This is a genomic window from Nocardia concava NBRC 100430 (genome assembly GCF_000308815.1).
In the GTDB taxonomy this organism is placed as follows: domain Bacteria; phylum Actinomycetota; class Actinomycetes; order Mycobacteriales; family Mycobacteriaceae; genus Nocardia; species Nocardia concava.
This window is the reverse complement of sequence record NZ_BAFX01000095.1, coordinates 57,672-169,787: the sequence shown is the minus strand read 5'-3', so window position 1 is coordinate 169,787 and position 112,116 is coordinate 57,672. Positions and strand designations below refer to the sequence as shown.

Annotated in this window: 111 protein-coding genes, 2 tRNA genes and 1 pseudogene (1 of these 114 cut by a window edge); 62 read left to right on the top strand and 52 right to left on the bottom strand. The window is 67.8% G+C overall.

Annotated elements, in window-relative coordinates:
- Positions 1-40: 40 nt before the first annotated feature.
- Together ON43_RS22475 and ON43_RS22470 are read left to right on the top strand one after the other, a co-directional pair.
- Positions 41-2,908 carry an AfsR/SARP family transcriptional regulator gene (locus ON43_RS22475; RefSeq protein WP_051178924.1) on the top strand — a complete coding sequence of 956 codons (2,868 nt, stop codon included), beginning with the start codon at positions 41-43 and terminating at the stop codon, positions 2,906-2,908.
- A gap of 261 nt (positions 2,909-3,169) precedes the next feature.
- Entirely contained in the window at positions 3,170-5,776 is a 2,607-nt protein-coding gene (locus tag ON43_RS22470; protein WP_040810454.1) for a DNA translocase FtsK, read from the top strand.
- Positions 5,777-5,786: 10 nt separating this feature from the next.
- Here ON43_RS22470 and ON43_RS22465 read toward each other — a convergent pair whose 3' ends face one another.
- Both ON43_RS22465 and ON43_RS22460 read right to left on the bottom strand, forming a co-directional pair.
- A complete protein-coding gene (locus ON43_RS22465) occupies positions 5,787-6,362 on the bottom strand; it encodes an HdeD family acid-resistance protein (protein ID WP_040810453.1) in 576 nt (191 codons plus the stop codon).
- Between the two features lie 92 nt (positions 6,363-6,454).
- Positions 6,455-7,300, bottom strand: coding sequence for an AraC family transcriptional regulator (locus ON43_RS22460; protein WP_051178922.1), 846 nt, complete (start codon positions 7,298-7,300; stop codon positions 6,455-6,457).
- A gap of 79 nt (positions 7,301-7,379) precedes the next feature.
- On the opposite strand from ON43_RS22460, the gene ON43_RS22455 reads away from it, so the two are divergent.
- The 5 genes from ON43_RS22455 (at position 7,380) to ON43_RS43840 (ending at position 12,390) form a co-directional block, all read left to right on the top strand.
- On the top strand, positions 7,380-8,207 hold the full coding sequence (locus ON43_RS22455) for an alpha/beta fold hydrolase (RefSeq protein WP_063712595.1): 828 nt from the start codon (positions 7,380-7,382) through the stop codon (positions 8,205-8,207).
- Positions 8,208-8,220: 13 nt separating this feature from the next.
- The gene (locus ON43_RS22450; RefSeq protein WP_040810452.1) at positions 8,221-9,027 is read left to right on the top strand and encodes a class I SAM-dependent methyltransferase; all 807 of its coding nucleotides are present in this window, start codon (positions 8,221-8,223) and stop codon (positions 9,025-9,027) included.
- Positions 9,028-9,106: 79 nt separating this feature from the next.
- Entirely contained in the window at positions 9,107-10,327 is a 1,221-nt protein-coding gene (locus tag ON43_RS22445) for an acyl-CoA dehydrogenase family protein (RefSeq protein WP_040810451.1), read from the top strand.
- A 136-nt stretch (positions 10,328-10,463) separates the two neighbouring features.
- On the top strand, positions 10,464-10,892 hold the full coding sequence (locus ON43_RS22440) for a hypothetical protein (RefSeq protein ID WP_051178921.1): 429 nt from the start codon (positions 10,464-10,466) through the stop codon (positions 10,890-10,892).
- Positions 10,893-11,265: 373 nt separating this feature from the next.
- A complete protein-coding gene (locus ON43_RS43840) occupies positions 11,266-12,390 on the top strand; it encodes an ATP-grasp domain-containing protein (protein WP_083913618.1) in 1,125 nt (374 codons plus the stop codon).
- Here the strand turns inward: ON43_RS43840 and ON43_RS22430 are convergent.
- From ON43_RS22430 to ON43_RS22415, 4 genes are all read right to left on the bottom strand, one after another.
- Positions 12,276-12,800, bottom strand: coding sequence for a hypothetical protein (locus ON43_RS22430; RefSeq protein WP_245568695.1), 525 nt, complete (start codon positions 12,798-12,800; stop codon positions 12,276-12,278). The genes ON43_RS43840 and ON43_RS22430 overlap by 115 nt on opposite strands.
- Before the next feature lie 73 nt (positions 12,801-12,873).
- On the bottom strand, positions 12,874-13,134 hold the full coding sequence (locus tag ON43_RS22425) for a GlsB/YeaQ/YmgE family stress response membrane protein (protein WP_040810450.1): 261 nt from the start codon (positions 13,132-13,134) through the stop codon (positions 12,874-12,876).
- 103 nt (positions 13,135-13,237) lie between these two features.
- Positions 13,238-14,305 (bottom strand): fatty acid desaturase family protein, encoded by a 1,068-nt coding sequence (locus tag ON43_RS22420; protein WP_245568694.1) that lies wholly within the window; start codon positions 14,303-14,305, stop codon positions 13,238-13,240.
- A 90-nt stretch (positions 14,306-14,395) separates the two neighbouring features.
- Positions 14,396-15,949 (bottom strand): hypothetical protein, encoded by a 1,554-nt coding sequence (locus ON43_RS22415; protein ID WP_245568693.1) that lies wholly within the window; start codon positions 15,947-15,949, stop codon positions 14,396-14,398.
- A gap of 274 nt (positions 15,950-16,223) precedes the next feature.
- Here ON43_RS22415 and ON43_RS22410 point away from each other — a divergent pair, with 274 nt between their 5' ends.
- Positions 16,224-17,879, top strand: a complete 1,656-nt coding sequence (locus tag ON43_RS22410) for a hypothetical protein (protein WP_051178920.1) — start codon at positions 16,224-16,226, stop codon at positions 17,877-17,879.
- A gap of 117 nt (positions 17,880-17,996) precedes the next feature.
- The gene (locus tag ON43_RS22405) at positions 17,997-18,917 is read left to right on the top strand and encodes an SGNH/GDSL hydrolase family protein (RefSeq protein ID WP_157514144.1); all 921 of its coding nucleotides are present in this window, start codon (positions 17,997-17,999) and stop codon (positions 18,915-18,917) included.
- 23 nt (positions 18,918-18,940) lie between these two features.
- On the opposite strand, the gene ON43_RS22400 is transcribed toward ON43_RS22405, so the two are convergent.
- On the bottom strand, positions 18,941-19,621 hold the full coding sequence (locus ON43_RS22400) for a maleylpyruvate isomerase family mycothiol-dependent enzyme (RefSeq protein WP_051178917.1): 681 nt from the start codon (positions 19,619-19,621) through the stop codon (positions 18,941-18,943).
- A 236-nt stretch (positions 19,622-19,857) separates the two neighbouring features.
- On the opposite strand from ON43_RS22400, the gene ON43_RS22395 reads away from it, so the two are divergent.
- Positions 19,858-20,238 (top strand): GPI anchored serine-threonine rich family protein, encoded by a 381-nt coding sequence (locus tag ON43_RS22395; protein ID WP_040810448.1) that lies wholly within the window; start codon positions 19,858-19,860, stop codon positions 20,236-20,238.
- A gap of 55 nt (positions 20,239-20,293) precedes the next feature.
- Here ON43_RS22395 and ON43_RS22390 read toward each other — a convergent pair whose 3' ends face one another.
- Positions 20,294-20,872: a TetR/AcrR family transcriptional regulator gene (locus ON43_RS22390; protein WP_040810447.1), complete on the bottom strand. Its 579-nt coding sequence runs from the start codon at positions 20,870-20,872 to the stop codon at positions 20,294-20,296.
- Between the two features lie 86 nt (positions 20,873-20,958).
- Between ON43_RS22390 and ON43_RS22385 the strand changes: the two genes are divergently transcribed.
- Together ON43_RS22385 and ON43_RS22380 are read left to right on the top strand one after the other, a co-directional pair.
- On the top strand, positions 20,959-21,834 hold the full coding sequence (locus tag ON43_RS22385) for an SDR family oxidoreductase (protein ID WP_040810446.1): 876 nt from the start codon (positions 20,959-20,961) through the stop codon (positions 21,832-21,834).
- A 188-nt stretch (positions 21,835-22,022) separates the two neighbouring features.
- Positions 22,023-22,940, top strand: a pseudogene (locus tag ON43_RS22380) (RNA polymerase sigma factor); the annotation flags it as partial.
- Here ON43_RS22380 and ON43_RS22375 read toward each other — a convergent pair.
- On the bottom strand, positions 22,937-23,572 hold the full coding sequence (locus tag ON43_RS22375; RefSeq protein ID WP_157514143.1) for an SRPBCC family protein: 636 nt from the start codon (positions 23,570-23,572) through the stop codon (positions 22,937-22,939). The pseudogene ON43_RS22380 and the gene ON43_RS22375 overlap by 4 nt on opposite strands.
- Positions 23,573-23,643: 71 nt before the next feature.
- Between ON43_RS22375 and ON43_RS22370 the strand changes: the two genes are divergently transcribed.
- Both ON43_RS22370 and ON43_RS22365 read left to right on the top strand, forming a co-directional pair.
- Entirely contained in the window at positions 23,644-24,168 is a 525-nt protein-coding gene (locus tag ON43_RS22370; protein ID WP_051178915.1) for a sigma-70 family RNA polymerase sigma factor family protein, read from the top strand.
- A gap of 55 nt (positions 24,169-24,223) precedes the next feature.
- Positions 24,224-25,009, top strand: a complete 786-nt coding sequence (locus ON43_RS22365; RefSeq protein ID WP_040810443.1) for a MerR family transcriptional regulator — start codon at positions 24,224-24,226, stop codon at positions 25,007-25,009.
- A 231-nt stretch (positions 25,010-25,240) separates the two neighbouring features.
- Here the strand turns inward: ON43_RS22365 and ON43_RS43835 are convergent, their stop codons facing one another.
- Positions 25,241-25,537: a hypothetical protein gene (locus tag ON43_RS43835; protein WP_083913615.1), complete on the bottom strand. Its 297-nt coding sequence runs from the start codon at positions 25,535-25,537 to the stop codon at positions 25,241-25,243.
- Positions 25,538-25,854: 317 nt separating this feature from the next.
- Between ON43_RS43835 and ON43_RS22355 the strand changes: the two genes are divergently transcribed.
- Positions 25,855-26,481 carry a cysteine hydrolase family protein gene (locus ON43_RS22355; protein ID WP_245568692.1) on the top strand — a complete coding sequence of 209 codons (627 nt, stop codon included), beginning with the start codon at positions 25,855-25,857 and terminating at the stop codon, positions 26,479-26,481.
- A gap of 41 nt (positions 26,482-26,522) precedes the next feature.
- Here the strand turns inward: ON43_RS22355 and ON43_RS44950 are convergent, their stop codons facing one another.
- The 5 genes from ON43_RS44950 to ON43_RS22325 form a co-directional block, all read right to left on the bottom strand.
- Entirely contained in the window at positions 26,523-26,678 is a 156-nt protein-coding gene (locus tag ON43_RS44950; RefSeq protein ID WP_157514142.1) for a hypothetical protein, read from the bottom strand.
- 1,030 nt (positions 26,679-27,708) lie between these two features.
- Positions 27,709-27,781, bottom strand: a tRNA-Arg gene (locus ON43_RS22340).
- Positions 27,782-27,846: 65 nt separating this feature from the next.
- Positions 27,847-27,923, bottom strand: a tRNA-Leu gene (locus ON43_RS22335).
- A gap of 243 nt (positions 27,924-28,166) precedes the next feature.
- Entirely contained in the window at positions 28,167-28,865 is a 699-nt protein-coding gene (locus ON43_RS22330) for a hypothetical protein (protein WP_245568691.1), read from the bottom strand.
- Between the two features lie 52 nt (positions 28,866-28,917).
- Positions 28,918-29,865, bottom strand: a complete 948-nt coding sequence (locus tag ON43_RS22325; RefSeq protein ID WP_218003324.1) for a hypothetical protein — start codon at positions 29,863-29,865, stop codon at positions 28,918-28,920.
- A 263-nt stretch (positions 29,866-30,128) separates the two neighbouring features.
- Here ON43_RS22325 and ON43_RS22320 point away from each other — a divergent pair, with 263 nt between their 5' ends.
- Positions 30,129-31,118: an AraC family transcriptional regulator ligand-binding domain-containing protein gene (locus ON43_RS22320; protein WP_245568690.1), complete on the top strand. Its 990-nt coding sequence runs from the start codon at positions 30,129-30,131 to the stop codon at positions 31,116-31,118.
- An 8-nt stretch (positions 31,119-31,126) separates the two neighbouring features.
- Here the strand turns inward: ON43_RS22320 and ON43_RS22315 are convergent, their stop codons facing one another.
- Positions 31,127-31,867 (bottom strand): AraC family transcriptional regulator ligand-binding domain-containing protein, encoded by a 741-nt coding sequence (locus ON43_RS22315; RefSeq protein WP_040810439.1) that lies wholly within the window; start codon positions 31,865-31,867, stop codon positions 31,127-31,129.
- Positions 31,868-32,400: 533 nt separating this feature from the next.
- On the opposite strand from ON43_RS22315, the gene ON43_RS22310 reads away from it, so the two are divergent.
- The gene (locus tag ON43_RS22310) at positions 32,401-33,435 is read left to right on the top strand and encodes a terpene synthase family protein (RefSeq protein WP_040810438.1); all 1,035 of its coding nucleotides are present in this window, start codon (positions 32,401-32,403) and stop codon (positions 33,433-33,435) included.
- Positions 33,436-33,486: 51 nt separating this feature from the next.
- Entirely contained in the window at positions 33,487-34,833 is a 1,347-nt protein-coding gene (locus ON43_RS22305) for a cytochrome P450 (protein ID WP_040810550.1), read from the top strand.
- Positions 34,834-34,870: 37 nt separating this feature from the next.
- On the opposite strand, the gene ON43_RS22300 is transcribed toward ON43_RS22305, so the two are convergent.
- Positions 34,871-35,596 carry an SDR family NAD(P)-dependent oxidoreductase gene (locus ON43_RS22300; protein ID WP_083913606.1) on the bottom strand — a complete coding sequence of 242 codons (726 nt, stop codon included), beginning with the start codon at positions 35,594-35,596 and terminating at the stop codon, positions 34,871-34,873.
- Between the two features lie 85 nt (positions 35,597-35,681).
- Positions 35,682-36,671, bottom strand: a complete 990-nt coding sequence (locus ON43_RS22295; protein WP_040810435.1) for a sigma-70 family RNA polymerase sigma factor — start codon at positions 36,669-36,671, stop codon at positions 35,682-35,684.
- A gap of 157 nt (positions 36,672-36,828) precedes the next feature.
- On the opposite strand from ON43_RS22295, the gene ON43_RS46840 reads away from it, so the two are divergent.
- The gene (locus ON43_RS46840) at positions 36,829-38,427 is read left to right on the top strand and encodes a GMC family oxidoreductase (RefSeq protein WP_040810546.1); all 1,599 of its coding nucleotides are present in this window, start codon (positions 36,829-36,831) and stop codon (positions 38,425-38,427) included.
- A 5-nt stretch (positions 38,428-38,432) separates the two neighbouring features.
- On the opposite strand, the gene ON43_RS22285 is transcribed toward ON43_RS46840, so the two are convergent.
- Entirely contained in the window at positions 38,433-39,968 is a 1,536-nt protein-coding gene (locus ON43_RS22285; RefSeq protein ID WP_051178909.1) for a flavin-containing monooxygenase, read from the bottom strand.
- 141 nt (positions 39,969-40,109) lie between these two features.
- Between ON43_RS22285 and ON43_RS22280 the strand changes: the two genes are divergently transcribed.
- Positions 40,110-40,859, top strand: coding sequence for an enoyl-CoA hydratase-related protein (locus ON43_RS22280; protein WP_040810542.1), 750 nt, complete (start codon positions 40,110-40,112; stop codon positions 40,857-40,859).
- A gap of 5 nt (positions 40,860-40,864) precedes the next feature.
- Here the strand turns inward: ON43_RS22280 and ON43_RS22275 are convergent, their stop codons facing one another.
- From ON43_RS22275 to ON43_RS22225, 11 genes are all read right to left on the bottom strand, one after another.
- Positions 40,865-42,442 carry a GMC family oxidoreductase gene (locus ON43_RS22275; protein ID WP_040810433.1) on the bottom strand — a complete coding sequence of 526 codons (1,578 nt, stop codon included), beginning with the start codon at positions 42,440-42,442 and terminating at the stop codon, positions 40,865-40,867.
- A 10-nt stretch (positions 42,443-42,452) separates the two neighbouring features.
- Positions 42,453-43,046: a hypothetical protein gene (locus ON43_RS22270; RefSeq protein ID WP_040810424.1), complete on the bottom strand. Its 594-nt coding sequence runs from the start codon at positions 43,044-43,046 to the stop codon at positions 42,453-42,455.
- 16 nt (positions 43,047-43,062) lie between these two features.
- Entirely contained in the window at positions 43,063-44,034 is a 972-nt protein-coding gene (locus ON43_RS22265) for an MlaD family protein (protein WP_040810422.1), read from the bottom strand.
- A complete protein-coding gene (locus ON43_RS22260; protein ID WP_051178908.1) occupies positions 44,031-45,065 on the bottom strand; it encodes an MlaD family protein in 1,035 nt (344 codons plus the stop codon). Before ON43_RS22260 ends, ON43_RS22265 begins: the two co-directional genes overlap by 4 nt.
- Entirely contained in the window at positions 45,062-46,162 is a 1,101-nt protein-coding gene (locus tag ON43_RS22255) for an MlaD family protein (protein WP_040810420.1), read from the bottom strand. The genes ON43_RS22260 and ON43_RS22255 overlap by 4 nt, the downstream gene beginning before the upstream one ends.
- The gene (locus tag ON43_RS22250; RefSeq protein WP_040810418.1) at positions 46,162-47,151 is read right to left on the bottom strand and encodes an MlaD family protein; all 990 of its coding nucleotides are present in this window, start codon (positions 47,149-47,151) and stop codon (positions 46,162-46,164) included. The genes ON43_RS22255 and ON43_RS22250 overlap by 1 nt, the downstream gene beginning before the upstream one ends.
- The gene (locus ON43_RS22245) at positions 47,139-48,161 is read right to left on the bottom strand and encodes an MlaD family protein (RefSeq protein WP_040810416.1); all 1,023 of its coding nucleotides are present in this window, start codon (positions 48,159-48,161) and stop codon (positions 47,139-47,141) included. Before ON43_RS22245 ends, ON43_RS22250 begins: the two co-directional genes overlap by 13 nt.
- Positions 48,158-49,144: an MlaD family protein gene (locus ON43_RS22240; RefSeq protein ID WP_040810414.1), complete on the bottom strand. Its 987-nt coding sequence runs from the start codon at positions 49,142-49,144 to the stop codon at positions 48,158-48,160. Before ON43_RS22240 ends, ON43_RS22245 begins: the two co-directional genes overlap by 4 nt.
- Positions 49,145-49,148: 4 nt before the next feature.
- A complete protein-coding gene (locus ON43_RS22235; protein ID WP_040810412.1) occupies positions 49,149-50,015 on the bottom strand; it encodes an ABC transporter permease in 867 nt (288 codons plus the stop codon).
- Positions 50,015-50,836, bottom strand: a complete 822-nt coding sequence (locus tag ON43_RS22230) for an MlaE family ABC transporter permease (protein WP_040810410.1) — start codon at positions 50,834-50,836, stop codon at positions 50,015-50,017. The genes ON43_RS22235 and ON43_RS22230 overlap by 1 nt, the downstream gene beginning before the upstream one ends.
- Before the next feature lie 333 nt (positions 50,837-51,169).
- Complete coding sequence (locus tag ON43_RS22225) at positions 51,170-52,840, bottom strand: alpha/beta fold hydrolase (RefSeq protein WP_040810408.1); 1,671 nt, start codon at positions 52,838-52,840, stop codon at positions 51,170-51,172.
- 202 nt (positions 52,841-53,042) lie between these two features.
- Here ON43_RS22225 and ON43_RS22220 point away from each other — a divergent pair, with 202 nt between their 5' ends.
- The 4 genes from ON43_RS22220 to ON43_RS22205 all read left to right on the top strand — a co-directional run bounded on the left by ON43_RS22220 (position 53,043) and on the right by ON43_RS22205 (position 58,445).
- Positions 53,043-54,146, top strand: a complete 1,104-nt coding sequence (locus tag ON43_RS22220) for an AraC family transcriptional regulator (RefSeq protein ID WP_218003323.1) — start codon at positions 53,043-53,045, stop codon at positions 54,144-54,146.
- Positions 54,147-54,297: 151 nt separating this feature from the next.
- The gene (locus tag ON43_RS22215) at positions 54,298-55,854 is read left to right on the top strand and encodes a GMC oxidoreductase (RefSeq protein ID WP_245568689.1); all 1,557 of its coding nucleotides are present in this window, start codon (positions 54,298-54,300) and stop codon (positions 55,852-55,854) included.
- A 37-nt stretch (positions 55,855-55,891) separates the two neighbouring features.
- Positions 55,892-57,577, top strand: coding sequence for an AMP-binding protein (locus tag ON43_RS22210; RefSeq protein WP_040810405.1), 1,686 nt, complete (start codon positions 55,892-55,894; stop codon positions 57,575-57,577).
- 94 nt (positions 57,578-57,671) lie between these two features.
- Positions 57,672-58,445, top strand: a complete 774-nt coding sequence (locus ON43_RS22205) for a TIGR03084 family metal-binding protein (protein ID WP_040810403.1) — start codon at positions 57,672-57,674, stop codon at positions 58,443-58,445.
- 131 nt (positions 58,446-58,576) lie between these two features.
- Here ON43_RS22205 and ON43_RS22200 read toward each other — a convergent pair whose 3' ends face one another.
- Genes ON43_RS22200 through ON43_RS45600 form a run of 5 tightly spaced genes read right to left on the bottom strand, consistent with a single transcriptional unit; the run spans position 58,577 to position 64,312 of the window.
- A complete protein-coding gene (locus tag ON43_RS22200) occupies positions 58,577-60,313 on the bottom strand; it encodes a hypothetical protein (protein WP_040810401.1) in 1,737 nt (578 codons plus the stop codon).
- Positions 60,314-60,342: 29 nt separating this feature from the next.
- Positions 60,343-60,861, bottom strand: a complete 519-nt coding sequence (locus ON43_RS22195) for a hypothetical protein (RefSeq protein WP_040810399.1) — start codon at positions 60,859-60,861, stop codon at positions 60,343-60,345.
- 13 nt (positions 60,862-60,874) lie between these two features.
- Entirely contained in the window at positions 60,875-61,327 is a 453-nt protein-coding gene (locus ON43_RS22190; RefSeq protein WP_040810397.1) for a hypothetical protein, read from the bottom strand.
- Positions 61,324-62,562 carry an FG-GAP repeat domain-containing protein gene (locus ON43_RS22185; protein ID WP_040810395.1) on the bottom strand — a complete coding sequence of 413 codons (1,239 nt, stop codon included), beginning with the start codon at positions 62,560-62,562 and terminating at the stop codon, positions 61,324-61,326. The genes ON43_RS22190 and ON43_RS22185 overlap by 4 nt, the downstream gene beginning before the upstream one ends.
- A gap of 25 nt (positions 62,563-62,587) precedes the next feature.
- Positions 62,588-64,312, bottom strand: a complete 1,725-nt coding sequence (locus ON43_RS45600) for an alpha/beta hydrolase family protein (protein ID WP_167333451.1) — start codon at positions 64,310-64,312, stop codon at positions 62,588-62,590.
- Between the two features lie 263 nt (positions 64,313-64,575).
- Between ON43_RS45600 and ON43_RS22175 the strand changes: the two genes are divergently transcribed.
- The gene (locus ON43_RS22175) at positions 64,576-66,402 is read left to right on the top strand and encodes an alpha/beta hydrolase family protein (RefSeq protein ID WP_157514141.1); all 1,827 of its coding nucleotides are present in this window, start codon (positions 64,576-64,578) and stop codon (positions 66,400-66,402) included.
- Positions 66,403-66,409: 7 nt separating this feature from the next.
- On the opposite strand, the gene ON43_RS22170 is transcribed toward ON43_RS22175, so the two are convergent.
- Positions 66,410-66,928 carry a P-loop nucleotide/nucleoside kinase family protein gene (locus ON43_RS22170; RefSeq protein WP_040810389.1) on the bottom strand — a complete coding sequence of 173 codons (519 nt, stop codon included), beginning with the start codon at positions 66,926-66,928 and terminating at the stop codon, positions 66,410-66,412.
- A gap of 118 nt (positions 66,929-67,046) precedes the next feature.
- Here ON43_RS22170 and ON43_RS22165 point away from each other — a divergent pair, with 118 nt between their 5' ends.
- From ON43_RS22165 to ON43_RS22125, 9 genes are all read left to right on the top strand, one after another.
- Positions 67,047-67,493, top strand: coding sequence for a hypothetical protein (locus tag ON43_RS22165; protein ID WP_157514140.1), 447 nt, complete (start codon positions 67,047-67,049; stop codon positions 67,491-67,493).
- A gap of 98 nt (positions 67,494-67,591) precedes the next feature.
- On the top strand, positions 67,592-68,671 hold the full coding sequence (locus ON43_RS22160) for an alkene reductase (RefSeq protein ID WP_040810385.1): 1,080 nt from the start codon (positions 67,592-67,594) through the stop codon (positions 68,669-68,671).
- Positions 68,672-68,695: 24 nt separating this feature from the next.
- Entirely contained in the window at positions 68,696-69,187 is a 492-nt protein-coding gene (locus ON43_RS22155; protein WP_051178906.1) for a MarR family winged helix-turn-helix transcriptional regulator, read from the top strand.
- 195 nt (positions 69,188-69,382) lie between these two features.
- Positions 69,383-70,570 carry an NAD(P)/FAD-dependent oxidoreductase gene (locus tag ON43_RS22150; protein ID WP_040810382.1) on the top strand — a complete coding sequence of 396 codons (1,188 nt, stop codon included), beginning with the start codon at positions 69,383-69,385 and terminating at the stop codon, positions 70,568-70,570.
- 42 nt (positions 70,571-70,612) lie between these two features.
- On the top strand, positions 70,613-71,974 hold the full coding sequence (gene glnT, locus ON43_RS22145) for a type III glutamate--ammonia ligase (RefSeq protein WP_040810380.1): 1,362 nt from the start codon (positions 70,613-70,615) through the stop codon (positions 71,972-71,974).
- Between the two features lie 24 nt (positions 71,975-71,998).
- Complete coding sequence (locus ON43_RS22140; protein ID WP_040810378.1) at positions 71,999-72,898, top strand: class II glutamine amidotransferase; 900 nt, start codon at positions 71,999-72,001, stop codon at positions 72,896-72,898.
- Entirely contained in the window at positions 72,883-73,578 is a 696-nt protein-coding gene (locus tag ON43_RS22135) for a GltB/FmdC/FwdC-like GXGXG domain-containing protein (RefSeq protein WP_040810376.1), read from the top strand. The genes ON43_RS22140 and ON43_RS22135 overlap by 16 nt, the downstream gene beginning before the upstream one ends.
- A 22-nt stretch (positions 73,579-73,600) precedes the next feature.
- A complete protein-coding gene (locus ON43_RS22130; RefSeq protein WP_040810374.1) occupies positions 73,601-74,926 on the top strand; it encodes an FMN-binding glutamate synthase family protein in 1,326 nt (441 codons plus the stop codon).
- Positions 74,923-76,176: an allantoate amidohydrolase gene (locus ON43_RS22125; RefSeq protein ID WP_040810372.1), complete on the top strand. Its 1,254-nt coding sequence runs from the start codon at positions 74,923-74,925 to the stop codon at positions 76,174-76,176. The genes ON43_RS22130 and ON43_RS22125 overlap by 4 nt, the downstream gene beginning before the upstream one ends.
- A 25-nt stretch (positions 76,177-76,201) precedes the next feature.
- On the opposite strand, the gene ON43_RS22120 is transcribed toward ON43_RS22125, so the two are convergent.
- From ON43_RS22120 to ON43_RS22105, 4 genes are all read right to left on the bottom strand, one after another.
- Positions 76,202-76,861: a helix-turn-helix domain-containing protein gene (locus ON43_RS22120; RefSeq protein ID WP_040810370.1), complete on the bottom strand. Its 660-nt coding sequence runs from the start codon at positions 76,859-76,861 to the stop codon at positions 76,202-76,204.
- A 71-nt stretch (positions 76,862-76,932) separates the two neighbouring features.
- The gene (locus ON43_RS22115; protein ID WP_051178905.1) at positions 76,933-77,676 is read right to left on the bottom strand and encodes a DUF3658 domain-containing protein; all 744 of its coding nucleotides are present in this window, start codon (positions 77,674-77,676) and stop codon (positions 76,933-76,935) included.
- A gap of 80 nt (positions 77,677-77,756) precedes the next feature.
- Complete coding sequence (locus tag ON43_RS22110; protein WP_040810533.1) at positions 77,757-78,263, bottom strand: nuclear transport factor 2 family protein; 507 nt, start codon at positions 78,261-78,263, stop codon at positions 77,757-77,759.
- Between the two features lie 41 nt (positions 78,264-78,304).
- On the bottom strand, positions 78,305-79,162 hold the full coding sequence (locus ON43_RS22105; RefSeq protein WP_040810532.1) for an alpha/beta fold hydrolase: 858 nt from the start codon (positions 79,160-79,162) through the stop codon (positions 78,305-78,307).
- Positions 79,163-79,414: 252 nt separating this feature from the next.
- Between ON43_RS22105 and ON43_RS22100 the strand changes: the two genes are divergently transcribed.
- The 3 genes from ON43_RS22100 to ON43_RS22090 all read left to right on the top strand — a co-directional run bounded on the left by ON43_RS22100 (position 79,415) and on the right by ON43_RS22090 (position 81,962).
- Entirely contained in the window at positions 79,415-80,230 is an 816-nt protein-coding gene (locus tag ON43_RS22100) for an SAM-dependent methyltransferase (protein WP_040810368.1), read from the top strand.
- A complete protein-coding gene (locus ON43_RS42685) occupies positions 80,227-81,195 on the top strand; it encodes a GGDEF domain-containing protein (RefSeq protein ID WP_051178903.1) in 969 nt (322 codons plus the stop codon). The genes ON43_RS22100 and ON43_RS42685 overlap by 4 nt, the downstream gene beginning before the upstream one ends.
- A gap of 236 nt (positions 81,196-81,431) precedes the next feature.
- On the top strand, positions 81,432-81,962 hold the full coding sequence (locus ON43_RS22090; RefSeq protein WP_157514139.1) for a hypothetical protein: 531 nt from the start codon (positions 81,432-81,434) through the stop codon (positions 81,960-81,962).
- Between the two features lie 6 nt (positions 81,963-81,968).
- Here the strand turns inward: ON43_RS22090 and ON43_RS22085 are convergent, their stop codons facing one another.
- Positions 81,969-82,670 carry an SDR family NAD(P)-dependent oxidoreductase gene (locus ON43_RS22085; RefSeq protein ID WP_040810364.1) on the bottom strand — a complete coding sequence of 234 codons (702 nt, stop codon included), beginning with the start codon at positions 82,668-82,670 and terminating at the stop codon, positions 81,969-81,971.
- A gap of 106 nt (positions 82,671-82,776) precedes the next feature.
- On the opposite strand from ON43_RS22085, the gene ON43_RS22080 reads away from it, so the two are divergent.
- On the top strand, positions 82,777-83,622 hold the full coding sequence (locus tag ON43_RS22080; RefSeq protein ID WP_051178938.1) for a helix-turn-helix transcriptional regulator: 846 nt from the start codon (positions 82,777-82,779) through the stop codon (positions 83,620-83,622).
- A gap of 86 nt (positions 83,623-83,708) precedes the next feature.
- Here ON43_RS22080 and ON43_RS22075 read toward each other — a convergent pair whose 3' ends face one another.
- A complete protein-coding gene (locus ON43_RS22075; RefSeq protein ID WP_040810362.1) occupies positions 83,709-84,281 on the bottom strand; it encodes a dihydrofolate reductase family protein in 573 nt (190 codons plus the stop codon).
- Between the two features lie 162 nt (positions 84,282-84,443).
- Here ON43_RS22075 and ON43_RS22070 point away from each other — a divergent pair, with 162 nt between their 5' ends.
- The 3 genes from ON43_RS22070 to ON43_RS22060 all read left to right on the top strand — a co-directional run bounded on the left by ON43_RS22070 (position 84,444) and on the right by ON43_RS22060 (position 87,009).
- Positions 84,444-85,499, top strand: a complete 1,056-nt coding sequence (locus ON43_RS22070; protein ID WP_040810360.1) for a ParB/Srx family N-terminal domain-containing protein — start codon at positions 84,444-84,446, stop codon at positions 85,497-85,499.
- Positions 85,500-85,621: 122 nt separating this feature from the next.
- Positions 85,622-86,737, top strand: coding sequence for a hypothetical protein (locus ON43_RS22065; protein ID WP_040810358.1), 1,116 nt, complete (start codon positions 85,622-85,624; stop codon positions 86,735-86,737).
- Positions 86,734-87,009, top strand: a complete 276-nt coding sequence (locus tag ON43_RS22060) for a hypothetical protein (RefSeq protein WP_040810356.1) — start codon at positions 86,734-86,736, stop codon at positions 87,007-87,009. Before ON43_RS22065 ends, ON43_RS22060 begins: the two co-directional genes overlap by 4 nt.
- On the opposite strand, the gene ON43_RS22055 is transcribed toward ON43_RS22060, so the two are convergent.
- Positions 87,006-88,007: a Gfo/Idh/MocA family protein gene (locus ON43_RS22055; RefSeq protein ID WP_040810355.1), complete on the bottom strand. Its 1,002-nt coding sequence runs from the start codon at positions 88,005-88,007 to the stop codon at positions 87,006-87,008. The two genes, ON43_RS22060 and ON43_RS22055, sit on opposite strands and share 4 nt — an antisense overlap.
- 22 nt (positions 88,008-88,029) lie before the next feature.
- Complete coding sequence (locus ON43_RS22050) at positions 88,030-88,284, bottom strand: hypothetical protein (RefSeq protein WP_040810353.1); 255 nt, start codon at positions 88,282-88,284, stop codon at positions 88,030-88,032.
- Between the two features lie 167 nt (positions 88,285-88,451).
- Between ON43_RS22050 and ON43_RS22045 the strand changes: the two genes are divergently transcribed.
- From ON43_RS22045 to ON43_RS22035, 3 genes are read left to right on the top strand one after another with little or no spacing between them, the layout of a single operon-like run.
- Positions 88,452-88,904, top strand: a complete 453-nt coding sequence (locus ON43_RS22045) for an MTB12 C-terminal domain-containing protein (RefSeq protein ID WP_157514138.1) — start codon at positions 88,452-88,454, stop codon at positions 88,902-88,904.
- Positions 88,905-88,955: 51 nt separating this feature from the next.
- Positions 88,956-90,293 carry a glycosyltransferase 87 family protein gene (locus ON43_RS22040; RefSeq protein WP_051178901.1) on the top strand — a complete coding sequence of 446 codons (1,338 nt, stop codon included), beginning with the start codon at positions 88,956-88,958 and terminating at the stop codon, positions 90,291-90,293.
- Complete coding sequence (locus ON43_RS22035; protein WP_040810350.1) at positions 90,277-90,762, top strand: FKBP-type peptidyl-prolyl cis-trans isomerase; 486 nt, start codon at positions 90,277-90,279, stop codon at positions 90,760-90,762. The genes ON43_RS22040 and ON43_RS22035 overlap by 17 nt, the downstream gene beginning before the upstream one ends.
- A gap of 9 nt (positions 90,763-90,771) precedes the next feature.
- On the opposite strand, the gene ON43_RS22030 is transcribed toward ON43_RS22035, so the two are convergent.
- The 3 genes from ON43_RS22030 to ON43_RS22020 form a co-directional block, all read right to left on the bottom strand.
- Positions 90,772-91,203, bottom strand: coding sequence for a TIGR03668 family PPOX class F420-dependent oxidoreductase (locus ON43_RS22030; RefSeq protein WP_040810349.1), 432 nt, complete (start codon positions 91,201-91,203; stop codon positions 90,772-90,774).
- A 10-nt stretch (positions 91,204-91,213) separates the two neighbouring features.
- Positions 91,214-92,371 (bottom strand): asparaginase, encoded by a 1,158-nt coding sequence (locus ON43_RS22025; RefSeq protein ID WP_040810347.1) that lies wholly within the window; start codon positions 92,369-92,371, stop codon positions 91,214-91,216.
- A 134-nt stretch (positions 92,372-92,505) separates the two neighbouring features.
- Positions 92,506-93,099, bottom strand: a complete 594-nt coding sequence (locus ON43_RS22020) for a TetR/AcrR family transcriptional regulator (protein WP_051178900.1) — start codon at positions 93,097-93,099, stop codon at positions 92,506-92,508.
- Positions 93,100-93,206: 107 nt separating this feature from the next.
- Here ON43_RS22020 and ON43_RS22015 point away from each other — a divergent pair, with 107 nt between their 5' ends.
- On the top strand, positions 93,207-94,328 hold the full coding sequence (locus ON43_RS22015; RefSeq protein WP_040810345.1) for a Gfo/Idh/MocA family protein: 1,122 nt from the start codon (positions 93,207-93,209) through the stop codon (positions 94,326-94,328).
- A gap of 157 nt (positions 94,329-94,485) precedes the next feature.
- On the opposite strand, the gene ON43_RS22010 is transcribed toward ON43_RS22015, so the two are convergent.
- Complete coding sequence (locus ON43_RS22010) at positions 94,486-94,770, bottom strand: YciI family protein (RefSeq protein ID WP_040810343.1); 285 nt, start codon at positions 94,768-94,770, stop codon at positions 94,486-94,488.
- A 40-nt stretch (positions 94,771-94,810) separates the two neighbouring features.
- Positions 94,811-95,353, bottom strand: a complete 543-nt coding sequence (locus tag ON43_RS22005; protein ID WP_051178899.1) for an amino-acid N-acetyltransferase — start codon at positions 95,351-95,353, stop codon at positions 94,811-94,813.
- A 120-nt stretch (positions 95,354-95,473) separates the two neighbouring features.
- On the opposite strand from ON43_RS22005, the gene pgsA reads away from it, so the two are divergent.
- The 14 genes from pgsA to ON43_RS21935 all read left to right on the top strand — a co-directional run bounded on the left by pgsA (position 95,474) and on the right by ON43_RS21935 (position 108,260).
- Positions 95,474-96,151, top strand: a complete 678-nt coding sequence (gene pgsA / locus ON43_RS22000; protein ID WP_040810522.1) for a CDP-diacylglycerol--glycerol-3-phosphate 3-phosphatidyltransferase — start codon at positions 95,474-95,476, stop codon at positions 96,149-96,151.
- A 64-nt stretch (positions 96,152-96,215) separates the two neighbouring features.
- Positions 96,216-96,710, top strand: a complete 495-nt coding sequence (locus tag ON43_RS21995; protein ID WP_040810520.1) for a CinA family protein — start codon at positions 96,216-96,218, stop codon at positions 96,708-96,710.
- 81 nt (positions 96,711-96,791) lie between these two features.
- Positions 96,792-97,229, top strand: coding sequence for a helix-turn-helix domain-containing protein (locus ON43_RS21990; protein ID WP_040810339.1), 438 nt, complete (start codon positions 96,792-96,794; stop codon positions 97,227-97,229).
- A 187-nt stretch (positions 97,230-97,416) separates the two neighbouring features.
- Entirely contained in the window at positions 97,417-98,247 is an 831-nt protein-coding gene (gene pspA / locus ON43_RS21985; RefSeq protein WP_040810337.1) for a phage shock protein PspA, read from the top strand.
- 391 nt (positions 98,248-98,638) lie between these two features.
- Positions 98,639-99,697, top strand: a complete 1,059-nt coding sequence (pspM, locus tag ON43_RS21980) for a phage shock envelope stress response protein PspM (RefSeq protein ID WP_245568688.1) — start codon at positions 98,639-98,641, stop codon at positions 99,695-99,697.
- Positions 99,698-99,840: 143 nt separating this feature from the next.
- Positions 99,841-100,017, top strand: a complete 177-nt coding sequence (locus tag ON43_RS45595; protein WP_040810335.1) for a hypothetical protein — start codon at positions 99,841-99,843, stop codon at positions 100,015-100,017.
- Positions 100,018-100,089: 72 nt separating this feature from the next.
- Positions 100,090-101,034 (top strand): quinone oxidoreductase family protein, encoded by a 945-nt coding sequence (locus ON43_RS21970; RefSeq protein ID WP_040810333.1) that lies wholly within the window; start codon positions 100,090-100,092, stop codon positions 101,032-101,034.
- 123 nt (positions 101,035-101,157) lie between these two features.
- The gene (locus ON43_RS21965; RefSeq protein ID WP_083913601.1) at positions 101,158-102,315 is read left to right on the top strand and encodes a sugar ABC transporter substrate-binding protein; all 1,158 of its coding nucleotides are present in this window, start codon (positions 101,158-101,160) and stop codon (positions 102,313-102,315) included.
- 22 nt (positions 102,316-102,337) lie between these two features.
- Positions 102,338-103,111 (top strand): ATP-binding cassette domain-containing protein, encoded by a 774-nt coding sequence (locus ON43_RS21960; protein WP_040810331.1) that lies wholly within the window; start codon positions 102,338-102,340, stop codon positions 103,109-103,111.
- A 41-nt stretch (positions 103,112-103,152) separates the two neighbouring features.
- Positions 103,153-104,580: a sugar ABC transporter permease gene (locus ON43_RS21955; RefSeq protein ID WP_040810329.1), complete on the top strand. Its 1,428-nt coding sequence runs from the start codon at positions 103,153-103,155 to the stop codon at positions 104,578-104,580.
- Positions 104,581-104,653: 73 nt separating this feature from the next.
- Entirely contained in the window at positions 104,654-105,805 is a 1,152-nt protein-coding gene (locus ON43_RS21950) for an ROK family transcriptional regulator (protein ID WP_086007995.1), read from the top strand.
- 79 nt (positions 105,806-105,884) lie between these two features.
- Entirely contained in the window at positions 105,885-106,598 is a 714-nt protein-coding gene (locus ON43_RS21945; protein ID WP_040810327.1) for a PIG-L deacetylase family protein, read from the top strand.
- A 167-nt stretch (positions 106,599-106,765) separates the two neighbouring features.
- Entirely contained in the window at positions 106,766-107,935 is a 1,170-nt protein-coding gene (locus ON43_RS21940) for a glycosyltransferase (RefSeq protein WP_040810514.1), read from the top strand.
- A 133-nt stretch (positions 107,936-108,068) separates the two neighbouring features.
- Positions 108,069-108,260: a DUF3046 domain-containing protein gene (locus ON43_RS21935; RefSeq protein WP_040810326.1), complete on the top strand. Its 192-nt coding sequence runs from the start codon at positions 108,069-108,071 to the stop codon at positions 108,258-108,260.
- A gap of 30 nt (positions 108,261-108,290) precedes the next feature.
- Here ON43_RS21935 and ON43_RS21930 read toward each other — a convergent pair whose 3' ends face one another.
- Complete coding sequence (locus tag ON43_RS21930) at positions 108,291-108,818, bottom strand: CGNR zinc finger domain-containing protein (protein ID WP_040810324.1); 528 nt, start codon at positions 108,816-108,818, stop codon at positions 108,291-108,293.
- 154 nt (positions 108,819-108,972) lie between these two features.
- On the opposite strand from ON43_RS21930, the gene ON43_RS21925 reads away from it, so the two are divergent.
- From ON43_RS21925 to ON43_RS21915, 3 genes are all read left to right on the top strand, one after another.
- Entirely contained in the window at positions 108,973-109,425 is a 453-nt protein-coding gene (locus ON43_RS21925; protein ID WP_040810323.1) for a VOC family protein, read from the top strand.
- A gap of 72 nt (positions 109,426-109,497) precedes the next feature.
- Positions 109,498-110,400 carry a pyridoxamine 5'-phosphate oxidase family protein gene (locus ON43_RS21920; protein WP_040810321.1) on the top strand — a complete coding sequence of 301 codons (903 nt, stop codon included), beginning with the start codon at positions 109,498-109,500 and terminating at the stop codon, positions 110,398-110,400.
- 35 nt (positions 110,401-110,435) lie between these two features.
- On the top strand, positions 110,436-110,888 hold the full coding sequence (locus tag ON43_RS21915; RefSeq protein WP_040810320.1) for a nuclear transport factor 2 family protein: 453 nt from the start codon (positions 110,436-110,438) through the stop codon (positions 110,886-110,888).
- Between the two features lie 118 nt (positions 110,889-111,006).
- On the opposite strand, the gene ON43_RS21910 is transcribed toward ON43_RS21915, so the two are convergent.
- Together ON43_RS21910 and ON43_RS21905 are read right to left on the bottom strand one after the other, a co-directional pair.
- On the bottom strand, positions 111,007-111,936 hold the full coding sequence (locus ON43_RS21910) for a hypothetical protein (RefSeq protein ID WP_157514137.1): 930 nt from the start codon (positions 111,934-111,936) through the stop codon (positions 111,007-111,009).
- A gap of 175 nt (positions 111,937-112,111) precedes the next feature.
- Positions 112,112-112,116 carry the end of an MFS transporter gene (locus ON43_RS21905; RefSeq protein ID WP_040810315.1) on the bottom strand. 1,396 nt of this gene lie beyond the right edge of the window, so 5 of the gene's 1,401 nt are visible here — the last part of the coding sequence; its start codon lies beyond the right edge, outside the window; the stop codon is at positions 112,112-112,114.

Below are 112,116 nucleotides of genomic sequence, written 5' to 3'. Positions count from 1 at the left end.
CGTACTCGGCAGCGGCCCGTGTGTGATGAGGTGGTAGGCAATGTCTTGGCAACTGGCGGTTCTCGGACCGGTCGAGTTGACGTCCGATGGCGTGCCGATCCCGCCCATGCCCCCGAAGCAACAGGCCGCGCTGCTCATGCTGGCGTGCGCGCGGGGGCGCACGGTGTCGATCGAGGAACTCGCCGACGGCATCTGGGGCGCGGACCGGCCCACCTCGGCGGTGGGCGCGCTGCGCAATTACGCGTGGGCGCTGCGCAAGCACCTCGCGGCCCAAGGCGGCATGCTGCTGTCCTCGGAATCGCGCGGATACCGCCTCGAGGGCGGGTTGGAATTGGATGTCGACGACGTCGACCGGCTGCGCGCCGAGGCGACCGCGGCCCGCGCGGCCGGTTGCCTGGAAACCGCGGATACCGCCCTGCGCGCGGCCCTCGGCACCTGGCGTGGAGATCCGCTCACCGGCGTGCCCGGCCCCTGGGCGGCCGCCGAACGTGCCCGGTTGCGCAGACTGCACCGGGTCCTCGAGGAAGACCTCATCGAGCTGACCGTGCAGCGCGGCGACTTCTCGCACGCCATGGCCGATCTGGAGGCGCTGATCACCTGCGATCCGCACAGCGAGCGGCTGCGCGGGCTCATGATGACCGCCCTCTACCGCGCCGGCCGCCGCACCGAGGCGCTCGAGGAATATCAGCGCATCCGCAAGCTGCTGGTCGCCGAGCAGGGCATCGAGCCGGGCCCGGCGCTGGCGGAACTGCACCGCCAGATCCTGTCCGACGAGATTCCCGCCGTGGAGTGCGCGACCGCGCCGATCGCCGTGGTCGCACCGCGCCCGGCCCAATTGCCGCCCGACACAGCCGATTTCACCGGCCGCCAGGATCTGGTGCTCGAGCTGTGCGCGGTGCTGGGCACGGTCGCGCCGCCGCTGGTGGCGATCTCCGGCATGGGCGGCATCGGCAAGACGGCGCTGGCGCTGCATGTGGCACACCGGATTCGGGGGCGGTACCCGGACGGGCAGCTGTACGTGGACCTGTGCGGCGCGGGCAGCGCCCCCGCCGATCCCGAGCATGTGCTGGGCGCGTTCCTGCGCGCACTGGGCGTGGCGCAAAAGGAGATCCCGATCGGGGTCGCCGAGCGGGCCGCGCTGTTCCGGTCGGCCATCAGCGGCCGCCGCATGCTGGTGGTGCTCGACAATGCCAGTGACGCCGCGCAGGTCGCGCCGCTGCTGCCGGGCGAGTCCGACTGCGCGGTGCTGGTGACCGCGCGCCGCCCGCTCACCGCGCTGCCCGGGGTGCGGCCCGCCTCGCTGCGGGTGCTGGAAACCGAGGAGGCCGTGGAGCTCTTCGCCCGCATCGTCGGGCAGGCCCGGGTGGACGCCGAACCCGAGGCGGTGCGCCGCATTGTCGAACTGTGCGGCCTGCTGCCCATCGCGGTGCGCATCGTGGCCGCGCGAGTGGCCGCCCGCCCGCGCTGGACGGTGGTCTCCGAGGCCGAACGCCTGGCCGCCGAACGCCACGACCTGGACCGCTTCCGCGCCGGAGACCTGGCGCTCACGGCCGCCTTCCGCGCGGGCTACGACCAGTTGCCGGTCGACGCGGCCCGCGCCTTCCGGCTGCTGGCGCTCGCGGATCTGCCCGATCTGCCGCTGGCCGCCACGGCCGCCGCGCTCGACACCGTCGAATTCGTCGCCGAGGATCTGTGCGAGGAACTGGTGGATCGCGGCATGCTCGAGTCCACCGGTCGCGGCCGCTACCACTATCACGACCTGATGCGCCTGTTCGCGCTCAGCCGCCCCGGTACCGAGGCCGAGGCCGATGTCACCGCCCGGCTGCTCGACTACTACCTGGCCACCATGAAAACGGTGCTGCGCGTGCGCCACCCGGGCCTGCGGTTGCGTCTCGCGCCGACCGCGCACCCGGGCACCCGCCTGCCGGACCTGGATGCGACCCGCGATTTCCTCACCATCGAGCGGCGCAACCTGAACGCGCTGTACCGCTTGGCCATCGCGGGCAGCCCGCATCACCGGGTGCTGGCCGCCGATCTGGCGCTGACCGTCGCCGAGACCGGGTTCGCCTCCGACGCCAGCATCGACCCGGCCCGGACGCTTGAGGATCTGGCCCAGGCGATCGAGGCCGACGGGAACGCCGTCGCCGCCCGCCGCGCCCGCTTGTCGCTGGTCTTCGCGCTGCTCGGTGAGCTGGACGAGCCGCATCGCGCGGCCGAGCACGTGAATCGGCTGCTGCGCGAGGACGATCCGGACACCGACGCGTGGGCGTCCGGCGCGATCCACGCCTACGCCGGGCTGCTGGCCCTGCACGACGGCGAACCGGCCCGCGCGAGCACACATTTCGCCCACACCCTCACCATGGCCCGCCGCGAGGGCAGCCCCGAATGCGTGCGGGTCGCGTATTCGCTGCTGGCCCGGGCCTATTCCGCGGCCGGCCGCAACCGCGACTCGCTGGCCGCCGCGGCCCGCGCCGTCGTGGCCGACGACAAGCCCGGCGTCCGCCGCCACATCGTCTGGGGCCTGATCGAAGCCGCCTGGGTCCTCAGCGCCGAGGGCGACTTCGACCGCGGCAACCGCCTTTTCGACACGGCCCTGTCCCTCTCCCGCCGCTTCGGCAGCACCCGAATCGAATCCATCGTCCACGCCCGAGCCGCCCGCGCCCACCTCGCCGACGGCCGCTTCGACCAGGCCGCCGAACACGCCGAACGCGCCGAGGCCACCCGAGTCTCCGCAGGCATGGGCGCCCTCTACACCCACAACCTCCTGGTCCGCTACACGGCGTTGCGCCGCCTCGGCCGCACCCTCGACGCCGCCGAGTGCTACCGCACGGCCGCTAACCAGATCCCCGAATTCGCCACGGCCATTACCGCCGCGAACGCCAACCCTCAACTCCCCGCAGCCCGCTGACCCCGATGAACGCCGACCTGAATCGGGCGTAGCCTCCGTCATTCCGGCATGCTCTTGGCCGGAATCCACCTGGCAGCGATGGATCCCGGCCAAGAGCGCGCCGGGATGACGAGGGCCGTGAGTGGCCGCGGGCGTGGGCTGAACGGGCCTCCACGCGCCGGTGAAACGCGGGTTTCGGGTTATGAGCGCCACATGTCCGATATGGGTGGGTCGGGTGTTGCGGATGGTCCGGGTGGGGCGCGAGCGGCTAGCCTGGGACGCATGGCAGGTAAGGCCCGCTCCGGAACGTCACGTACGAGAGGGGGGACTGCGCGGGGCCAGGCTCCTGCACAGCCCCGAACTCGCGGCCCGCGCCAACCCGCGAAAGCGCGGGCGCGCAAGGCTCCGGCGCGGCGGCCGGCACCCCGGCGGCAGTCGAATACCGCGCCGCTGGCGGTGGTTCGGCGCGGGGTGACCAGCGCCTGGAACGTGACGGCCAAGGGCCTCGGCGCAACGACCCGCGCGGTGAGCCGGGCGGGGGATATCGAGCACGGGCATCGGCGCGACGGGATCGCGCTGGGTCTGGTGGCTTTCGCGTTCATCATCGCGGCCGCGGTGTGGCTGTCGGCGGGCGGCCCGGTCGGGCACTGGGTGGATACCGCGGTGCGCTGGGTGGCCGGATCGGCCTCGGCGGCACTGCCGTTCGTGGCGGTCGGTATCGCGGTGATCCTGATGCGCACCGAACCGCACCCGGAGATCCGGCCCCGACTGGTGCTGGGCGGCCTGCTCGCGGGCCTGCCGATCCTGGGCCTGTGGCACATGGCGGCCGGTTCGCCGAGCGATGAGCACGGCCGTGAGCACGCCGCCGGTTTCGTCGGCTACGTCGTGGGCGGCCCGCTCAAGGACGGCCTGAGCGCCTTCCTGGCGGTCCCATTGCTCATGCTGGCCATCGGTTTCGGCATTCTGCTGCTCACCGGCACCCAGGTGCGTGATGTCCCCGAGCGCATGCGCGAGATCTTCGGCACCGGCGCGGGCGGCGACGAATACGAGAGCTACTCCGAGGAACACGGCCTCTACGACCCGGAAAACTATGACGCGGACGGCTTCCCGCTGCACCGCCCCGAGGTCCGCAAGCGCCGCGGCAAGACGCCGAGCGAGAACTACCCCCCTGACGAGTTCGGCGGCTCCGATGCCGTCACCGAGATTCTCGGCGAGCCCCCGCTGCAGGACGCCAAGGACATCGCGCCGTCGGAGGAGAAGCCGAAGGCAGGATCGGATAAAGCCAAGCCGCGCAAGCCCGTCCCCAAGGTGGTCGACCAGACCCCGCCGCCGCCGGAACCGCAGCAGTTGGAGTTCGTCACCGACCGCGAGGTGGACGGTGACTACACGCTGCCGTCGCTGAACCTGCTCACCGACGGCGATCCGCCCAAGAAGCGCAGCGCGGCCAACGAATCCATGATCGAGGCCATCACCGAGGTGCTGGTCCAGTTCAAGATCGATGCCGCGGTCACCGGTTTCGTGCGCGGCCCGACGGTCACCCGCTACGAGGTGGAGCTCGGCCCGGGCGTGAAGGTCGAGAAGATCACCGCCCTGGCCCGCAACCTCGCCTACGCGGTGGCGACCGAGAACGTCCGCCTGCTGGCCCCGATTCCGGGCAAGTCGGCCGTCGGCATCGAGGTGCCCAATGCCGACCGCGAACTGGTCCGCCTGGCCGACGTGCTGAAGTCCCCGACCACCCGTAATGATCACCATCCGCTGGTGATCGGCCTGGGCAAGAACATCGAGGGCGAATTCGTCACCGCGAACCTGGCCAAGATGCCGCATCTCCTGGTGGCCGGTTCGACGGGTTCCGGTAAGTCGAGTTTCGTCAACTCGATGCTGGTCTCGCTGCTGTGCCGCGCCACCCCCGAGGAGGTGCGGATGATCCTGATCGACCCGAAGATGGTGGAATTGACGCCCTACGAGGGCATTCCGCATCTGATCACGCCCATCATCACCCAGCCCAAGAAGGCCGCCGCCGCGCTGGCCTGGCTGGTGGAGGAGATGGAGCAGCGCTACCAGGACATGCAGGCCAGCAAGGTCCGCCACATCGACGACTTCAACCGGAAGGTGAAGTCCGGCCAGATCACCGCGCCGCTGGGCAGCGAAAGGGTGTACCGCCCTTACCCGTACATCCTGGCCATCGTCGACGAGCTCGCCGACCTCATGATGACCGCCCCGCGCGATGTCGAGGACGCCATCGTCCGCATCACCCAGAAGGCCCGTGCGGCGGGCATTCACCTGGTGCTGGCGACCCAGCGCCCGTCCGTGGACGTGGTGACCGGTCTGATCAAGACCAACGTCCCGTCCCGCCTGGCCTTCGCGACCTCCTCGCTCACCGACTCCCGAGTCATCCTCGACCAGCCCGGCGCGGAGAAGCTCATCGGCATGGGTGACGGCCTGTTCCTACCCATGGGCGCGAGCAAACCAACCCGTCTCCAGGGCGCATTCATCTCGGACGAGGAAATCGCCGGGGTCGTCGACTTCGCCAAGACCCAGGCCGAACCCGACTACCAGGAAGGCGTCACCGCCGCCAAGGCCGGTGAGAAGAAGGACGTCGACCCGGACATCGGCGACGACCTCGAATTGCTGGTCCAGGCCATCGAACTGGTAGTCACCTCCCAATTCGGCTCCACCTCCATGCTCCAACGCAAACTCCGCGTCGGCTTCGCCAAGGCAGGCCGCCTCATGGACCTCATGGAAACCCGGGGAGTGGTCGGCCCCTCCGAAGGCTCCAAGGCCCGCGACGTCCTCATCAAACCCGACGAACTGGACGGCCTCCTCTGGACCATCCGAGGCGGCGGCGACGAACCGGCGGGCTCGGACGACGGTGGATCAGAGGACTACTGATCCGACGTGGCTAGGCGGTGGCGCGGCGGAGTTGGAATGCGGTGCCGGACTCCAGGATTCCGATGACGATCAGCCACCAGCCGGCGAGGAGGGTGAGGATGGTGATCGAGTCGAAGGGGGAGACGATCAGGACGATTCCGGCCGCGGTGATGAGCAGGCCCGACAGGGTTTGCCAGGCGCGCATGGGGAGGTCGGGGTCGGAGAGTGCGGCGATGAGTTGCATGATGCCGCGGAACAGCCAGCCGATGCCGATCCACAATGCCAGCAGCAGCACTGATTCCAGGGCGCTGCGGAAGGCGAAGAAGCCCAGCATGATCGAGAGGAAGCCGCTCACGAACGCGAGCACCCGCAGGCCCGCGGACACGTGCGCGCCGAACACGGTCATGAGCTGGGTGAGACCGGCCAGGAGCAGATAGATCCCGAACAGGATTCCGGCCACCACGAGGGTGGGGCCGGGCCAGGCGAGGATCAGAATGCCGAGTAGCGCCGTGAGAATTCCGGTGAGAAGTAGTGCCTGCCAGGTGTTCTGCGTGACCTGACGCCATGGTGTCGGAAGTGGTTGGCCGGTTGCGGAAGTCGAAACCATGATCGATCCCAAGGGCCGGAGGTGGTCGCGACGGTCGTCGCCGCCCCAGTATCAGCGCTGCGCCGAACCCACACGCCGACATTCGCGACAATTCACCGGCCAGGCCAGCCCCAGGCGAGTTCGTCGACCGCGAGGAACGGCTCGTCGACCACGGTCGCGGGGGTCAAGCCGGTGAAAGCCATGACATCTCGATGCAGGTGGGATTGGTCGGTGTAGCCGCCCGAGGCCGCGGTGGCGGCGGGCGCGTGTCCGGCGACCAGGTGGTGGACGGCATGGTCGAAGCGGATCAGTTTCGCGGCGCGTTTGGGTGTCAGGCCGAGTTGCGTGGAGAACCGGGACCACAGGAGCTTTCGGCTCCAGCCGAGTTCCGTTGCCAATTGCTCGATTCGGACCGTTCCGCGACCGGCCGCGATCTGCCGCCAGGCCCATGCCACCTCGGGATGGACCCGCGCGGTCCGCGCGCAGCGCTGAGCGAGCCACGCGTCGGTCCACTCGAAGCGATCGTCCCAGGTGCGCAGATCGTCGAGTTGCTCACCGAGCCGGGCGCTTTCGCGGCCCAGCAGGTCGTCGAGCGGCACCACCGAATCCTTCAGCTCGGCCGCCGCGGGTCCCAGTACGGTGTGCGCGACGATCGGTGAAAGGCGCACCTGCAGGCAGTCGAAGGTCTCGACGCGAAGCGCACGCAGCACATCGCCGAAGCCGGGCCCGATGACGAAGCTGCCGCGAATCTGCCGACCGGCCGGATCCCGCACCCCGATCGTGCCGCCGAACACCAGCAGCAGGGTCACCGCCGGGTGGGGGATGAGTCGCAGTTCGGGCGGGGTGCGGCCGCGATCGCCGAATCCGGCCATGCTGACCCCGGGAACACGACCCGGCCGACTCGGACTCGCGATGTCCCACAGCATCGCGTCGTCGCGCTCGGGCACGCCGGACCCCATTCCGCCATGCTACGCATCCGCCGGGCGACGGGAACATTTGTCCAATACGGCACCGCCCGGCAGTGGCGATAGTGCACGTATGACTGTTTCCGACAACAAGTTACGCACCGTTGAGCAGCCGATTAACCCGGACGAGAGCGGGATCCACGTCTACGAAGACGGGCCGCGCGATGCCCCGGCGCTGCTGCTCATTCACGGCACGGCCGCCTCGGCCGAATCGTGGGACCCGATGATTCCCCTGCTGACCGGATCCCATCGGGTCCTGCGCGTCGATCTGCTCGGCTGCGGCCGGTCCGCGCGGCTAGGGGACGTGCCGTACACGGTTGCCGACCAGGCCCGTCGAGTCGGCCTCGCGCTCGAAAAGCACGGTGTCGAGCGGGTCGTGGCCGTCGGTCACTCCAGCGGTTCGGCCGTCGCGACCGCACTCGCCGAACAACGACCGGACCTGGTGGCCGCGGTCGTCATCATCGACTTCGGTCCCGGCATCGACGCGTACATCGGACCGGAGGCGCAGGCCGGGCCGCAAGTGCCGTGGTCCGAACTGACCGATGCGCAGTTCCGGATGCTGATGCGCGGCGGGTTCAGCGCGAACTTCGAGATCCCGCAGGAATACTTCGACCAATTCCGCGCCATCGATCCCGTGGTGTTCGCCGAGGCATCCCGGGCCAACCTCGACTACCTCAACGAGCGGCCGCTCACGGAACGGCTTGCGCCCCTGGGCAAACCGCTGCTCGTCCTCCACGGCGAGGACGACGCCAGATGGAACCCAGCGGCCGCCGCAGAGTACCGAGTCGTGCCCGGCGCGACGATCGAGCTCCTGCCCGGCGTCGGGCACTCACCCAACCTCGAGGATCCGGCGCGCACCGCGACAGCGCTGCTCGACTTCACCGCGAAACACGCACTGTAGGAAGGAAAGTCAGATGACCGGAGCCGAACTGTCCGGCGTGCCCGAGACGGCATTGTGGACCTTGCGAAATCGCGCCGAGGAGGCGTTGCGCGACGATTCCGATTACACCGACAAGGAAGCGATCCGCCTCTATCGGGCCCTGTCGGCAGAGGACTTCGAGCGCTTCGGCCCGCCCAGCCAGATACACGCCCTGCGCGCGAAGTTGATCGACAAGGTGGTGGCGGAATTCCTGACCACCCACCCCGCCGGTCCCGTGGTCGCGCTCGGTGAGGGATTGCAGACAACCTATTGGCGGCTGGGCGAACCGGCGGCCGCCTGGTTCTCGCTCGATGTGCCGGAAATGGTGGAAGCCCAGCAACGGCTTCTGCCCGCCGCACCGGGCATCACCCGCCTGGCCCACTCGGTGCTGGATCGTTCCTGGTTCGACCGGGTGCCCTCCGGCCCCGCGGTGATCACCGCCGAGGGCCTGTTCATGTACCTGCCGCCCGCCGAGGTCACCCGGCTGATCGCCGATCTGGCCGCCCATTTCCCGGGCGGTGTCCTGTTCTACGACTCCATCCCGCGCGTCTTCAGCGCCCTGACGATGCGGGGCCGGATTCGCCTGAGCGACACCTACACCGCCCCGCCGATGCCCACGAGCCAATCCCCGCGCGAGGCCGCTCGCCTGCCGGGGCGAATTCCCGGAGTCGTTGCCGCCCAAGACCTCATCCCCCTGCCGGGCCGCGGCCGCCTGGCCTCACCGCTGCTGCCCCGGGTAGCGAACCTGCCCGTCGTGCGGTCCGTGCGCCCGTCGATGACCCTGCTGCGTTTCGCGGCTTGAACGCCCGGCCCAGTCGCCCGTTTTAGAACCTGTTCTATATTCGGGGTAACGATCCGGCGAGCCCTCGGGAGTTCACTTCATGTACCAGTGGTCCGACGAAGACCTGATGTTCCGCGATGTACTGCGGGGTTTCATCGACAAGGAGATCAAGCCCCACGTCGAACAACTGGAGAGCGGTGAACTCCCGCCCTTCGACATCATCCGGAAGCTGTACGCGACTTTCGGATTGGACGAGATGGCGCGCGAGGGACTCGAGAAGGCCCTCGCCCGCGAGGAGGCCGGGACCACCGGCAAGCCCGGCGGCGGATTCAGTGGGTCGGGCTCGATGGGGGTGATCCTCAACAGTGAACTGGCCGGGATCAGCCTGGGCCTGGTGGCGTCGATGGGCGTGAGCCTCGGGCTCACGGTCGGCACCATCCGCAGCCGCGGCACCCTCGCGCAGAAGAAGCGGTGGCTGCCGGAACTGGTCACCTTCGAGAAGGTCGGCGCGTGGGCGATCACCGAACCCGATTCGGGCTCGGACGCTTTCGGCGGCATGAAGTCCTACGTCCGCCGCGACGGCGAGGACTACATCCTCAACGGGCGCAAGACCTTCATCACCAACGGCCCGTACGCCGATGTCACCGTCGTCTACGCCAAGCTGGACGAGCAGGACGACACCGATCGCCGCGACCGCAAGGTGCTGACCTTCGTGCTCGACAAGGGCATGCCCGGCTTCACCCAGTCCAAGCCGTTCAAGAAGATGGGCATGAACTCCTCGCCGACGGGCGAGCTGTTCTTCGACAATGTGCGCATCACCCCCGACCGCCTGCTCGGCGAGACCGAGACGCCGGCCAAGGGTGACGGCAAGGACAGCGCCAAGGAGTCCTTCGCCGCCGAGCGCATCGGCATCGCCTCGCTGGCGCTGGGCATCATCAACGAATGCCACCGGCTCTGCGTCGATTACGCGAAGTCGCGCAAGCTGTGGGGCAAGGAGATCGCGCAGTTCCAGCTCATCCAGCTCAAGCTGGCCGAGATGGAGATCGCGCGGATCAATGTGCAGAACATGGTGTTCAACGCCATCGAGCGCACGGCGGCGGGGGAGAAGGTGTCCCTGGCCGAGGCGTCCGCGATGAAGCTCTACTCCTCACGCGCGGCCACCGAGGTGGCCATGGAGGCCGTTCAGCTCTTCGGGGGCAACGGCTACATGGCCGAATACAAGGTCGAGCAGCTCGCGCGCGACGCCAAGTCGCTGATGATCTACGCGGGCAGCAATGAGATCCAGGTGACCCACATCGCCAAGGGCCTGCTCGCCCGGTAGCTCGCGGCGTCGCGCAGGATCGCCTGCGCGACGCGATAGTGCGGGGGATTCCTGGGAATTCGCTCCGAGAGAATGAGTGAAGCATTATCGTTTCTCATCGCTCACGGTTGACGTGGGCGATGAGAGGAGCACACCCATGAGCAACACCCGGAGGGCCGGAATCGGCGCCACCGCGATCGGCGCCGCGGCGGCCGTCGCGCTGCTGACCGCCCCCAATGCCAGCGCGCTGGTCACCGGCATCAGCGTGACCACCGCCGACAAGTACTGCGTCAACCAGGCCTACACCGTCGCGGTCAATGTCACCGCCACCTCGTTCCTGTTCGAGGTCAGCCTGAGCGACAACGACACTCAGGTCGGCAGCGCCAAGCCCTCCGGCGGAGTGGCCTCCTTCACCTGGACCCCCACCACCACGGGCTCGCACACCCTCAAGGCGGTGCAGGAGATCATCAGCAACAAGTCCACCACCGTCACGGTCGTCGACTGCACCCCGGTCGGCGGTGGCGGCACCGGCTCCTCGGCCTCCAACCCGCTCGCGGGTCTGCTCAGCAGCCTGTCGGCCCACTGAGCGACGCGCTCGGCGCACTGGGTGGTCGACCAGGCGCGCTGCGCAGTTGACCGGGCACATCAAGCAATCCACTCGGCACCGCGAATTCTCGCGGTGCCGAGTGTCTTTCACCGTCGCGTCGCGTACCGTCCCACGGTGCGGTGTGAACACGGGATGACGCGGTGTGAACATCAGGTTCCCCGCTGAACACGACTGGGCCGCAACCGGATCGGTGGCCCGCAGTCGGCATGTGGATCCCGGTCAACCGGTTTACACTGGCGCTCCGCGGGCCGGTGGGAAGGTCGTCGCCACTCGGCCGCGATGAGTGGGAAGGAGCGTTGCGATAGCGCTTCGCGTGTGGCTGAGCAGTGCCGGTGCGGCGACTGTTCAGGTGATGAGGTTGTTGCGGCAGAACCCCGACGGGGTGGAGGTCATCCTCTATGCCAGTAATGTGGATCCGGCGGCCACGGCATTGTCGGTGTGCGATGTGCCCACGGTCGAACCGCGGTATGTCGGCGATGCCGAATATGCCGCGTTCGCAATCGATTTCTGCCGTAAGCACGGCATCGATGTGTTGATCCCGCCGCGCCGGCTGGGTGCGCTGGCGGGGCGGGCCGCGGATTTCGCGGCGGTCGGCACGCGGCTCATGTGCTCACCGCGGGCATCGGTGCGGACGTTGACCGACAAGGTCGCGACCTACGAGATCGCCGGTGCGGCGGGGATTCCGGTGCCGCCGTGGCGGGTGGCCGCCGACGCCGACGGGCTGCGCAAGGCCGTCGCCGAGTTGTCGGGCACCGGGGAACGGTTGTGTATCAAGCCGAGTGGCGAGTATTCGGCCTTCGGGTTCCGGGTGCTCGACGACCGCCCGCTCAGCATGGCGGACCTGCTGGCCCCGGCGGAGCCGACGGTCTCGGTCGAGGCGGTGGCCACCGCGTTCGAGCGGGCGGCCGCGAACGGCGGCCGGGTGCCGGAGCTGTTGGTCATGCCGTATCTCGACGAGCCGGAGATCAGCATCGACTGCCTGTCGGAGCCGGGAGGTGAACTGCTGCTGGGGATTCCGCGCGCCAAGGACGGTCGCTTCCGCACCCTGCTCGACGATCCGGAGCTGGTCGCCATCGCGCGGCGGCTGGTCGGCCACTTCGAACTGGCCTATCTGACCAATGTGCAGCTGCGCTACCGTGCGGGCGAACCGGTTCTGCTGGAGGCGAATCCGCGGCCCTCGGCGGGTTTGTTCCACACCGCCTACGCAGATGTGAACCTGCCGTGGGCCGCGATTCGCCTACTGCTGCACGGTGATTCGGGACTGCGCCAGCCACCCAGGCTGGGCGTGCGGCTCGCGGTGGCGGAGGCGGTCATGGAAATCGCCCCGCGCCCGCGGATTCCCGGTGAGAACGGCCTGACCGTCTACGGCACGACCACCTCGGTCGAGGCCGGAACGCTCGGCCTGTCGGTGCGCACGGTGAGCGAGACCCTGCCGGGCCCGGTCTCGGCGAGCACGATCGCCGGGGTCGATCGCTGACCGGCCGGAATGAATCGGGTCACGCTGCCGCTCTGGCCGCTGTCGAGATTGCGCCAGTCCACGACCGCGTTCACGTCACAGGCCAGCAGCTGCGGACCCCATTCACCGACCGGTGAGAAGCCCTGCGTGATGCGCAGCACCACGGAATGCGACGCGCCCGGCGCCTCGGAGTACTGGTAGAGCGGACCGTCGAACGCGGTCCCGCTCGCCGACAGCATGCCGAGGCACACGCCGTTGCCCACGGTGAACACCGGAGCGAGATTGACGTCATTCTTCGCGCACGTGCGCGGCCCCACATTCGACCATCCGAGCTGGCAGGCATCCCCCGGGTCGGCCGAAGCGGGCACGGCGGCTACCACCGAAGCGCCGAGGAATCCGGCCGAAACCACGCCCAGCATCAGGTGTTTCATCGTCTAGCTCCCCTCATCGCGAAAACTCGTTACCACCAAGTTAACTCACCCGGTGGCAACGAGTGCGACGCCGCTAGCGGCGAGTCAGCTTCCCGTACAGGAACAGCAGGATCACCGCGCCACCGAGGCAGGTCAGGAAGCTGAAGATCAGCCCGCCGCCGGAGACGTCGACCCCGAACAGTCGCAACAGGAATCCGCCGATCAGGCCGCCGACCACGCCGACCACGATGTTCAGCACGATGCCCTGCTGCGCGTCGGTCCCCATGAACTTGCTGGCGATCCACCCCGCGAGCCCGCCGATCACGATCCAGCCGATGATTCCCAATCCGAGCACGAGATCCTCCTCGAGTCCTGGTGAACATCCTTGTCGATGCCATCCTGACCGACCCGGCCCCGGACTCGCGCCAACCGCCGCCGTGCGTCGCGAAGCCGGGCGCCTATCGCGTCGTGGCGGCGCGGCCGACGGTGTCGAGGTGGTGCAGGGCGTGCCGGTAGGAGTCGAGCAGGCCCGTCTCGGCGTAGGGCACGCCGAGTTCGGCGCAGAACTGCCGGACCATCGGCTGGGCGCGGCGCAGGTTGGGGCGGGGCATGGAAGGGAACAGGTGGTGTTCGATCTGATAGTTGAGGCCGCCGAAGGCGGTGTCGGTCAGCCGGCTGCCGCGGACATTGCGGGAGGTGAGGACCTGGCGGCGCAGGAAGTCGGTGGTGTCGTCGGCCGAAAGGACTTCCATCCCTTTGTGATTGGGGGCGAAGGTGCAGCCCATATAGAAGCCGAACAGGCCCTGCTGCACGGCGATGAAGGCTAGTGCGTGCACCGGTGGCAGCACCAGGAACACGATGGCGAGATAGCCGAGGGCGTGTGCGCCGAGCAGGACGGCCTCCCAGGCGCGGTACCGGATCGGCCAGCGCAGCACCGCCCGGACGCTCGCGTAGTGCAGGCTGCCCGCCTCCAGGAACAGCATCGGGAAGAACAGCCACGCCTGATGGCGGAAGATGAAGCGCCGCCAGCCCTTTCCGGTCCTGGCCCGGGCCTCGGAGTGGGCGAGGATGCCCGAGACATCGGGGTCCGCGCCCTCGGTATTGGGGTGGGCGTGGTGGCGGTTGTGATTGCTGGTCCACCAGCCGATGCTCAGCCCGATCCCGAGATTGCCCGCGATCAGCCCGTACAGCTGGTTGGCCTTGCGGGTGCGGAACAGCTGGCGGTGCCCGGCATCATGGCCGAGGAACGCGATCTGGGCGAACACCGCGCCCAGGAAGACCGCGGTGCCCACCTGCCACCACGAGTCGCCGATCACCGAAAACGCCACCCACCCGGCGACATACGCCGCGGCGGTGATCGCGCTCTTCCAGCCGTAGTAGCGCACCCGCCGTTCCAGCAGGCCCGCCTCCCGAACCCGGCGTAGCAGCGTCGCGTAGGCGCTGCCCCGGGTCACCGCCGCCACGGGCGCGACCGGAATTTGCTGCGACGTCGGCGCGGAGCCGCGCTCCGCGATATCTACCACCACGTGCACAGCATGCGCCGCGACCATCGCGGCCAGGTGAACGGGGGCCGGGATCGACAACACATCCCCGTGACGATCTTCCGTGCCGGACGGTCAGTTTCGGATCAGGGTCGCGCCGAACGGGGCGACGGTGAGCTGGGATCGGGTGGCCTGGACGGTGACTTCGACGACCGGCTTGCCGCTGAGCTGGGCGTCGACGAAGCCTTGCAGTTCCGGGTGGTCAGCGGGGTTCGCCTCGCGGACGTCCAGGGCGCCCTCGAGTTCGCGGGGATTGTCGTCCAGACCCGCTGCGCGCGGCAGCAATCGCAGGCCGTCGGTGGTGTAGAGCTGGACCGTGAAGTCCCGACCGGTCGGTGAGGTCAGGGTGGCGGGATGCTCGGTCTGCGCCCAATCGAAGTCGTCGAAGCGCAGGCGCCAGCCGCCGGGCAGGCCGCCCTGGAAGGTGATGCCGGTCGGCGCGACCAGGGTTTGCGCGGACATGTCGCTCGCGGAGTTCTGGATGGCGCTGCCCTCCAGAGGCTGATCGTCGGCGGTGAACTCCCAGGCCGAGGCACGAAGATCCTTGTGCCAGTAGCCGGTTCGCCCGCCGCTTCTCCCTTCGACCCGCAGTTCCCGATCCTCGGCCGTGTCACCGGTGACATGAATGGAGATGCGCGAGGTGATCTCACCGGGAATCTTGGGCTGCGGCTGCCAGTCCTGCGCGGGCAGCGAGATCGCCGCGTACGCCGGATTGAATCGCTCGGTCAGCTGATCCGGAGCCGACGGCAGCGGCCCCTGGTCCTGCCAGGTGTATCGACCCGGAATGTGGTTGGAACCCGCCATATCCAGGTCGTACTTGCGCGTGAACATGTCGCCGTACTTGTTCATCACGAACGTCACCGAACCCGAGACCGACAGCGCCTCGGACACGAACCGGCCACCCATCGGCCCGCCGATCTCATAGCTCAGATCCGCGGGCAGCCACGGGTCCTGATAGGTGATGCGAGATCCGTCCTGCGACAACGCCACCAGCTCGACGAGCCCGGCGGTGGTCGGATGGGTGTAGCCCTTGGCATCCTCGAAACTCTTGGACATGCGGTGGCTGATCGCCCAGCGGCTGGTTGCGATCGGGCCGTCGCCGGTGCCGGGGACCTGCTCACCCGGCCACAACCAGATCGGCCCGCCATAGGAATACGTCCAATTCCACAGCATCGGGCCCGACAGCAGATTGTCCATCGAATAGATCCAGCCGTTGCGATCGGCCGCGACGAGCATATTGCCGTCCACCGATACCGCGACGATCTGGCCGTCCAGGCAGCCCGGCGTCGGAACCTTTCGCCACGTGCCGCCGGACGTGCGCGGGCGGGTGTACAGCGATCCGTCGCGCAGGGCGACTTCGGCGAAACTGTTGAACCCCTGCGTGTTATCCCGCAGATCGACGCTGGGCGGGAAATTCAATCCGGCGGGTGCCGCCGGGAGATCGTCGAATTCCGAAACGCCTCGAATGCTGGGCAGCGGCAGGAAGAGTCCGGGCAATGGAGGAATCACCTGCAGCGTGCTGATCGCCGGTACGCACCCCAGCGGCCGACTCTCCGCATTCGCGACCGTCCCGCCGCCGGGCACCGCCACCAACCCGGCCGCGACCGCGGCGGCCGCCGTCCTCCACACCGAGTGCCGTGTCCTCCACACCGAGTGCCGTGTCACGGAAACGCTTCTCCTCTGGTCGGGCCCGAATCCCAGTCGCAAACGGTGCGATTCAGGCAGCACTGTAACCGGGCCACGGCCTCGCCCCTCGAATCGACGCTCACGGCAATTCGCTGGGCGATCGACGCCATACGACACGTCCCGGTCGAATATCACCACCGCGTCAGACCGGCGAGTACGGTCCTGGGTTCGTTGGGCCGAATCATCCTGTGCGACGAGCGAATGAGGTTGTGCTGACGTGAACGGTGTCCGGAGATCGCTGCGGGTCGGACTGGCTTTGGTCGCCGCCTGCGCGGCCGCCGGACCCGCGCACGCGGATTCCGCGAACGCCGACGGACCGCTCGACAGTTGCACCCAGCTGGCGCTGCCGGGCCTGGTCGGGCCGCCGCTGTCGCTCTACACCCCGCCCAATCCCGGTGGCGGGCTCGGTCCGCTGGCCGTCGCCGTCGACGAGATCCAGGCGCGGTTGCCGCGGCAGGTCGACCTGCGCACGGAGCGGCAGGGTTTCAACGACCAGTGGTCCTATGCGCTGGACGCGGGCAACCTCTACGTCACCGCCGCCGGTGAGCCGTGGCGTCAGGTCTGGCTGCCCGGCTGTCTCGCGGGAAAGGTCACCTCGTTCTCGGTCGACGGCAATGTGCTCATGGCCACCGATGCCGCCGGCCGCCTCTACACAATGGGCAATGCCGCGCATGGACCCGAAACCTGGGCCTGGACTTCACGATTCGGTGCTCCCATCTGGCAGAGCCCGTTCGGGCAGCGGGTGCGGGCGGGATCGCGGGCGTGGAGCCTGTCGTGGCTCGACAATCGGATCCCGACGCTGATTCCGTCGAATCAGCCGGGCTTCTGGACGCAGGACGGATTCTGGACCGACGCGTCCGGCAACCGGCAACCGGTCGGCGGCGCGGGTGTCACCACCGCGTATGTGCTGAGCCCGCAGGGCAATCGGATCGCCATTCTCGATCCGTGGCTGCCCGGCGGGGATCCCGGCGCGCCCGACGACTACTCCTACGAGATGTCGACGCCGAAGGGCGGGCGTTTCGAGGCGGTCAACCTCAGCTCGGCGGGCTCGACCACCTTGGTGATCAACCGATTCGGCGATATGTACACGCGGCTCTGGGATTTCGACATGTCCGGCGCGGACAATGTCTTCTTCCGCTACTCGTATCTGAACCAGCAGGGCAAGCCGTCGGCGCCGAATCTGAGCTTGGCCGAGATCGACAATCTCTTCGGCCCGAAGTCCTACGCCGCCAACCAGCTGCCCGCGCCGGAGTGGGTGCGGCAGCCCAAGATTCCCGGTGAGATCACCTCGGCGGTCAGCATCCACCAGACCGGCGGGGATTCCGGCGATCGGGAATTGCGGGTGGAGGGGCGCAGCGGCGGGCGGACCGGGTACTGGCACAAGCCGATCGATCCGGAGGCGAGCTGGAGCTTCGAGGCGACAGGTGCGGCGTTGACCGGGGAGCCGCTGGACAACCCGCCCGGCGATCATTCCGACGAGACGCTCGCCGCGCCGTCCGGCATGGACTACGGCTACGCGGATCCGGCTCAATGGACTTTGAGCACAACGGATTTCGACTACGCCGCCTCACCCGCACCGCTGCGTGTCTGTGCCGGTGACGCCTGCGTGGATCTCCGCCTTCATCTGATCGACAGTCTGCGCCTGCTGCGTGCCGCGGACGGCCTCACCGCGGTACCCCGCGAATACCTCGCGGCGATCGAGGTCCCACAGGCCGTCCTCGACGGACTCCCGGCCCAGCCGCCCGCCCTGGCCGCGGCCCTGCAAACCCTCACCGGCACGACCGGGCTGCGCGAGTTCAAGGCGACCGCGACCCTCGGCGACCTGACCCTCCAATTGCCCGGCGGCCCGCTCGTACTGCATCGAACCCGCTGATCAGCCGCGTAAATTCACGATCGATCCTCGGCGCTGCGGGTGCGCGGCTACTGTAGTCGTTTGAATCGTAAGTGTTTCGGATGCTCGCGCAGCGGATCGATAAGAGGTACACGGCCAGTGAAGAGTTCGGCTCGTTTGCGGTTGCTCGCGGCGTCCACGGTCTGCGGCACCGCGGCGGTGCTCGCCGCCATGGCGCCGTCCACCACGGCGGCGACACCCGACGGCAAAACCCTGGTGGTCATGGGTGATTCCTTCTCCGCCAACGGGTCGATCCTCGACCTGCTGCCCGCCGGCGAGGACGTCGGCTGCAAGCACGTCGCCACCTCCTGGCCGACCCAGCTCACCGGTCGCATGGCCCTGTCGCCGGACGATGTCGAGGACACCTCGTGCCAGGGCGGCACCATCGACACCTCCGGCTGGACCCTGGTCCACCAGGTGAAACGGGCCATGTCCGACAACGCTTTCGGCCCCCGCACCCGGCTCGTGACCATCCAGCTCGGCATGAACGACACCTGGGGCAACGACCACCCGATCGCCCTCTCCCGCGCCCTCACCTGCCTGACCGACCTGGTCAACGGCTGCGGCCCCGAAGCCATCGACCAGGGCCGAGCCCCCGACCCCGACACCATTACCGCCCAGGCCTACGCCACCCGAGTCCGCCAAGCGGTCGAATACATCCGCTACTACGCCCCGAACGCCCGGATCGTTTTCGTCGGATATCCGGAACTCCATCCCGCAGGCCAGGATTCCGCCTGCGCGACCATCGCCGGCGTCGATGTCTGGCAGCCCCGGGCCGCCGCGGTCACCAGATTCCTGGACCGCCTCGACACCGCCCAACGCGAAGCCGCCACCCTCCTGAACGTTACTTACCTCGACAGCCGAGCCTTGACCGCCGGTCACGGCCCCTGCACCCCCGACGCCTGGGTGGACGGCGTCTTCGACCCCCGCACCGAACCCCTCGGCTTCCCCTGGCACCCCTCTGCGCGCGGCGACGCCGCCCTCGCTGCGGGCGTCGAGCAGCAGATCACCCAAGGCTGAACCGCCTGCCCCGGGCGCATATTTCACTTGTTGCTGTCTCCCCGGCCATCGGTGGACGGTGACGGAACATGGTGTAGCTGACCGGATTCCAAGCGTTCCGTCAGTATGTGCAGTCCGGGTCCCGTGAGCTCGGCGAGCGCGCTGGGACGTCCGGCCATGGCCATCAGCAATGCCTCGCCGGTGCCATTGACTTCCGGTCCGGTACCCGTTCTCCAGTCGACATCGGTCGCTCGCAGGCTCAGTGCGCGGATTCGGGGTCGGGCGCGCAGCCGCGGGTTCGTGCGCGCCGCATCGAGGACTCGCAGTAGGCGGGCGGGCGGAATTTCGCGGGGCAATCCGAGCGGGCGCCGAATGTCCTGGTGATGGATGGTGCCATCGACCAGGGCGATCATCCCGCCGAATCCGGCGGTCAAGCCGCGCGGGGTCGGATGGCTCCGCACGAACGTGAGCAGCTCGTCGGTTGTGCATTTCGCGAACAGGTCGACGCCGACCTGATTGGCATGGATGACGCGGCCCTTCACGAACCGCTTCAGCAGCCCGAACTTCCCGAGATCCTCGTAACTGAACATGTGTGCCACCACATCGCGCACTCGCCACCCGGCGCACAGAGACGGCGCATCCCACTGTTCCGGAGTCAGATCCGCAAGGAATTCCGCCAGATCTTCCCGTTCGGCACGTGCCATATCCATATCGCTCATCGACATCTCGTCTCACTTTCTCGGTTCCTCGCGCGGGCAGATACCCCGCGCTTCACCCTCCAGACGAACGCCGAGTACCGCGATCCGACAATTTTCGGTGTTCGGCCGTGGTTAGTGAGTAGCGACACAATTGCGAGATCTCGGGCCGGCGGGAGATGCGTGTCGCCGGTTTCGACCCGGTATGCCACGTAACGTGCGGTTATCTGTTGGTTGGACGGTGCTGCGGGAGAGGTGGGCGTCTCATGCTGAGCTGGGTGCGGGCGATGTTTCGACGTATCGACGGGATCCTCCGCCGGCCGAATGTCGCGGCGATGCTGCAGTCGGATTCGATTCTGGTGACCGCGCCCGAGGCCGGGACGGTTTGGCGGGTCGGAACCGAGGTCACCGTGTCGTGGCGGGTGATCGGTCCGATGGGGCATCCCGTGGATGTGGTCCTGCTGCGCGGTACCGGAGCCGGGATCGAGGATGTCGCGGTGCTCGCGGGTGAGGTTCCGACACGGCAGCTCTCGGTGCGGGTTCGGGTTCCGGAGGTCGAGGCGGGGTCGGATTACAGTGTCGCACTGGTGTCCTCGGATCCCACCGATGTGCGCAGTCCTCGGTTCGCGATCGCGGAGGGCGAGTAGGGGAATGAACTTCGGCCTTGGCGCTATACCCCGGAAACCCTTGGGGGTGAATGCCTTACGCCGGAGAGAGCTCGGCGGCCGCGGCCAGCAGTTCGCGGAGGGCGGTGCGGGCGAGGTCGTCGAAGGGCTTGCGGTTGGACGGGGTGACCCAGCGCGCGAACGCGATTCGGAAGGCTAGGCCGGCGAGTTCGGCGGCGACGACGGCTTCGGGATCGGGGATGCCGCGGGCGTGCAGGGCTTCGGTCATATCGTCGGTGAGACCGGCGAGTTTGAGCAATTCGCGTTCGCGCAGATCGTTGTTCGCGGTGACGACGGTGTGCCGCCGCGCGGCCCAGGCGCGACGGTCCGCATCGAAGACCGTCGCTACGGCCAGTAGTGCCGCGGTCACGGCGTCGACCGAGCTCGCTGTGTCCGGGGCACCGGCGATCGCGTCGGTGAACAGCCGCGACAGGTTGTCCTGCCCGAGGAACAGCACCTCGCGCTTGTCGGCGAAATGCCGGAAGAAGGTCTTCTTCGTCAGCCCTGCCCGCTCGGCGATCTCGGCGACGGTGGTGGATTCGTAGCCCTGCTCCAGGAACAGGTCCAGTGCGGCCTCCGCCAATCGTTCGCGCGCGTTCGGTTCCCATCGAGCCATGCCCGCAGTCTAGGTGATGACACCTGGTGTCTTCAGGTATACAGTGATGACACCAAGTGTCGTCACCTTCCGTTAGGAGAACTGTCATGCGGGTATTCGTCACCGGCGCATCCGGCTGGATCGGTTCCGCCGTCGTCCCCGAACTCATCGGCGCAGGTCATCACGTCCTGGGACTGGCCAGATCCGATGCCTCCGTGGCCGCCATCCAGGCCGCCGGCGGCGAGGTGCTGCGCGGCGATCTCGACAATCCGGACGTGCTGCGCGCCGGGGCCGCCGCCACCGACGGCGTCATCCATCTCGCCTTCATTCACGACTTCAGCCGCTTCGCCGACTCGGTGCAGACCGACGCACGGGCCATCGACGTGTTCGGATCCGCGTTGGAAGGCTCGGGGAAGCCGCTGGTCATCGCCTCGGGTACACCCGCGGTCCCCGGTCGGGTGGCGACCGAGCGTGATCTGGCCGAACCCGAGAACCCGACACCGCGAGGCGCCAACGCCACGACGGTCCTCGGCCTCGCCGCCCGCGATGTCCGCTCCTCGGCAGTCGGTCTGCCCCGGACCGTGCACGGCGAAGGCGACCACGGATTCGTGGCCCGCCTCATCGACATCGCCCGCGAACGAGGAGTCTCCGGTTTCGTCGGCGACGGCTCGAGCCGCTGGCCCGCCGTACACGTCCTCGATGCCGCCCGCCTGTTCCGTCTGGCGCTCGAAAACGCTCCCGCCGGAACGGCTTTGCACGCGGTCGGCGACGAGGGAGTGTCAACTCACGACATCGCCACCATTATCGGCCGCCACCTGAACCTCCCGACCGAGTCGGCATCGCCCGACACCTTCGGCTTCCTCGGCCCCCTCCTCGCCATCGACCAACCCGCCTCCGCCGAACTCACCACCGCCCTCCTCGACTGGCACCCATCCCACCCCGGCCTTCTCGAGGACCTCGACAAGGGCCACTACTTCGCCTGAACTTCTCTCCGCGTGCGGTGACGCGCTATCCGGCCGTTCGACCCGTAGGCTGGACGGTGGTCCCGGTGTTTGCCGAGCCGCTCGAGGCCTCTCTGCGATGCTGTTTCCGGATCGCGATGCCACCCGAATCTGTCGGAGAGGCGAATGTGGCGACGACCGCAGGCAATACGGATAGCCAGAATTCCATCGACGCGGACTCGACGCGGGCGTATCTGAAGCAGATCGGACGGGTTCCGCTGCTTTCCGCGGCCGAGGAGGTCGATCTGGCGGTCCGGATCGAGGTCGGGCTTTACGCGGCGGAGAAGTTGCGGATGGAGGCCGAGGCGCCGTCGGGTCTCGATGCGGCGCAGCGCCGGGATCTGGCCTGGATCGTGCACGACGGCGTCCGGGCGAAAGATCATCTGCTCGAGGCGAATCTGCGCCTGGTGGTGTCGATCGCCAAGCGGTACACCGGGCGCGGGATGGCGTTTCTCGACTTGATCCAGGAGGGCAACCTGGGTCTCGTGCGCGCCGTCGAGAAGTTCGACTACAGCAAGGGATTCAAGTTCTCGACCTATGCCACCTGGTGGATCCGGCAGGCGATTTCCCGCGCCATGGCGGACCAGTCCCGCACCATCCGCATCCCCGTGCACATGGTCGAGATCATCAACAAGCTCGGGCGGGTGCAGCGCGAGATGTTCCAGGACCTGGGCCGCGAGGCCACCGCCGTGGAGCTGGCCGAGCAATTGGGCATCACACCCGAGCGGGTACTGGAGATCCGGCAGATCGCACGGGAGCCGCTCTCGTTGGATCAGACCGTCGGCGACGAGGGCACCACTCAGATCGGAGACCTGATCGAGGATTCCGAGGCCGTCGTCGCCCTCGCGGCGGTGGCATTCGGCCTGCTGCAGGAGCAACTGCAGGCGGTACTCGACACGCTCAGCGAGCGCGAGGCCGGCGTCATGCGCCTGCGCTACGGCCTCGGCGACGGCCAGCCCCGAACACTCGATGAAATCGGAAAGGTCTACGGCGTCACCCGGGAACGGATCCGCCAGATCGAGTCGAAGACGATGTCGAAGCTGCGTCACCCCGCCCGCTCGCAGCTACTGCACGACTACCTCGACTAGCCGAACAGGTTTCGTGCCTGTGATTCGGTGAGGACCCTGGTGAGGCGGGCCAGGTGGGTGGTCCAGGCGGTGCGGTGGGCGGATCTCAGTTCGTCCGGGAGGTCGTGGTGCCAGAGGGTGAGGGTGGTGCCGGTGGTGGTGGGGGAGAGGGTGATGTCGACTCGGGTGGCGGGGTCGGTCAAGCCCCAGGTGAAGGCGAGGCGGTGAGGGCGGTTCAGCTCCAGATCGGTTGCGGCGACGGCGGTGTCACCCATCCAGTGGGTGTATCGGGTTGGGTCGGTGAGGTATTCGAAGACCGTGTCCGGATCGGTGGGGAGATCCGCGGTGACCTCGATGGTGCGGGGCGCGCCATGGACGCGGCCGTGGCCTGATTCGGCGTAGCCGCGGAGGCTGGGCAGGAAATGATCCCAGCCGGCTCGGCACATGTCGTAGCAGTCGAGGTCGGCGCGCAGTCCGTAGTGGCGGAAGCGGAGTTCGGTGCCGCCGGATGCGGTGGGGGACAGGTCGAATCGGATGGTGGTGCCCGCCCAGTCGGGCAGGGGCGCGTAGCCGATGACGTGCCATTGCACGGTGACCGGCGGCTCGGCGCGGGTGACGCGCATGATCAACGGATCGGGGCTGCCGAACCTCATCCGCAATTCACCGCCCACCGTGCCGTCGCCGCGGGCGCGAACTGGGCGCCGGTGGCCAATGATTTTTCCCCGTGCCAGGATTCGCGGCCCGCGAGGTAGCCGAAATCCTCGACACCACAGAAGAATCCGTCACCAGCGCCCTCAAACGAGCCCGCCGCGGCCTGCAAGACTGCCTCCCCTGCCGCCTGACCCCGCCCACCCCGCCGGATTCCCCGGTCGAGCGCCGCCTGATCGCCCAGCTGACCAATGCCTACCTCGCAGGCTCGGTCTCCGAAATAGTCGCCCTCCTCTCGGACGACGCCTGGATGACCATGCCCCCCATACCTTTCGAGTACCGAGGCCGCGACTCGATCGGAAACTTCCTCTCCGCCATCGCCTTCCGCGAATCCCGTATCTTCCACCTGCTACCCGCCCGCGCAAACGGCCAACTCGCCTTGGGTGCCTACCTGATCAACTCTCATACCGGCACAGCAACCCCCAACGACCTATTGGTCCTCACCCTCTCCGCCGACCGAATCACCGCGATAACCCGCTTCACCCCCAACCACTTCCCCCGCCTCGGCCTCCCGCCCAAACTCCCCGCACCCGTGCCATGATGCCGATGTGAAAGCCCTTGACCCTCTCGTCACGTGAGGCGGCACAGTGGCGGATATGGAACCCATGGAACACACCGTCGGCGTGGTCGCGCGGTCGACCGGCATATCCGTTCGAACCCTGCATCACTACGACGAGATCGGCCTCCTCCGGCCCAGCAGTCGCGATTCGAGCGGATACCGGCTCTACAGCGACAGCGATTTGGCCAGACTGCAGCGGATCCTGTTCTACCGGGAGCTGGATTTCGGCCTCGACGCTATCGCGACCATGCTGAACGACCCCGGCTGCTCCGACGAGGATCATCTGCGTCGCCAGCACGAACTCCTGAACGATCGGATCACTCGGGACCAGGCCATGGTGGCATTGATCGACAAGGAGCTGAACGCCCGGAAGGCCGGCATCACGCTCACGCCCGCCGAACGGCTGGAGGTCTTCGGTGGCGACCGTCTCATCGATACCGCCGACGAGGCCGAGCGGCGCTGGGGCGGCTTACCGGAATTCGCCCAGCGACCGGATCGAACCAGCCGGTACACCAAGCAGGACTGGCTGACCCTGCGCAGCGAACAGCGCGACATCCACCAGTCCCTCGCCGACGCCATGCACGCGGGCACCCCCGCCGACGACCCGTCGGTCATGAACCTCGCAGAACGACACCGCCAACACCTCGACCGCTGGTTCCACGACTGCGACCTCGAAACCCACCGCCGCTTGGCCGCCGAATACCGCGCCAACCGCAGACTGGGCCTCAACTACGACGACATGGCCCCCGGCCTATCCCAATACATCCACGACGCAATCCTCGCGAACTCCCACCGCAACACCACCAAGCCTCCGAATTCCTGAACCGAACCACCCTGTGCCGCAGAATAATCCCGCCGTCGGACCCTTGATCGACGGGGAAGACTTCGACTCCGGGACCGCCGCCCATCACAATGGGCCTATTCCGACAAAAACCGAAGCGGAATGTCAGTTTGCCGCCGAAATCACTTGCCGCAGTGTAGGAATAGGCCCATTCGCGACTCGGTATGCCCGCGAGGAATTGAACCCTTATGCGGGCGGTCTTCGAGAAGCCGCTCAGTGATCGTCGTAGTGCCCGTCGTGCAGGGCGTGGCGGTGACCGTCGTGGATGTAATCCACGTGGTCACCGTGCTGGACTGCCTCGTGGCCGCAGCCCTCGCCGTGTTCGTGGGTATGGCCGCTGTGTTCGCTGTGGCCCTGCGGTTCGCATTCGTCGTAGTGGCCGTCGTGTTCGCGGTGCAGGTGCCCATCGTGCGCGTAGTCCACGTGATCACCGTGGTCGATCGCGGCGTGGCCGCAGTCCGGCCCGTGAGCGTGGTCGTGCCCAGTGTGCTGCAAATGTGCCGTCGTCATCGAACTCTCCTCTTCCAGTGCCTGGTTTCGCAGGTTGATGATGCTGTGAGCCGGGGGATCGACACCCGCGCGCCAGACTACCCAGAGACCTCCCCTCCCCACCCGCACGAATACCAGCGTTTCGTACCCCCCAATTCGATGAACATGCATTCACGTAGGCAAACGTCGAGAGAAAACCTCCACCAGTGCATTCTTGCGGGACGCGAGCGGCGCATTTCGTGGTAAGTGTCCGCCCGCGCTGATCGATGCGTTCTCGGTCAATGCCTATGTTGGAGGGCGAGATTCGGTTCGGCGATGGGTGAGTGATGGAGAACGGTGTGACAGGTACCGCATTGATAGTGGTCGATCCCTACAACGAGGTTCTCGCGGAGGGGGGAAAGGTGTGGCCGCGGCTGCGTGAGGTGGTCGAGCGGGTGGGGACGCGGGAGAATCTGGGGGAACTGATCGATTCGGCTCGTTCCGCGGGTGTTCCGGTGGTGTATGCCCCGCATCGCCGATGGCGTCCCGGTGATGGTGTCGGCTGGCGGAACGCCCCTCGTCCGCAGGCCGCGCTGATCGCGGCGCAGCTGTACGCGGAGGGTAGTTTCGGAGGCCGGTGGTATCCGGCGCTGGCCCCGGCCGAGGGGGATGTGGTGGCCCATGAGCATTGGGGGATGAGCGGTTTCGTGAACACCGACCTGGATCTGCAGTTGCGTCTGCGCGGAATCGAACAGGTCGTCATCGCGGGCATGACCGCACCCGGCTGCGTCGAAGGCACCGCCCGCCACGCCATGGAACTGGGCTACCGCGTCACCCTGGTAACCGACGCCACCGCAGCGTACAGCGACGAATTGCTGCACGCCGCACACCATCTCACGGGACCGTTGTTCGCCGACCGGATCGTGCCGACCCGCGAGGTGATCACCGAGCTGTGGCCGAAGCGCCAGGAATCGAACCCGGACTGACATCGCGCCTTACACCTGGGATCCGGCTGCAGCCGCCGGGTTCAGTTCGCGGGGATGGCGTATCTGCGGACGGTCTCCTCGACTGCTTGCCTTGGGGTTCTGTCGTCGAATGGCTCAGCGCCGTCCAGGATTTCGTCCAGGATCGCGGCCCGGTCCAGGGTGGCTGGAATCCGGTGTGCCTCCCGTGCACTCACCATGACGGCGAGCAGAACCGTGGCATAAACCCGTGACCGGGGCGCCGTCAACCGCCACCCCCGGAGCTCCAATTCTCGGATCCGGGCCTCCACGGCATCGAGCACATCCTCGATCACCTGCAACTCGATGGATTCAGCCGGTCACCATGCTCGATCGCCGCGTGGCCGCAATCGTGAGCGTGGTCGTGCCCCGTGGGCGGCAAACAATTCGGCCCCGTGGGCGGCAAACAATTCGGCCTTGCGGTCGAAGTCGGGTTCACTGGGATTAAAGCAGGTTGATGCGCACGAATTGTGCCGGGAGGGCATCGGTAGTCTCGTGCAGCCGATCGGGCTACCTGTCTAAGCCAGCCAAAGCAGGGCATCCTTGTCCCAGCCAGCTCTTTTGGCGGTGCGGAGCCTATGGCAATTCGCGCATACGAGGTCGCACTTTTCGATCTCGTCCAGTAGGCGAGGCAACGGGATACCTTGAGTCGCACGTCCGATCGGGAAATCCTTGGCCGTCCCCTCCCGGTGGTCGAATTCCATGACATACCACGGGTACTTATGCCCGCAATCCTGACATGGAGAGTTCTTCAGTTCACGAAGGAGCTCCACTCGGCGGCGGCGACGTGCGTTTCCCTCGCGATATACATCCCTATTAGCCTCGTACCATCGCTGTTTCGCTGCGCGTTGCGCTTCAATATTGCGGCCCTTGCCCATTCCTTTACCGCGTAGGTGGCCAGTGAAGTGAGAAGCGTCGAGGCGCAGCTCTCCCGTGCGCACCTTGACCGTCGTGAAGGCGCCTCCACCAGGATTGAGCCCAAGCGCGCGAAGGACTGCGCGCCATGATGTTGATTCAGCAACAGCTACGCGGAGCTGTTCATCGGTCCATGTTCGTCGAGTTGTGGGCAATCTATGCTTCTCCCGAGCGAGAATTCGAACCTAGCGGTTTCGGAATCAGAGGCCCCTGCCATTGGGTGACTATGGTAATGAGTAGCAGTCGAATCGCATATTTGATGAGATTCGAGTCCATGTGCTACAGCTGTGCTTCGTGTGTGCCCGGGAGGATTCGAACCTCCGGCCCTCTGCTTCGTAGACAGATGCTCTTTCCTCTGAGCTACGGGCACATATCCCCGCGCGGATGTCGGCGTTGACATCTACTCGGCACTGAGGTGCGCGGGGGTGTTCAGGTTGGTTCCCTCGGTGAGATTCGAACTCACACAGCACATGGTCTGAGCATGCGGCCTCTGCCAATTGGGCTACGAGGGAATGAGGGTGGGGATATGGGAAGGGCCGCTGTCCGTGGCGTGTGCGCGGAAGCGGCCCTTGGGGTCGGGGGTGCCGACGCCGTCAGATGACGCTCCGTACGCGACCGCGGAGGCGGGCGAGGGTGAAGGTGGTTACGGGCTGCTGGAGCTCGGTCACCGGGGCCGCCTTTCGTGTCGTCTGGGAAGGTGTTGGGAATACGGTAGCAAGGCGCTCGGACGCAGTAAAACGGTTTTCCAGCTGGGATTACACCGGTCGCAGCAGGTCGCTGTCGCTGATGGTGTAGGTCAGTGGGGGATAGGCGAAGTCTGTTTCGTTGTTCTCGCGGCGCCGCAGTTGGTAGAACTCGCGCCGTTGATCCTCGTCGGCCGAGGTGAGGCGGGCGCCTTGCGGGAGGTAGGCGTGACCGTCGCGGAAACGGATGAAGGTCTTCGACGTTCGGAGGGTCACGCCGAGCCATTCGTTCTCGGTGGAGCGAGCGGGTGTGTCCAGCACGATCTTGTGTTTGAGACGCCGGTTCGCGGCGACGGAGAATGCGACGAAACCGTTGTGGGCGAGGGGAATTGCGAGTTGCTCGCCGGAACCCTTCGATTCGACGATCAGTTTCCTCGGTGGAACCGCTTCGGGATACCGGTAGCAGGAGAACACGGCGATGAACGACTCGTCGGCCAGGTCGAGGGCTTGGTCGGAATGGCTGCCCATGGTGGCGTAGGCGTTCGTGTAGGTCTCGATGAGAGCGTTGTTGAAGCCGACCGCGAGTCCCGCGCGTGCCTGAATCCGTTGTGCCAAACGGTCGTGCACCGGCCGGAAGTGCTGCGCCGGGTTGCCATATCGAGTGGTAGTGCGGACGAGCGGCACACGGCCGGCCTCATCGGGTTTGGTGAGCGTGGCGCCTCTCCGGCCTTTGCCCAGGTCTTCCCACAGGACCGACGCGGAGAGCTCCACGAAGGGATCCTCCTCGAAAGGCAAAGCGTACGAGACGATCTCGTCCGAGATCCTAGGCGCGGGGAGCAAGGTAATCTCCCGCGTTCATGCTGAAGGCAAATCGGTCGCCGTAGTCGATGTACGACGAAGTCCTGTTCTCCTCGGCATACAGCCGGCGCAGCTCGTCGATACCCGACTCTGTAGGCGGCTCCAACTCCACCAACTCTCCACCCTTGGCGAGGAACGTCTTTCCATTCTTGTGCACCGCTTCGGTTTTCGAGCATCGCACCACATACCCCAGCCGCGTCGGCAACAACTCGGCATCCAACATCGAGGGCCGAATCTCATGGGTGTATAGCCGATTCGTGGACAACGGCATGAAGAACACCGAACCGGGGTAGAGCGTCAGCTCGAACCACGCGGGCACCCCGTCACGCTCCTCGACCGAATCCTTCAGCCGGAACCGAAGTTTGGTCAGCCCGCTCACCTTCCCCACGCCATAGTCGAACGCGTCGTCGGCCAGCGGCCGCAGCTTGTCGAGCCCGTCATAAAAGGTACAGAACGCGATGATCCCGTTGACCGGCATGTCTTTGGTCTTGTCCGCATGAGCCGAGATCTTCGCCTTGGCCTGCTTCCGCTCCGCCGTGGCCTGCGTGTTGTGGTAGATCTGCGCGAGCACGTGATTCAGTGGCGCGTGATCCGGGAAAATGTCGGCGGCCTCGCGATTCAGCGCCTCGACAATGCTCGTATCGGTCGTGCGGAATCCCTCGGTCGGCCCCGAAAGATTCGTAGAACACCGAAGCAGCCGAAACCGCAGTGCATCCCCATCGCGCGTGACAGGCGTCAAATAGATCCCACTGCGATGCGCCGACCCTGGCTTCGTCGACTCGGTCAACGATTGGAACTCGTGCTCCGCGCGAATCCGCCCGAAGTAGTCCTCACCGAGCTCGAAGAACCGCCGGTAGAACACCCCAACGTCGTGAACCGGCACGGGAACCCGCCCCAAGTCATCCTTGGCCACAACCCCTCCTGTCTTCGCCGCCCCAGACAACCTACCGGTCTTGGTCGGTCGGGTTTTGGGTGCTGATGCCGACCGGGGACGGCTGGGGGTGGGGTTTGTCAGTGGGGGTCGACGGGGATTGGGGGTGGATTCCGGTCAATCGGGCGATGTTGCCACCGGATCGCGCGGTATGTGACTAGGTTTCCGATGTTGGTGGTCAGCGGGTGCGGGCGGCCGGAGGAGCCTTGGAAACCACATATCGTCTGTCGTTGCACAGGTTCGCCGTGACGGAGTTGGTGGCGAACGGGTTGGAAGCCGACTGGTTGCTCCGGGAGGCGGGGTTGCCGGACTGGAGTATGGAGGATGGCGACATCCAGGTGCCCAGTTCGGCGTTCGTGCGGCTGTGGGAGGTGGGGGCGAAGGCGCTCGACGATCCGATTCTGCCGGTGCGGCTGGGCTGCCGGTTCACGCTCGGGGCGGGCGGGCTGTGCGACTACCTGTTCTCGACGTCGGCGACCATCGGGGAGGGGCTGGCGACGGTCGGGCCCTATATCAGCGATATCAGCACCAATCACCGGCTGTCGATGAGCGAAGAACCCAATGGCGACATAACGTTCGGCTTCGAGATCATCGACGGCGATGACAAGGCCCGCGATATGACCCACCTGTGGGCGGTGGCCTCGCTGCTGGGCCGGCCGCGGCGGGTGGCGGCGGGTCCGTTTGATGCGGTGCGGGTGCGGCTGCGCCAGCGCGCGCCGCGCAATCACACCGATATGTACGACCTGCTCGGCACCCGGGCGATCGAATTCGGGGCGTCGGAGGATTCCATCACCTTCCGCGCCACCGATATGGAAATACCGCTGACCACAGCGGATCCCGTGCTGCACGGGATTCTCGACAAGGTCGCCGCGACGGTGCCCCCGCCACCGCCGCTGGCGAGTGCCTGGATCGATCAGGTCGCCGAGGCGCTGGCGGAGGCGCTCGCCGGTGGTGACGCGTCGCTGGACGCGGTCGCGCGCCGGTTGACGGTGAGCCGAAGGACCCTGCAGCGCAGGCTGACCGAGGCGGGCACGACCTGGCGGCAGGAATTGGATCGCGCGCGGCTGGAACGCCTGCGCCGCGCCGACACCGCGGGGGAGAACCTGGGCCGCGCGCGGCAGGCAGAGATCCTGGGTTACTCCGGCCCGCAATCGATTCGGCGCGCCGCTCGGCGATGGGAGTCCATCGCCGAGCGACGGGTCGCGGACGCCATTGTCCTCGCGATGCGGGTCTGACCGTCATCTCAGCCGATCCCGTCGCCGAAGTGCGGGCGGTTGCAGCGCGGCGCGACATCGTCGGGGACCGCGTACAGCCGCCCGAATCGCGGATTCGGCTGCGGCATAGGCGTTTCCATCAGCTCCGAATCCAGGACGAGGACGGTGCGCGGCGCGTCGAAGCTGACATCGCGCACGCCCAGCACCATGGCGATGCCCTCGTACACCGGATTCGGCGGCACGTTGACCTCGGCCCGTTTGATGGCCTCGCGCATCTGCAGCCCGTCGCGCTGCATGCTGACCAGCGTGCCGATGTCGTGCTCGAGTGAGAAGCGCCGGATCTCGGCGGGCACCATGGAATCGTCTCGCACCAGCTCGATTTCGTCGTCGCGCCGCTCGAGGGTGTGCCGCGCGAGCGAGCAGGACTGTTCGGCGAAGCGGATCCCGATCTCGAAGGCGCGGGCGACGGTGGGCTGGCTCATGACCGCGAGTTCGAGCGCGCCGAGCATGGGCGGGTGGCAGGTGAGGCCTGCCATCAGGCCGAAGCCCGGTTCGTCGCCGAGGCCGTGGACGACATTGCGCATCACCGCCGCCTGCTGGTCGTAGCTGATCTCGGTCTCGGGATCGGTGAGCTGGCTCTTGCGCAGATCGGTGTCGCGCAGGATGGCCGTGATCGGAAGTCCGCGGCCCAGCGCGAAATCCACCAGCAGCGAGGTGCTGAATGCCGGGCGCTTACGGATCCGCCGCTCGGCCGCACTGAAGTTGATCACCGGAAGCCCCACTGTTACCTCTGGTCCGTTGGTCCCCCCGGTAGGCCCGGGTGCGCTGGCGGGCGGTCAACGCACCCGGACTCCGCATATAGCTTCGTGACCGCGAGGCGCCGCGGCCAGCACCTATTGCGCCAAGCGACCGCTGATTGCGCCATCATGCGCCGGGCAACCTTGTCCGAAGGGGAGTGGCCGGGCCGGAAATCGATCATCGACGTGTCCGCTTTGGGCGGATCGGTGGTGATGGTCGCCGGTAAACAGGGCTATTCGGACGCGGCGGCATGTCCCAATTTGAACTGCTCGTGACCGGAAAGCGTAGTGGCGGAATGGCGCTGGCAACCTTATAGTTAATTCATCGCCACGGTGATCGATAGACCCTCGCCGGCTCTCCGGAGACCGCGAGGCAGGTATCGGATCATGGTGCGGCACAACAATATCCCTCGATCCGTGGGTTGAGCTGTGCCCGTACCACTCTCGGATCCCTCTACAAATTGTGTCGATCGAAGCGAGGCCTCTTGTCCTCCCCTGATTTCCCGGTGACCATCCCCGAACTGGAGATCATTCCGCCGCTCGGTCACCCGATTCTCGCTCTACCGGTGCGGGTTTCGCCCCACGGTGAGCGCCTCGAGCAGCTCATCCTGGACTGGGCGGATTCCTACGGGCTGCTCGAGACCGACCGCCAGCGCCGTCGACTGGCCGGCACCCGCCTCGGCGAACTCATCGCGCGCACTTACCCTTTCGTCCGCGAGGATCGTCTCGAACCGCTGGCGGGCTGGTTCACCTGGGCGTTCGTCATCGACGACTGGTACGACGGCCCCGGCAGCGGCATCCTCGACGGCCATGACCGCCGCGTGCGGCAAGTGCTCGACGCACTACCGCTGGACGGCCGGAACCGGGTCGAGAACCACCCGGGGGCACTCTTCCGGCAACTCGCGCAGGTGTGGATGCGCATGGCCGAGCCGCAGAGCGTCCAGTGGCGGCTGCGTTTCGTCGACTGCATGGCGGCCTTCATGGAATCCTTCGCCTACGAGGCCGTCAACCGGCGCGCCGAGGCCACACCCGGAGTGGTGTCCTACGCCCAGCTGCGGCGGCAGTCGGGCGGCATCACGCCGTGCCTGAACCTGCTGGAATACGCCGCCGGACTGGAGGTCCCGGGCCTGATCCGGCGCAGCGACCCCTTCCAGCGCATGTTCAACTGCGCGGCCGACGTGGTCGTATGGGTCAACGATGTGGTGTCCCTGCGCAAGGAACTCGCCATCGGCGAGGTGACCAACGGCGTGCTCGCCCTGGCCGCCGAGTTGTGCTGCGGCCTGCAGGAGGCGGTGACCGCGGCCTATCGGCGGGTGGCGGATGCCATCGATGAATTCCACCGCGCCGAAGCGGAACTGACGCGCCTGTGCGCGGACTGGCGGGGGCTGAGCGAGCGCGACCAGGAGGCCGTGCGACTCTTCGTCGACGGCATGAAGTACTGGATGCGCGGAAACCTCGACTGGTCGATGCATTCGGAGCGATACCGGCAGGCGGACATCGTGCGCCTCGGCACCTCGCCCACCCTCCTGAGTTCCGACTAGCCCGCCACCCGAATCCCCTAACCCCCTGCCATTCGCCTCAGGAGGCTCCTCATGGCTGTCTTGTCACCGCGCGCGTCGCGCTCGCCGATCCCCGCCGCGCCGGGCGCGTTGCCACTGATCGGTCACAGCCTGTCCCTGCTCCGAGATCCCCTGGGCCTGCTCCTCGCGCTACCCGAGCACGGTGACGTGGTCCGCCTGCGCCTCGGAACCGGCGACGTCTACGCGGTCTGCACGCCGGAGCTGACCAACGAATTGCTGCACGATCCAAGGGCATTCGACAAGGGCGGCTTCTTCTTCGACCGGCTGCGCGAACTGACCGGCAACAATGTCGCCTCCTGCCCCCATGCCGCGCACGCCGCTCAACGCCGCCGGGTGCAGCCGATCTTCCGCAGGGACCGCATGCCCGGCTACGGGCGCACCATCGTCGAGCAGGCCACCACCGTCATCGACCGCTGGCGCGAGGACACCGCCGTCGACGTCTTCCCCGACATGCTGCGCATCGGCGCGAGCTGCGCCGCCGTCCTGGTCTTCGGCTCCGCATTTTCCCCGAATGCGTTGGAGCGCACCATCTCCGACATCACCCTCTACGTCAAGGGCATCTTCGCCCGCATGTTCCTTCCGCCCGCCGTGGCTCGAATCCCGCTGCCCGCCAACCGCCGCTACGACCAGGTACGAAAACGCCTGCGCCACGCCGTCTCCGAGATGGTCGACGGCTACCACCGCGCAGACGGCCCGGCGGGCGGCGACCTGCTGACCGCCCTCATGGAATCCGCCCCGGCCTCCGCGCCCGATTCCCACACCGACCTCGTCGATCAGCTGATCATCATGCTCATGGCGGCCACCGAATCGACCGCCACCACTGTCGCCTGGGGCCTGCACGAACTCGCCCGCGACCCCGATCTCCAGCACCGCGTCCGCGCCGAAATCGATTCCGTCATCGGCGCGGACACCCCCTCCTACGCCCACATCGAACACCTCGAACTGACCGGCCGGGTCCTCACCGAAACCCTCCGAAAGTATCCGGCCGCATGGATTCTCACCCGGATCACCACCGCCGATACCAGCCTCGGCGCCCACCGCATCCCGGCGGGCGCCCCGGTCGTCTTCAGCCCCTATCTCCTGCACCGCCGCCCGGACATCTTCCCCGACCCGGACCGCTTCGACCCGGACCGATGGCTGCCGGAGAACATCCGTCCGGTGATGCGAAAAGCCTTGCTGCCCTTCGGTGCCGGAACCCGCAAGTGTGCCGGAGACACCTTCGCCATGACCGAATCGGCCCTGGTGCTCGCCAGCATCCTCACGCGCTGGTCGCTCCGCCCGGTTCCCGGCACCGTCCGACTGGCTGCCTACGGCGCCCTGCAACCCGACGGCCTGTATCTCGCGCCGACCGCCCGCTGACCGAGCGGCGTTCCGCTCGGCCGCGGTCCGGGTTCGGCTAGCGGCTCGCCGGTGTCGCGGCGTACTGCGCGAAGTCGCGTTCGAGCGCCTTCATCGCGCCATTGCGCCAGCCGTCGGCGAGCGCCGCCGACACCGGATCGGGGAAGATCTCCTCCTCCCCGCGCTCCACGCCGTCGAGGATGCCGCGCGCGACCAACTCCGGTGCGGCCTTGGGGATCTCGAAGCCACGGTTCATATCGGTGTCGGTCGGTCCGGTGAGCACCGCGTGCACTGTCACGCCGTGTTCGGCGGCGCGCAGGCGCATCGATTGCGTCATCGACAGCGCCGCGGCTTTCGCGATGGAGTACGCGGGCGTCACCGGCACCGGAGCCAAGGCGGCCAGTGACAGATTGTTGACGATCGCGCCCCGGGTGAGCGCCAGCCGCGGCAGGAACGCCCGCATCATCTCGTAGGGCCCGAAAAGATTGACGGCGAGCTGGTTTTCGATCTCGGCGCGATCCTCGAGATCCTCGCGGGCGGCGATGCCCGCATTGTTGACGAGCAGATCGAGCGACTCGACCTGCTCGACAGCGGCGCGAATCTGGTCGAGCGCGGTGATATCGAGCGGCACCGGCGTCACCCGCGAGTCCGGATGCGTCCAGTCGATCCGAGTACCGACATAGACCCGCCGCGCGCCCCGGCGCAACGCCTCCTCGACCAGCGCGCGGCCGATGCCACGGTTGCCGCCGGTCACCAGCACCGAGCTGTCCTGAATCTCCACCATGATGATCTCCCTTGTCCGATAACGGTCTTCCGGAAATTGAGATACGCGGGAGCCGGTCAACTCATCGCCGCACGCTGACCGAATTTCAGGAGTCGAGCACCGTCGGCAGATCGAACCGGGGGAATCCGCCCGTGCCGCAGAACGCGACGATATGGCTGATCCCGTCGCCGGACATGCCCAGCACCTGCAGTGAATACGCGTGGAACCGCCCGTCACCGCCGCGCCGGTATTCGGCCACGGCCGCTTGGCCGTTCGCCGATGCCCGCACCATCCGCAGGGTCCCCGCCTCGATTCCCAGCGACGCCAGGAAGCCCACGATCTGATCGCGCCCGGCGAACCAGTCCGGCTGGGGCGGCATCTCCAGCACCGCGTCGTCGTGCAGCACCGTGTGCAGGGCGGCGAAATCGGCGGAGGTCAGCGCGTCGACATACCGGTCGAGCAGGGCGCGCCGCTGCGGCTCGGGCGGCTCGTCGACCTGCTCGAGATCGACACCCGCGGTAGCCAGCGCGGCGCGGGCCCGCTGCAGTGCGCTGTTCACCGCGGCGACGGTGATGCCCAGTGTCAGGGCGGTTTCCGCGGCCGAGAACTGGATGACCTCGCGCAGGATCAGGACGGCCCGCTGCCGCGCGGGCAGCAGTTGCATGGCCGCCACCAACGCCAGTCGCACGCCGCCGCGAGTGTCGACGATGCTAGCGGGATCGCCGGCGAGCAGGTGATCGGGTATCGGCTGGAGCCATCGCGTGATCGGCGCGGCCGAGGTCGGGTACTGCGCGAAATCGGTGAGAGGAGCGGACAATCCGGACGGCAGTGGGCGTCGGCCGCGCTGTTCCAGGGCGCGCAGGCACGCATTGGTGGCGATCCGGTACAGCCAGGTCCGCAGCGAGGAGCGGCCCTCGAACCGCTCGTAGGCGCGCCAGGCCTGCAGATACGTCTCCTGTACCAGATCCTCGGCCTCCTCGGGTGAGCCCAGCATGCGGTAGCAGTGGGCCAGCAGTTCGGGGCGGAACCGCTGGGCGAGCGTCATGAACTCCCCGGTGTCGGCGGGCTGTGTGGGCGCATCACTTCGTATGGGCACGGCGCGCTCCTCTCCTCTACTTGCATCATGATAGTAAAGTCGAGAGAGGAGTCGCCGAAACGGGTTTCCGGGCGGCCGGTTTCGAGTACCTTTTGCAACACATTCCAGTTTTCGCCGGTGAGCTGCGGCGAGGTTTGTGCGGGCGGAAGGGCTGGTCATGGCTGCTACGGACTACATCGTCATCGGTTCCGGCAGCGCCGGGGCGATCATCGCCCGCAGACTGGCCGATTCCGGCGCGACGGTCACCCTGTTCGAGGCGGGCGGGCGCGACACCGGCCGGATGGTGCGCAAGCCGGGGATGATCGGGCCGATGCACAGCGTGCCGCAGCTGAAGAAGCGGATCGACTGGGGTCATTACACCGTCGAGCAGAAGCACGCGCTGGGTCGCCGTGTTCCGCAGACGCACGGAAAGGTGGTCGGTGGTTCGAGTTCGGTCAACGGCATGGTGTTCGTGCGCGGCAACCGCCGCAACTTCGACGATTGGGCGGGGGAGGGGAACACCGGCTGGTCGTACGCGGACGTGCTGCCCAGCTTCAAGAAGTTCGAGTCCTTCGAGGACGGCGCGAGCGACTTCCGTGGCGGCGCCGGCCCGATCAAGGTCATCCGGGCCCGCGATCTCACACCCGCCTCCGAGTCGTTCATCGAGGCGCTGGCCGAAACCGCCGGGGTCGCACGCAATCCCGACTACAACGGCGCCGAGCAGGAGGGCGTCTCGATCCTGCAGCAGAGCAACAGCAACGGCCTGCGCTACAGCACCTCGGTCGGATATCTCGACGACCGGCCGAAAAACCTTACGGTGCTGCCGAATACGCAGGTGGTCCGCATCCTGATCGAGAATGGCCGTGCCACCGGCGTGGAATACCGCACCGCCCAAGGAACCGAAGTCCTGCACGCCGACCGCGAAGTGATAGTCAGCGCAGGCACTTTCGGATCGGCCCAGCTTCTCATGCTCTCCGGCATCGGCCCCGCCGACCACCTCCGCGCCTTCGGCATCGACGTCGTCGCCGACCTCCCCGTCGGCGACAACCTGCACGACCACCTCTTCGTCCCCATGAGCTTCGCCATGCCCACCGCCCTGCGCCGTTCATCCCCCGGCTATTTCGCCCGCGCATTCATCCGAGAGTCCCTGCGCAACAACACCACCTGGCTCGCCCGCAGCGTCTTCGAAGCCGTGGCCTTCCTTCACACCCCCTACTCCACCGGCGCCCCCGACCTCCAACTCCACGTCCTCCCCTGGGGCTACCCCGGCCCCAACCAGGACGCCCCCATCCGCCACGTCCCCGACCCCCGCCAATCCCTGACCATCCTCGTCACCCTCATCTACCCCCAAAGCCGAGGCACCCTCCGCCTGACCTCCCCCGACCCCACCGCCGCCCCCGCCATAGACCCCAACTACTTGGCCGAACAACGCGACCTCAACACGTTGGCCCACGGCATGGAACTGACCCGAGAGGTTATGTCCGCCAAATCAATTGCCGACATGGTGGACACCGAAATCTCCCCAGGGCCTCAGTACCCGACCCGCCAGGCCTTGGCCGCCGAAATCCCCAACCGAGCCACTACCGTCTACCACCCTGTGGGCACCTGCCGCATGGGCACCGACACCCGCGCCGTCGTAGACCCCACCCTCCGAGTCCGAGGCATCGACGCCCTCCGAGTAGCCGACGCCTCCATCATGCCCAGCATCGTAGGCGGCAACACCAACGCCTCCACCATGATGATCGGCGAACACGCCGCAACCCTCATCCTCGGCTGAGCCGGCTAGAGGCTGGTGTAGCGGTAGTGGTTGAGGGGGAAGTGTTTGTTGCTCCACCACATTTCGGTGTGGGTGCTGGGGCGGATGGCGGCTACGTCGTGGTGGGTGTTGATGTAGTAGGTGTTGGAGGATTCGCAGTCGTTGTTGAGCCAGAGGGAGTTTCGGTGGCGGCGTAGGGATTTGCGCCAGTAGGCGTCGTGGGAGGATTGGCGGATTTCTACCGAGGTGGCTTGGCGATCGCGCGCCGCTGTTATTGCTCGCCGGGCGTGGGCGGCCGTGCACTCGATCATGGCTATGTAGGAGGCGGCGGCGAAGCCGTAGGGGCCGGTGATGAGGAAGAGGTTGGGGAAGTTGGGGATGGAGACGCCCTGGTAGGCCTGGAAACGGTTGTCCTGCCAGAACTTTCCTAGTTCGAGACCGCGGCCGTGGATGGGGAAGGGTGGGGTGGCGCCAGTTTCCATGACCTTGAAGCCGGTGGCGCAGACGAGGACGTCGATGTCGTGGTCGGTGCCGTCGGCGGTGACGACGGAGGTGGGGGTGATCTTCTCGATCGGGTCGGTGATGAGGTCGACATGGTCCCGGGTGAAGGTGCGCAGGTAGCGGTTCGAGACCGACGGGCGCTTGCAGCCCAGGGCGTAGTCGGGGGTCAGCTGCTCGCGCAGCGCCTCGTCGCGCACTTGGGTTCCGTACCAGCGCTTGATCATTCGGCCGGTGAATCGGACGGCCGGGCCGGTGGTGCGGTAGAAGACGCCCGCGGTGGAGACGCCCGTGTCGAAGGTGGCCATGACGGCCAGCCGCACCAGCCGGCGCAGGCCGGGCACGAGGTCGAGGGCCTGCTCGAGGCCCCAGTCGATGCGGAAGTCGGGCTTGGGTACCACCCAGATGGGAGTGCGCTGGAAGACGGCGAGGTGCGAGGCCTGATCGGCGAGCTCCGGAATCAGTTGCAGCGCTGTCGCTCCCGTGCCGATGACCGCGATGCGCTTGCCACGGTAGTCGTAGTCGTGATCCCAGCGAGCGGTGTGCACGACCTTGCCCGCGAACTCGTCGACCCCGGGAATGTCGGGCATGCGCGGCACCTCGAGCCCGCCGATGGCCCCGATGACGAAGCGTGCGGTGAACGAGTCGTCGGTGGTGTCGATGCGCCAGCGGTGGGTGCTCTCGTCCCAGGTCGCGCCCGTCACCCGAGTGTTGAGCCGGAGGTGGGGGCGCAGCCGGTACTCGTCGGCGATCTGATCCGCGTACGCCTTCACCTCGGCGCCCGGCGCGAACAGCCGAGACCAGGTCTTCGGCGCCAGATAGGAGAAGCTGTAGTACACCGACGGAATATCCACGGCCACACCGGGATACGTGTTGGCGTGCCAGGTGCCGCCGATATCGGTGTTCTTGTCCAGGATGACGAAGCTCTCGATGCCGGCCTTGCGCAGTTCGACGGCCGCGCCGAGCCCGCCGAATCCCGCGCCGATAATGGCGACCTCGACATCGGGCGTGGTCGGCACGAAGTCGGGAACCGAGTGAAGGTGTTCAGTGGCAGGCGGCGTCATCGCGGACGTGCTCCTTTCGGGTGGTCTCAATATGGAACCTATGTCGCGGGTCGCTCGAACGGCCTTTCCGGGCTGGCCAATTGATTGACAGCCGCTGCCACCCGGTTGGGCGCGCGCCGCGCGGTCGGCCATGATCGGCGCATGACCGTGGATCGAGAACGCGACGGCCGGACCCTGGTGATCCGGATGAACCGCCCGCACAAGCGCAATGCCATCGACGCGGAGATGACCGCGGGCCTGGACGCGGCGCTCAATGACTTCGAGGACGACCCGGGCCTGTGGGTCGCGGTCCTGACCGGCACCGAGACCATGTTCTCGGCGGGCACCGACCTGGCCGCCGGGCCCGGCGAGAAGACCGCGCGCGGCGGCGAATACGGCGTCATTCGCCGGAGTACGAGCAAGCCGATCATCGCCGCGGTCGAGGGGAACGCGCTGGGCGGCGGCATGGAATTGGTGCTGGCCAGCGATCTGGTAGTGGCCGGGCGCACCGCTACCTTCGGCCTGCCCGAGGTGCGGCGCGGGGTCATCGCGACCTGCGGCGGCCTGTTCCGCACCCACCGGGCCCTGCCGCTGAACGTCGCGAAAGAGCTCCTGCTGACCGGTGATCCGCTGACCGCCGAGCGCGCCTATCAGCTCGGCTTCGTCAATGTGGTCGCCGAACCCGGCGAGGCCGAGAAGTCGGCTCGCGAACTGGCGCAACGGATCTGCCGCAACGCGCCGGTCTCGGTGCGGGAGAGCCTCAACGCCCTCGAGCAGCTGAACTCCGCCGACGACGAGCAGGCCTGGCGCATCACCGAGGCGGCGATGGCCGCGACGCTGTCCTCCCAGGACACCGCCGAGGGCATCGCCGCCTTCCTGCAGCGCCGCGAACCCCGCTGGAGCGGACGGTAATCCCGCTATTCGACGAAGGTCATGGCCCGCTCGGCCATGGCCGTGATCGTCAGGCTCGGGTTCACGCCGACATTGGCCGGAATCGCCGCCCCGTCGCAGACGAGCAGATTCCGGTACCCGTAGACCCGATGCCGCGCGTCGATCACCCCGCTGGCGGGTGAGTCGCCGATGGCCGCGCCGCCGAGAATGTGCGCGGTGGTGGGAATGGAGAAGATCGCCTCCGGCGCCGCCGCCTGCACCACCCCGCCGATCTTGGCGGCAATCGCTTCGGCGGCCCGGTAGGCGGCCGGAATGAACTGCGGGATGGGATGGTTCGGATCCTGCACCGTGGTGAGCACCGGATACCCGGTGGGCAGCCGGAACCGCACCTTCAGCGAGACCGAGTTGTCCACCGACTCCATGGTGGTCAGCAGCATGGTGCGCCGCGACGCGTGCCGTATCCGGCTGGCCCGCGCGAACCGGACCGGATGCCGCACGATATTGGCGACGTAATGGAACGGCCGGGTGCGCCGGGTGCCGCGCGGGGTGGCGAGCGTGGTGAGCAGCGACATGATGTCGCCTCCCGCGCCGTAGGTGACCGGCTGGATATGGGTGTTCGGCTCCGGATAGACCCCGGAGGTGAGTGCCAGTCCGTGCGAGAAATCATGGGTGTCGTCGCGTGCGGTGACCCCAAGGATGGACTCGCTGTTGGTTCGCACCAGCGTCCCCAGCCGCGACGACAGGTCCGGCAAGGATCCGGAGTGCTTGCAGCGCAACAACAGTCGATTCGTGCCGAGCGCTCCGCCCGCCACCACGACACCGCCTGCCGTATGGGTCTGCCGGTCGCGGCGGAACCAACGCCCGGTGCGCTCGCTGGTCACCACATACCCGTCGCTGCCGTCGGCAGCCCCTAGCGGCCGGATGTCGGTCACGGTGCGCTCGGCCAGGATTCGCGCCCCGCGCCGCTCGGCGAACCACAGATAGTTCTTGACGAGCGTGTTCTTGGCATTGTGACGGCAGCCCAGCAGACACGACCCGCACTGGATACACCCCGCCCGTTCGGGACCCTCACCGCCGAAATACGGGTCGGGCACGGTCTTTCCGGGTTCCCCGAGGAACACGCCGACCCGGCTGCGCGCGTAGGTGTCGCCGAACCCGCGCTCGGCCGCGTATTCACGCAGCAGCGTATCGGCCGTCCCATCCTCCCCCATGCTCGTCACACCGAGCATGTATTCGGCTGTGTCGTAGTGCTTTTCGAGCTCGGCATCCCAATCGCCGAGGTGTGCCCACTGCGGATTGGCCGCGAACTCGGGCCGACTGCGATACAGCGTGTTCGCATACGTCAGCGATCCACCGCCCACCCCCGCGCCGGTCACCACGAACACGTCCTTGAACAGCGTCGGCCGGAAGATCCCCCGCATCCCCAACGCGGGCAGAAAGTAGTACCGCCGCAGCTGCGACGCCCGCTCGGCGAAGTCGTCGTCGGCGAAGCGCCGCCCCGCCTCCAGCACCCCGACGCGATGCCCCTTCTCCGCCAGCCGCAGCGCCGACACGCTCCCGCCGAACCCGGAACCGATGACCAGCCAATCGAAATCGTGTGTCATGAAGGTCCCGTCACTTGAGCGGTAGCGCGCCGTCGAGCCCGCCCACATCGCTGATCTTCCAGTCCGCATTGCTATCCACGGTCACGTTGTAGGTGACGGTCGTGCGCGCCCCATCGGGATTCTGGGCATTGGTGGAGGAGACATTGACGAAGACGTTCACCTTGTACACCCCCGCCGATTCGCTCACCACCTTCGCCGAGATCGGCGACCCGGTGGAGGTCCACTTCAACGGCGTCAGCAGATCCTGGAGTTTCGGTGCGGTGGACTCGAATTTGGTGGACAGCGCTGGCGCGGTGTTCTTCTTCAACCGCGCCACCCACGAGTCGAAATCGGCGAAGTTCACCGTGGACGCGCCGACGGCGTAATCACTGGCCACCTGCTCGGCATGGGCGTTGTCGGCGGCCGTGGCCTCGCGCGCCGAGAGGTCGTCGCGCGCGGACACCAGCTGAACGCCCAGGACGAGGGCAGTGACGGTCGGAACCGCCACCGCGGCCGACCACGCCAGCGTGCGCACCGGAACCGAGACCGCGCGTCCAGCCGCGGGCTTCCTGGATTCCGTTGGCGCCGTGCTCTCGTCGGTGGTCTTGTCGAGTTCTATGGTCATGACTGTCTCCCGATGATTACTTGACGGCGATCCGCAAACGCAGCGTGCCGTCGGGACCGGTGGCATTGAGGGCCTGGCTGATCAAGCTGCCCAGGTCCAGCCGCTGAATGAGCGGAGTCGCGGTGGCGAACAGCGGCGCGACCAGGGGAGCCAGCGGCGCGATATCGGGCCCCATGGTCCGCAACCGGTCGGTGAGCTGCTCCAGCCACGGCACCAGCCCGAGCTTGTCCTTGCTGTTCTCCTCGAAGGAATCCGGAATATTGCCCGCCCGGATCACCGCCGCGATGGAGCCGGCGACCTCCGAGACCCGCGGCCCGAAATCGGCCCACGGCCCCGAGGCGGTCAGCAAAGCCGGTTCCGCCCAATCCATATCGGTGGCATGCGACTGCAGGGCCAGCAGCATCTGCCTGATCAGATCGGTGCGGCTGACCAGCGTGGCGGCCAGCAGATCGGTGGCCCGCGAGAGCTCCGGCACCACCGCGTCGGTGCCGGCCATGGCCTGGCTGAAGGTGTCCACGATGGACGCCAGCGCCGCCGGATCGAGCTGATGCATGAGCCGGGTCGTGGTCGCGGCGACCTCGGGAATCGACACCGGCGCGGCGATCCTGGTGCCGCGCAATGTCTGTCCGTCCCGCAGGAACGGCCCGGCCCCCGACGGCGGCTCGAACTCGATATACGGTTCCCCGAGTCCGGACAGCCCATCGATACGCACCGCGCTGGCGGTCGGGATGGAATACCGATCCGACACCCGGAACCGCACCAGCACCCCGTCGGCCCCGTGCGAAACCTCGGTGACCTGCCCGACCTGCACCCCCGACAGCAGCACCTTCGAGCGCGGCAGCAGCCCGCCCGACTGCGGCACCGTCATGGCGGCGTCGATCTCGTGCCGGAACCAACTCACCCGCGCCACGCCGAAGGTCAGATACACGCTGCCCAGCACCAGGATCAGCCCGATACTGGCCAGCGAGAGAACGGAACTCGGCTTCACCGGACGACTCCGATCATTCGCAGGGCGCGCACCATGTCGTCGAGCCGGTCGGCCGCGGGATCGTCGCCGATCGCCACGGAGGTGATATTCACCTTGGGCCCGTTCTGCACGAACGGGATGATCTTGTCCTGCAACAGCGTGACCAGCCGGTTCAGATTCGACGGCGCACTCAGGTCGAGCGGATTGCGGGCCAGCAGCATCGGCACGAACGCCTTGGCCGCCGCGTCCCCGGCACGCAGCAGCGGGGCCAGCGGCACCAGCGACTGCCCGATGACGCCGAGCGAGCCGACAATGCCGAGGGTATTCACCAGCGCCTGCACATCGGCCGGAATATCGTGCGCCCCTTGCTCACTGAGCAATGTGTCGAGTTCGCGCGGATTGCCGAGCACGGCGTCGAGGTCGCGCTGGAAGGCATCGAGCGACTTGTCGAGGACCTCGAGATTGCCCGACAGGTCCCGGATATCGGACCCCAGCCGATCGACGATCCGCGCGGTGTCCTTGCTGTCGGTGGGCAGCACGGCATTGGACTGGTTGATGATCTCCTGGATCTGATGCAGCGCACCGCCGCCCACGAAGGTCGACATGCCGACCAGCAGATCCTCCACCTGCAGAGCGGGTTTGGTCTGCGCGACCGGAATGACCCCGTTCGCGGGCAGGGTGTGCGTGAAATCGCCAGGGGGAGTGGTGAGTCCGATGAAGACGTCGCCGAGGATCGTGTCCTGCCGCAGCTGTGCGGTGGTGCTCATCGGGAGCTTCACCGATTCCTGGATCTCCACCACGGCATCGATGCGCCCGGGCGCGGACGCGGACGGATCGATCACCCGCACCGAGCGCAGGCTCCCGATCTTGGCGCCATTGGCCATCACCTTGGCCTGCGCGGGCAGGTTGAGGGCATTGGCGAATTCGATGTGCACCGGATACGTCGGCCCCGACACCGAGGCGCCCGGCATCGGCACCGAGGCCGGATCGAAGGCGCATCCGGCGGGCAGCAGTGTCGCGACCGTGACGGCCAGCAGCGCGGTTCTCCTCATCGCGCACCGGCCGTTCCGAAGACCAGCGGCAGCAGATCCACATTCGCCAGTCCCTGATCGGTGTTGTGGCACGCGCCCGGCCGCAGGGCATTGAGCGCGCCGCACACCTGCTCGGCGTTCTGGGGCGGCAGCGCGACCCGCGGCGGCGCGTACCCGACCTTCACCTGCCCGGTCTGCGGATCGATGAACTGCCCGAACGCCGACAGCAGCCCCGGGATCATGTTCAAAAGTTGTTGCAGCGAACCGATTCCCGCCGAGAGCAGCTTCAACTTCGGAATCGCGGCATCGAGGCCATTGAGGATCGAGCGCCCGTACTTGTGCGCGATGGTGTTGAACCACGGCAGGATCACCAGTAGCGAATCCACGATCTCGACCGTCTCGCCCCACACCGAGTTGATGAAGCCGATGCCCTCGTTGGCCTGGGTGAGCGCCACCTTGATGTCGTTCCAGTTGATCGAAACGCTCTGGGCGAGTGAGGAGAACGCGTCCAGCATCGCCCCCAGATGCCCGACGGCCGCATCGGGATGATTCATCGCCGAGCCGAGATCTTTGATCAGCTGATTCAGCTTCGGCCCGGTCCCGGTGGTCGACTTGTCGAAGGCCTGCACGGCAGCCCGCAGCCGATCCTGTTGCGCCGGATCACCATTGCCGTTGAGCTGCTCAGCGAGGTGGGAGAACGCCTCTAGAGTCTGGGTGAGGCTCTTGGGCGTGAACGTCTTGGTCACGCAGGTGCCGGTGGGCCAGCGGTCGGGAGCCTTGCTGTCGCCCAGCACTTCCAGATCCCGATCGGCGACCAGCGTGTCCGACACGGTGGTGGCGGTGACCTGACCGTGCAGCGGGTGTGCGGCGTCCACGGTGAAAGCCACACGCACGGAACCGTTCTCCGGTTCCACGGCGGTGACCTTGCCGACCGGGATGCCGAGCATGGTGACGTGATTGCCCGGGTAGAGACCGATGGCATCGGGCATGATCGCGCAGTAGCCGACGGTCTTCTTCACCGGGTCGAACGCGATCAGGTAGGCGACCAGGGCGACCAGCACCATCACTGTCACCCCGACCGTGGTGATGAATCCCTGTGATCCGAGAAAGCGTTTCATCAGCAGTCCCTCCCCGGCACCGGAACGCAGACCTGCGACGCGGTGATGACGATCCCCGACTGGTCGACCACCACCCCGTCCTTGGCCCCGGCCGCCGCGGACAGCCGGTTCTTCAGCTCGCCGAGATTGGTCAGCACCTGGTCGAAGCGCCGACCCAGATCCTCCAACTGCGGCACCGCCTGCTCCAGCTTGTCCGCCAGCGGTTCGAGTTCGTTGTGCCAGGCGGGCTCGACGCCCGCGATCCTGGCCAGCAATTGCGCTGTGACGGTGAGTGATTCGGCGATCTCGGCCTTCTTGGCCAGACCGTCGGTCTCCAGCGCGCCGATCTTGCGCAGGAAGGTGCCCAGCAGCGACCGGTTGCCGTCGATGGCGGTGAGGTACTCGTCCATCACGGTCAGCGACCGCGACACCGCCATGTTCTGCCGATTGATCAACCCGACCAGGCTCTGCACGGCCTCACCCATGCGCCGCAAGCCTTCCGGGCTGCCGGTCAACGAATCCTGCAGCGCGTCGAAGTTCTTGCGCAGGGTATCGCCGTCGACCTGCGCGATGGGGGCGGTGGCGTCTTGCAGGGTGCGAATCAGGCTGTAGGGCAAGCGGACTCGCTCGGCGGGAATCGTGTGCCCGCCCAAAGCCTTGTCCCCGGCGGGGAAGGCCGCGATGTAATGCCCGCCCACCACGGTGAGCATCCGCACTTCCAAACTCGTCTGATCACCCAGATGCACGTTGTCGTTCACCGTGAACGCCATCCGCACCCGATCCGGCAGCAGCTCCAGGGATTTCACCGCGCCGACATGAATACCCGCGACCCGGATCTCATCGCCCACCTTCACCGCCCGTGCCTCGCTCAAATCCGCCGTGTACGTGCGCTTTCCGATCGGCAGCACATAGAACGCGGCGGTGGCCACCAGCAGCACGGCCAGCACCGCCGCGCCGATCAGCCCGTACCGCAGTTCCCGGGCGGCCGTGCCCGGCTTCAGCTTCGGCATATCGACACCCGCTGCCCGCTGATCAGCACCGAGAACGGCGCGGGCACCTCGGCGGGCCCCTTCGAGCACGACAGCTTGACCTCACCGGCCGTCGGCCCGGCCGGCGGCAGCAGATTGGCCAGCGACTGCAGCAGCCCGGGCAGCCGCCCGAGCACATCGAGCGCTTGGTTCGGATCGGGGAACAACAGCTGCAGGTCCTTCTCCAGGGTCGGATTCGAGGTCTCGGTCAGGCCGAGGGTTTCCAGCAGGCTGTTCAGCGGCGCCAGCGCCGAGGGCGCGACCGCCGCGAAATGCAGCAGCCCGTCGAGCTCGGTGCGGAAGGAGGTGAACACATCGGCCAGACCCTCGAGCAGCGTCACCAATTGCGGTGACTTGCCGCCGATCTGGTCGGAGATGGCCTGCAGATTCGACAACACCAGCGACAGCACCGCCTGTTTGTCGGTGACATAGCGGCTGAGCTTCTCGAAGGCGTCCAGCGCGGGCCCGATGCCATTGCCGTTGCCCTGGACCACCGCCAGCACGCTCTCGGTGAACTGGTTGAGCGCACCGGGCGAGAACTCCTGCAATACCGGCTGGAGTCCGTTGAACAGCTGGGTGATGTCGAAGGACGGCACCGTCCTCTCCGCGCTCACCGTCGATCCCGCGCGCAGCCGCTCACCCGGCGTATCCGGTTGCCGCACATCGACATACCGCTGCCCGGTCAGTGTCTGATAGCGAATCGCCAGCCCGCTGGTCACATAGAACGGCCGGTCCCGCTGCACGGTGAACCCGATGACCGCGCGTGCGCCCTTCAGATCGATGGCGGTCACCTTGCCCACCTGCACCCCGAACATGCGCACGTCATCACCGGTCTTCAACCCGCTCACATCGGTGAATTCGGCCTTGTACGACACGGTTTCGCCGCCGACAGGCCGCACGATGGCATTGACCACCACCAGCAGCAAGGCGATCATGACCGCGGCGAAAGCCCCCAGCCGCCACAGGATTCCGCCCAGGCTCCGCTGTCTCATCGCCCGGCCCCCAGCAGCGTGACGGCCACATTCAGCGTCGGCCCGCCCGGCGTATCGGCGAACATCCGATTCACCCGGTCGATGGTCTCGGTGAGCTGACCGTGCGAGAGCGCCGGATCCGGCACGGTGTCGGCGAGCGCCTGCACCACCGGGGCCAGCGGATCGGTGAATCCGCCGAAGCTCTGGTACACCACGTCGAGGGTGCGCGCGACGCCCTCCAACACGCCCTGGCGCAGCATGCTGATCGAGGCGTTGTAGCGCTCACGGTCGGTCTGGAAGATCTCGATATCCATGATGGCCTTGGCCAATTTGAAGGTCGCCGAGGTGAACGCGCCGAAGCCGTTGAAGAACCCGGCGTACTTCGCCAGCAGGTACGACGACGGGTACTGCTGGGTGTCGGCCACCGCCCGGCTGAGCTCGATCACCGCCTGCAGCACCGGGGTGAAGGCGTGCAGATCGCTGTTGAACTGGGTGAGCAGCTGCGTCAGCTTGGGCGTGAGCACCTCGGTGGAGGTCTGGGTGAGCGAGCGCAGCAGCGCGCCCATGGTGACATCGCTGACCCGGCCGCCCAATTCGATGACCTGCCCGCTGCGCAGCGGAGTGCCGCCGGGCGCGGCATGCAGGACCACCGCGCTGATCCCGAAGAGGTTCTCCGGCGCGTAATCCACGGCGAGGGCATCGGTGAGCCCGGCGGTCTGTCCCGGATCCAGATCCAACGTGAGCAGCTGGCGGCCCTGCTCCAACGGCCGCACCCCGTCGATGCGCCCGATGGCCACCCCGTCGAAGCGCACTGTCGTCCCCGGCACGATGCCCTCGCCGATCTGCTCGGTGCGCAACTGGATTCGCAGGCGCGCGCCCGCGCCGCGCTGGTCGAGGGTGTTCCACAGCAGTACCGCCAGCACGACCAGCAGCACGGCGAGCACCCCCAGGAGGCGGGATCGGCCACGGCCGATGCGCACTCCGGGAATCGCATAGTTCGGCATTGACCTACCCGGGGAATTCGATAGAGGAATTGATGCCCCACAGCAACAGCGTCAGCACCATGTCCAGGCCGATGATGGCCACAAAACTGGCGCGCACCGCGCGACCGGAGGCGATGCCCACGCCTTCGGGCCCGCCGGTGGCGAAGAAGCCGTAGTAGCAGTGGATCAGGATCACCGCGACACCGAAGACGAGGATCTTCACGACCGCCGCGAGAATGTCGTAGCCGCTGGTGAATTGGAAGAAATAGTGGTCGTACACGCCGCCCGCCTGACCGTGCAGCAGCACGATCACCGTGGAGCAGGACAGGTAGGACAGGATCAGCGCGATCAGGAAGGTCGGCACGATGGCGACCGCACCCGCGATCACGCGGGTGGTCACCACGAACGGAACCGACCGCAGGCCAAGCGATTCCAACGCGTCGATCTCCTCGGAGATGCGCATGGCCCCGATCTCGGCGGTCATCCGGCAGCCCGCCTGCGCGGCGAAACCGATTGCGGCGGCAATGGGTCCGAGCTCACGGGTATTCGCGAACGCCGACACCACACCCGACACCGAACCCAGGCCGATGAGGTTGAGCGCCGCGAACGCCTGGATACCCACGCCCGCCCCGATGGACAGGCCCAGCACGACCAGCATGGGCACGGTGCCGCCGCCGACGATCAAAGAGCCACGGCCCCAAGCCATATCGGTGATGGTGCGCAGGATCTGGGCGCGATAGTGCCGCACCGTCAGTGGAATCCCGGCCAGCGCCTGCGCGAGGAATCCGAGCATGAACCCGGCGTTCTCCAGCGGCGTCCACGCCCGGCCGGAACTCCGCGCCAGCCGCGCGGCGGTGCGAAAACCCCTGGGCACATACGGAGTAGCGGTCATCATGCCACCCGCATCGGCAGGAACATGGTGACCACCTGGGTGAGCACCAGATTGATGACGATGATCGCCGCCACCGACAGCACCACCGCCGCGTTCACCCCGTCGGCCACCCCGCGCGGCCCGCCCCGTGCCTCCAGCCCGCGCTGGCATGCCACGATCACCACCACGAAGCCGAACAGCACGGCCTTGGCCAGCGAGATCCACACATCGGTGAGGACGGTGAACGCGCCGAAGGTGGCCCAGTAGCTGCCGGGCGTCACATTCTGCGCGCCGATGGCGACGAAGTATCCGGCCACGATGCCGACGAAGATGACGAGGATATTCAGCAGCGGCGCAACCAGAACCATGGCCGCCACCCGCGGAATCACCAGCCGGTGCACCGGATCGATGCCCATCACCCGCAGCGCGTCGATCTCCTCGCGCACGGTGCGCGCCCCCAGATCCGAGGCGATGGCCGACGCGCCCGCACCGCCGAGCAGCAGCCCCGTCGCGATGGGCGCGCCCTGCTGGATGACACCCAGTCCACCGGCCGCGCCGATCAGCGAATCCGCGCCCAGCTGGTGGATCAGATTGCCCACCTGCACCGACACCACCACCCCGAACGGCACCGCCATGAGAATGGCGGGAATCGCCGTCACGGTGACGAGATACCAAGCCTGCGAGAACATCTCGCGCCACTGGAACTTCCCGACGACCAGATCCCGCCCGCCGCCGCGCAGCGATTCGGCCCCCAGATCGACGGTCCGCCCGAAGGTGCGCAGACTCGCGACCGCGACATTCGAGAAGTTGTCGCGCACGATCCGCAAGCTCTCGGGCTGCATCCATTTCCTCCCTACGGCTCTCCCCGCCCGAGCCGAAACCCGAGGCGCCGAGCCCTTTCCGCACCGCGTGCGTCTGCCCTTGTCAGCACGCTATGCACCCCCGCTACCGCTGCCCATGGCACAGCCAGCCAGCCGGTTGACGTTTTCCGACGTGATCGCCGTCACCCGCCACTCGATCGGCGAGCGTGACTGAGCGCGTTGACAGAAGTCCAACCCGTCATCCCGGCGCGCTTTTGGCCGGGATCTCGCTGTCCGAGGTGGATTCCGGCCAAAAACACGCCGGAATGACGATGAGACACGCCGGGATGACGATGGGAACTGTCGACCAGGCGCTCAGGAGGCGCGGGGGAGGAGGGCGAGGGTCTTGGCGGCGAAGTCGGCGAGGGAGGCGGCGATGGGCTCGGGGGTGCCGTCGGCTCGCGGGTCCGCGCCGGCGGCGAGGTCGCAGTGGAGGTAGCCGGGGAACCAGTGGACGTTGTCGGACGGATAGACGCCCAGGCCCTCGATGACGCGGGTGAAGCTGGACTGGCCCATGAGGTTGATGAAAGGCAGCCGGGCCGCGCCTTTTTCGTGCCGGAGCGGGGAGAGCGAGCCGGTGCGGCAGCCGCCGAGGACCGCGGCGGCATCGAGGTTCTGGCGCAGGGGGAAGTAGTCCTCGAAGACGTTGAGCCGCCCGCCCGCGAGGATCTTCGCCAGTTCGACCAGGCTCACCACCTCGGTGGCGGCGGTGGCCATCGGTATCCCGGTGCGCGTGAATTGTCCCGGCGCGTCCGGCGTTCCGCAGCGGTCGTAATCGCGCCAGCCGTACAGCGTCTCGAACGAGGTCGGGCTGAAGCGGGGCGCGGTGCCGCAGGCGGCGGTGTAGAGCGGCCGCACACCGCGCCGCTGACCCGCCTCGAACGAGAGCGGGAAGGTGCGTGGCGCGACCTCCGCGCTGTCGAGGGTGCCGCAGCTCATGGACAGGATGCCCATATTGACCGAGGTGTGCGCACCGCCGAGCAGGCCCAGCACGGCCTGGTTGGTGAGTCGCAATTTGCGGTAATCGGGTGTCCCGGTGAGGAATTCCCGCCACGTGCGGGCGGTCGAACCGCGCACCACGGTGTCCGCGGTGCCGCGCTCGGGCAACAGCCGAAGAATGTCGGACTCCTCGTGCGGCGCGAGGGTGGCGGCCGCGCCCACCGCGGCGACGATCGCGAAGGCCTCGGCATTGCCCCAGCCACCGCGCAGCACCGCCGTGCTGCGTGGCGCGAGTCCGCGGCGCATGGCCGCCGGGATCCGCTCGAGTGTCCGGGCGAGCGCACCCAGCGGCCGGGCCAGCGCCCGCCGGTCGTGCAACCGCAGCGGATCCAGATGGGTGATCGTGTCCAGCGCCACCAGCCCGGCGATCTGCTCGTGCCCGGGCCGTCCGGCGAAGTCCCACGCGGCGTAGGTGCCCGCCTGGATCCCGCCGAGCGAATGCCCGCCCAGGATCAGCTTCTGCCCTCGCACATCGGGATCGGGGATCTCCCGGCGCAGCACCTCATGGGTGTCCTCGACCGTGCGCGCCGTACCGAATTCGGCCAGGAACCCGAGCTCGCGGTCGCGCTGGAAGCCGCCGAAAAAGCGTCCGCCGACCGGCTTTCCGCCGTAGTAGTAGTCGAAGGCCAGGTGATAGTCGCCCTCGGCCATGGCGACCTCGATCGCCGAATGGTCCTCCACACCGTTCGCGCGCCGATCCAGCACCCACACCTCGGCGGTCACCCCGGCCGCGGCCAGATTGCGAACGGTATTGCGGCCCAGCGGTTGTAGCGACCGGGCACCCGCGATGGCCCCGGGCAGCAGGGCGATCACCACGTCGGCGGCGGCCGGATCCTCGGGCCCGGCGGACAGCGTGACCCGCAAATGCCGCAGCTCGTCGCAGTCGGCCGGGTGTGCCGGGAAGCCGTCGGGCAGCGGCACGTGATGGGTCACCATGCTCAGCCGGATGCCGTCCGTGACCTCCAGGACCTCCTCGGTACGTGTCACTGCCGAACCTCCCCGTGCGATACCGGCCGCGTCGATGCGGTCGGATCACGGTAGGCCCATTGCCGCGATCATGGCCCTGACCGGCGGCAACGCGGCGGGAAGGGTGAATATTCTGTCTGTCTGGGTCAATTTTCTCGGATTATCCGTTAACATGCGGCACACTATCGTTTGTAAGTTGTGCCACACTGGCCAGCCTGAGTTGATGCAGAGCGCCATACCCGTGCATGGCCACCTGCTGGAAGTCGATGAGGACCGCGCGCACATGTTCGACTGGGATCTACTGAGAAACACCTCCAGCGTCCACATCATGACGCGGATAGCCGAAGAGCGGGGGATGCCCGCGGTGGCCTGTCTGGCTGGGACAGGACTTCCGGTCGAGGCGGTGATCGATCCGAATGCCGAGGTCACGGCCCGGCAGGAGCTCACCGTGGTGCGCAATCTGCTGGCCCGCTTCGGCGACGAACCCGGCCTGGGCGTGGAAGCCGGTAGCCGGTACCACATCTCGCTGTACGGGCCCTGGGGTCTGGCCATGCTGTCGAGCCGCACGCTGCGCGACGCGGTCGAGGTGGCGCTGCGCTATGTGGAGCTGGCCTTCGCGTTCGGCCAGCTCGCCTTCGAGGAGTCCGACGGCCGGGCCCGGCTGGTCTTCGACGACCGCGAGGTGCCCGAGGACGTGCGCGGATTCCTGACCGAGCGGGTCATGACCGGCATCCAGATGCTCGGCAAGGAACTGTTCTCCGTCGGAATCCCGGTGGCGCGCCTGGCCTTCCGGCACGGCGGACCCGAGGACACCACCCGGTACCGCGAGGCGTTCGGCATCGAACCCGAGTTCGGCGCTGCCCGCAACGAGTTCGTCTTCGACGCGGCCTACCTGGATCTGCCGCTGCCGCAGGCCAATGAATGGGCGCGCGGCACCTGCGAGCAACTCTGCCGCGACCTGCTGGCACGCCGGCACGCGCGGGTCGGGGTGGCGGGCGCGGTGCGGGATCTGCTGGTGCGCAATCCCGGTCAGATCCCGGATCAGGCGACGGTCGCGGCCGATCTGTTCATGAGCCCGCGTACTCTGTCGCGGCGGCTCAGTGAGGAGGGCACCTCCTTCCGCGCCCTGCTGGACGAGGTGCGGCAGGCGCTGTCGGAGGAGCTGCTGGACTTCACCGATATGACCACCGAACAGGTCGCCGCGCGGCTGGGATATGCGGAGGCGGCGTCGTTCATTCGCGCGTTCCGGCGCTGGAAGGGCTGTCCGCCACAGGAATACCGCACCCGCCACGGCCGCATGGTGAACCGGGTGCCCGAACTGGTGTAACCGCGTCAGGAAATATCAATCGCCCGTCCGCGACGGCCCTGGTTGGGCCGCCCCGACCCCGGATAGCGTCCCCGGGACATCGGTAGCGCGGAAGGGTGCGACGTGGAAAAAAGCCCAGCCCGGGGACGAGGAATTCGACTTCGATTGGATTGTGGTCGGCAGCGGGTTCGGGGCCAGCGTCAGCGCATTGCGTCTGTCCGAGAAGGGATATCGGGTCGGCGTGCTCGAACAGGGCCGCCGCTTCGCCGATCACGAATTCGCCGAGAAGGCCACGCAGCTGCGGAAATTCCTGTGGCTGCCGTCGCTGGGAATGCGCGGGATATTGCGGCTGGCGCCCTACAAACACGTGATGGTGTTGGCCGGAGTGGGTGTCGGCGGCGGGAGCCTGGTGTACGCCAACACCATGTATCAGCCGCAGAGCGATGACTTCTACCGGCATCCGCAATGGGGTGAATTGGCGGACTGGCGTGCGGAATTGGCGCCGCATTTCGAGACCGCGCGACGCATGTTCGGGGTCGAGCCGTATCCGGGGGAACGGCCGGTGGACGGGCTCATGCGGGAACTCGCGGGGGAACTCGGTGTGCCGGAAGGATATCGGCACACGCCTATCGCGGTGTATTTCGGGGAACCCGGGAAAACGGTGGCGGATCCGTATTTCGACGGCGCCGGACCGGCGCGCACCGGGTGTGTGCGGTGCGGGCAGTGCATGCTCGGGTGCCGGTACGGGGCGAAGAACAGTCTGCCGAAGAATTACCTGTGGCTGGCCGAGGCGGCCGGGGCGCGGGTGCTATCGGATCTGAAAGTCGTCGATATCGTGCCGGTGGGTGCGAGCGACGGCGCGGACGGATATCGGGTGCGGGCGCGGCGGCCGGGCCGGTGGGGCAGGGGGACAGCGGAATTCACCGCGCGCGGCGTGGTGGTCGCGGCGGGGGCGCTGGGGACCAATGAGCTGCTGGCGGCGTGCAAGCGCGGGGGTTCGCTGCCGGAGTTGTCGGATCGGCTGGGGGAGGTGGTGCGCACCAATGACGAGTCGATTCCGGCGGCGTCGAGTGCCGATCGGGAGGCGGATTACCGCAGCGATGCGGCGATCACCTCGAGCGTATTCCTCGATGAGCACACGCATTTCACCAACAACACCTACGGCGACGGCGGTGCGTTGCTCGCACTGACCTACGGCCCCGCCACCACCGCGGCCACCGTGCTGGGCAGGTGGGGACAATTCCTGCGGGACTATCCCGGCTATCTGCTGGGTTTGCTCCTGCGGCCTCGATGGTCGCGGCGCACAGTCATTTTCACCGTCATGCGCGGCACCGATGTGGCCTTGCGACTGCGCCGGGGCCGGGGTCCCGGCGGGTTGCAGACCGAGGCGGTGGGGGAGGCGCCCGGCGGGGAGTCGGCGGTCGAGGTCGCGCGGCGGATCGCGACGCTGGCCGCGCGCCGCATGAACGGGCGGCCGCTCGCGGCGCTCGGTGAAACGCTGGGTTCCGCGCCCATGACCGCGCATTTCCTGGGCGGTGCGGTCATCGGCGCGGACCGCGAGCACGGCGTGATCGACCGGCAGCACCGGGTTTTCGGGTACACGAACCTGCTGGTGTGCGACGGGTCGGCGGTGCCCGCCAATGTCGGCGTCAATCCCAGCCTGACCATCTGTGCGATGGCGGAGGCCGCCATGGCGCACGTGCCGCACGCCGCCGTCGTTCTGCCGTAACCGGCTGGGCCATCACAAGTTTCGAGGAGAGTTCGATATGCAGGCAGCGCTGTACCGCCGGATCGCCGGCGCGGCGTCACGGGCGGTGGTGGAGGCGCACGCGGTGGGGACGGTGGTCCGCGCCGGAATGGTTCCGCTGGATTCGACCCTGCCCGCGGCCCTGCGCGCCATGACGGCCTACGGACCGATCGGCGGCGGAATCACCGCGGCGGCACTGCGATTCGGCGATCGGGTCGGATTGATCGACGAGCTCGGCTCGCTCACCTTCGCCGAACTCGACCGGCGCTCCAACGCCCTGGCCGACGCCTGGCGGCAGCGCGGGATCGGTCCCGGTACCGGGGTCGGGATCCTGTGCCGCAATCACCGCGGTTTCCTCGACGCCACCTTCGCCTGCGCCAAATCCGGTGCGCGGGCACTGTATCTGAACACCGACTTCTCCGGGCCGCAGGCCACGCAGGTCTGCGCCCGCGAAGGCGTGCAGGCGCTCGTCTACGACGAGGAGTTCGAATCCGTGGTGGCGGAGATCGATTCGCCCCTGGGCCGATTCGTGGCCTGGACCGATGACGAGGCCGGGGCCCGGACCGATGCAGCCGTGGCCTGGACTGACGCAGCCGCGCCCTGTGTGGCCGACGTCGAGCGGTTGGAAGCACTCATCGCCTCGGGCAGCCCCGAAACACCCACGCCCCCGGTCAAACCCGGCTCGGTGATCATGCTGACCAGCGGCACCACCGGCACCCCGAAGGGCGCGGCCCGTCCCCAGCCGAAATCCTTCGCGCTGCCCGCCATGATCCTGGGCAATGTCCCGCTGCGGGGCGGCCATGGCGTCTACATCGCCCCGCCCATGTTCCACGCGTGGGGCTTCCTGGGTTCGGTGCTCGGCATCGGCGTCGGTGCCACCCTGGTGACCAAGCGTCGCTTCGATCCGGTGCACATGCTCGACGCCGTGGCCGCCCACGAGTGCCGCACCTGGTGGGTGATCCCGGTGATGCTCAAGCGAATCCACGATCTGGGCGACGCCGAACTGCGCTGGCGCGACGTCTCCGGGCTGAACGCGATCGCCGCCAGCGGGGCCCAGCTCGAAGGCGCGCTCGCCCGCCGCACCGCCGCCCGCTTCGGCGATGTCCTCTACAACTTCTACGGTTCCACCGAATGCGGTTACGCGGCCATCGGCGACCCGGCCGACCTGCTCGCGGCCCCCGGCTGCGCGGGCCGCCCACCCTTCGGCGTCACGGTCCGCATTCTCGACGCCGACGGACACGAACTCCCGCAGGGCGAGAAGGGCCGCATCTTCGTCGGCAATACCGTCCAGTTCACCGGCTACACCGGCGGCGGTATGAAGGAGATCATCGACGGCCGCATGTCCTCCGGCGACATGGGGCACTTCGACTCCGCCGGAAGGCTTTTCGTCGACGGCCGCGACGACGACATGATCGTCTCCGGCGGCGAGAACGTCTTTCCCCAGGAGGTCGAAGAACTCCTGGCCTCCCACCCCGATATCGCCGACGCCGCCGTGATCGGCATCGACGACCCCGATTTCGGAAAGGCCCTGCGCGCCTTCGTGGTCCGCCGCCCCGACGTGTCCCTCGACGCCGACTCCATCCGCACCCACGTCCGCGCGAACCTGGCCCGCTACAAGGTCCCCCGCACCGTCACCTTCCTGGACGAGCTGCCCCGCAACCCCTCCGGCAAGGTCCTCAAACGCACCCTCCGCGACTGGGATTGATCATCGAATCGCTCTGACCAGCACCGGAACCGGGCACGGGTAGCCTGGCCACACCAGATCAACCCGTGCCCTCGATGAGTGTGAAGGTGTACCGATGCTGGACTACGGCCTCGACATGTCCGAGGTAGACCGCGATCTCGCCATACCCGACCTGATCGCGGAAGGAGAAGATCTCGACGCCCTGGTCTCCGCGGAACCCGACTGGACCAAACCGACCCCGGCGGTCGGCTGGACAATCGCCCACCAGATCGCCCATCTCGCAATAGCGGAGGCCAACGTCCTCACCGCCATCCGCACCCCGGACGCGTTCGATACCGTCCTGAAACAGCAGGCCGCGGCCGGCCCCCGCTGGGCCGACCTCGACGCCGCCGCGGGCGCCGCCCAACCCCGCTCGGTCCTCCTGGGCCAATGGCGCACCGCCCGCACCGAGGTCGCCGCCGCCCTCCGCGAACTCCCTCTGACCCAACCCATCCCGTGGTTCGGCTCGGACGTGACCCCCGCCCTCATGGTCCCCCTCCGCCTGATGGAAACCTGGGCCCACGGCCAGGACATCTACGACACCCTGGGCGTCCCCCACCCTCCGACCTCCCGCCTCCGCCACATCGCCACCCTGGGCGTAATCGGCCTCGGCATCTCCTTCTACGCCCTCCAACTACCAATCCCCACCGGCCCTTTCCGCGTCGAACTGACCGCCCCCAACGGCGACACCTGGACCTGGGGCCCACTCGACGCACCCCAACGAGTCCAAGGCCCCGCCCTCGACTTCTGCCTCCGAGTAACCCAACGCAAACCCCTCCCCGAAACCACCCTCACCGCAGTCGGCCCCGAAGCCCAAACCTGGCTCGAAAACGCCCGCGTCTTCCTCTGAAAGACATGGAATTGAACCAGCTGCCGCTGCTGTCCGTCGTCGAGATCACAACGGCTGGAATCAAGGTCAGGGAGCTCCCGCTGCTGGATTTGTCCGGATCGCAGCAGTGAGAGCTCCCTGATCTTGTTGGGTTAGTTGGTGGTGTTGGCGGCGAAGTTGGCTATGGCTGTGCCTACGGGGTCGGGGGTGCCGTTGTTTTGGGTTTCGGCGCCGGCGAGGGTGTCGATGTGGGTGTAGTTGGGGATCAGGACGCGTTGGAAGTGGGGGGCTATCGGGATGATCGAGGCCGCTAGGTCTTGGGCGTCGAGGAAGTCCTTGACCACGCTGGCGGTGCCGTTGATGGTGATCATCGGCTTTTGCATGACTTCGGCGTTGTATTTGATGTTGGAGAGGGAGCCGGTGCGGCTGCCGCCGAGGGCCAGGAAGGTGTCGTAGAGGACTCGGGTGGGGAAGTACCACTCGGTGAATCCCAGGGGGCCGCTGACCATTCGGGAGAAGTCGGCGATGTCTACGACTTCCTTGGAGGGGTCGGTGTAGAAGGTGGTGGGGGTGTGGCGGTAGTCGTTCCAGGTGTAGAGGGCGGTGGGGTCGGTGGGGCCGACGCGCTTCTCGTGGCCGAGAGCGCCGCCTACGCCGAGGCCGATCAGCGGGATGTTTTGCAGGCCATCGGGAAGCGGGAAGGTCTTCTGCTCGACCGGGCCGCCGTCGAGCGCGCCCAGGCTGACCTGGTCGAGGCCGATGTTCATGCCGTTCTTGCTGAGGATCTGGCCGAAGGCGGCCTGGTTGGTGAAGCGGAAGTTGCGGAGGTTGTTCGAGCCGGTGAGGGCGTCGAGCCAGTTGTTGGCGCCGCCGACGCGGAAGGTGGAGTCCAGGCCCCAGGTGACCGGAAGTCGTTTCAGGACATCGGATTCGGCGTCGGGCTCGAATTGGGCGGCCAGGCCCAGGATGGACAGGGCGTTGAAGGTCTGCGGGTTGAAGATGGGGATCAGCGCATTGTCCGAGGGAGCCAGGCCGAATTTCAGCAGGGCGGTCGAAATCGCCTCGGGAATGGCCAAACCCAGCTCGCTCAGCTTCGCCAGCAGCGGGTCCACCTTCAGGCCGACCGGGTCCGCGGTGACCAGGGTGTCGAGGGCGATGAAACCCGCGCACTGGTTGAATCCGGCGTCCTCACGATTGCCGGTGAAATCGGTGGCCGCGAACAGGCCCGTGAGCAGACCACCCTGGGAATGCCCGCCGCACAACGTCTTCGTCTGCCGGAAATGCTGGTCGGGCAGTTCCCGGGTCAGCACCTCGTACTCGTCCTGGGAGGTCTGGGCGACACCGAAGTCCGCACCCATCTTGTCGCCCCACAGCCTGCGCCAGCCGGGGAACACCTTCCCGTCGATCGCCTTTCCGTTGTAGTAGTAGTCGATAGCGATCCGATAGTCGCCCGCCGCCCGCGCGGCGTCGATACCGGTGTTGTCCTGCTGGCACACCCCGCGCCGCGCCAGCGACCACCACTCTGCCTTCTTGCCCTGGGACGCCAACTGGTGCAGCGTGTTCCGCGCCACCCGGTCCATCGAGTACGCGCCGCCGGTCGCGCCGGGCTGCATGACCAGGACCTGGTCGGCCTGCCGCGGATCCTCCGGACCGTCGGTGAGGCGATAGCGCAGATAGCTGATCTTGTCGCATTCCGGCGGGTGCGGACCGGCCGAGGGCAGCATCGGGGAATCCAGGGTGATCTCGGAAACCTCTATGCCGCCCCAGGTCTCGACGACCTGTTCGGTGCGGCCGGGGGTGTCGGCGGTGGCGACGGCGGTCGCTCCTGTCGCCGCCAGGGCCACCGCGGTGAGCGCGGTCAGGCTCCGGAGGCGGGCGGGGGATCGCATCGGTGGGGTACCTCTTCTCTCGGGGCGGGTCAGTTGACGAAGCGGAAGCAGGTGCGCTGACCCGCGTCACCGGGCTGGGCGGCGCGATGGCAGACCATGGCGTAGTCGCGGCCGGGATGGCGGGACAGATAGTTCCAGATCGTCAGATTCGAGTGCAGCGGAACGACTTCGGTTGTTCCGTCCTTGAGATAGAACGTCATCTCACCGTCCGCACCGGCACCGTCGCCCAGCTTGACGTCGGCCAGCCAGCCGAGCGTCCAGATCGGAAGATCGGGGCTCACATACCAGTTGCCCGCGTCATAGGTGACCCACTCGGGCGTGAGATCGGTGTGCTTGAAGTCGAACCCGAGCAGATTGATATTGAAGTTGATCGGCGGCAGCCAACCCGCGCTGGTGGTCAGATCCGACGGCAGCGGATTCGGTTGCGGCGCAGCGGGTTCGTTGATCGCGGGCGGCAGCGTGTCGGCCAGGGCGGGCGCCGCCGGAACGGCCGTCACCGCGGCCAGGGCCGCACCGGTCAGCAGCCGGCGTGTGAAAGAGCTTGTCATGGTCCGGCTTTCGTCAGTCGTTGGGGAAGCGCAGGCAGGTGCGGTTCGGATTGGGCGCGGTGGTGAGCTCGCCGCAGACCTCCGCGTACGCCCCGGCCGGGCGGCTCGCGGCGACCGCGTACACCACGGGCAGCCCACAGGAGGTGCCCACCGGCACGATCTCCGGCGTGCCGCCGTCCTTGGGATAGAACACGTAGCGGGCCGAAACACAGCCCCCACCTGAGAGATTCGTTGCCGCGACGACGCCCAGGATGCCCGGCGGGATCGCCGGGGTCAGCGTCGCGATATCACCGTCGAGCAACGCACCCGCGGGCACGGTGGTGAAGTGGTTGAGGCTTGTCCCGCCGAAACTGGTGCCCCACGACAGCGTCGGCTCCACGGCCTCGGCGTTCGGCGTCCCCACGGTCGCGGCCAACGCCACGGTCCCGCCCGCGACGGCCAGCCCCGTCATGATCTTGCTCTTCATCGGTCCTGTTGTCCTTCATCGGAATTCAGTGGAACGCGGTTGCGCAGCACCGCCACGGACTCCGAGGCCATGCTCATGGAGATGACGTCGTCGTGCCGGTCGTTGTCGAGGCGCACCGCCGCGGCGGCCTGCCCGCCCAGCCCCACGGTGTGCTGCTCGACATAGCTGAAGGTGCGGTCGCCGTTGTTGCGGTAGATGACCGCCGTCGAGGGCGCGTACTGCACCGCGGCGATATCCATGCGGCCGCTGCCGGTGAAGTCGCCGATCGCGACGGCACACGGGGCGATCGGGCCGAAAGTCAATTGCGGCGGCCCGAAATTGCCGCGCCCGTCGCCGTACATGACCGAGAAACTGAACGCCGCGACATTCGCCGAGATGACATCGGCATTGCCGTCGCCGTCCACATCGGCGACCTTCAGATCCTCATCGGGCAGCGGTAGCAGATTCCAGCGCGGCGGCAGGAACCCGCCATTGCGATTGTTGACCAGCACCCAGAAGCCGGTCGTGCCCAGATCACCGGTCACCACATCGTCGTAGCCGTCATTGTCGACATCGCGCACCAGCACCGTCGACCGCAGCAAACCCGCTGCGAGCCACTGTGGTTCGGCGAAGTGCCCGGTCCCGTCGTTGTGCATGACACCGATCGCGCCGGGCAGCGGCACGAGGTTGTTGAACGCGATATCCAGATGCCCGGTGTGGTTGAAATCCCCGAGCTGCACACCGACCGGCAGCCCGCCGGTGCGATAGGTGACATTCGGATTCGGGTCCCGCGAATACACGCGATCGACCGTGAAATGCCCGTTCCCGTCATTGAACAGAATGCTGATACTGAGCTGATTGCTCACCACCAGATCCAGATTCCCGGTACCGCGGAGGTCACCGGCCACCACGGCGTTCGCGCCGATCTCGGTGGGAATGAACTGGGTTCGGCGCAGGTGGCCGTGCCCGTCGCCACGCAGGATGGCGACACCGCCCGCTACCCCGGTGGCGGCCACCGACTGGTTCCCATCGTGGAAGAAGTCGCCGGTGGCCATGGTCTGCGAGCCGTAGCCCGCACCGAGTCCGCCCGCGTAGTACTCGACCGAATCCTCGAACACCGGATTCGATCCGGTCGAGCCGGTGAGGCTCGACCCGGTGTCCGGCGCGGCGCTCGCCGCACCCGGCAGACTCGGCCCGGACAGCGCGAGCGCGGTGGCCAGCGCGCCGGTGGTGAGCAACGTCTTGTGTCCCGACATATGTTGTATCCCTGATGAATTGGGCCTACGACTGCGGGGTGCAGTCGTGCCAGCCCGGGCTGCTGGTGAGGTTCTGGAGGAAGATCTGCGGCCGGAAAATCTGCTCGAGGGTGGCGCGATCGGGGATCGTGACGCACAGGCTCGGCCCGTCATGCCCCTGCGGCGCGTACTCCGTCGCGACGGCACGCGACAGGCCGTCGATCGGCTGGCTCAGCGAATCGCAGGCGGCCTGATCGGCATCGCCGCGGCCGTAGCAGTTGAACCACGCCATGGCGTAATGCACCGACAGCGCAGGCGATTTCGCATTGTGCGGCACCCCGAGCCAGTTGATGGAGTCGCCGTGGCTGCCGCCCTCGTAGTCGACGAACATCATGGGCTTGGTACTGCGCGGATCCCGGCGTTCCAGGTCGTAGAGGTCCTTGGTGCCGATCGGCCCGTCGGTCGGGTCGAAGATCGGGTTGGGCGGCAGGAAGCCGTTCTCGTTCAGGCCCGGGATGTCGAAGTCGGCGGTCTGATACTGGACCGCGGCCGAGGCGACATGGTGGGTGAAACCGGACATGCCGACGAAGGAATCCACTCGCGGCAGCGGGCGGCCGTCGTAGCCGAAGCCCTTGTCCTGCCAGTTCAGATATGAGGACATGCCGATCGAACCGACCGACTGGCCCCACAGGTTGATGTGGTCGAGATCGAGCAGATCCAGCCACGGATTGCGCTGGTTCTCCCCGACCGGGGCATAGGCCGGGTTGATCCGGACCAGGCGCGGATTCTGCGCGCGCAGCAGATTGCCGAGCTCATTGTTGAGATCGCTGATCGCGGTGATGTCCTGTCCGGCGACCCAGCGGGTGACGTCCTGCGCGTCCAGGCAGGAACCGGGCGCGAAGCAGTGCTCCACCTGCAGCAGCGGAGTGACCAGGTCCAGCGCGTTGCCGTCGCTCGCGGGCTGTCCGGCCTGGGCGAAGGTGAAGCTGATGAAGCCGTTGCGGGCCGCGCCCATGGCGTACATGCCGACATCGCTCTGATGCTCGGACGCGCCGGGGAAGCCGATCGTGACCGGGCGCTTCTGCCCGTCAGGGTTGTCGGGGTCGACGCCGTCGGGGAAGAAGACCTTGCCCGCCAAGGAGATTCCGCGCGCGTCGACGACCCGGAACTTCTTGACCGTGCCCTGCTTGAAGACCGCGGCGGATTCACCCGGGGCGCAGGAACCGTCGACCGTCTCGAACCAGACGGTGCCGTCGGCGTTGTTGCACGGCATCCGGAACTTCGCCTGTGCGTAGGTCGGATTGTCGTACTCATCGTCGTGCACTGCGTCGTCGACATCGGCAATGCCGAAGCGCCCGTTGCGATTCCAGTCGGGGATGTAGGCCGGATGCGTGGGCAGGCCGATGCCGAACGGTGCGACATGGGTCAGCGCGTCCCAGATCTTCTGCGCCGCGGCCGCCGCCCCCGACGCGCCCTGCGGCGTATGCCAGGTCTCGGGCTTGGTGAGGTCTACGAACGGCTCCGCCAACCGGCCCGCCGTGTCGAGAATGCCCGCCTCGACGAAGTATTGGAGCTGCCCCGGGGTCAGCGCGTCGACGAATGTGCCCGTGAACAGCTGCCCGATCTCGGTGAACACATACGACGGGTCCGGCGCCTGCGGCGCGGGATAGGGATCGGCCTGTGCCGGGGCGGCGGCCATGCTCCCTCCCAAGGCGAGCACCACTGCCGCGGGCAGCGCTGCCAGACCACGAATACGACGGGCTCTACGCACCCCGACCTCCTGGCTCATTCAGCACCCGGGTCTGCGGTGATCCGGGTCTCACTTCCGAATTGAAATGGGCCGGGCGCGGAACCGGCAGGTCGCGGACTGCCATGAGGTTGACAATTCTCGACAAGATCGGCTCGCCTCGATAACACCGTCAGGCGCGGATGCGACGCCAAATGCCAATCACTTGGCCGGTCGCGCACTCTCGCTCTACCGCAATGGTCAACTTCACTGTCTGGTACACCGGGGATCAATGAGGAGGGTGTTCCATGACCGGATCAATTCGGCGTCGGGTGCGCTGTGCCGCGGCGGTAGTGGCGGTCGGCCTGCTTGGTGTGGCCGCCGCCTCGGCTCCGGCGCTGGCCGACGAACCCGCGGCGACGGCTCCCGCGACGCCCGATCCGGCGGCGGTGGACCCGGCGTACCTGCTGCAGAACATGGCCATGCTGCTGCAGGGCTATCAGCACGATTGGGCGAATCCCGCCGAATTCCAGTACTGGATAGCGCATTTGACCAGCCTGCCCGGCCGCGCCTTCGCCGATCTCGCGCCCATGCTCGACCCGGGGCAGTACCAGGGGCCCGATGGGCAGCAGAAGCTGCGAGACAATATCGAGAAGGTGCTCGATGAGTCGATCCGGCAGTTCCCGACAGTCCTTGGTGCGCAACCGATTCCCGCGAACCGGCTGTTCCTGCCGAACTGGAGCCACAGCGGGGTGTTCGGCGACCCCGCCGACAACACCCTCGACGGCGATTCGCTGACCAACAGCCCCGGCAATGTCGGCATCACCGGCGCGTTCCGCTACCCGTGCATCCTGCCCGACGACACCGTCCTCTACGAAACCCGCAGCGGCGACTGCGTTTCCGCGGATACTCCGGGCGCGGACTTCAAGCTCGGCCAAGCCCGCAAGATCCAGATCGTGAACGCCCGCGGCCTGCGCCTGGCCGCGACCCTCTGGCTGCCCGAGGATGCGCTGCAACCGAATCCGGGCCACAGGTTCCCGATGACGGTGTTCACCAATGGCGCGGCGGTCCCGCAGTCGTCGTACTACGCGTACACGATGACGGCCGTGCGCCACGGCTACATCGGTCTCACCTATGACGAGGCGGGTCAGGGCGCGAGCGATGGCACCGTGCTGGATGAGGTCGTCCCGTACAACACCCCGCACTGCTTCGCGTCCGGCCCGTGCCGCGATGTCGAGGACGTGGTGCGCTGGGTGGTCGGTGACGACATCATCCCGTCCTCCGACACCCAGACCCTGCTCGGCGACACCTCCAACCTCGTCGACTTCTGGAACACTGTGCACATCCCGCGCCTGGGCCAGCGCTACAACCCCGCCTACGCACCCGCGGGCGCCAACGACCGCAACCCGGTCCTGGACCTGATCGACACCGACCAGGTCGGCCTGATGGCCCAGTCCATGGGCTCCATCGCCACCAGCCACTACCTCTACGACATCGGCGAGGGCCACGGCATGGACGGCCGCCCGCTACCGAAACCCGCTGCGGCCGTATTGATGTCGGGCTTCGAGCCCAGCTTCGGCAATGTCCCCACCCAGATCCAGACCGCCGACACCGACATCCCCGGCATGACCGCCGGCGGCGCCTTCCCCATCAACGACTTCAATCTCGGTGGCGCGCATATCGGTTTCGACCCCACCGACGGCCCCCTCGGCGGCAAGTCCTGGTACGACTGGGTCCGCGGCAACGCCCGCGGCAACGCCCCACTCCAATTCCTCGTCCTCAAGGGCGGCAGCCACGGCGATACATCCAACATCGACATGGTCACCCCTCGAGCCGTCGGATCCTGGGCCGCCTCAACCCATTTCGCCGTCGACTGGCTCGACTGCAACATCCTGAAGGACACCGACGCCTGCACCCGCGCCACCTCGCCGGACGCCAACCTCTCCGAAGCCACCGCCGCGGAAGTATCCCCGGAGGGCGCCGCCGGCCCCAGCTACTGCATGACCACCCCCACCCGCAACGACGTAGAAACAGTCCTCTTCACCCCCTTGAAGTCCCTCCTCTCCCGCCTCTACGGCGAACCCGATCCCCAACTCTGTGTCCCCGCAGGCACCCTCATCCCCTTCACCCCGTGATCTTGCTTCACACAGCAGCCCTCACCTGCTCGGCAAGGGCGGTGAGGTCGACCGGGCGGGTGGTGTCGACCAGGACGGTCGGAGCCAGACCCAGCGGAGCCGCGTGAGCCGCCCACTCATCCCAGTTCTCGGCCAGGCGTTCACGGTCGCGATAGATGGCCGCCCGCCGCCGGGAGGAATACCGGCTCCTGGCGACTTCCGCGGGCACGTCGCACCAGACTTCCACGACCCGACGAGCACCGGACTTCTCGATGCCCGCGCGGGCGAAAGCCAGATCGCGAGGCTTGAACCACCAGGAGTCGATGACGACATCGACCGACGACTGTTCGGCCAGCGCCCACACCGTGTCCATCGCGATCCCCCCGAATTCCGGTACCGCGGTGATGTTTTCAACGGCGGCAACCAAGGCTTCCTTGACAGCGTCCTTGGAAAGGAACCAAGCGTCCAAAGTACGAGCCAGCCCGCCACCCAACGTCGTCTTACCCGCGCCGGGAAGGCCGTTCACCAACACCAGAAGTCCATCCATGCGTCGATCATGATCCGGTTCGAGTGGTTTCGGGGTGGGGTCGGGGGTTGTCCCCGATGTGCGCGGGGTGTGATGCGCGCAGGATGGGTTTGCCGGGCGGTGATGGTAGGAGGCTCGGATGGTTGGTTTACGCAATGTCGTGGCGCTGTGGCCGTGGTTGGGGTCGTTGGCCGCTGCGGCTGCGGTGGACGTTGTCGTCGGAGCGTTGCGCCACTTCGATTTTCGGGGGATCAACGGGTTCAGTACCACCAATTACGGGTGGCTCGCGTTCAGTTTGGTTGGTGGGGTTGGGCTCGCGTGGCGGGTGGCGCGGGCTCCGATGACGCCGGTGCGGGCGATGCGATTGCTGATTCCAGCGGTCTGCGCGTACGGATTGTGCTTTGTGGCAGTGACTCTCACTGCGCTGACCTTTCTGCCCGACCAGAGCCTCGGTGAAACCCTCACCACCGACGCGGCGGGGCGTGCGCTGGTGGTGGGGGAGGCGGTGTTCGTGCTCGGGCTGTTGGCGGAGGTTTTGCGGGCGGTGGGGCGGCGTCGCGGGAGGTCTGGTGCACGCGAACGGTAGCCCAGCGCGAAGAGTGCTTGGCTGGACAGGTATATGGAAATAGTGGTGGTCACTGGCAGATTGGGAACAATCTCGTTGAGATACCTGTTCGAACAAGTATGACTACCGCATTCGATTCGATCGACCTTGCCGGTCGGCGTCTGTCCAATCGCATCGTCATGGCTCCCATGACCCGCAGTCGTGCCTACGGGGTCGGTGCGACACCTACTCCGGCCATGGCTACCTACTATGCGCAGCGTGCGAGCGCGGGGTTGATCGTCAGTGAGGCCATTCAGCCTTCGGTTGTGGGGCAGGGCTATGTCGCTACTCCCGGCCTGCACAGTGACGCGCAGGTCGAAGGGTGGCGGCGGGTGACCGAGGCGGTGCATGCTGCGGGTGGGACGATTTTTGCGCAGCTCATGCATGCTGGGCGGATCGGGCATCCGAGCATGTTGCCCGAAGGGCAATGGCTGGTGGGGCCCTCGGCGGTTGCGGCGAGTGGGAAGACCTTCACTCCGGAAGGGGTGCGGGACTTCGTGGTTCCGGTGGAGCTGACCGAGGCCGGGATACTCGACACCGTCGAGGATTTCGCGCGGGCGGCTCGCAATGCCATCGCGGCCGGGTTCGACGGGGTTGAGGTGCACGGTGCGAATGGCTATCTGCTGCATCAGTTTCTGTCCACCAACGCCAATCTGCGCGATGACGGGTGGGGTGGGTCGGTGCAGCGGCGGATTCGGTTTCCGCTCGAGGTGATGCGGGCGGTGGCCGCGGCAATCGGGCCGGAGCGGGTTGGGCTGAGGATCTCGCCGGCCAACGGCAGCAATGACATTGCGGAGGAGGGTTACCGGGATACCTATCTCGCGCTGGTCGATGCGCTCGAGCCGCTGGGCCTGGCTTATCTGCACGTCATGGAGATGGGTCCGGGTGCGGACCGCGACCTAACCGTCGAACTGCGGAAGCGGTTCAGCGGCACCTTCATTCTGAATCCGGCCACACCCGACTCGGTGACCGGTCCCGGTGAACTGGCCCTCATCGAGGACGGCGTTGCCGACATGATCTCCTTCGGCGCACTGTTCCTGGCCAACCCGGACCTGCCCGAGCGACTCGCCGCCGGAGGCCCGTTCAACACACCCGACCGCGCCACTTTCTATGGTGGCGATGAGCGTGGCTATACCGATTACCCCCGCCTCACGGCCTGAGCGGGCACGACCTGGGAGAAGTGAATGAGCGCATCCGACAAGCCGATCGGTGCATCCGAGGAATCGCTGCCGCCCTCGGTGCAGTCGGATGCGTTCAATCACGCGATCCTGCGGGTGGCCCGCCTGCATCGCATGCTCGCCGCGCAACTGCTGCGCCGCGTCGGCCTCTACCCGGGGCAGGAGCTGGTCATGATGCAGCTGTGGGATCGCGGCCCGCAGCGCCAGGCCGATCTGGTCCGCATGCTCGGCTCCGACGCCGCCACCATGACCCGCACCGTGCAGCGCCTGGAACACGCGGGCTTCGTGCGGCGCACGCCGAGCCCGGATGACAAGCGCGCCACCATCATCGAATCGACCGCAGCCGGTCTGGCCCTGCGCGGCCAGGTCGAAGCCCTGTGGGCCGAGCTGGAACAGCGCACCACGGCAGGCCTCACCGCCGAGCAGCGGGCCGCCGTCATCGAAACCCTCGACCAAGTCGCCCGCGGTCTCGCGCGCGCCACCGAGAAACCGGACTGAGTCGGGAAGCCGGACCGAACCGACCGCTCCGATTCACTGACTGAAACGTCGTTTCACTCAAGGTTATTCGCCGTTGTTTCGGCAGTGTGCTCGACTGTGACAACTTAGTTAACCGCTGGCCCGCCTCGCGCCACCGTGGTTTCATGATAGGCAACAACGATTCATGAAAGAAGACGCGGCGGGAGGCGAGGGTAGATGACCCGCACCACGGAGTTCCTCATCATCGGTGGGGGATTGGAAGGCCTGGCGATCGCGTGGTCGCTGGCCGAACGCGGGGCGACGGATGTGTTGGTGGTGGAGCGGAACACGCTGTGCTCCGGCATGACCGGCAAGTCCAGCGGGGTGGTCAGGTGTCATTACGGCGCGCCCTCGCTGGCGGCCATGTCGTGGTGGTCGGTGCCGTTCTTCGAGAACGCTCGCGAGATCCTCGGGGATGATCTGGGGTTCCGGCAGTGCGGGTACGTGGTCGGCGTCGGCGCGGACAATGTCGATCCCCTGAAGGCCAATGTGGCCATGCAGCAGGAACTCGGCATCGAGGTCGACCTCATCGAGTCGGAGGAGATGGCCGAGCTGTGGCCGGGGCTGCGCGTCGACGACTTCGCCGCGCTGGCCTACGAGCCGCGCGGCGGAAGAGGCGAAGCCTATTTGACCGGAATGGCTTTCGGGGCCGCGGCGCGGGAACGCGGCGTGCGAATCCGGCAGCAGTGCGAGGTCGTCGAACTGCTCGAGCGCGACGGCCGGGTCATCGGCGCGCGGCTCGCGGACGGTACCGAGCTGCATGCGGGCACGGTGATCGTCGCCGCCGGACCGTGGACACCGGCCCTGACCGCCGCCGTCGGGGTCGATGTTCCGGTGAAAGCCCAACGCGCCCAACTGATCCTGATCGACCAGGGCGAGCCGCTCCCGTCCGTGCCCGTGCTCTCCGATCTCGCCAGCCTGCAATACCTCTGCCGCGAGCCGAACGGAGAACTCCTGGCGGGCAACAGCGATCACGCCGTACCCGAGTACGTGGACCCGGACGATTTCGTCAACCGCGCCGACGACTCCACCGTCGAAAAGGTCATCGGCCGCCTCGACCACCGCCTGCCGGGCATGCCGGACCCGCGCGTCACCGGCAGCTATGTCGGCGCCTACGACGTGACCCCGGACTACAACCCGATCATCGGGCCCGCCCCGATCGACGACCTGTTCCTCGCGACCGGCTTCTCCGGCCACGGCTTCAAGATCTCCCCGGCGGTCGGCCGCCTGGTCGCCGACCTGCTGCTGGACGGCGAGACCACGCTGCCGAACGTGAACGCGGCCGACTTCCGCTACTCCCGATTCGCCGAGGGCCGCCCCCTGCTCAGCCCGCACCCGTACGCGGGCGCCGGCGAAATGCGCTGACCTCCAACCACATCCGATTCATCCGCTGTTCCAGGAGCCGAAATGGCGATAGACACCCCCACCGCGACCGTCACCCCCACCGCGACCGTCACCCCCATCACCACCCATCGCACCCTGGCCGAACAGGCCCGCGACACCGGCACCACCTTCATCCTGGCCGTGTTCACCACCCTGTCCGGCAAGCCCTGCGCCAAACTGGTCCCCGTCCAGGCGGTGGATCAATTGGCCGAGGAGGGAGTGGGTTTCGCCGGATACGCCGCGGGCATGATCGGCCAGCAGCCGCGCGACCCGGACCTGATGGCGATCCCGGACGTCGGCACCTTCACCCCGATCCCGTTCGTGCGCCCGGGCCTGGCGATGGTGCACTGCACCCCGCAGGTCGAAGGCACGCCGTGGCCGTTCGCGCCCCGGGTCATCCTGGAGCGCACGCTGTCTCGCGCGGCCGAGCGCGGCTACACCGTGAATGTCGGCGCGGAGATCGAGTACTTCCTGGTGGACCGCACCCCGGCGGGCCTGGCCCCGGCCGACGCCGCCGATGTGAGCCGTCAGCCCTGCTACGACGCCCGCGATGTGACCCGCATGTACGACCACCTCACCGAGGTCTCGCAGGCCATGAACTCGCTGGGCTGGGGCAACTACGCCAGCGACCACGAGGACGGCAACGGCCAGTTCGAGCAGAACTTCGACTATTCCGACGCGCTGACCACCGCCGACCGCGTGATCACCGCCCGCTACCTACTGTCGGTGATCGCCGAGAAACGCGGCATGAAGGCCACTTTCATGCCCAAGCCCTTCACCGATCGCACCGGGACCGGCATGCACCTGCACCTGTCGCTGTGGGCGGGGGACCGGCCGCTGTTCCCCGACGCCGCCGACCCGCGCGGGCTGGGCCTGTCGCCGACGGCGTACGGCTTCCTCGCGGGCATGCTCGACCACGCTTGCGCCCTGCAGGGTGTCATCGCCCCAACGGTCAACTCCTACAAGCGAACCGGCGCGACCAGCACCGCCAGCGGCGCGACCTGGTCCCCGCGCTACGCCACCTACGGCGGCAACGACCGAACCCACTATCTGCGCGTCCCCGACTCGCACCGGGTCGAATTGCGCGGCGCGGACGGATCGGCGAACCCCTACCTGGCCATCGCCGCCGCGGTGGCGGCCGGGCTCGACGGCATCGAGCGCGAACTGGATCCCGGCGCGCCGGGCGAGCGTCAAGGCGACACGCTCCCCATGACTCTCGTGCACGCCATGGACGCGCTCACCGCCGACCCGGTCGTCACCGCCGCCCTCGATATCGCCGGTCCCGGCGTCGCCGACTATTTCGCCGAGCGCAAGCGCGAGGAGTTCTTCGCCTGGCACAACACCGTCTCCGACTGGGAGATCGAGCACTACCTCACGGCTTTCTGAGCCCGGAACCCTCTGGAGGACACCATGTGCGGCATTGTCGGCCTGCACCTGCGCGACCCCGCGCTGTACCCCCGCCTGGGCACACTGCTCACCGGCATGCTCGACCAGATGTGCGACCGCGGGCCCGATTCGGCCGGTATGGCGGTCTACGGCGATCCGATGTGGTCGCCGCCCGGCACCGAGACGGTGTCGCTGCTGGACTCGCCGCTGCCCGCCGCGGAACTCGCCGCCGCATTGACCGAGCTGGTGGGCCTGCCGGTGACGGCGCTGGAACTCGCACCGACCATCGTGCTGAATTCCGTTGCGGCAGCGGAGGAAGTGGTCGAGGCCGTGCGCAAGCTCGTGCCCCAGGCCCGCGTGATCGGCTTCGGCGGCGAGCTGACCGTCCTGAAGGGCGTCGGCGATCCGGCCACGCTGGCCCGCGATTTCGGCCTGCCGGCCGCCCAGGGCTGGCAGGGCGTCGCCCACACCCGCATGGCGACCGAGTCCGCCGTGACCGCCGAGGGCTCACACCCCTTCTCGGTCGGCCCGGGCCAATGCCTGGTCCACAACGGCTCGTTCAGCAACCACATGAGCATCAAGCACGAATTGCTGCGCCACGGTGTCGAATTCGACAGCGAGAACGACACCGAGGTGGGCGCGCGCTTCGTCGCCGACCAGTTGGCCCGCGGCGCGGACCTGGAGAAGGCGCTGCTGCTGTTGAACGAACGCTTCGACGGCTTCTACACCCTGCTGGTGTCCACCAGCGACTCCTTCGCCGTGGTCCGCGACGCCATCGCCTGCAAACCGGCCGTCATCGCCGAGACCGACCGCTGGGTGGCCATGGCCTCGGAATACCGCGCCCTGGCCGAACTCCCCGGCGTCGAGCAGGCCCGAATCTTCGAACCCGAACCGGAAGAGGTGTACCTATGGCGGCGATCGTGACCGAGCGCACCATCCTCGACGTCGTCGAATCCGGCACGCGCGCGGTGAATTCCGCGCTCAACGCCCCCGACGCCCCGGCCGCGGTGACCCTCACCAACCCGCGCGGCGCACACGCGCTGGCCTGCGGGCTGAACCGGGACATGGACGTCGTCATCGACGGGCACGTCGGCTACTACTGCGCGGGCATGAACCAGCACGCGAGCGTGACCGTTAACGGCAGCGCCGGTGTCGGCGTCGCCGAGAACATGATGTCGGGCACCGTGCGGGTGCGCGGCGACGCCTCGCAGTCGGCGGGCGCGACCGCGCACGGCGGGCTGCTGGTCATCGAGGGCAATGCCGGTGCGCGCTGCGGCATCTCGATGAAGGGCGTGGACATCGCGGTGGGCGGCAGCATCGGCCACATGAGCGCCTTCATGGGACAGGCCGGACGCCTGGTGGTGCTCGGCGACGCCGGTGAGGCGCTGGGGGATTCGCTCTACGAGGCCCGCATCTACGTGCGCGGCACGGTGGCCTCCCTCGGCGCGGACTGCGTGCGCAAACCCATGCGCGCCGAGCATCTGGCCGAACTGCGGGACCTGTTGTCGCTGGCCGGATTCGACGCCGACCCCGCGGATTTCAGCCGCTACGGCTCGGCCCGCCAGCTCTACCACTTCCACGTCGACAATGCGGCCGCGTACTGACCCGCACCCGAGGAGCGACACCATGCACCCTGCGAATCACCCCATGCCGCTACGGGAATCGGCGACCTTCGACCGCCGCGCCATCGCCGAGATCCAGCGCGCCGCCGACACCGGCATCTACGACATCCGCGGCTGGGGCGCCAAACGCCCACTGCCGCACTTCGACGACCTGCTGTTCCTGGGCGCGTCCATGTCCCGCTACCCGCTCGAGGGCTACCGGGAACGCTGCGACACCGACGTCGTCCTCGGCGACCGGCACGCGAAACACTCACTGCACCTGGATATTCCGATCACCATCGCGGGCATGAGCTTCGGCGCGCTGTCCGGCCCGGCCAAGGAGGCGCTGGGCCGCGGCGCGAGCGCGGTGGGCACCTCCACCACCACCGGAGACGGCGGCATGACCCCGGAGGAGCGCGGCCAGTCCAAACACCTGGTGTACCAGTATCTTCCGTCCCGCTACGGCATGAACCCGGATGACCTGCGCGCCGCCGACGCCATCGAGATCGTGCTCGGCCAGGGCGCCAAGCCCGGTGGCGGCGGCATGCTGCTGGGCCAGAAGATCAACGAGCGGGTCGCCGGCATGCGCACCCTGCCGCAGGGCATCGACCAGCGCAGCGCCTGCCGCCACCCCGACTGGACCGGCCCGGACGATCTCGCCATCAAGATCCTGGAACTGCGCGAGATCACGAATTGGGAGAAGCCGATCTACATCAAGGTCGGCGCGACCCGCACCTACTACGATGTGAAACTCGCGGTGAAAGCGGGTGCGGACGTGGTCGTAGTGGACGGTATGCAGGGCGGCACCGCCGCCACCCAGGACGTGTTCATCGAACACGTCGGCATTCCCACGCTCGCGGCCATCCCGCAGGCGGCCCGCGCGCTGCAGGAACTGGGCGTGCACCGGCAGGTGCAGCTCATCGTCTCCGGCGGCATCCGCACCGGCGCCGACGTGGCCAAGGCCATGGCGCTGGGCGCGGACGCGGTCGCCATCGGCACCGCCGCCCTGATCGCCCTGGGCGACAACCACCCCCGCTACGCCGAGCAGTACGAGGCACTCGGTTCGGCGGCAGGTTTCTACGACGACTTCCAGGACGGCCGCGACCCGGCGGGCATCACCACCCAGGACCCGGAACTCGCCGCCCGCCTGGACCCGATCGAGGGCGGCCGCCGCCTGGCCAACTACCTGCGCGTGCTCACCATGGAGGCGCAGACCCTGGCCCGCGCCTGCGGCAAATCCCACCTGCGCAATCTCGAACCCGAGGACCTGGTGGCCCTGACCGTCGAGGCGGCCGCCATGGCGCGGGTGCCGCTGGCGGGCACCGACTGGATTCCCGGGGCGGTCGCATGAGCGCCGAATCCGATTCCGCCGCACCGATCTTCGACCCGCTCTGGGCCGAGATCGAGGCGGTCGGGCGGCACGCCGACACCGGCGGGTATCGCCGCTTCGCCTGGTCGGACGCGGATCTCACCCTGCGCGAATGGTTCCGGGGCTGCGCGGCGGCCCGGTCCATGGACGTGGAGGAGGACCGCAACGGCAACCTGTGGGCGTGGTGGCTGCCACGCAACTGGGTGGGGGATCCCAAGGGCGCGTTCGTGACCGGTTCGCATCTGGACTCGGTGCCCGACGGCGGGGCCTACGACGGCCCGCTGGGCATCGTGTCCGCCTTCACCGCCGTCGATCTGCTGCGCGCCCGAGCCGTGGAACCGTCGATACCCGTTGCGGTGGTGGCCTTCTCGGACGAGGAGGGCGCGCGCTTCGGCGTCGCCTGCATCGGCTCCCAGCTCAGCACCGGCGTGCTCGCACCCGAACGGGCGCTGGGACTGCGCGGCGGCGACGGAATCACCTTGGCCGAGGCCCTGATTCGCGCCGGTCGCGATCCGGAGTCACTGGGCCCCGACCTCACCCTCACCGAGCGCGTCGGCGTCTTCGTCGAGCTGCACATCGAACAGGGCCGCGCCCTGGACCTGGTGGACCGCCCGCTGGCCATGGCCTCGGCCATCTGGCCGCACGGCCGCTGGGAATTCGATTTCACCGGCGAGGCCAATCACGCGGGCGCGACCCGTCTGGTCGACCGCCGCGACCCCATGCTGCCCTTCGCGGCCACCGTGCACGCGGCGCGCGCCGAGGCGGCGGTGCACGAGGCGGTCGCCACCTTCGGCAAGGTGCTGGTCTCGCCCAACGGCACCAATGCTATTCCCTCCCGGGTCCGGGCCTGGCTGGACGCCCGCGCCGCCGATCAGTCCACGCTCGACGCCCTGGTCGAGAGCATCGCCCGCGCGGCCCGCGTCCAAGCCGGAGCCGAGGGCGTCGAACTCGCGGTCCAAACCGAATCCATCACGCCCGTGGTCGATTTCCCGCCGGAGCCCCGGGCACGACTGGCCGCCGCGCTCGCCCACCTGGGAGACATTCCGGTTATCCCGACCCAGGCCGGGCACGACGCGGGCATCCTGTCCGACCGGGTGCCGACCGCAATGCTGTTCGTACGCAACCCCACCGGCGTCTCCCACTCGCCGTCGGAGTTCGCAGAATCGAGCGACTGCCATATCGGCGCGGCGGCCCTGGCCGATGTCATGGCGGCTTGGGTTACCGGCGGCTGAGCCGCGGCGTGACCGTCGGGGAGTCTCACTCCTCGACGTGATTGTCCGGGTACGCGGTGATCGCCAGGAAGCGGATGGGCAGCCGGACCAGCTCGCTCGGCCCGTGCGCGCCCTCACCGTCCAACAACAGCGAATCACCCGGCCGCAGTGTGTATTCCGAGTCGCCATGGCCGTAGACCATCACGCCCTCGAGCATGTACAGCAGTTCGGTGCCCGCATGCTGGAACAACGGGAAGGTCTCACTGCTCTCGGTCAGGGTGACCAGCACCGGCTCGAGCCGCTTGTGCTGCCCGCGCAGCGCGCCGAGTAGCTCGTAGTGGTGCCCGACCCGGGTGCCGCGCCCGACGATCACCGCGCCGTGCCCGGCCGAGGTGTACACCGCCTCACGCGCGGTGTCCGCACCCCGGAACAACGAGGTGACCGGCACATCCAAACCCGCCGCCAGCCGCGCCAAAGTCGAAAGGCTGCAAGAGGTTTGCGCATTCTCGATCTTGGACAGCATGGCCTTGGAGATGCCCACCTTGACCGCCATATCACCCACCGACAACCCACTGGCCAGCCGCAGCGCGCGCACCTGCTTACCGATCACCCGCTCCAGCTCCACGCCGGTCGGCGTATCAGGCGGCACCTCCCGCTGCACGGGTGCGGGATCGCCGGTGTCGCGGTGTTCGGCTCGGGGGCTCATATCGGAATCCTAGCGTGGGGTTTCCTCCCAGTGGACAGCGTCTTTTGCTGCTGGTGTAGACCCCGGTGGCGCTACGGGCGTTTGATCTTCGTCTGGCGCACCAGCCACGGATTGCCGTCGGCCAGCAGGGCGCCGGAGTCGACGAGGGCCTTCACTCGCCAGAACAGCGGTGCGTCACCGACATTCCGTGCGGCCATCACCGGTGCTACAACCCGGGCGATGACCGTCCAGTCCGGGGCGGCCGCGTCGAGGAGGGCCTTGTCGTAGTGGTCGGCCGGTGCGGAAGTCAGTTCGCCCGCGACGATGCGGAAGGTCTGATTCTCCCGCGTGATTCGCTGCCAGGTGTGGCGCGCGGCCGCGCGTTCGTCGGCGGTGACCGGTTCGGGGCGGGGGAGATAGCGGGCCAGCTCCTCCGGAGCGTAAGCGCCTGCCGCGCCGAGTAATTCGACCGCTTCGAGGGGCCGATCTGGCAGTCTGTCGCACAGGGCGTGGAAGAACGAGAGCTCACCGGCGTTGTCGCGGCCGTACCAGACCACGAGGCGCTCGGCGGCCGCGACCGTGTCCCAGAACTGCGCCAGTTCCTCGGCCAGGCTCATCGGAGGATCGGGCGGGGCGCCGGTCTGCGCGGTGACCATCTCGTCCCACCACTCCGCCCAGTGTTCCCGGGCGGCAGGATCGTCGGGAATCAGCGGACCGCAACTCAGATCATCGGGAAACCACGCCACCGCCTCGTCGGCGTGCTCGGCGCTGCCATCGAGCGCCACGCGCAGTGATTCGGCCGCCGAAGGCCCGCCTACCAGGTGCAATGTCGTCATTGGACCAGTGTGCCCATCGGTAACCGGATGCCGCCTCAGGGTTCACACCCAATTCCGGTACCGATATCCGCACGGGGAGCTCAGCCCCCGAAGAACGCCTTCGGCTCGCCGAGGTACCAGGTGTTCTCGATGCGCATGCGGTGGATCAGCCAGCGGTCGCCGTCGCGCACGAGTTCCAACTCGTAGGGGTTCTTCAGCAGCGCGAAGGTGTCGTGGTCGGCGGTGAGCAGATGCTGGGCCTCGACGAGGGCGGTCATGGTCGCGGTGTCGCCGTCGATGCTGATGCGCGGATTGGTGACCTGGTGGGTGGTATCCACACGGCCGGTGAACATTTCGAGGATCGCCGAGACGATCGTGTCGCGGCCGGTCATCACCGGAGGCGTGGCGCCCCAGCGGGCGGCGGCGGGGCGGAAGTCGAGTTCGGCGTCGGCGGTGAAGGCCGAGGCGAACAGTTCGGCATCCTTGCGATCCTGGCCGAGCGCGAATCGGTAAAGGGCATCGGTGATTTCGGCCCGGTCGCGCAGTTCGGCGGCCACGGCCGCCACATCGTCGGCGGGCGCGGACAGCGCGCGGTGGGTGATGCTCATCGGGTCTCCTTCATCGGTTGCGATGGTGGTGAACGCGGCCGTCACGGTTTCTCTTCCAGCCCGGCAAGGAATTTCAGCGCGAGCTCGGCGACCTGGTCGGCGGCCGCCGCGTGCGGGTAGTGGCCGTGGCCCGCGATCATCGCCACCGACCCCAGCCCGGGCGGCATGGCCGCGACAATGGCGTCCGCCTCACCGCGCGGGTCCGGGAAGTCGGGATCCTGGTCGCCCATGATGACCAGCGCCGGGCAGGCGATGTGGGGGAGTTGGGCCTGGGCGTCGGCGGGCGTCGACTTGCCGGTCTTCAGGAACTCCGCGAAGCGGCCGGGCTCGCTCAGTTTCGCCGCGAGATCGCGCATGTAGTCGTCGTAGTCGGCGGGGCGGGTCGGGTAGGCGACATCCAGATAGCTCAACCACAGCCGCAGGCTGCGGAAGATCACGGCCGCGAGCAGCCGCGGCTGACCCCGGCGATACCGCGGGACGGTGACCAGCGCGCCCAGGCTGAGCAGCGGTTGAACCCGGGTGAACGGGTTGATCTCGATGATGCCGCGCACGAGTCCGGGCTCACTCGCGGCGGCGATGGTGGCCGCGCCGCCCGAGATGGAATGCCCGATGATGACCGCCGGTCCGCCCAGTTGACGGATCAATGCGAGCAGATCCCCGGCCACATCCGTGCGGGTGATGGCGTCGCCGCCGTCGTGTGAGGTCCAGTTCAGGCTGGATTCGCCGTGGCCGCGCACGTCGACCGTGGCGACCCGGTACCCGGCCTCGATCAGCCGCGGTGCGAGGAAGCGGAAGACCTGCCGATGATCGCCGATGCCGTGCGACAACACCAGCAGCGGGCCGACACCCTCGACGTCGTAGGCGAGGCGGCCGCCGTCGAGATCCAGAAACTCGGTCATATGGGACTCCATACCGGTGAGACCGTGTCCGAGAACACGATTGGGGACACGCTCCGACAGTAGGAGCGCCCGGATCGGCGGCCGGGTGTCGATGCACGCCAACAAAGGGGATTTTCACGCCATTCGACCGGCCGAGCGGACCGCAACCCTGCGCCCCCGCCCTCTCACTCGGTACGCTGATCTTCGGGCAGGGCGAGTGTGGTTGGGTGTATGCGGGGGACAGTCGATCGATCCTGGGGAGGATGCGTGCGAATGGAGCCCGAGAATGCCGATACGCGGCCGGAGTGGGCGCCGCTGACCGTTGATCTGGACCGGCCCAGCGCGGCCCGGGTCTGGGACTTCTTCCTCGGCGGATCACATAATTTCCAGGTCGATCGGGCCTTCGCGCGCGAGACCATGGCCCAGATGCCGGACGCGCCGGTCATCGCGCGGGAGAATCGGGCGTTTCTGGGGCGGGCGGTCCGGTTCCTGGCCGCGCAGGGCATCACCCAGTTCCTCGATGTCGGCTCCGGGATTCCGACGGTCGGCAATGTGCACGAGGTCGCGCGCGAATCGGCCCCCGGGGCGCGGGTGGTCTATGTCGACAACGATCCCGTCGCCGTCACCCACAGCCGTGCGCTGCTGCGGGGCGATCGCGACACGCTCGTGCTGGAAGCCGATCTGCGCCGTCCGGACGATTTCCTCGGCGACGACGGTGCCGGGCTGCTACTCGATTTCGACCGTCCCGTCGCCGTATTACTGCTCGCCGTCCTGCATTTCATCCCCGATTCCGATGATCCGGCCGGAATCCTGGCCCGCATCCGGGAGCGGCTGGCCCCGGGCAGCTACCTGGTGATCGTGCACGGCAGCATCGAGGCCGATGCCCACCAGGCCGTCCAGGACCTCTACCGCCGCACCCCGACCCCGCTCTCCATGCGCCCGCACGCGGAGATCCTGGACCTGTTCGACGGATTCGAGCTGGTGCCACCGGGTTTGGTCGCGCCATCCGCCTGGCGGCCGGAGCTGTCCAACGGCTCGGAGTCGGCCCCGTACACCCCCGGATACGCCGGGGTGGGGCGCCTGCGATGATCCTGCGGCGATCGGGAGCGACGCGATCGGATCCCTGTGACCGAGAGCGCCACCTGCAGCGCGTCGCCGACCAATTCCTGAAACTGCTTGCGGCGGTGGGATACACCGCCACCGATCCGGTCGCGGCCGCGGAACTGGCCACCGACTTCCTGTGCTCACTCGACCGGATCAGCGCGGCCGACACCGGCAGCATCGGCTCGGTGGACAGCGAAAGCATCAGCGCCGCACAGGCACTCGGCCACGAGCTCGCCACCTGCCTGCCCGGACTGCCCACCAGCTCCCGGTTCGTCGGGCCCTTGGCCAGCGCCCTGCTGCTGGCCGCCCCCACCGAACCCGCCGCCGCCTGGGCGCTGCTGGCCGGGCACGCGATGGCCGGTTACGCCGAGGCCCTGACCGAACGCGCCCTCGGCGAGCACGAGACCATCCTGCGCGCCGCCGTCGCCGCCCGCGAACACCGGATCAGCGAGCTACAGGACCGGCTGCACCACGCCGCGACCCACGACCGGCTCACCGGGCTGCCCAATCGCACCGTGCTCGAGGAGAGCATTCTGCGATCCCTCGCCGCCGGCCGGCCGCTGTCGCTGCTGCTGGTGGATCTGGACGGCTTCAAACAGATCAACGACCTCCACGGACACGGCATCGGCGACGAACTGCTGGTCGCGGTCGCCGAGCGGCTGCGCGCGGTCACCGGCCCCGACGACTGCGTATGCCGTTACGGCGGAGACGAATTCGTCATCGCCGCCGCCGGCACCGATGACGCGGCGCGCGTCATCGCCGACCGCATCCTCATCGAAATCGCGCTGCCGTTCCCGCTGTCCACCGCCCTGGTCCACGTGCGGGCCAGCATCGGCATCGCCACCACCGCCGACGGCGAGCACAATCCGGCCACCCTCATCCATGCCGCCGACCGCGCCATGTACGCCGCGAAAACCAGCGGCGGCCACCGCTATCGCGCCGAGCCCTGACAGCTCGCCGCGGATCGCCTGCGCATTCCGGTCGGCATCGCCGGTTATGGTTGATTTGTCACGTGGATAACGGCGGGCCGGTTTCGGCGCTCGTGCAAGCGTGCGAAATAGTGGGGCGGGCCCGAGGGAGAATACGAACGTGAGCGAGACAATCAGGCAGAAGTACCGGGATCGGCGTGCGCCGGCGCCGGTCATCGCAGGGACGGGTGCCCCGGCGCCTGTTTGCGGCTAGTTCGATGTCCGACCGAGAAGTACCCGGGTCCGGCGGCCTGCCGGGACCCGGCGGGAACAGGTCCGACGCGGTGGAACGCCTCCGCAAGAAGCTGGAAAGTCTGCGGGCCGCCGAGGCGTCCGCTCCCGAGGCCGGAGACGGCGGATCCAATCTCACCCGATTGCCCCCGCGTCGTCCGCGTCGGATGACCGAGGAAGTCAGCGAGCGCCCCCGCAATGTGTGGCGTCCCGACGGCAGCTCCATCTACGACCCCGACCCGACCCGGCCCGTATTGCGTTCGGAACTGCAGCGCGAGACCGGCTGGATCCCGATCGATCCGGGCGCCACACGGCATCCGGCTCCCGAGCGCGACCCGAATCGCGCCGACGCGGACGCGAACGTCATCGATCTGGCCGCTTTGCGTGCCAAGCGCGCCGGGGAGGGCGCACCGCCGCGCGGCATTCGGCCCGCCGCCAGACCGCGTCGCATCGCACCCGCCACGGGTGAAGGAACCGGTGGCGAGGGCAAGCCGGGCAGCGATCCCGGCGAGCACTGAGGCTCGCTACCAGGGCATCGACCCCTGGGCGTCGAAATAGCCGCCGGTGGGTCCGTCGGCGCTCACCTGGGCCATGCGCGCGATGATCCGCGCACCTTCCGCCGGGGTCTGCGTGCCCGAATGGGCATTGAGGTCGGTCGCGGTGTACCCGGGTTCCACGGCGTTGATTCGCATTTCGGGCAGCGCGTTCGCGTACTGCACGGTGATTCGGTTGACCGCGGTCTTCGAGACCGGATAGGACAGCCCGGGATAGGTTCGGGCCTTGGTGCCGGGGGTGGTGGCCAGCGCGATCGAGGCCAGCGAGCTGCTGACATTGACGATGACCGGCGCGGGGGAGCGGCGCAGCAGCGGGATGAACGCGTGGGTGACGCGCACGATGCCGAAGACATTGGTGTCGAAGACCGTTCGCATCATGTCGGCGGTGACGTTCTCGATGCCGACCGCGCCATTGCCCTCGACATCGATGCCCGCATTGTTGACCAGGACATCGAGGCCGCCGTCCGCCTCGATGATCTTCACGGCCGCGTCCACGGAGGCATCGTCGGTGACATCCAGCTGCACCGAGCGCGCACCCAGCTGCTCGGCGGCGAGGCGGCCGCGTTCGGGATCGCGGCTACCGAGGTAGACGGTGTGCCCGGCGGCGACCAGTTGACGGGCGGTTTCGAATCCGATGCCCTTGTTCGCCCCGGTGATGAGTGTCGTTGTCATGGCTCCAGATTCGCGCCGCTCGGCAGGCACAGCCAGTCGCCTGATCTTCCTGGGACTGCCGATACCAGGCTCGGCGCGGTCGGCGGGTGACGGCAGAATGAGTTTCATGGCCACTGCGGAATTCGGGAAAGCGGTGCGGCGCTGGCGTGATCAGGTGTCGCCCGATGCGGCCGGGCTGTCGGCGGGTGGTGCGCGGCGCGCGCCCGGATTGCGGCGCGAGGAATTGGCGCTGCTGGCGGGCATTTCCGCCGATTACGTGACCCGCCTGGAACAGGGCCGCGCCTCGAATCCCTCGCCGCAGGTGGTCGAGGCGCTGGCCCGTGCCCTGCGGCTGTCGCCCGAGGAACGCGCCCACCTGTATCGATCGGCCGGATTGGTGGTGCCCGAAGCCGGGACCGTGCCCACCGTCATCCCGCCCGCGGTGCAGCGCATGCTGGATCGGCTGGTCGGCATCCCGGTCGCGGTGTTCGACGCGTCTTGGACACTGCTGCAAGCGAATTCGTTCTGCCGGGCGCTGCTCGACGACCCGATGGACTGGGAGGGCAACGCTCGCAATCGGGTGTGGCGGCATTTCGTCAGCCCGGGTGCGTTCGGCCGCTACGCCGCGCAGGACCTCGAAGCCCTCGAAACCGCCCTGGTCTCGGACCTGCGCGCGGCCGAGATCCGCTACCCCGCCGACCGCCGGCTCCGGCAGCTGATCATCGACCTGCGTGCCCGCAGTTCCCGGTTCACCGCCCTGTGGGAGTCCGGTGTGGTGACCGGATACGACGTCGCCGTGAAGACCGTCGATAACCCGACCGTCGGTGAGATCACCTTGGACTGCGCGGTGCTGACGGTCGCGGGCTGCGATCTGCGCATCATGATCGACACCGCGGAACCGGGTAGCCCCGATGCCGAACGGCTGGCCCTGTTGACCGCGGAAGATGACGATTTGCGCCCGTCGCGCGTGTAGATGAGTCCGAAACGCCTAGCCGCCCCGGACCACCGCGCACAGTCTGCCGGTCGGCGAAAACCGCTGCCCGGCAGACTGTTTCCACGTCACCGGACGACGTCGAAGACCTGCTTCTGAACGCCGTTGGAGTAGGTCTCGAACTCGACCAGCTTCAGCTTCTGCGCATCCTTGTCGGTATCGCTGAACAGCCGCTTGCCCGCGCCGAGCAGCAGCGGGAAGACCAGCAGGTGGTAGCGGTCGATCAGGCCCGCGTCGGACAGGCTCCGATTCAGCGAGGCGCTGCCGTGAATGATGATCGGCCCACCCTCGGTCTCCTTGAGCGCGGCCACCTCGTCGACCGACCGCAGAATCGTGGTCTCACCCCAGTTCGACACCAGATCCGCATCCGACAGCGTGGTGGACACAACGTACTTCGGCATCACCTTGTACCCGGCGAAATCCTCCATGTCCGGCCACACCGGGCTGAACGCCGCATAGCTGACCCGCCCCAGCAGCATCGCGGTCGCCTCGTCCTGCTCCCGCCCCTTGATCTCATAAGCCTCGGGCACGAACTCGATGTCCTTGAACGTCCACCCGGAATTGCGGTACCCGGGCTCCCCACCCGGTCCCTCCACAACGCCGTCGAGTGACACGAAGGCGGAGCTGATCAAAGTACGCACGAATTTCTCCCGTTCGATGTGATTCGGACGGGCTCATCCTATGACCTGGTTGTTCATGAAAAATTGGCTGGGAGAACAGGGGGTGGCCGCTGGGAGATTGTCGTGTGGTCATCGGGGGTCGTCACTGTGGGCCGATTTGTTTCACCTGTGATTCGAGGATTCATGAGCAAGACGATCGGTGGGCGGGCGCGGTGGGCTGCCGCTCTGGCGGGGACGCTGATGGCGTTGAGCAGTGCCGTCGGTTGGGCGGCGCCGGGGGAGCCGGGGCAGCGCCCGGATATGTGCGGGCACGATCAGCGCGATACGCCCGGGGCGCAGTACTTCTGCGCCAAGACCGATGATCTGGTCGACGTGCGAATCGGTGATGTGCTGGCCACCCAGCCGTCGTTGGGCTATGACGAGGTGTTCTACAAGCTGGGGCGCTACACGCTCGGCAAGGACACGGTGAACAAGAAGTTCGACGACTGGTGCGAGGCCAATGGGCAGGGCAGTGCCGCATCGGTGAATCCGGGTGCGCGCCTGGTGGATTCGGCGTCGTTCACCTGCAAGCTGGCGATCGGCAGCGAGACCGCGGACAGTGTCGCGGCCATGAAGACCGTGGTGATCGGCCCGCAGGGCAAGCTGTACCTGACCGACGGCCATCACACCCTCACCTCGTTCTTCGAGACCCCGGACGGCGGCGCGGACACCCATGTGCGGCTGCGCGTTCTCGGCAATCTGAGCTCGCTGCCGGAGGCCAAGTTCTGGGACACCATGAAGCAGAACGGCTGGGTGTGGCTGAAGGACGTGAACGGCAATGCCGTGAACGAGCATCAGCTGCCGAAGGCGTTGGGCCTGGCCAACTTCGCCGATGACAAGTACCGCAGCGTCATGTACTTCGCCCGCGACATCGGCTACACCGTCGGCACCATTCCGTTCCAGGAGTTCTACTGGGGCGAATGGATGCGCGATACGAAGGTCGGCGCCGACTGGAATCGCAACGACTTCGCCGCCTACCTGGCCACGGTGAAGACCGTCACCGAGAAGCAGGTCGGCCTGGGCGCGAACGCCGCGGTGGCCGAGGGCAAGACGGCCGGTGAACTGGGCGCGCTCACCGCCTGGAACGGCGGAGCCGACGAGACCAAGGGCGAATTCGGCAAGCTGGCCAAGCCCTACTCCGACGCCAAGCCCGGCAAGCTGGCGTACGCCATCGAATACCGCCTGCGCAACGGTCGCTGAGGTCCGTCCGGGTGGCACACCGGCCGGTGTGCCACCCGGTGATCTGTCGGTAGGTTCGGGGGATGGGGAGTCCGACCGACGCGGAGCGTCGATCACGCAGGTATAGACGGGGTTTCGCGATCATGGCCGGGGTGGTGGCCGTGGTCACGGTGGTGGGGTCGGTGCCGCGCTGGTGGTGCGGGCGGGACGCCGACGCGTGGTTCGACGGGGATTCGGCGCGGGTGCACGGGCTCGCGGAGGAGCTCGTGGCCTTCGAGGACGCCGACGATCGGCGGCGCGCGAGCGGCGCGGGCGGGGAGATCGACGGCATGTGGGGGTTGCTCGCCCACCAGATGACGGCCTTGGGGCTGGCGCAGGTTTCACTGGCCCACCCCGAGTGGCGGGATCGCTACGCCCCCATCGCGACTCGCGCGGCGGCCAAGAGCCTGCGGCCCGAGATGTACAGCGTGTTCACCGGCACCTGGCACGGGGAGGACGGGGTCACGGTGCCGGACAGCCCGAACGGGCATGCGTACCTGTCGTATCCGGCGCTCGCGCTCGGGATGGCGCGCCTGGTCGATCCGTCATTCCCGGCAGCGCTTGCGGCCCAACAGGATTCGCTGGTCGCCTCGTTCGAGCGGCGGCTGCTGGCGTCGCCGACGGGACTGATCGACACCATGCCCGGCGAGGCCTATCCGACCGATGTGGCGGCAGTCGCCGCCGCGATCGCGGTGCACGGCCGGGCGACCGGCGTGGATCACTCTGCTGTGCTGACGCACTGGGCCGAGCGGGTGCGCGGGGTGCAGATCGATCGGGACACCGGGCTGGTGTGGCAGCGCATGGGCATCGACGGGCGTCCCCACGACGCCCCGCGCGCCTCGGGCACCGGATTCGCTGCGTATTTCGCGGGTTTCGCGAACCGGGCACTGGCCGAGGAACTGGCCGACGGCGCGTTCCGTCAGGAGCGCAGTGTGCTCGGGTTCGGCGCGATCCACGAGTACGGCGGCGGTTCCGACGGCGTCGGGGATATCGACAGCGGCCCCGTCATTCTCGGAATCTCGGTGTCGGCCAGCGGATTCGCGCTCGCCCCGGCCCGCGCCTTCGGTCATCGCGAGCTCTTCACGCGGCTGTACCGCACCGTGGATCTGTTCGGCCTGCCGCTGCGCAGCGGGAATCGCGTGCGCTTCGCCAACGGTGGCGCGATCGGCAATGCGCTGCTGTTGGCGTTCCTCACCTCCGGACCGGAGGTGGCGCGATGAGGCTGCCCGACGATCCCCGGCTGCGCGCAGTATGGCGACTGCTGCGAATCCCGTTGCTGCTGACCGTGCTGTACCTCGCGCTACGCCCGGTCCTGGCGGCGCTGTCGGCACGACACGGATACGGTTCCCCGGATGGGGTGGGCGCGGGTTATCTGGCCGTCGCCGCCGCGGTCATGGTCTTACGCCTGGCGCTGCTGGTCGTCGTCCCCGCGGTGCTGGCCTACCGCCTGGTGGTGCGCGGGGTCACCTACCTTCTGCGCCAACAGGATTAGCTCGGCTGCCGCAGCGGCAGCCCCGCGGCCTGGTAGATATCGTCGATGACGCTCATGTTCGAGACCGCGTCACCCGCCGTGGTGAGGATCGGCTCGCCGCGCAGCACCGCCCCCGCGAAGGCATCGAGCTGATAGTCGTAGGAGGGGCGGCGGCTGAAAGTCCGCAGACTGCGCCCGGATTCGGTGCGCAACGCCATCACATGACCCATCTGCGGCACCACCGGATTGAACAGCCGCAGGCTGCCCCGCTCACCGGTGATCGTGGCCGAGATCCGCACCAGATCCGACGACCACATCGAGCAGCGGATCCGCCCGGTATGACCCGAGGGGAACCGCAGTTCCGCCGACATGGCGCGATCGATGCGCGGATCGCGCAGCTTGGCCCGCGCCGAAATCACCTCCGGCTCTTCGCCTCCGAAGGTGCGGGCCATATGCACGGCGTAGCAGCCCGCGTCCATGAGCGCACCACCGGCCAGTTCGTAGTTGTAGCGGATATCGGCGAACTTGGGCAGCGGGAAGCAGAGTGCGGTCTCGACCCGTACCAGCTTGCCCAATTCGCCTGTCGCCAGGATCTTCTCGGCCTCCCGGGTCAATGGGTGATAGCGGTAGTGGAACGCCTCCATCACCACCCGATCCGAGTCCTCGGCCAGTTTGGCGATCTCGCGCGCCTCCGCGGCATCGGCGGTGAACGGCTTCTCGCACAGCACATGCTTCCCGGCCGCCAGTGCCGCCCGGATCCAGCGCCCGTGCAGTCCGTTCGGCAGCGGGATGTACACCGCGTCGAGGTCGGGCGCCTCGACCAGCGCCTGGTAACTGTCGTAGACCTGCCCGATCCCGTGCTTGCGCGCGAACTCCTGCGCCCGCACCCGATCCCGTGCCGCGATCGCGGTCACCTCGACCTCGGGATTCCGCCCGGCCGGTCCGATCAGCGCCTGCGGGGCAATATTCGCCGCACCGAGAATCCCGATCCGAATCCGGCCGTGCGTATCGTCGCTCATTCCGCGACCCTACCGCCCCCGATCACCCGCTGTCTTCGTCCTGGCGAGCGCGAAAACGCAAGTGCTCGACGGTGATCCACACCAGTCCCACGATCACGACGAGCAGCGTCGCCGCCGCACCGGCGACCAGCCGGCCGCCGTCGTCGAGGTCGCTCACGGTCCAGGCCAGCAGGGCGACGCCGGCCAGCAGCAGGGTCGGCCCCGGCCAGTCGACGCCGTCGAGGACGGTGTCCGGGGTTTGGGATTGTGTGACGCGTAGAGCGCGGCTTTCGGGCATCGGAAATCTCCCTCGGCTGGCGATGGCTTCCGCATGCGGGGTGCCCGCTGTGGCCGGAGTGAAACGAGTTGCCTGGCGTGTCGGACACCTCGGGCGCGGTCGGCTAATGTCCAGCGACCGATGTGCTGTACTCGTCGGATCCGAGCTCCGAAGGAGGACTGACCGCGATGGTCGATCGACGTGTGGCGTGGCTGGTGGTGGCGTGCGCGGCGCCGGTGCTGGTCGCAGGGTGCGGCAATGGGGAGACGACCTCGGACGGCAAGACGCCGGACACCGAGGTCAAGGCCGTCACCAGCACGTTCGAGCGGTTCTTCGACAGCTCGCTGCCGGTCGATCAGAAGACGGCGCTGCTGGAGAACGGGCAGGCGTTCACGGAAACGCTGGAGCATCAGGCGCATTCGTCGATCGCCGGTGGGGCGACGGCCGATGTCTCGTCGGTGACCGGGGATGGACCCGGCCGCGCGGCGGTGACGTTCACCATCAAGAAGCACGGGATTCCATTGCTGCCCAATCGGCATGGGGCCGCCGTCGAGATCGACGGCACGTGGAAGGTGGCCTCGGCTACCTTCTGCGATCTGCTCCGCATCGAAGGTGGCGTGCCCGCGGCGTGTGACGGTTAGGGTAGGCGGATGGTTGCGGGGGCTAAAGAGTTCACCGGTGAACGTGACAGCGTGCGACCTGACGTCCGGGACGCCGAATCCGCGGTGACCGATCGGATGCTGCTCGTGGGCGCGCTGCTCGCGGTGGCCGCGGTGCTGTGGCACGTGTTCGCGATCCCGATCGGCAATCCCTACTACGGCCTGTTCCACAACGGGCTCGACCTCGAGGTCTATCGCGCGGGCGGGGAGGTGTTCCGGGAGCGGACCGGGCTCTACGACGGGCCGGTCGTGTTCGGGATGGAGTTCACTTACACGCCGTTCGCGGCGCTGGTCTTCGTGCCGCTCACGGTGATCTCACTGGTCAAGGCGAAGATGCTGTGGTCGTTGGTGACCATGGTGGCGCTGGTGGCGCTCGCCGTGCGCTGCCTGCTGGTGCTGAAGTATCGGAATACGTTGCGCACGTGGGCTTTTGCTGCGTTGCTGGCGGTGATCTGTACCGTGCTCGAACCGGTGCGCACCACCATCTGGCTCGGGCAGATCAATGTGCTGCTGGTCCTGCTGATCGTCTGGGATCTCACCCGTCCGCCCTCGGCGCGACTGCGCGGCGTGGGTGTCGGCATCGCCGCCGGAATCAAGCTGACGCCCGCGTTCTTCCTGCTCTACCTCGCCTGCACGCGGCAGTGGCGCAGCCTCGGCATCGCGTCGGGGGCCTTCGCGGCGACCATCGCAATGGGCTTCGCGCTGCGACCCCATGACGCCTACTCGTATTGGCGTGGCCAGGTCACCGCTGCCGGGCGGGTCGGGGCGGTCGATTCACCGGGCAATCAGTCGGTGAACGGCCTTGTCGCGCAACTACTGCGGTTCTTCGACGTCCGCCGCTACCTGTCGGACGCGTCGGTGTTCCAGCCGCCGACCTGGCTGTGGCTGCTGGCCTTGCTGCCGGTCGTCGCGCTCGGGCTGGCCGCCGCGACCATGGCCCACCGCACCGGCCGCGAGCTGCTGGCCATCACCATCACCGGCATGACCGCCGCGTGCGCCTCACCGTTCTCCTGGGGCCACCACTGGGTCTGGTTCATGCCCTTGCTGATTCTCGCCTGGCACTACGCCCGCACCGCCTCCACCCGCTGGGCCTGGCTCGCCCCGGCGGCCCTGGTGCTCGTCGCCTTCAGCTGGTGGTGGACCTTCTCCGACCGGCCGCCCTTCGAGAACTCACCGCATCCGATCGGCATCGGCCTGTTCATGCTGCCGCGCGCGGACAATTCCGTGTGGTTCGCCTATCTGACCGTGCCGACCTATGCGGGCTGCTACGTGCTGGTGCAGGTGGTGACGAGCTGCGTCGTCCTCAGGCGATACATTGGCCCGGTACGCATCCCTCTGCGAAAGGCCAACCACCATGTCGATTGCCGCTGACAAGGTTGTTTCCATCGAATACACCTTGACCGACGACGACGGCGAGGTGCTGGACACGTCCGTCGGCGACGAGCCGCTCGTCTACCTGCACGGCGCCGAGAACATTGTCGAGGGCCTGGAGAAGGCGCTCGACGGCAAGCAGCCCGGCGACGAGATCGAGGTCGTCGTGGAGCCCGAGGAGGGCTACGGCGACTACCTGGTCGAACTGGTGAGCACCGTGGACCGCGCGGCCTTCGACGGCGTCGACGAGCTCGAGGTCGGCATGGAGTTCGAGGCCGAGGCGCCGGACGGCGAATCGCAGATCGTCGTGGTGCGCGCGGTCGACGGCGACGAGGTCACCATCGACGCCAACCACCCGCTGGCCGGGCAGCGGCTGCACTTCAAGGTCAAGGTGATCGACATCCGCGATGCCACCGAGGACGAGCTGGCCCACGGCCACCCGCACGGCGACGACGACCACGAGCACTGAGCCACCGCGTTACGCCGAATAAGACCAGCCTCGCACCGACTCCACCGCGATCCGGATGACCGGACCGGTCGGTGAGTCGATGCGGTACTGGTCGTATTTGGTTTTCAGCCAGATCAGCGGATCGGCGAGATCGGCCGGGGCGGTGAGGATTTCGGCTCTGCCATCGAGCCGGGCCCACCACAGCTGTGTCCAGTCGTCGTCGTAGTGGTCGGCCAGTAGCGAGACTCGCGGATTGTCAGCGATATTGCGCAGCCGCCGCAGATCGGTCGTGGACTTGGGCTTGTGGTCGATGGCGATGACCACGAACAGCGTTGTGTCCGTGGGGGATACGGCGAACGTGACGGGGACCAGGTGGGGCTGCCCGGCCGCGTCGGCGGTGGCCAGGCGGGCCACGCGCGCGGCGCGGAAGCGGGACAGGGCGGTGGAACGGTCCGATCGCACGGACTAGACGCTAGCGGTCCTTGAATTCCTGCTGCACCTTGGCCGGATCGGTGATGCCGTTGGCCAGCAGCAACTGGACCAGCACCCGCGACTTGCCCGGATTCAGGTAGAGCGAGGCCGAGGTGCCCAGCTCGTCGTCATTGAGTTCGGCATTGCGGACCGTCTCGCCGGAACCGACGCGGCTCGAACGAACCACGACCACACCGCTCTTCGCCGCCTTGGACAGCGCGTCCACCACGGGCTTGGCGGTATTGCCGTCGCCGACACCGGCCAAAACGAGACCCTTCGCGCCGTGGCCGAGGGCGTCGTTCACCTGGTCGGCGTTCATGCCCGCGTGCGAGTACACGATGTCCACGCGGGGCAGGGGAGTGCCGCCGGGGACCGGGAAGTGCGAATGCCTCTGCTGCGCGGCCGGTTGCACGAAGGTGACCGACGCGGCGTCGACATAGCCGACCGGACCGGTATTGGGCGACTTGAAGGTCTGCACGCTGGTGGTATTGGTCTTGGTGACGTCGTTGGCGCTGTGAATGGTGTCGTTGAGCACGACCATCGTGCCGCGCCCGCGCGCCTCCGGAGCGGCGGCGACCTGCACGGCCGAGCGCAGATTGGCCGGCCCGTCGGCGCTCAGGGCGGTCGAGGGCCGCATGGAACCGACCAGCACGACCGGCTTCTCGCTGGAGACGACATTGTCGAGGAAGAACGCGGTCTCCTCGATGGTGTCGGTGCCGTGGGTGACCACCACACCGTCGACCTTGTTGTCGGCGAACAGCTCGTTGATCCGATTGCCCAGCTTCACCCAGACGTCTTCGTTCATGTCCTGGCTGCCGATATTGGAGATCTGCTCGGCGCTGAGCTGCGCGATCTTGTCGAGACCGGGGACCGCGTCGATCAGATCCTGCGCGGTGGCCTCGCCCGCGGTGTAGCCGACCGCCGAATTGGCATTGGCCTTGCCGGCGATGGTGCCGCCGGTGGCCAGGATGGCAATGCGCGGCAGGGCGCCGGGGACCGGCTTCGACGCGTCATCGGTCTTGCCGGTGGCGGCCTGGGAGGTGGCCGGGGGTGTGGAGGTGTCCTTGGCGGAATCGCCGGAATTGCCACTACAGCCGGTGACGATGAGTGCCGCGCCGACGGCCAGACCGGCCAAGCGGAGCAGGGATTTTCGCGCCATTGCGATGTCCTTTCGGGTCCTGTCGCGGGCGCGCAGGAGCCTCCCAGTTGGATGTTCCGGCTACCGATAATTCCCGAATCGCGGTCTAGCAATGCAGAGGCAAATGTCCTGCTATCAAGATCGTAAAGGGTCGATCAGCCTCGGGTGCCGAGGCCGTCCAGAACGATGCGCAGATTGCGCTGCCATTGATCGGGTGCGGCGGTCAATCCGATCGTGTGATCGTCGGTGGCCACTCCGGCCAGCACGAAGGCCACTTCCTGCCAGGTGATGTCGGACCGCATCGAGCCGTTTTCCTGTGCCCGCGCGACCAATTCGCGCAACCGCTCGCGCAGGTCGCCCAGGCAGCGCTCCAGATCGCAGCTCCCGGCGCCGCCGAGGGCCTCGTTCACGCCACAGCTTTCCTTGCGCAAACCCACGTAGGCGGCGGCGAATTCGGTGAATCCCTGCCAGGGATCGGGGTTTTCGAGTGCCCGGTCGGCGACTGCGATGCCTTCGTCGAGGACTTCTTCCAGGACGGCTTGCAGCAATACGTCGAGTGAGGGCACGCGGCGATAGAAAGTCCCTTTGCCCACCCCGGCGCGCTGCGCGACCTCTTGCGCTGTCACGTTCACCCCGACCTCGGTGACGGCAGAACGCGCCGCGGCAACCAGCCGTTCCAGATTCCGGCGCGCGTCGGCGCGCGGCGTCGGCCCGGATTCGCGGGCCAGGAGGCGGTCGACGGCGGTCATGACCTGGACTCTAGCAAAAGTGGACTTTCTGGGTCCGCTTGGCTAGCTTCAAAAACGGACCGACTGAGTCCGGTTAGTGAAGAATTTCAGCGCGAAGGAGTTGAGCGATGTCCGACCGCATCCGAGTGGGAATCATCGGCGCGAGCCCCGACCGCGGCTGGGCCTCCCGCGCCCACATCCCGGCCCTGCGCGCGCTCCCGGACGTCGAACTGACCGCGGTCGGCACCAGCCGCCGCGAAAGCGCCGAACAAGCCGCCCGCGACTTCGGAGCCGACCACGCCTTCACCGACGCCACCGCCCTGGCCTCCCACCCCGACGTCGACCTGGTCGTCATCACCGTGAAGGTCCCCGCCCACGCCGCCCTCATCCGCGCCGCCCTCGCCGCGGGCAAACACGTCTACTCCGAATGGCCCCTCACCCGAACCACTTCCGAGGCCGAGGCCATCGTCGCCGAAGCGGCCGTCGCATCCGGTCATCACGTCGTCGGGCTGCAGGCTCGCTTCGCCCCGGCGGTGCTGCGTGCCCGGCAGCTACTCGCGGAAGGCTATGTGGGCGAACCGGTTTCGACCACCGTCTACTCCTCGCGCGGCAAGGGCGCGGGCGGTCGCATCCCGCAGTGGGCGGCCTACACTCTCGACCGTGAGAATGCCGCCGGGCTCCTGGAGGTGGCCGGTGGTCACACCCTCGACCCGGTGCAGTTCCTCCTCGGAGACCTCGCCGAGGTATCGGCCGACCTGGCAATTCGCAATGCGCACAACGTCGTCGCCGAAACGGGGGAGCGGCTACCCGTGACGAGCCCCGATCATCTGCTCCTGAACGCCCGCACGATCGACGGCCTGGTGGTGTCGGCCCATCTGCACGACGCGAAGATCACCAACGCCCACACCCGCATCGAAATCTCCGGCACCGAAGGCGATCTCGTCCTGGCCAACGACACCGCCACCGGCGCGCCCGGCCTGCACGCAGGCGGCATCCAGATGAGCGACCTGAAACTGCTGGCCTCCCGCGGCGCCACCTGGCAGGACCTCACCCCCGCCGACCCCGCGCCCATCGCCGACCTCCCCGTCGAATCCCGCAACGTTGCCCGCCTCTACGCCCGCCTCGCCGAAGACATCCGCACCGGCGACCACACCGTCCCCACCTTCGACACGGGCCTGCGCATGCACCGCGTCCTCGACGCCATCCGCCGCAGCGCCGACATCGGCGCCCGTCAGTCGATCCCTGCCTGACCGCTTCTCCCCGTCATCCCGGCATGCTTTTGGCCGGGATCCACAGCAGTTCGGGTGGATTCCGGCCAAAAAGCGCGCCGGAATGACGGAGTGGGCCTCCGACACGGAAGAGCCCCACCAGGATTCGCCGGGTGGGGCTCAACGCATGTGGGATCGGTTAGGAGGTGAAGGCGCCCATGGTCGGGAGCCATTCGATGATGCGCTTGTCGGTGAGCAGGCCCTCGCGGTTGAACGGGTCGTCCTCGAAGAGCTTGGTCACGGCGTCGAGGGAGTCGGCCTTGACCAGGATGAGGGCGCCGGAGCCGTCCGGGTACGGGCCGCTGGTCAGGACGGTGCCCTGGGCGACCAGGTCGTTGAGCCAGCCGCGGTGCTCGGGGCGGTGGATGTCGCGCGCGGGCGCGGTGGCGTCGGAGTAGACGTAGTGGACGGCGAAGACTGCCATGGGCGAGAGCTCCCTCTAACTCGGTATGGGTTCGGAAGTATCAGAGCGTCAACAGCATTCGGGTATTCCCGAGCGTGTTCGGCTTGACGTAGGACAGATCCAGGAATTCGGCGACACCGGTGTCGTAGGACCGGCACATCTCGGCGTACACCTCGGCGGTGACCGGCGTGCCCTCGATCTCCACGAACCCGTGCCGGGCGAAGAAATCCACCTCGAAGGTCAGCACGAACAGCCGCTTGAGCTGCAGTTCCCGCGCGACCGCGATCAGCTGCTCGACCAGCAGCCGCCCCGCCCCGGTGCCCTTGATATCCGGATGCACCGCGACCGTGCGCACCTCGCCCAGATCGGCCCACAGCACGTGCAGCGCACCGCAGCCCAGGATCACGCCGTCGCGCTCGGCGACCCAGAACTCCTGCACCGCCTCGTACAGCGTGACCAGGTTCTTCTCGAGCAGGATCCGGCCGGCGTAGATGTCGATGAGCTTCTTGATCTCGGGCACGTCAGAGGTTCGCGCTCGGCGGACGGTCGGCACGATTGCCGCCTGCCCGCCGACTGAACCGCTGTCTGGTGCCCGTGTTGTCATGGGGTGCACAGTAGTCGGCCCACCTACCGATAGGCTTGTCGGTGTGTCACACATCCAGTCGCCCCGCATACCGGCATGGCCGGGGAATCATGGCCGCCGCGACGGCCGGTGGGGGCTCTGGTGACTGTGCAGCGTGACGAGATCGAGGGTCGCTGGGCGGAAGCCGGTCCGGCGGCAACCCCGGGCTACATCTCAGCACCCCGGCCCGAGGCGGTCGTGGAACCCGCGGCGGTACCGCTGATGAACATCGCGAATATCCTGACCATCCTGCGCATCCTGATCGTTCCGCTGTTCCTGATGGCCTTGTTCGCCCACGGCGGGCACGACACCGAATGGCGCTGGATCGCGGCCGGACTGTTCGGCATCGCCGCCATCACCGACCGCATCGACGGGCAGCTGGCTCGGAAATACGGCCTGGTCACCGACTTCGGCAAGCTCGCGGATCCGATCGCCGACAAGGCGCTCATCGGCGCCGCGCTGATCGGGCTTTCGATGCTGCACGATCTGCCGTGGTGGATCACGCTGGTCATCGTGGCCCGCGAACTGGGCATCACCCTGCTGCGGCTCGCCGTGGTCCGGCGCGGTGTCATTCCCGCGGGCCGGGGCGGCAAGCTCAAGACGCTGGTGCAGTCCGTCGCCATTGCTGTGCTGTTGCTGCCGCTGTCGGGCGGATTCGCTTCGGCCGGAATGGACTTGATGTATCTCGCGGTGGTGCTGACCGTCGTCACCGGTCTGGATTACGTCGTGCAGGCGGCTCGCCTGTGGTTCGGCTCGCCGGGCGGTTCCCGTGCGTCCTGATCGCCCGGTTCGTGCGCGGCCCGATATCGAGGCCGTGCTGTCCCGCGTGGCGACCGCCGCACCGATCCCGCCCGATCCGCTGATCGCCGCCGCCGACGCCGCCGATCTGGTGGCCGCCCTGGTCGAGGCCGGCCAGACCGTGGCCACCGCCGAATCGCTGACCGCTGGACTGCTCAGCGCGACCATCGCGGGAATTCCGGGCGCGAGCGCGGTGTTGCGGGGTGGACTGATCGTCTACGCCACCGACCTCAAGAACTCGCTCGCGGGTGTGAGTGCGGACACGCTGGCCACGGATGGACCGGTGGCCGCGAGCACCGCGGAACAGCTCGCCGTAGGGGCGCGACGCCGCTGCGGGGCGGACTGGGGAATCGGACTCACCGGGGTCGCCGGACCCGATCCGCAGGACGGCAAGCCCGTCGGCACGGTATTCCTTGGTATAGCGGGTCCACAGTCCACCGAGGTACTTCGGTTGAAGTTGTCGGGGGACCGGTGGACGATCAGGGTGGGCGCGGTCCGCGCCGCGGTCACCGAACTCGTCCGCTCGGTCAGGGGCGAGTGAAGGGGCCGGGAACGCGCGGCCGCCGCCGGACGTTGTCCAGTCAAACGCTGGGTCCGGCGAGACGAGTGTGAGGAGAACGAGATGACGCTGCTGCGAGAAGCCATCGGAGAGAGCCTGCGGCGTGCTCGGGTCGCCCAGAGCCGGACACTGCGTGAGGTCTCCACCTCGGCGCGCGTCAGTCTGGGGTACCTGTCCGAGGTGGAACGGGGTCGCAAGGAGGCGTCCAGTGAACTGCTGGCCGCCATCTGCACGGCCCTGGATGTGCCGCTGTCGCAGGTGCTTTTCGATGTGAGCGCGGCCATGGCCGACGCCGACAAGGCCACCGCGCTGGCGGGTGAGAAGGCCGCCACCGCGAATGTTGCGAAGCTGCCCACCAAGGGCATCGCGAAGGTCGCCGGGAAGGTCACCCCGAAGGGCGGCGACGGGGATGTCGCGCTGGCCGCCGATGGTACTTTCGGCCCCCGCATTGTGATTCCGGCCCCGAAGCCGGACCGTCTGGTGCTGGTGGCCGCCAAATGATCGCTGTGCTGCGGAGCCGAAAGGGATAAATTCTCTGTAGGCTTCGTGCCGGAGACGTCGTGCTGTTGCCGAAATCTCCGGAACGACCGTTGCACAGTGGAGATATGGGACAACAGGGGTGCGCGACGGTCGCGCACTACTGTCGCGCTAAGGGGCGCGGCACGTCATATGGAGGCGGGATCAATCGATGGCTAATCCGTTCGTGAAGGCCTGGAAGTACCTGATGGCCCTCTTCGACTCGAAGATCGAGGAGCATGCGGATCCGAAGGTCCAGATCCAGCAGGCCATCGAGGAAGCCCAGCGCCAGCATCAGGCCCTGTCGCAGCAGGCCGCGTCGGTGATCGGCAACCAGCGCCAGCTGGAGATGAAGCTGAACCGGCAGCTCGACGAGGTCGAGAAGCTCAATGCCAATGCGCGCCAGGCGGTTCTGCTCGCCGATCAGGCCAATGCCTCCGGCGACACCGAGAAGACGATCCAGTACACCAATGCCGCAGAGGCTTTCGCCGCGCAGCTGGTGACCGCCGAGCAGGCCGTCGAGGATCTGAAGGTGCTGCACGACCAGTCGCTGCAGGCCGCCGCCCAGGCCAAGAAGGCCGTCGAGCAGAACGCCATGCTGCTGCAGCAGAAGGTCGCCGAGCGCACCAAGCTGCTGTCCCAGCTGGAGCAGGCCAAGATGCAGGAGCAGGTCTCGGCCTCGCTGCAGCAGATGGACTCCACCCTCTCCGCCCCCGGCACCACCCCGAGCCTGGACGCGGTGCGTGAGAAGATCGAGCGCCGCTACGCCAACGCCCTCGGCGCCGCCGAGCTGGCCGGCAACTCGGTCCAGGGCCGCATGATGGAGGTCCAGCAGGCGTCCATCCAGATGGCCGGCCACAACCGCCTCGAGCAGATCCGCGCCTCCATGCGCGGCGACGCCCTCCCCGCCGGCGGCAACGCGGCCCAGCCTCAGATCCAGGGCCAGCCCGCCCAGCCCGCCGCCAACCCCACCTTCAACAAGGGCCAGGCCGCCCAGCAGTAACTGCTGCGCGAAAGGTAGTACGACGATGGGGAGATCGCGGGCCGACCAAAGTCCCGCGACCTCCCCTGCCCGTTTCCTCCGCAGGACCCGGACAAAAACCCCAGACCCCATCCCCGGTCTCCCCTCCTCATTCCCCACCCCGGCTAACCCCCAGCCCGCCGAAACAGCCGACGCCACACCGGCTCCCGTGCAGGCGGTGAGGACTTTCCCAGCGCCGGAAAACAACCCGTCGCACCCCCTCGGACCCGGCCACCCCGCCCGACCCGACGCCGCCACCAGGTCGAGCGCGGTCGCGCCGCCGAATTCGCCGTCCGAGGCGGACCAGAACTTCAGCGCCACCCCGCGATTCGATGCCCGGCCGCCTGTCGGACCCTCGCCGTACGGTGGGGCGATGCCCGCACAGGAGTCTCAGCGGCCAACGTCCGGATCGAGCGCCGCCGTGCCGCCCCCGGCGGGCGCCCCGTGGACTCCTCCTGCGGGTTACCAAGCGGGCCCGTCCGATCCAGGTTTCCTGGGCGACGGCGCATACGGCGGCGGCGCGGGTGAATTCGGTCGGCGACCGGTGGAGGCGGGTGCGCAGCCGAGTGCCGAGGGGCGACGCAAGCGGAAGCGGCGGGAGCGGGCTACCGAGGCGGTGCGGGAGGTGTTGGCGCCTACCGGGTTCGAGCCGGAGGAGTTGGCGCAGCGGCTGCCGGATACCTTGCGGGGGGTTGGGGAGCAGGCGTTGGTGGCGGTGCGGAAGTGGGCGGATCCGCGGGAGCGGGAACTTCGCAAACGTCGGCGCGCGCGGCGCCGCAGCTTCCGGTTGGGAACGGCTTCCGGGCTGACCACTGCGGGAACCGTTGGGCTGGTGTTGATTTCGGCGCCGGCGTGGGCGGTGGTCGTGGTCGGGGGCGGCGCGGTCGCGCTGGTCACCGGAACGGCGGTGACCGCCAAGCGTTATCTGGAGATGCGGAAGGCACCGTTGCCGCAGGCCACGTTCGTGCCGCGGAAGCTGCCGCCGATTCGGTCCGCCGCGCGAGCTTCCATTGCCCGATTGGTACGCGCAGAGCGTGCGCTGCACGGATTGCATTCGCAGATCGCGCGATCCGGTCGGCTGCCCGAGGACGATCTGCACGACACGTTGGAGACGGCTGCCTCCGGAGCGGCCGCGCTACACGCCCTTGCGCAGGATGTGGTCGCGATGGAACGCGCTTCCGGTGCGCTGGGCGCGAATTCGCCGCTGGGCGAGCACGTCCGGGCCGTGTCGATCCGCCTGGACGGCGGCGTCGTCGAATACGAGGGCATGGTCGCGGCCGCCGCCCGCGTGCTGGCCGTCCCCGAAAGCGCCGCGATCACCGACGATCTCGGCTGGGCCATGCTCAACCTCCGCGACGCCGCCGACCGCCTCGACGGCTGGGCCCAGGCCCTGACCGACCTCGCCGACCAGCGCTACCGCGCGAATCCCTGAATCTCCCCTCCGGCCGGGTCTCGGGGTGAACCCTGAACTATCCCGGATTTCGGTGTTGACCTGGTGATTTTCTCGGGCCGGCAACGCAGTATGGATGGTGACGGATCGCGCGGACGGCGGTTCGGAGACTAGGAGGCAAGGAAATGTTCTGGAAGATCCTCGGCGTCGTCGTCCTCGTGTGGATCGCGGTGGCTGTGCTCGGTGCGCTGATCAAGGCGCTGTTCCCGATCCTGATGGTGACAGCGGTCATCTTCGGCCTGTACCTGCTGTACAAGGCCCTGTCGGGTTCGAAGGACAAGTCGCCGCTCGGCAAGTTCTGACGCGAAAAGGCTTTCATGGACCGTCCACCCTGATGAGCAGGGTGGGCGGTCCTTTTTCCGTAGTATCGGCACATGGCTACTGCTGTCGTTGCCACCTCCTACGGTGGACCGGAAGTCTTGTCGCTCATCGGGGTCGAGGTGCCCGATCCCGGGCCGGGTGAGGTCACCGTCGCGGTTCGCGCGGCGGGGGTGAATCCCTTCGACTACAAGTTCTACAGCGGTGCGTTCGGCGCCGATCCGAACAAGCTGCCGCTCCGTATCGGCCTGGAGGTGTCGGGAGTCGTCACCGCGGTCGGGCCCGATGCGGACGGCCCGGCGGGACCGATCTCGGTGGGGGACGAGGTGATCGCGCAGGTGTCCGGCGGTTACGCCACCGCGGTGAACGCCCGGGTCGGGGGCGTGGTGCCCAAGCCCGCCGAGGTGGATTGGAAGCAGGCCGCGGGGCTCATCAGCGTGGGCGGGACCGCGGTGCATCTGCTGACGGCCACGGGCGTCGGTCCGGGCGACACCGTGCTCGTGCACGGCGCCGCGGGTAGCGTGGGCGCGCTGGCCGCACAGCTCGCGGTGGCACGCGGCGCGCGGGTCATCGGCACGGCGTCGCCGAGTCGGCACGAGCGGTTGCGCGCCTACGGCGTGGAGCCGGTCGAGTACGGACCGGGTCTCGCGGATCGCGTGAGCGCATTGGCTCCCAATGGAATCGACGCCGCCATCGACACCGTCGGGACCGACGAGGCGGTGGACGTCTCCCTGGAGCTGGTCCCCGACCGCTCCCGCATCGCCAGCATCGTCGCTTTCGGCCGCGCCGCCACCGACGGTTTCAAGGTGCTCGGCATGGGCCCCGGCGCCGATCCCGGTACCGAGATCCGCGGCAATGCCTGGCGCGAACTGCTGCCGCTGCTCGCCGCGGGCAAGCTCGATCTGGCGATCGCCAAGACGTTCCCGCTGGCCGAGGCGGCCGCGGCACACGAATTCGTGATGGACGGTCACGCCGGCGGCAAGGTGATCCTGCTGCCCTGAACGCGGGCAATCGATTTGGCGAAACGTCCCATATGAGTGCCTCGCACGGCATATGTTGTTGCCCACAACATATGCCGTGTGTGCGGTCGCAACCCATCGCACCGCCGCTTGAAAGGTCACCTGATGAGGACGAAAAGCGCGCTCCCGCCGAAGAAGTCCGGACGCCGACGGGTCTATGCCGCCGCCGCGCTGGCGCTGACCGGCCTACTCACCGTCACCGCCTGCGGATCCAATTCCAGCTCCGGCGGCGGTTCCTCGTCGAACGCCCCGGACACCGGCGGCGCGAACGGCACGGTCGGGGTCATCCTCCCCGAGACCGCCAGCTCCGCCCGCTGGGAATCCTTCGACAAGCCGCTGCTGCAGAAGGCGTTGAAGGAGGCCGGTTTCGGCGCCGATGTGCAGAACGCGCAGGGCGATGTCCAGAAGTTCTCCACCCTCGCCGACGGCATGATCGCCAAGGGCGTGAAAGTGCTGCTCATCGCGTCGATCAATAGCGAGGTCGGCAGCGCGGTCGCGGCCAAGGCCAAGAAGGCCGGCATCCCGACCATCGACTACGACCGCCTCAACCTCGGCGGATCCTCGGACTACTACGTCTCCTTCGACAATGTGAAGGTCGGCGCGCTGCAGGGCCAGGGCCTGGCCACCGCGCTCAAGGACAAGCCGGGCGCGCAGGTCGTCGAGATCGAGGGCGCGCCGACCGACAACAACGCGACCCTGTTCCACCAGGGCCAGGAGACGGTGCTGCAGCCGCTCTACGACTCGGGTGCCTTGAAGTTGGTGCGCAGCCAGGCCATCGACGACTGGAACAACCAGAAGGGCGGCACCACCTTCGAGCAGATCCTCACCGGCAACGGCGGCAAGGTCGACGGCGTGGTCGCGGCCAATGACGGCCTCGCGGGCGCGGTGATCACGGTGCTCAAGAAGAACGGCCTCAATGGCAAGGTGCCGGTGACCGGTCAGGACGCCACCGTGGACGGCCTCAAGGCGATCCTGCGCGGCGACCAGTACATGACCGTGTTCAAGCCCATCAACGAAGAGGCCGATGCCGCGGTGAAACTCGCGGTGGCCCTGGCCAAGGGCGACAAGGCGGGCGCGGATGCGCTGGCGCAGAACGTGAGTCAGGACACCAAGGGCAAGCGGGACGTGAAATCCGTGCTGCTGACCCCGCAGCTGATCACCAAGTCCGAGGTCAAGAAGGTGGTGGACGCCGGATTCGTGAAGGCGTCCGATGTCTGCTCCGGCGACGTGAAGCAGGCCTGCACCGATCTCGGCATCTCCTGAGTCAGAGCCCGAAAGAAGAGACATGAGTGAGCCGCTGCTCCAAATATCCGGCCTGAACAAGAGTTTCGGACCGGTGCACGTGCTGCACGACGTGGACCTCACCGTGCCGGCGGGAGAGGTCACCGCACTCGTCGGCGACAATGGCGCGGGCAAATCCACGCTGGTGAAATGTGTTGCCGGAATCCACGCCTCCGATTCCGGGGAGGTGCGTTTCCGGGGCGAACCCGTTCACCTGCATGGCGCCAAGGACGCGGCGGCGCTCGGCATCGAGGTCGTCTATCAGGACCTGGCCCTGTGCGACAACCTCGACATCGTGGCCAATATGTTCCTCGGCCGGGAGCGCGGGAAACCGTGGCTGCTGAACGAGGCGGACATGGAGGAGGCGGCGCGGCGCACCCTGGCCTCGTTGGGGGTGCGCACCGTGAAATCGGTGCGCACCCCGGTCGCAGCTCTCTCCGGTGGCCAGCGGCAGACCGTGGCGATCGCGAAAGCCGTGCTGTGGAACAGCAATCTGGTGCTGCTCGACGAGCCGACCGCGGCGCTGGGCGTGGCGCAGACCCGGCAGGTGCTGGATCTGGTGCGGCGGCTGGCCGAGCAGGGGCTGGGGGTGGTGTTGATCAGCCACAACCTGGCCGACGTGTTCGAGGTCGCGGACCGGATCGCGGTGCTGTACCTGGGCCGGATGGCGGCGCAGGTGCGGACCGCGGATGTGACCACCGGGCAGGTGGTGGAGTTGATCACCTCGGGGCGCTCGGGTGATCTCGGCTTGGCGCGGCCGGAAGCCGTCGCGCTGTGAGCGGGAAAGTCACTGGGGCTGTGAACGAGAAGACCACTGATATGACCAATGTTTCGGAAGCGGCGGCCCCGGACACCGGCGGCGCCATCACCGACTTCGGGATCGACACCACGACGCTGTCGACCCGGGATGCGTTGCGCGACTATGTGGCCCGGCTGCGCGGCGGCGAGATCGGTTCGCTACCGGCGATTCTCGGGTTGATCGCCCTGGTGGTGCTGTTCTCGCTGATGTCGGATGTGTTCTTCTCGCTGAACAACATCGCCAATCTGCTGGCGCAGGGCGCGGGCCAGACCATCATTGCCATCGGCATCGTGTTCGTGCTGCTGATCGGTGAGATCGATCTGTCGGCGGGCACGGCCTCGGGTGTCGCGGCGGCGGTGCTGGCCATGCATTTCGTCGACAACGGGAACCTGTTGACCGGCATGGGATCGACGGTGTTCTACATCTTCGTCGCCATGCTGGTGCTGGCCGCCGTCCTGGGCGGGCTGCTGCGGATCTGGCCGAGCGTCGCGTTCTCATTGCTCGGCATTCTGCTGACAGTCCTTGGCCTGGAAGCGAATCCGTGGATCGAGATGCTGCTCGCGGTGTGTGTGGGCGCGGCCATCGGGTCGATCACCGGATTCCTCATCGCCAAGATCGGCATGCCGTCGTTCGTGGTGACGCTGGCGTTGTTCCTGGCCTGGCAGGGCGTGATCCTGCAGCTCATCGGTGAGGGCGGCGTGCTGGGCATCAGCTCCTCGCATGTGCTCAACGAAGTGGCCAACGGGAATCTGTCCACCGCGGGCAGCTGGCTGCTGTGTGTGATCGCGGCCGGGGGATACGCCGGGGTCACCCTCGGCGGGCATTTCCTGCGCAAGCGGCGCGGACTGGTCACCTCGCCCACACCGCTTGTGGTGGTGAAGGTTTCGGCGCTGGTGATCTTCGCGATCGTGGTGACGGCACTGCTCACCGTCAACCGCTCACCCAGCAATCTCATCGTGATTTCCGGTGTGCCGTATGTGGTTCCGATCGTGCTGGTGCTGCTGGTCGCCGGAACCTATGTGCTGACCCGCACCACCTACGGCCGCCACATCTACGCGGTCGGCGGCAACGCCGAGGCGGCGCGTCGCGCGGGCATCAATGTAACCCAGTTGCGGGCAAGCGTTTTCGTCATCAGTTCGTCGTGCGCGGCGATCGGCGCGATCGTGTACTCGTCGAAGGTCGGTTCGGTCGATCCGCAGGCGGGCGGGCTCAATACCCTGCTGTTCGCGGTCGGCGCGGCGGTGATCGGCGGCACCTCGCTGTTCGGCGGTCGCGGCCGGGTGGCCGACGCGGTGATCGGCGGTGCGGTGCTGGCGGTGGTCTCCAACGGCCTGGGCCTGCTGCAGCAGCCGGCGGCGGTGGTCTCCATCGTGACCGGGTTGGTGCTGCTGCTGGCCGCGACCGTGGACGCGCTCTCGCGTCGCCGCGTGGCGACCACGGGACGCTGACCCGTGGTCGCCGAGGATTATTGAGCCGTGGCGATGGGGGATCATTGAGTCGCGCAATGGTATTACCGAATCCATGACCGTCGCCCGACCGGACGAGGTGCGCCGGTTCAACCGGTCGAGCCTCCTGCGGCTATTGCACACCGGAGGCCCCGCCACTCGGGCGGCGCTGGCCACCGAGCTCGGGCTCAACCGATCCACCATCAAGATGCTCGTCGACGGCCTGGCCGAGGACGGCGTGGTGGAGGAGAAGGTGCCGCGGCTGGCGCGCGGGGCCGGACGGCCGTCGCTGCTGGTGCTGCCGCAGCCACAGGCGGCGGTGGTACTGGCGGTGGACGTCCAGGTCGAGCACGCCGGGATCGCGCTGGTCGGTTTCGGCGGGCAGATCCTGGGGCGTAACAGCTGGAATCTGCGTGGGCGGCAACGCGAACCGGACGAGGTGATCACCCACGTCGCCGAGTCCGCGGCCATGCTGGCCGCGGATCTGGATCTGAGCCCGGTGGCGGCGGGCGTGTGCGTGCCCGGCGTGGTCCGGCGGGCCGACGGGCTGGTGCACACCGCGGCGAACCTGTGCTGGGGTGAGGTGGCGCTGGGGCAGCGGTTGCGGTCCGTGCTGGATCTGCCGGTGACCGTCGGCAACGACGCCGAATTCGGTGCGCTCGCAGAGCATGTCCGGGGTGCGGGGCGCGGGGCGGCCGACGCGGTGTTCGTCTCGGCCGATGTCGGGGTCGGGGGCGGGCTCATCGCGCAGGGGGCGCTGTTGCGCGGGTCCGCCGGGTATCTCGGGGAGATCGGGCATATGACGGTGCGGCCCGGCGGGCGAATGTGCCACTGCGGCAATGAGGGCTGCTGGGAGACCGAGGTGGGGGAGGCGGCGCTGTGCCGGGCGCTCGGGATGCCCGAGCACGGGCCGCGCGGGGCGATCGTCGCCGAACTGCGTGAGCTGCACGGGGATTGGGAGATCCACCTGCGCGAATACCTGGATTGGCTGACCCTGGGCCTGGTCAACGTGGTGAACATCCTCGGGCCGGAACTGGTCGTGCTCGGCGACCTGTTCACCGCCCTGCCCGACGGTGCGGTCGCCCGGGTCGGGGACGAGGTGCGGCGGCGCAGCATGGTGAGTCGCGCGCTGGGCGGGGTGCGCATTGAAAAGTCCAGGCTGGGAGCCGATTTGAAGCTGCTCGGGGCCGCCGAGGCCGCCTTCGAGGGCGTGCTGGCCATGCTGTGATGCCGAGTCGGCCGTGCGCTGCGGCCGAGTGGCCGAGGTCCGAGGTGGAAGGGTGGCGGCTCTGGGGTTGAATGGCCTCATGGAGCAGCTCCCCGAGGACTGGCAGCGCGGCATCGTCATCGTCGCGCACCCCGACGACATCGAATACGGCGCGGCGACGGCCGTCGCGCGCTGGACGCGGCAGGGCAAGGACATTCGCTACGTGCTGGTCAGCAGCGGCGAGGCCGGGATCGCGGGCCTCGCGCCCGCAGAGGCCGGGCCGCTGCGCGAGGACGAGGAGCGCGCCTCCGCCAAGATCGTCGGCGTCACCGAGGTGGAATTCCTCGGCCACCCCGACGGCCGCATCGTGGAATCCCTGGAGCTGCGCCGCGATCTGGCCGCCGCCATTCGCCGCCACCGCCCGGAAATGGTGGTGCTGTTCAACTTCGGCGACGTCTGGGCCCGCGGATACGCCAACTCCGCCGACCATCGCGCCGTCGGCCGCGCCGCCCTCGACGCCGTCTCCGACGCGGGCAACGAATGGATCCACCCCGAACTCGCCGACCTCCCCGCCTGGTCGCCGCGCTGGGCCGCGGTCTACGGCGTCGCGGACGGCAGCCACGCCGTCGATGTCAGTGACACCTTCGAGGTCGGCGTCGAATCCCTCACCGCCCACCGCCGCTACCTCGAGGCCCTGAGCCCCGAGCCCGCCGAAACCCAGGCCCGAGCCGTGCTCGCCATGAGCGCGGGCCCGAAGGAAGGCTTCCCGGCCGACCACGCCATCAGCTTCGAGCTCTACTACTTCGCGGGCTGATCGCTCTCGGCGATGCCAACGTGACAACTGATTTCGTGAGATGCGGGTAACTCCTGGGGTACCCCCGAAATCGGTGTGAAATATGACCGCCGGCCCGCGTTGCCGACGTCGACGGCTCTCAGCCGGGCGCTGAAGGTGCGGGGAGGCGGGATTGTAAGGTGTCGGGCGTGCGAGTAGCGGTGGTGGCCGGGCCGGATCCCGGGCATGCGTTTCCGGCGATTGCGTTGTGTCTGCGATTGCTGGAGGCCGGGGACGAGCCGGTGCTGTTCACCAGTCCGCGGTGGTTCGATGCCGCGCGCGAGGCCGGGATCGGGGTGCGGCGGCTCAAGGGCCTCGCGCCCCGGGCCGAGGACGACGATGACGACGCCGGTGCGCGGATTCATCAACGGGCCGCGCATATTTCGACCGAGATCCTGCCGGATCTGAGCGCCATGCTGCCCGAACTGGTGGTGTCGGATGTGCTGACCGCCGGGGGCGGAATGGCCGCCGAGCGGTTGAAGCTGCCGTGGGTGGAGTTGTCGCCGCATCCGCTGTATCTGCCGTCGAAGGGGCTGCCGCCCATCGGGAGTGGGCTCGCCGCGGGTGAGGGCATGCGCGGGTGGGCCCGGGATTCGGTGCTGCGCGGGCTGACCTCGCGCGCCATTCGCCGGGGCGAGGTGCAGCGCGAGCAGGCGCGCGCGAGTATCGGCCTGCCGCCGCAGGATCCGGGACCGACCGCCCGGCTCGTCGCCACCCTCCCGGCACTCGAGGTGCCGCGCCCCGACTGGCCGGACAACGCCCACCTGGTCGGCCCGCTGCTGTGGGAACCCACCGACCACATCCTCGACCTGCCGCCCGGTGACGAACCCCTGGTCATGGTCGCCCCCTCCACCGCGCAGACCGGCACGGCCGGCCTGGCGGAAATGGCCCTGGAAGCCCTCGAGGGCGCAGGTGTCCGCGTCGCCATCTCCATGCTCGACACCCCGCCCGCAGACCTACCCCCCTGGGCCACAGCCGGTTTGGGCCGCCAGGACGAACTGCTCCGCCACGCCTCCGTGGTCATCGGCGGCGGCGGTCACGGCCTGCTCGCCAAAACCCTCCTCGCCGGTGTCCCCATCGTCACCGTCCCCGGCGGCGGCGACCAATGGGAACTGGCCAATCGCGCCGCCCGCCAAGGCAGTTCGATCCTGGTCCGCCCGGCCACCCCGGAAGCGCTGCGGGACGCCGTAAAACGCATCCTCGACGACCCGACCTACACCGAATCCGCCCGCTCGGCCGCGACCGGTATCTCGGTGGTCTCCGACCCGGTCGAAATCTGCCATGCCGTAGTCGACCCCCAAGCGCCGCCTGACCGTTAGCCCCGCCGAGTGGCACATGGCCGAGGGCTTTTGTCCGATTAGGCCGCGCTGGTGTGCCACTCGGCGATCTCCTGGTGTAGCTCACGTGGCCGGGGTTGGCTGGGGTCCGCGGGATTGGCGTAGGCTCGCCGCCGTGCGGTTGACGGAGTTCCAGGAGCTGTTGCATACCGAGTTCGGTGCGGCGCGGGGAGACGCGCTGCTGACCGATCATGTGTTGCCGTCGATGGGTCGGACCGGCGCGCAGGCCATCGAGGCGGGGGTGGATCCCCGGGACGTGTGGCGGGCACTGTGCGCGGAATTCGATGTGCCCAAGACCCGCTGGTGATCAGCGAATCATACTGAGCCGGTTACCGATTCAGGCCTGATCCGCCTGCGTCTTCTTCGCGTAGTGCCGGGTGGCCTTGGCGCGGTTGCCGCAGGTCGTCATCGAATGCCAGCGGCGGGTGCCGTTCTTCGACGTGTCCAGGAAGAACAGGACGCACTCCGGGTGCGCGCATTGGCGGATGCGGTCGGGGGTGCTCGCTAGCAGATGTAGCAGGTTGTCGGCGGCCAGCCAGCCGGGTAGCCAGGCGGGTTCTCCGACGTCGGGGAGGGAGGCCGGGCCCTCGGGGGTGAGGGTGCGGCGGATGCGGCCGTGGGCTAGCACGGCATTGAGATCGTCGGCGCCGGTGCCCTTGACCGCGTGCAGAATCGCCTCGCGGGCGGTCACCAGGGCCTCGAGCGTGGCCTCGTCGGCGGGCAGATCGAGGGCGTTGTCGGCCAGCCACTGCCGGGCGCCGGCCACGTCGACGAGCAAGTCCTGAGGTCCTTCCGCGCTGATCCAGCGGGTGTTGAGCAGGTCCAGGGCAAGCGGTTCACCGAGGTGGGGGCGGGTTTCGGGCACGCCTGAGGGTAACCGTCGCGGAGCTGTCATCCGACTCACGACTCCTTTCTAACCGGCAAAATCAACTATAGGGGTTGACTGGTGAGGGTCGACGCCGCTAGCTTCTAACCTGTCAAACAAACAACGTCGGTTAGATCTTCCGGAAGGGTTCACCATGACCGCACCTGTTCTCGCCACCGGGCATATCGGCCTCAATGTCACCGACCTCGACCGGTCGGTCGACTTCTACCGCCGCGCCCTCGGCTTCGAACAGCTCGGCGCGGGTGGCGAGGACGCGCAGCGCTTCGCCTTCCTGGGGCGCGACGGCAAGCTCCAGGTCACGCTGTGGCAGCAGAGCGGCGGCGAGTTCTCGGTGAAAACTCCGGGCCTGCATCACCTCTCGTTCCAGGTCGACACCATCGAGCAGGTGCGCGAGGTGGAATCGGTGCTGAAGGAACTGGAGGTGGCTTTCGCCCACGACGGTGTGGTCTCGCACGGTGAGGGCGCGGCGTCGGGCGGCATCTTCTTCATCGACCCGGACGGCATCCGGCTCGAGGTCTACGCGCCGAGCGGTGCCGACCACGCGCCCGCCCCGAGCGGCGCGGTTCCCACCTGCGGCTTCTTCTGAGCCGGAATTTCCGCGCAGGCAATCACATTGGCAGTTGGCGGGCCGCGCGTGCGGCCCCGACAGGAGTTCGCGATGAACGCACTACCGACCGGCGTCGGCTATCACCCCGGTGAGTTGGCGGTGCAGCGGCGCATGGGGCAGGCCGATATCGCCCAGCGGGTCGGTCGCATGATCCGGCCCGACATTCCGGACGCAGCCGCGGAATTCCTGACCGAGCAGCCCATGGTCGTGGTGGCGGCCGCCGATGACGACGGGCGCATGTGGGCGACCCAGTTGGTCGGTGCACCCGGGTTCGTGCACGCTTCCGGCATGCGGGCCATCGATATCGACGCGGTACCGACGGCCGGTGACCCGCTCGCCGAATCGCTGCGCGGCGCACGGCAGGTCGGGATGATCGCGCTGCAGCCGCAATCGCGCCGACGCATGCGGGTCAACGGTGTGAGCGCGCCGACCGCCGGTGGGCTGCGGATCGATACCGAGCAGGTGTATTCGAACTGCCCGAAATACATCTCGCGGCGCAGCGTCGAAGAATGGGTGGCGGCGGGAACTCCGGCCGTCCGCCGGGCCGCCGAGCTGGATGCCGCACAGCGGCAGCTCATTTCCCGCGCCGACGCCTTCTTCGTCGCCTCCGCCGATCCGGACGGCAATGCCGACGCCTCCCACCGCGGCGGCAATCCCGGCTTCCTGCAGGTGCTCTCGCCGACCCGGCTGCGCTGGCCGGACTATCGCGGCAACTCCATGTTCATGACCCTCGGCAATATCGCCGCCGACCCGCGCTGCGGGCTGCTCGTCCTCGACTGGCGGACCGGGGTCACCCTGCAACTCACCGGTACCGCCGAGATCACCTGGGACGAGGCGACTTTCACCGCCGGTGCGCAATGCGCCATCGACTTCACCCTCACCGAGGTCGTCGAGATCTCGGGAGCCACTCCCTTGCGCTGGGGCGAGCCCGAACTCTCCCCGGTCAATCCCTGAACCGGCATCCGGCCGTCCAATCGAAAGGTCCTCTCATGCGTCCTCCACTGCCGCCCTTCGACCTCGAAGCCGCCAAGCTCAAGGTCCGCGCCGCCGAAAACGCCTGGAACACCCGCGATCCCGAGAAGGTCGCGCAGGCTTACACCGAGGATTCGGTGTGGCGCAACCGCGATGAATTCCTCACCGGCCATTCCGAGATCGTCGACTTCCTGAAGCGCAAGTGGGCCAAGGAGAACGGCTACGCGCTGCGCAAGGACCTGTGGACCTTCACCGAGAACCGCATCGCTGTCCGCTTCCAGTACGAATGGCACGACGACAACGGCCAGTGGCACCGCAGCTACGGCAACGAACTCTGGGAATTCGCCGACGACGGCCGCATGTCCCGCCGCGAGGCCAGCATCAACGACGTGCCGATCGCGGAGGAAGACCGCCGCATCTTCGGCCCTCGCACCCCCGAAGAGGACGACGCACCCCTGCCGTTGCGCTGAGCACCTCAGCCGGAAGCTCCACTTCGTCATTCCGGCGCGCTTTTGGCCGGAATCCACAATGGATCCCGGCCAAAAGCATGCCGGGATGACTGAGAGGCTTCCGGCCGCGGTTACCGGCTCACACGGTGGAGCCGCGCCAGGCCAGGTGCAGCAGGGAGGTGCCGCGGGGCGGGCGGAAGGAGGACAGCGCGGGGGCGTAGTGGCATTCGAAAGAGGCTATGCGGGTGGGGGATTGCCAGGTGTGGTCACCGTCGAAGGTGGAGTACCACAGCTCGTCGCCGCTGGCGGACTTCCAGGCCAGGTGCAGGCGGTCGGCGTGGGCGGCCAGGGCGGGGGCTTGGTCGGTGTAGGCGTCGACCGGGTTGGCGCGGGAGGTCCAGGTGACGGCATTGGTCGAGCTCCACAACCGGATCCACTGATCGTTGTCGAGCAGCGCCTTGGTGCCGCGATTGGCGAGGTACAAGGTGTTGCCGAGGACCGCCACAGCGGGGGTCTCCGACGAGCTGATGCCTGGCAGGACGGTCGGAGCGGTCCAGCCGGTGGCCGTGCGAATCGACAGGTAGATGTTCTGATTCGAGGTCAGGAGCGTGTCGGCGCCGCGCCAGAACAGGTGCGGCACACCGTTGAACGTGACCAGGGCGGGCGCGCACGAGGTCTCCGCGCCGCCCAGCATCTGTTGGGATTCCCACTTGTGGCCGTCACTCGAGGTCGACCACCAGATGTTCTGATCGCGGTTCGCGCCCTTCCATGCCAGATACAGCGTCTGATCGCCGACTCCGGCCGCGGCCATGGCCGGATGCTCGGAGGTGCCGACATTCGGGATGTTCCATGGGCCGGACCAGATCTGGCCGTCGGCGGTGGACGACAGCCAGATCGAATCGCTGCTGTCCTCGGCCCGCCAGGCCATGTGCAGGTTCTCCTGGAAGACCGCCAGCGCCGGTCCGCGCGGGGAGGTGGCGCCGGGAACCGTTGTCTGGGTGGACCATTGGCCGGGCTGGGCGGTGGCGGAGGTCCAGAGCCGGGTATCGGGGCGGGGCAGTGGGGACATGGGATTCACCACGGCTTTCTGCGCGGGAACAGTTGGATCGGGAGGGGCGTACCGCACTGTGCGCCGATGGCTCGAGTGTAGTGCGGACGCTTCCTCTGGCGATTGAAAACTGTTCTGGCAGAACGTAATCCGATCAGTCTGGGACTTGCCGGTCGGTACGCTGTGGCATGCTGCGTCAGC

Excerpts from the sequence above, each read along its gene's own strand:
- ON43_RS22475 (WP_051178924.1), top strand. The coding sequence starts at position 41 with ATGTCTTGGCAACTGGCGGTTCTCGGACCGGTCGAGTTGACGTCCGAT.
- ON43_RS22470 (WP_040810454.1), top strand. The coding sequence starts at position 3,170 with ATGGCAGGTAAGGCCCGCTCCGGAACGTCACGTACGAGAGGGGGGACT.
- ON43_RS22465 (WP_040810453.1), bottom strand. The coding sequence starts at position 6,362 with ATGGTTTCGACTTCCGCAACCGGCCAACCACTTCCGACACCATGGCGT.
- ON43_RS22460 (WP_051178922.1), bottom strand. The coding sequence starts at position 7,300 with ATGGGGTCCGGCGTGCCCGAGCGCGACGACGCGATGCTGTGGGACATC.
- ON43_RS22455 (WP_063712595.1), top strand. The coding sequence starts at position 7,380 with ATGACTGTTTCCGACAACAAGTTACGCACCGTTGAGCAGCCGATTAAC.
- ON43_RS22450 (WP_040810452.1), top strand. The coding sequence starts at position 8,221 with ATGACCGGAGCCGAACTGTCCGGCGTGCCCGAGACGGCATTGTGGACC.
- ON43_RS22445 (WP_040810451.1), top strand. The coding sequence starts at position 9,107 with ATGTACCAGTGGTCCGACGAAGACCTGATGTTCCGCGATGTACTGCGG.
- ON43_RS22440 (WP_051178921.1), top strand. The coding sequence starts at position 10,464 with ATGAGCAACACCCGGAGGGCCGGAATCGGCGCCACCGCGATCGGCGCC.
- ON43_RS43840 (WP_083913618.1), top strand. The coding sequence starts at position 11,266 with ATGAGGTTGTTGCGGCAGAACCCCGACGGGGTGGAGGTCATCCTCTAT.
- ON43_RS22430 (WP_245568695.1), bottom strand. The coding sequence starts at position 12,800 with ATGAAACACCTGATGCTGGGCGTGGTTTCGGCCGGATTCCTCGGCGCT.
- ON43_RS22400 (WP_051178917.1), bottom strand. The coding sequence starts at position 19,621 with ATGTCGATGAGCGATATGGATATGGCACGTGCCGAACGGGAAGATCTG.
- ON43_RS22395 (WP_040810448.1), top strand. The coding sequence starts at position 19,858 with ATGCTGAGCTGGGTGCGGGCGATGTTTCGACGTATCGACGGGATCCTC.
- ON43_RS22390 (WP_040810447.1), bottom strand. The coding sequence starts at position 20,872 with ATGGCTCGATGGGAACCGAACGCGCGCGAACGATTGGCGGAGGCCGCA.
- ON43_RS22385 (WP_040810446.1), top strand. The coding sequence starts at position 20,959 with ATGCGGGTATTCGTCACCGGCGCATCCGGCTGGATCGGTTCCGCCGTC.
- ON43_RS22375 (WP_157514143.1), bottom strand. The coding sequence starts at position 23,572 with ATGAGGTTCGGCAGCCCCGATCCGTTGATCATGCGCGTCACCCGCGCC.
- ON43_RS22365 (WP_040810443.1), top strand. The coding sequence starts at position 24,224 with ATGGAACCCATGGAACACACCGTCGGCGTGGTCGCGCGGTCGACCGGC.
- ON43_RS43835 (WP_083913615.1), bottom strand. The coding sequence starts at position 25,537 with ATGACGACGGCACATTTGCAGCACACTGGGCACGACCACGCTCACGGG.
- ON43_RS44950 (WP_157514142.1), bottom strand. The coding sequence starts at position 26,678 with ATGGTGAGTGCACGGGAGGCACACCGGATTCCAGCCACCCTGGACCGG.
- ON43_RS22305 (WP_040810550.1), top strand. The coding sequence starts at position 33,487 with ATGGCTGTCTTGTCACCGCGCGCGTCGCGCTCGCCGATCCCCGCCGCG.
- ON43_RS22300 (WP_083913606.1), bottom strand. The coding sequence starts at position 35,596 with ATGGTGGAGATTCAGGACAGCTCGGTGCTGGTGACCGGCGGCAACCGT.
- ON43_RS46840 (WP_040810546.1), top strand. The coding sequence starts at position 36,829 with ATGGCTGCTACGGACTACATCGTCATCGGTTCCGGCAGCGCCGGGGCG.
- ON43_RS22285 (WP_051178909.1), bottom strand. The coding sequence starts at position 39,968 with ATGACGCCGCCTGCCACTGAACACCTTCACTCGGTTCCCGACTTCGTG.
- ON43_RS22280 (WP_040810542.1), top strand. The coding sequence starts at position 40,110 with ATGACCGTGGATCGAGAACGCGACGGCCGGACCCTGGTGATCCGGATG.
- ON43_RS22275 (WP_040810433.1), bottom strand. The coding sequence starts at position 42,442 with ATGACACACGATTTCGATTGGCTGGTCATCGGTTCCGGGTTCGGCGGG.
- ON43_RS22270 (WP_040810424.1), bottom strand. The coding sequence starts at position 43,046 with ATGACCATAGAACTCGACAAGACCACCGACGAGAGCACGGCGCCAACG.
- ON43_RS22260 (WP_051178908.1), bottom strand. The coding sequence starts at position 45,065 with ATGAGGAGAACCGCGCTGCTGGCCGTCACGGTCGCGACACTGCTGCCC.
- ON43_RS22255 (WP_040810420.1), bottom strand. The coding sequence starts at position 46,162 with ATGAAACGCTTTCTCGGATCACAGGGATTCATCACCACGGTCGGGGTG.
- ON43_RS22250 (WP_040810418.1), bottom strand. The coding sequence starts at position 47,151 with ATGCCGAAGCTGAAGCCGGGCACGGCCGCCCGGGAACTGCGGTACGGG.
- ON43_RS22245 (WP_040810416.1), bottom strand. The coding sequence starts at position 48,161 with ATGAGACAGCGGAGCCTGGGCGGAATCCTGTGGCGGCTGGGGGCTTTC.
- ON43_RS22240 (WP_040810414.1), bottom strand. The coding sequence starts at position 49,144 with ATGCCGAACTATGCGATTCCCGGAGTGCGCATCGGCCGTGGCCGATCC.
- ON43_RS22235 (WP_040810412.1), bottom strand. The coding sequence starts at position 50,015 with ATGACCGCTACTCCGTATGTGCCCAGGGGTTTTCGCACCGCCGCGCGG.
- ON43_RS22230 (WP_040810410.1), bottom strand. The coding sequence starts at position 50,836 with ATGCAGCCCGAGAGCTTGCGGATCGTGCGCGACAACTTCTCGAATGTC.
- ON43_RS22220 (WP_218003323.1), top strand. The coding sequence starts at position 53,043 with ATGCAGAGCGCCATACCCGTGCATGGCCACCTGCTGGAAGTCGATGAG.
- ON43_RS22210 (WP_040810405.1), top strand. The coding sequence starts at position 55,892 with ATGCAGGCAGCGCTGTACCGCCGGATCGCCGGCGCGGCGTCACGGGCG.
- ON43_RS22205 (WP_040810403.1), top strand. The coding sequence starts at position 57,672 with ATGCTGGACTACGGCCTCGACATGTCCGAGGTAGACCGCGATCTCGCC.
- ON43_RS22200 (WP_040810401.1), bottom strand. The coding sequence starts at position 60,313 with ATGCGATCCCCCGCCCGCCTCCGGAGCCTGACCGCGCTCACCGCGGTG.
- ON43_RS22195 (WP_040810399.1), bottom strand. The coding sequence starts at position 60,861 with ATGACAAGCTCTTTCACACGCCGGCTGCTGACCGGTGCGGCCCTGGCC.
- ON43_RS22190 (WP_040810397.1), bottom strand. The coding sequence starts at position 61,327 with ATGAAGAGCAAGATCATGACGGGGCTGGCCGTCGCGGGCGGGACCGTG.
- ON43_RS22185 (WP_040810395.1), bottom strand. The coding sequence starts at position 62,562 with ATGTCGGGACACAAGACGTTGCTCACCACCGGCGCGCTGGCCACCGCG.
- ON43_RS22175 (WP_157514141.1), top strand. The coding sequence starts at position 64,576 with ATGACCGGATCAATTCGGCGTCGGGTGCGCTGTGCCGCGGCGGTAGTG.
- ON43_RS22170 (WP_040810389.1), bottom strand. The coding sequence starts at position 66,928 with ATGGATGGACTTCTGGTGTTGGTGAACGGCCTTCCCGGCGCGGGTAAG.
- ON43_RS22165 (WP_157514140.1), top strand. The coding sequence starts at position 67,047 with ATGGTTGGTTTACGCAATGTCGTGGCGCTGTGGCCGTGGTTGGGGTCG.
- ON43_RS22160 (WP_040810385.1), top strand. The coding sequence starts at position 67,592 with ATGACTACCGCATTCGATTCGATCGACCTTGCCGGTCGGCGTCTGTCC.
- ON43_RS22155 (WP_051178906.1), top strand. The coding sequence starts at position 68,696 with ATGAGCGCATCCGACAAGCCGATCGGTGCATCCGAGGAATCGCTGCCG.
- ON43_RS22150 (WP_040810382.1), top strand. The coding sequence starts at position 69,383 with ATGACCCGCACCACGGAGTTCCTCATCATCGGTGGGGGATTGGAAGGC.
- glnT (WP_040810380.1), top strand. The coding sequence starts at position 70,613 with ATGGCGATAGACACCCCCACCGCGACCGTCACCCCCACCGCGACCGTC.
- ON43_RS22140 (WP_040810378.1), top strand. The coding sequence starts at position 71,999 with ATGTGCGGCATTGTCGGCCTGCACCTGCGCGACCCCGCGCTGTACCCC.
- ON43_RS22135 (WP_040810376.1), top strand. The coding sequence starts at position 72,883 with ATGGCGGCGATCGTGACCGAGCGCACCATCCTCGACGTCGTCGAATCC.
- ON43_RS22130 (WP_040810374.1), top strand. The coding sequence starts at position 73,601 with ATGCACCCTGCGAATCACCCCATGCCGCTACGGGAATCGGCGACCTTC.
- ON43_RS22125 (WP_040810372.1), top strand. The coding sequence starts at position 74,923 with ATGAGCGCCGAATCCGATTCCGCCGCACCGATCTTCGACCCGCTCTGG.
- ON43_RS22120 (WP_040810370.1), bottom strand. The coding sequence starts at position 76,861 with ATGAGCCCCCGAGCCGAACACCGCGACACCGGCGATCCCGCACCCGTG.
- ON43_RS22115 (WP_051178905.1), bottom strand. The coding sequence starts at position 77,676 with ATGACGACATTGCACCTGGTAGGCGGGCCTTCGGCGGCCGAATCACTG.
- ON43_RS22110 (WP_040810533.1), bottom strand. The coding sequence starts at position 78,263 with ATGAGCATCACCCACCGCGCGCTGTCCGCGCCCGCCGACGATGTGGCG.
- ON43_RS22105 (WP_040810532.1), bottom strand. The coding sequence starts at position 79,162 with ATGACCGAGTTTCTGGATCTCGACGGCGGCCGCCTCGCCTACGACGTC.
- ON43_RS22100 (WP_040810368.1), top strand. The coding sequence starts at position 79,415 with ATGGAGCCCGAGAATGCCGATACGCGGCCGGAGTGGGCGCCGCTGACC.
- ON43_RS42685 (WP_051178903.1), top strand. The coding sequence starts at position 80,227 with ATGATCCTGCGGCGATCGGGAGCGACGCGATCGGATCCCTGTGACCGA.
- ON43_RS22090 (WP_157514139.1), top strand. The coding sequence starts at position 81,432 with ATGTCCGACCGAGAAGTACCCGGGTCCGGCGGCCTGCCGGGACCCGGC.
- ON43_RS22085 (WP_040810364.1), bottom strand. The coding sequence starts at position 82,670 with ATGACAACGACACTCATCACCGGGGCGAACAAGGGCATCGGATTCGAA.
- ON43_RS22080 (WP_051178938.1), top strand. The coding sequence starts at position 82,777 with ATGGCCACTGCGGAATTCGGGAAAGCGGTGCGGCGCTGGCGTGATCAG.
- ON43_RS22070 (WP_040810360.1), top strand. The coding sequence starts at position 84,444 with ATGAGCAAGACGATCGGTGGGCGGGCGCGGTGGGCTGCCGCTCTGGCG.
- ON43_RS22065 (WP_040810358.1), top strand. The coding sequence starts at position 85,622 with ATGGCCGGGGTGGTGGCCGTGGTCACGGTGGTGGGGTCGGTGCCGCGC.
- ON43_RS22060 (WP_040810356.1), top strand. The coding sequence starts at position 86,734 with ATGAGGCTGCCCGACGATCCCCGGCTGCGCGCAGTATGGCGACTGCTG.
- ON43_RS22055 (WP_040810355.1), bottom strand. The coding sequence starts at position 88,007 with ATGAGCGACGATACGCACGGCCGGATTCGGATCGGGATTCTCGGTGCG.
- ON43_RS22050 (WP_040810353.1), bottom strand. The coding sequence starts at position 88,284 with ATGCCCGAAAGCCGCGCTCTACGCGTCACACAATCCCAAACCCCGGAC.
- ON43_RS22045 (WP_157514138.1), top strand. The coding sequence starts at position 88,452 with ATGGTCGATCGACGTGTGGCGTGGCTGGTGGTGGCGTGCGCGGCGCCG.
- ON43_RS22035 (WP_040810350.1), top strand. The coding sequence starts at position 90,277 with ATGTCGATTGCCGCTGACAAGGTTGTTTCCATCGAATACACCTTGACC.
- ON43_RS22025 (WP_040810347.1), bottom strand. The coding sequence starts at position 92,371 with ATGGCGCGAAAATCCCTGCTCCGCTTGGCCGGTCTGGCCGTCGGCGCG.
- ON43_RS22020 (WP_051178900.1), bottom strand. The coding sequence starts at position 93,099 with ATGACCGCCGTCGACCGCCTCCTGGCCCGCGAATCCGGGCCGACGCCG.
- ON43_RS22015 (WP_040810345.1), top strand. The coding sequence starts at position 93,207 with ATGTCCGACCGCATCCGAGTGGGAATCATCGGCGCGAGCCCCGACCGC.
- ON43_RS22010 (WP_040810343.1), bottom strand. The coding sequence starts at position 94,770 with ATGGCAGTCTTCGCCGTCCACTACGTCTACTCCGACGCCACCGCGCCC.
- ON43_RS22005 (WP_051178899.1), bottom strand. The coding sequence starts at position 95,353 with ATGACAACACGGGCACCAGACAGCGGTTCAGTCGGCGGGCAGGCGGCA.
- ON43_RS21990 (WP_040810339.1), top strand. The coding sequence starts at position 96,792 with ATGACGCTGCTGCGAGAAGCCATCGGAGAGAGCCTGCGGCGTGCTCGG.
- pspA (WP_040810337.1), top strand. The coding sequence starts at position 97,417 with ATGGCTAATCCGTTCGTGAAGGCCTGGAAGTACCTGATGGCCCTCTTC.
- pspM (WP_245568688.1), top strand. The coding sequence starts at position 98,639 with ATGCCCGCACAGGAGTCTCAGCGGCCAACGTCCGGATCGAGCGCCGCC.
- ON43_RS45595 (WP_040810335.1), top strand. The coding sequence starts at position 99,841 with ATGTTCTGGAAGATCCTCGGCGTCGTCGTCCTCGTGTGGATCGCGGTG.
- ON43_RS21970 (WP_040810333.1), top strand. The coding sequence starts at position 100,090 with ATGGCTACTGCTGTCGTTGCCACCTCCTACGGTGGACCGGAAGTCTTG.
- ON43_RS21965 (WP_083913601.1), top strand. The coding sequence starts at position 101,158 with ATGAGGACGAAAAGCGCGCTCCCGCCGAAGAAGTCCGGACGCCGACGG.
- ON43_RS21960 (WP_040810331.1), top strand. The coding sequence starts at position 102,338 with ATGAGTGAGCCGCTGCTCCAAATATCCGGCCTGAACAAGAGTTTCGGA.
- ON43_RS21955 (WP_040810329.1), top strand. The coding sequence starts at position 103,153 with ATGACCAATGTTTCGGAAGCGGCGGCCCCGGACACCGGCGGCGCCATC.
- ON43_RS21950 (WP_086007995.1), top strand. The coding sequence starts at position 104,654 with ATGACCGTCGCCCGACCGGACGAGGTGCGCCGGTTCAACCGGTCGAGC.
- ON43_RS21945 (WP_040810327.1), top strand. The coding sequence starts at position 105,885 with ATGGAGCAGCTCCCCGAGGACTGGCAGCGCGGCATCGTCATCGTCGCG.
- ON43_RS21925 (WP_040810323.1), top strand. The coding sequence starts at position 108,973 with ATGACCGCACCTGTTCTCGCCACCGGGCATATCGGCCTCAATGTCACC.
- ON43_RS21920 (WP_040810321.1), top strand. The coding sequence starts at position 109,498 with ATGAACGCACTACCGACCGGCGTCGGCTATCACCCCGGTGAGTTGGCG.
- ON43_RS21915 (WP_040810320.1), top strand. The coding sequence starts at position 110,436 with ATGCGTCCTCCACTGCCGCCCTTCGACCTCGAAGCCGCCAAGCTCAAG.
- ON43_RS21910 (WP_157514137.1), bottom strand. The coding sequence starts at position 111,936 with ATGTCCCCACTGCCCCGCCCCGATACCCGGCTCTGGACCTCCGCCACC.